This is a genomic window from Natrialba magadii ATCC 43099 (assembly GCF_000025625.1).
Lineage (GTDB): Archaea > Halobacteriota > Halobacteria > Halobacteriales > Natrialbaceae > Natrialba > Natrialba magadii.
Window position 1 is genome coordinate 1020503 of record NC_013922.1, and the last position, 112717, is coordinate 1133219.

At 62.2% G+C, this 112717-nt stretch carries 111 protein-coding genes and 1 pseudogene (1 of these 112 only partly in view); 52 read left to right on the forward strand and 60 right to left on the reverse strand.

All coding sequences use genetic code 11. The annotated features are described in order from the left end of the window. Positions 1-8 precede the first annotated feature (8 nt). The 4 genes from NMAG_RS04785 (at position 9) to cruF (ending at position 4135) form a co-directional block, all read left to right on the forward strand. Positions 9-293 (forward strand): translation initiation factor eIF-1A, encoded by a 285-nt coding sequence (locus NMAG_RS04785; protein ID WP_076609512.1) that lies wholly within the window; start codon positions 9-11, stop codon positions 291-293. 321 nt (positions 294-614) lie between these two features. Beyond that, entirely contained in the window at positions 615-2198 is a 1584-nt protein-coding gene (locus NMAG_RS04790) for a phytoene desaturase family protein (RefSeq protein ID WP_004216828.1), read from the forward strand. Continuing rightward, positions 2185-3207 carry a prenyltransferase gene (locus NMAG_RS04795; RefSeq protein ID WP_012996450.1) on the forward strand — a complete coding sequence of 341 codons (1023 nt, stop codon included), beginning with the start codon at positions 2185-2187 and terminating at the stop codon, positions 3205-3207. Before NMAG_RS04790 ends, NMAG_RS04795 begins: the two co-directional genes overlap by 14 nt. Next, positions 3200-4135, forward strand: a complete 936-nt coding sequence (cruF, locus tag NMAG_RS04800; protein WP_012996451.1) for a bisanhydrobacterioruberin hydratase — start codon at positions 3200-3202, stop codon at positions 4133-4135. Before NMAG_RS04795 ends, cruF begins: the two co-directional genes overlap by 8 nt. A gap of 48 nt (positions 4136-4183) precedes the next feature. Here the strand turns inward: cruF and NMAG_RS04805 are convergent, their stop codons facing one another. Both NMAG_RS04805 and NMAG_RS04810 read right to left on the reverse strand, forming a co-directional pair. Further along, positions 4184-5140: a phytoene/squalene synthase family protein gene (locus tag NMAG_RS04805; RefSeq protein WP_004216832.1), complete on the reverse strand. Its 957-nt coding sequence runs from the start codon at positions 5138-5140 to the stop codon at positions 4184-4186. 197 nt (positions 5141-5337) lie between these two features. Next, positions 5338-6597, reverse strand: a complete 1260-nt coding sequence (locus tag NMAG_RS04810) for an ornithine cyclodeaminase, nickel-pincer nucleotide-dependent (protein WP_004216833.1) — start codon at positions 6595-6597, stop codon at positions 5338-5340. A gap of 149 nt (positions 6598-6746) precedes the next feature. Here NMAG_RS04810 and NMAG_RS21980 point away from each other — a divergent pair, with 149 nt between their 5' ends. From NMAG_RS21980 to NMAG_RS20840, 3 genes and pseudogenes are all read left to right on the forward strand, one after another. Then, positions 6747-6908 carry a hypothetical protein gene (locus NMAG_RS21980; protein WP_012996452.1) on the forward strand — a complete coding sequence of 54 codons (162 nt, stop codon included), beginning with the start codon at positions 6747-6749 and terminating at the stop codon, positions 6906-6908. Between the two features lie 146 nt (positions 6909-7054). After that, positions 7055-7498, forward strand: coding sequence for a peptide-methionine (R)-S-oxide reductase MsrB (gene msrB / locus NMAG_RS04815; RefSeq protein WP_004216835.1), 444 nt, complete (start codon positions 7055-7057; stop codon positions 7496-7498). 162 nt (positions 7499-7660) lie between these two features. Next, positions 7661-7866, forward strand: a pseudogene (locus NMAG_RS20840) (DUF2196 domain-containing protein). Positions 7867-7875: 9 nt separating this feature from the next. On the opposite strand, the gene NMAG_RS04820 reads toward NMAG_RS20840, so the two are convergent. After that, on the reverse strand, positions 7876-8130 hold the full coding sequence (locus tag NMAG_RS04820) for a hypothetical protein (RefSeq protein WP_237076818.1): 255 nt from the start codon (positions 8128-8130) through the stop codon (positions 7876-7878). A 55-nt stretch (positions 8131-8185) separates the two neighbouring features. On the opposite strand from NMAG_RS04820, the gene NMAG_RS04825 reads away from it, so the two are divergent. The 9 genes from NMAG_RS04825 (at position 8186) to NMAG_RS04860 (ending at position 22179) form a co-directional block, all read left to right on the forward strand. Continuing rightward, positions 8186-9091, forward strand: coding sequence for a YihY/virulence factor BrkB family protein (locus NMAG_RS04825; RefSeq protein WP_004216838.1), 906 nt, complete (start codon positions 8186-8188; stop codon positions 9089-9091). Positions 9092-9364: 273 nt separating this feature from the next. After that, positions 9365-10150: an endonuclease/exonuclease/phosphatase family protein gene (locus NMAG_RS04830; protein WP_004216840.1), complete on the forward strand. Its 786-nt coding sequence runs from the start codon at positions 9365-9367 to the stop codon at positions 10148-10150. 64 nt (positions 10151-10214) lie between these two features. Beyond that, positions 10215-10865: a phospholipase D family protein gene (locus tag NMAG_RS04835; protein ID WP_004216843.1), complete on the forward strand. Its 651-nt coding sequence runs from the start codon at positions 10215-10217 to the stop codon at positions 10863-10865. An 85-nt stretch (positions 10866-10950) separates the two neighbouring features. Beyond that, entirely contained in the window at positions 10951-14415 is a 3465-nt protein-coding gene (locus tag NMAG_RS04840; RefSeq protein WP_004216844.1) for a GAF domain-containing protein, read from the forward strand. Positions 14416-14533: 118 nt separating this feature from the next. Beyond that, entirely contained in the window at positions 14534-14674 is a 141-nt protein-coding gene (locus NMAG_RS21510) for a rubrerythrin-like domain-containing protein (protein ID WP_004216845.1), read from the forward strand. A 126-nt stretch (positions 14675-14800) separates the two neighbouring features. Continuing rightward, on the forward strand, positions 14801-15577 hold the full coding sequence (locus NMAG_RS04845; RefSeq protein ID WP_004216846.1) for an NAD(P)H-hydrate dehydratase: 777 nt from the start codon (positions 14801-14803) through the stop codon (positions 15575-15577). Between the two features lie 62 nt (positions 15578-15639). After that, positions 15640-16281, forward strand: a complete 642-nt coding sequence (locus tag NMAG_RS04850; protein WP_004216847.1) for a class I SAM-dependent methyltransferase — start codon at positions 15640-15642, stop codon at positions 16279-16281. A gap of 94 nt (positions 16282-16375) precedes the next feature. Beyond that, positions 16376-20947, forward strand: a complete 4572-nt coding sequence (locus tag NMAG_RS04855) for an ATP-dependent helicase (protein WP_004216849.1) — start codon at positions 16376-16378, stop codon at positions 20945-20947. A gap of 350 nt (positions 20948-21297) precedes the next feature. Continuing rightward, entirely contained in the window at positions 21298-22179 is an 882-nt protein-coding gene (locus tag NMAG_RS04860; RefSeq protein WP_004216857.1) for an amidohydrolase family protein, read from the forward strand. Positions 22180-22507: 328 nt separating this feature from the next. Here the strand turns inward: NMAG_RS04860 and NMAG_RS04865 are convergent, their stop codons facing one another. The 3 genes from NMAG_RS04865 to NMAG_RS04875 all read right to left on the reverse strand — a co-directional run bounded on the left by NMAG_RS04865 (position 22508) and on the right by NMAG_RS04875 (position 24681). Continuing rightward, positions 22508-23281, reverse strand: a complete 774-nt coding sequence (locus NMAG_RS04865) for an IclR family transcriptional regulator (protein ID WP_004216858.1) — start codon at positions 23279-23281, stop codon at positions 22508-22510. A gap of 88 nt (positions 23282-23369) precedes the next feature. Further along, positions 23370-23957, reverse strand: a complete 588-nt coding sequence (locus NMAG_RS04870; protein WP_004216859.1) for an HD domain-containing protein — start codon at positions 23955-23957, stop codon at positions 23370-23372. 7 nt (positions 23958-23964) lie between these two features. Further along, positions 23965-24681, reverse strand: coding sequence for an EthD domain-containing protein (locus NMAG_RS04875; RefSeq protein WP_012996453.1), 717 nt, complete (start codon positions 24679-24681; stop codon positions 23965-23967). Positions 24682-24925: 244 nt separating this feature from the next. Between NMAG_RS04875 and NMAG_RS04880 the strand changes: the two genes are divergently transcribed. Beyond that, positions 24926-25900 carry an NAD-dependent epimerase/dehydratase family protein gene (locus tag NMAG_RS04880; protein ID WP_004216861.1) on the forward strand — a complete coding sequence of 325 codons (975 nt, stop codon included), beginning with the start codon at positions 24926-24928 and terminating at the stop codon, positions 25898-25900. A 39-nt stretch (positions 25901-25939) separates the two neighbouring features. Here NMAG_RS04880 and NMAG_RS04885 read toward each other — a convergent pair whose 3' ends face one another. The 6 genes from NMAG_RS04885 to paaA form a co-directional block, all read right to left on the reverse strand. After that, positions 25940-26326, reverse strand: a complete 387-nt coding sequence (locus tag NMAG_RS04885; RefSeq protein ID WP_004216862.1) for a PaaI family thioesterase — start codon at positions 26324-26326, stop codon at positions 25940-25942. Between the two features lie 138 nt (positions 26327-26464). Further along, a complete protein-coding gene (paaE, locus tag NMAG_RS21985; protein ID WP_004216864.1) occupies positions 26465-26641 on the reverse strand; it encodes a 1,2-phenylacetyl-CoA epoxidase subunit PaaE in 177 nt (58 codons plus the stop codon). Positions 26642-26657: 16 nt separating this feature from the next. Then, positions 26658-27086, reverse strand: a complete 429-nt coding sequence (paaD, locus tag NMAG_RS04890) for a 1,2-phenylacetyl-CoA epoxidase subunit PaaD (protein ID WP_004216866.1) — start codon at positions 27084-27086, stop codon at positions 26658-26660. A 6-nt stretch (positions 27087-27092) separates the two neighbouring features. Beyond that, a complete protein-coding gene (gene paaC / locus NMAG_RS04895; RefSeq protein ID WP_004216867.1) occupies positions 27093-28025 on the reverse strand; it encodes a 1,2-phenylacetyl-CoA epoxidase subunit PaaC in 933 nt (310 codons plus the stop codon). Further along, entirely contained in the window at positions 28025-28342 is a 318-nt protein-coding gene (paaB, locus tag NMAG_RS04900; RefSeq protein ID WP_004216868.1) for a 1,2-phenylacetyl-CoA epoxidase subunit PaaB, read from the reverse strand. Before paaB ends, paaC begins: the two co-directional genes overlap by 1 nt. 2 nt (positions 28343-28344) lie before the next feature. Next, positions 28345-29286 carry a 1,2-phenylacetyl-CoA epoxidase subunit PaaA gene (paaA, locus tag NMAG_RS04905; RefSeq protein WP_049916404.1) on the reverse strand — a complete coding sequence of 314 codons (942 nt, stop codon included), beginning with the start codon at positions 29284-29286 and terminating at the stop codon, positions 28345-28347. A gap of 95 nt (positions 29287-29381) precedes the next feature. Between paaA and NMAG_RS04910 the strand changes: the two genes are divergently transcribed. From NMAG_RS04910 to NMAG_RS04935, 5 genes are all read left to right on the forward strand, one after another. After that, the gene (locus tag NMAG_RS04910; protein WP_004216870.1) at positions 29382-30026 is read left to right on the forward strand and encodes a helix-turn-helix domain-containing protein; all 645 of its coding nucleotides are present in this window, start codon (positions 29382-29384) and stop codon (positions 30024-30026) included. 118 nt (positions 30027-30144) lie between these two features. Continuing rightward, entirely contained in the window at positions 30145-31434 is a 1290-nt protein-coding gene (gene paaK / locus NMAG_RS04915) for a phenylacetate--CoA ligase PaaK (protein WP_004216871.1), read from the forward strand. Between the two features lie 138 nt (positions 31435-31572). Further along, positions 31573-32046: a MaoC family dehydratase gene (locus NMAG_RS04920; RefSeq protein ID WP_004216872.1), complete on the forward strand. Its 474-nt coding sequence runs from the start codon at positions 31573-31575 to the stop codon at positions 32044-32046. A 5-nt stretch (positions 32047-32051) separates the two neighbouring features. After that, a complete protein-coding gene (locus NMAG_RS04925) occupies positions 32052-32849 on the forward strand; it encodes an enoyl-CoA hydratase/isomerase family protein (protein WP_004216873.1) in 798 nt (265 codons plus the stop codon). Positions 32850-33407: 558 nt separating this feature from the next. Continuing rightward, the gene (locus tag NMAG_RS04935) at positions 33408-33947 is read left to right on the forward strand and encodes an Lrp/AsnC family transcriptional regulator (RefSeq protein ID WP_004216878.1); all 540 of its coding nucleotides are present in this window, start codon (positions 33408-33410) and stop codon (positions 33945-33947) included. Between the two features lie 15 nt (positions 33948-33962). Here NMAG_RS04935 and NMAG_RS04940 read toward each other — a convergent pair whose 3' ends face one another. From NMAG_RS04940 to NMAG_RS04960, 5 genes are all read right to left on the reverse strand, one after another. After that, positions 33963-35921, reverse strand: a complete 1959-nt coding sequence (locus tag NMAG_RS04940) for a 3-hydroxyacyl-CoA dehydrogenase/enoyl-CoA hydratase family protein (RefSeq protein WP_049916411.1) — start codon at positions 35919-35921, stop codon at positions 33963-33965. Between the two features lie 153 nt (positions 35922-36074). Continuing rightward, positions 36075-37136 carry a phosphotransferase family protein gene (locus tag NMAG_RS04945; RefSeq protein ID WP_004216882.1) on the reverse strand — a complete coding sequence of 354 codons (1062 nt, stop codon included), beginning with the start codon at positions 37134-37136 and terminating at the stop codon, positions 36075-36077. 743 nt (positions 37137-37879) lie between these two features. Continuing rightward, positions 37880-38875: a cytochrome d ubiquinol oxidase subunit II gene (locus NMAG_RS04950; protein ID WP_004216883.1), complete on the reverse strand. Its 996-nt coding sequence runs from the start codon at positions 38873-38875 to the stop codon at positions 37880-37882. Then, positions 38868-40340 carry a cytochrome ubiquinol oxidase subunit I gene (locus tag NMAG_RS04955; RefSeq protein WP_004216884.1) on the reverse strand — a complete coding sequence of 491 codons (1473 nt, stop codon included), beginning with the start codon at positions 40338-40340 and terminating at the stop codon, positions 38868-38870. Before NMAG_RS04955 ends, NMAG_RS04950 begins: the two co-directional genes overlap by 8 nt. 416 nt (positions 40341-40756) lie before the next feature. Continuing rightward, the gene (locus NMAG_RS04960) at positions 40757-41521 is read right to left on the reverse strand and encodes a helix-turn-helix domain-containing protein (RefSeq protein ID WP_004216885.1); all 765 of its coding nucleotides are present in this window, start codon (positions 41519-41521) and stop codon (positions 40757-40759) included. A 279-nt stretch (positions 41522-41800) separates the two neighbouring features. On the opposite strand from NMAG_RS04960, the gene NMAG_RS04965 reads away from it, so the two are divergent. Beyond that, a complete protein-coding gene (locus NMAG_RS04965) occupies positions 41801-42646 on the forward strand; it encodes a universal stress protein (RefSeq protein ID WP_004216886.1) in 846 nt (281 codons plus the stop codon). Between the two features lie 180 nt (positions 42647-42826). On the opposite strand, the gene NMAG_RS04970 is transcribed toward NMAG_RS04965, so the two are convergent. The 14 genes from NMAG_RS04970 to NMAG_RS05030 form a co-directional block, all read right to left on the reverse strand. Next, a complete protein-coding gene (locus tag NMAG_RS04970) occupies positions 42827-43099 on the reverse strand; it encodes a HalOD1 output domain-containing protein (RefSeq protein ID WP_004216887.1) in 273 nt (90 codons plus the stop codon). Positions 43100-43287: 188 nt separating this feature from the next. Next, on the reverse strand, positions 43288-45609 hold the full coding sequence (locus NMAG_RS04975) for an amino acid permease (protein WP_004216889.1): 2322 nt from the start codon (positions 45607-45609) through the stop codon (positions 43288-43290). Between the two features lie 617 nt (positions 45610-46226). Next, complete coding sequence (locus tag NMAG_RS04985) at positions 46227-47276, reverse strand: sulfite exporter TauE/SafE family protein (protein ID WP_004216892.1); 1050 nt, start codon at positions 47274-47276, stop codon at positions 46227-46229. A gap of 3 nt (positions 47277-47279) precedes the next feature. Next, positions 47280-47417 carry a DUF7512 family protein gene (locus NMAG_RS21990; RefSeq protein ID WP_004216893.1) on the reverse strand — a complete coding sequence of 46 codons (138 nt, stop codon included), beginning with the start codon at positions 47415-47417 and terminating at the stop codon, positions 47280-47282. Between the two features lie 27 nt (positions 47418-47444). After that, complete coding sequence (locus tag NMAG_RS04990) at positions 47445-48620, reverse strand: MBL fold metallo-hydrolase (protein WP_004216894.1); 1176 nt, start codon at positions 48618-48620, stop codon at positions 47445-47447. 202 nt (positions 48621-48822) lie between these two features. Further along, positions 48823-49869, reverse strand: a complete 1047-nt coding sequence (locus NMAG_RS04995; RefSeq protein ID WP_004216895.1) for an NAD(P)/FAD-dependent oxidoreductase — start codon at positions 49867-49869, stop codon at positions 48823-48825. Positions 49870-49972: 103 nt separating this feature from the next. Continuing rightward, positions 49973-50275, reverse strand: a complete 303-nt coding sequence (locus NMAG_RS05000) for a hypothetical protein (protein WP_004216896.1) — start codon at positions 50273-50275, stop codon at positions 49973-49975. A 158-nt stretch (positions 50276-50433) separates the two neighbouring features. After that, positions 50434-51111, reverse strand: a complete 678-nt coding sequence (locus tag NMAG_RS05005) for a peroxiredoxin (RefSeq protein ID WP_004216897.1) — start codon at positions 51109-51111, stop codon at positions 50434-50436. 202 nt (positions 51112-51313) lie between these two features. After that, positions 51314-52159: a DUF1641 domain-containing protein gene (locus NMAG_RS05010; RefSeq protein WP_004216898.1), complete on the reverse strand. Its 846-nt coding sequence runs from the start codon at positions 52157-52159 to the stop codon at positions 51314-51316. Between the two features lies 1 nt (position 52160). Then, positions 52161-53333, reverse strand: a complete 1173-nt coding sequence (locus tag NMAG_RS05015) for an NAD(P)/FAD-dependent oxidoreductase (RefSeq protein WP_012996457.1) — start codon at positions 53331-53333, stop codon at positions 52161-52163. A 224-nt stretch (positions 53334-53557) separates the two neighbouring features. Then, complete coding sequence (locus tag NMAG_RS05020) at positions 53558-54658, reverse strand: rhodanese-like domain-containing protein (protein ID WP_004216901.1); 1101 nt, start codon at positions 54656-54658, stop codon at positions 53558-53560. A gap of 739 nt (positions 54659-55397) precedes the next feature. Beyond that, positions 55398-55523 carry a hypothetical protein gene (locus tag NMAG_RS22630; RefSeq protein WP_257719844.1) on the reverse strand — a complete coding sequence of 42 codons (126 nt, stop codon included), beginning with the start codon at positions 55521-55523 and terminating at the stop codon, positions 55398-55400. A gap of 58 nt (positions 55524-55581) precedes the next feature. Further along, positions 55582-56322 (reverse strand): HAD family hydrolase, encoded by a 741-nt coding sequence (locus NMAG_RS05025; RefSeq protein ID WP_004216902.1) that lies wholly within the window; start codon positions 56320-56322, stop codon positions 55582-55584. Then, positions 56322-56492: a hypothetical protein gene (locus NMAG_RS05030; protein ID WP_004216903.1), complete on the reverse strand. Its 171-nt coding sequence runs from the start codon at positions 56490-56492 to the stop codon at positions 56322-56324. The genes NMAG_RS05025 and NMAG_RS05030 overlap by 1 nt, the downstream gene beginning before the upstream one ends. 236 nt (positions 56493-56728) lie before the next feature. On the opposite strand from NMAG_RS05030, the gene NMAG_RS05035 reads away from it, so the two are divergent. From NMAG_RS05035 to NMAG_RS05045, 3 genes are all read left to right on the forward strand, one after another. Further along, positions 56729-57505 (forward strand): SDR family NAD(P)-dependent oxidoreductase, encoded by a 777-nt coding sequence (locus NMAG_RS05035; protein WP_004216904.1) that lies wholly within the window; start codon positions 56729-56731, stop codon positions 57503-57505. Between the two features lie 71 nt (positions 57506-57576). After that, positions 57577-58587, forward strand: a complete 1011-nt coding sequence (locus NMAG_RS05040) for a TIGR04024 family LLM class F420-dependent oxidoreductase (RefSeq protein WP_004216905.1) — start codon at positions 57577-57579, stop codon at positions 58585-58587. Positions 58588-58731: 144 nt separating this feature from the next. After that, positions 58732-59724, forward strand: coding sequence for an AIR synthase family protein (locus NMAG_RS05045; protein WP_004216906.1), 993 nt, complete (start codon positions 58732-58734; stop codon positions 59722-59724). Here the strand turns inward: NMAG_RS05045 and NMAG_RS05050 are convergent. Next, positions 59685-60875 (reverse strand): NAD-binding protein, encoded by a 1191-nt coding sequence (locus NMAG_RS05050; RefSeq protein ID WP_004216907.1) that lies wholly within the window; start codon positions 60873-60875, stop codon positions 59685-59687. The genes NMAG_RS05045 and NMAG_RS05050 overlap by 40 nt on opposite strands. Positions 60876-60972: 97 nt before the next feature. Continuing rightward, positions 60973-63933, reverse strand: a complete 2961-nt coding sequence (locus NMAG_RS05055) for an AAA domain-containing protein (RefSeq protein WP_004216908.1) — start codon at positions 63931-63933, stop codon at positions 60973-60975. 561 nt (positions 63934-64494) lie between these two features. Between NMAG_RS05055 and NMAG_RS22425 the strand changes: the two genes are divergently transcribed. Next, a complete protein-coding gene (locus tag NMAG_RS22425; RefSeq protein WP_394295571.1) occupies positions 64495-65067 on the forward strand; it encodes an SPW repeat domain-containing protein in 573 nt (190 codons plus the stop codon). Positions 65068-65173: 106 nt separating this feature from the next. Here NMAG_RS22425 and NMAG_RS05065 read toward each other — a convergent pair whose 3' ends face one another. Beyond that, positions 65174-65467, reverse strand: a complete 294-nt coding sequence (locus NMAG_RS05065) for a hypothetical protein (RefSeq protein ID WP_004216911.1) — start codon at positions 65465-65467, stop codon at positions 65174-65176. A gap of 121 nt (positions 65468-65588) precedes the next feature. Between NMAG_RS05065 and NMAG_RS05070 the strand changes: the two genes are divergently transcribed. The 3 genes from NMAG_RS05070 to NMAG_RS05080 all read left to right on the forward strand — a co-directional run bounded on the left by NMAG_RS05070 (position 65589) and on the right by NMAG_RS05080 (position 67043). Continuing rightward, positions 65589-66140, forward strand: coding sequence for a hypothetical protein (locus tag NMAG_RS05070; RefSeq protein WP_004216912.1), 552 nt, complete (start codon positions 65589-65591; stop codon positions 66138-66140). 148 nt (positions 66141-66288) lie between these two features. Then, on the forward strand, positions 66289-66831 hold the full coding sequence (locus NMAG_RS05075; protein ID WP_004216913.1) for a nuclear transport factor 2 family protein: 543 nt from the start codon (positions 66289-66291) through the stop codon (positions 66829-66831). Next, positions 66828-67043: a hypothetical protein gene (locus NMAG_RS05080; RefSeq protein WP_004216914.1), complete on the forward strand. Its 216-nt coding sequence runs from the start codon at positions 66828-66830 to the stop codon at positions 67041-67043. Before NMAG_RS05075 ends, NMAG_RS05080 begins: the two co-directional genes overlap by 4 nt. A gap of 129 nt (positions 67044-67172) precedes the next feature. Here NMAG_RS05080 and NMAG_RS05085 read toward each other — a convergent pair whose 3' ends face one another. Together NMAG_RS05085 and NMAG_RS05090 are read right to left on the reverse strand one after the other, a co-directional pair. Further along, complete coding sequence (locus NMAG_RS05085) at positions 67173-68135, reverse strand: zinc-dependent metalloprotease (RefSeq protein ID WP_004216916.1); 963 nt, start codon at positions 68133-68135, stop codon at positions 67173-67175. A gap of 93 nt (positions 68136-68228) precedes the next feature. After that, entirely contained in the window at positions 68229-68585 is a 357-nt protein-coding gene (locus NMAG_RS05090; RefSeq protein ID WP_004216917.1) for a hypothetical protein, read from the reverse strand. Positions 68586-68786: 201 nt separating this feature from the next. Between NMAG_RS05090 and NMAG_RS05095 the strand changes: the two genes are divergently transcribed. The 5 genes from NMAG_RS05095 to NMAG_RS05115 all read left to right on the forward strand — a co-directional run bounded on the left by NMAG_RS05095 (position 68787) and on the right by NMAG_RS05115 (position 72498). Further along, a complete protein-coding gene (locus NMAG_RS05095; RefSeq protein WP_004216918.1) occupies positions 68787-69041 on the forward strand; it encodes an LSM domain-containing protein in 255 nt (84 codons plus the stop codon). Next, on the forward strand, positions 69038-69214 hold the full coding sequence (locus NMAG_RS05100; RefSeq protein WP_004216919.1) for a 50S ribosomal protein L37e: 177 nt from the start codon (positions 69038-69040) through the stop codon (positions 69212-69214). The genes NMAG_RS05095 and NMAG_RS05100 overlap by 4 nt, the downstream gene beginning before the upstream one ends. Before the next feature lie 175 nt (positions 69215-69389). After that, positions 69390-70715 (forward strand): threonine synthase, encoded by a 1326-nt coding sequence (locus tag NMAG_RS05105; RefSeq protein WP_004216920.1) that lies wholly within the window; start codon positions 69390-69392, stop codon positions 70713-70715. A 182-nt stretch (positions 70716-70897) separates the two neighbouring features. Then, positions 70898-71644 (forward strand): class I SAM-dependent methyltransferase, encoded by a 747-nt coding sequence (locus tag NMAG_RS05110; protein ID WP_004216922.1) that lies wholly within the window; start codon positions 70898-70900, stop codon positions 71642-71644. A gap of 146 nt (positions 71645-71790) precedes the next feature. After that, positions 71791-72498 carry a phosphoglycerol geranylgeranyltransferase gene (locus NMAG_RS05115; RefSeq protein ID WP_004216923.1) on the forward strand — a complete coding sequence of 236 codons (708 nt, stop codon included), beginning with the start codon at positions 71791-71793 and terminating at the stop codon, positions 72496-72498. Between the two features lie 83 nt (positions 72499-72581). On the opposite strand, the gene NMAG_RS05120 is transcribed toward NMAG_RS05115, so the two are convergent. After that, positions 72582-73409, reverse strand: coding sequence for an SIR2 family NAD-dependent protein deacylase (locus NMAG_RS05120; protein WP_004216924.1), 828 nt, complete (start codon positions 73407-73409; stop codon positions 72582-72584). A 147-nt stretch (positions 73410-73556) separates the two neighbouring features. Here NMAG_RS05120 and aspS point away from each other — a divergent pair, with 147 nt between their 5' ends. The 5 genes from aspS to NMAG_RS05145 all read left to right on the forward strand — a co-directional run bounded on the left by aspS (position 73557) and on the right by NMAG_RS05145 (position 80320). After that, complete coding sequence (gene aspS, locus NMAG_RS05125) at positions 73557-74861, forward strand: aspartate--tRNA(Asn) ligase (protein ID WP_004216925.1); 1305 nt, start codon at positions 73557-73559, stop codon at positions 74859-74861. A 224-nt stretch (positions 74862-75085) separates the two neighbouring features. Then, positions 75086-75277 (forward strand): hypothetical protein, encoded by a 192-nt coding sequence (locus NMAG_RS05130; protein WP_004216926.1) that lies wholly within the window; start codon positions 75086-75088, stop codon positions 75275-75277. A gap of 47 nt (positions 75278-75324) precedes the next feature. After that, positions 75325-76164 carry a pantoate kinase gene (locus tag NMAG_RS05135; RefSeq protein WP_004216927.1) on the forward strand — a complete coding sequence of 280 codons (840 nt, stop codon included), beginning with the start codon at positions 75325-75327 and terminating at the stop codon, positions 76162-76164. Between the two features lie 348 nt (positions 76165-76512). Further along, on the forward strand, positions 76513-79452 hold the full coding sequence (locus tag NMAG_RS05140; protein WP_004216928.1) for a YegP family protein: 2940 nt from the start codon (positions 76513-76515) through the stop codon (positions 79450-79452). A 91-nt stretch (positions 79453-79543) separates the two neighbouring features. After that, a complete protein-coding gene (locus tag NMAG_RS05145) occupies positions 79544-80320 on the forward strand; it encodes a 4-phosphopantoate--beta-alanine ligase (RefSeq protein WP_049916413.1) in 777 nt (258 codons plus the stop codon). A gap of 443 nt (positions 80321-80763) precedes the next feature. Here NMAG_RS05145 and NMAG_RS05150 read toward each other — a convergent pair whose 3' ends face one another. Next, the gene (locus tag NMAG_RS05150) at positions 80764-81075 is read right to left on the reverse strand and encodes a hypothetical protein (RefSeq protein ID WP_004216930.1); all 312 of its coding nucleotides are present in this window, start codon (positions 81073-81075) and stop codon (positions 80764-80766) included. Positions 81076-81134: 59 nt separating this feature from the next. Next, positions 81135-81785 carry a hypothetical protein gene (locus tag NMAG_RS05155; RefSeq protein ID WP_004216931.1) on the reverse strand — a complete coding sequence of 217 codons (651 nt, stop codon included), beginning with the start codon at positions 81783-81785 and terminating at the stop codon, positions 81135-81137. A 171-nt stretch (positions 81786-81956) separates the two neighbouring features. On the opposite strand from NMAG_RS05155, the gene NMAG_RS05160 reads away from it, so the two are divergent. The 3 genes from NMAG_RS05160 to NMAG_RS05170 all read left to right on the forward strand — a co-directional run bounded on the left by NMAG_RS05160 (position 81957) and on the right by NMAG_RS05170 (position 85355). Further along, positions 81957-83141, forward strand: a complete 1185-nt coding sequence (locus NMAG_RS05160; RefSeq protein WP_004216933.1) for a DUF7344 domain-containing protein — start codon at positions 81957-81959, stop codon at positions 83139-83141. A 103-nt stretch (positions 83142-83244) separates the two neighbouring features. After that, entirely contained in the window at positions 83245-84225 is a 981-nt protein-coding gene (locus NMAG_RS05165; RefSeq protein WP_004216934.1) for a tyrosine--tRNA ligase, read from the forward strand. 182 nt (positions 84226-84407) lie between these two features. Further along, positions 84408-85355 (forward strand): biotin--[acetyl-CoA-carboxylase] ligase, encoded by a 948-nt coding sequence (locus NMAG_RS05170; RefSeq protein WP_004216935.1) that lies wholly within the window; start codon positions 84408-84410, stop codon positions 85353-85355. A 75-nt stretch (positions 85356-85430) separates the two neighbouring features. On the opposite strand, the gene NMAG_RS05175 is transcribed toward NMAG_RS05170, so the two are convergent. From NMAG_RS05175 to NMAG_RS05190, 4 genes are all read right to left on the reverse strand, one after another. Next, positions 85431-85907 carry a universal stress protein gene (locus tag NMAG_RS05175; protein ID WP_004216937.1) on the reverse strand — a complete coding sequence of 159 codons (477 nt, stop codon included), beginning with the start codon at positions 85905-85907 and terminating at the stop codon, positions 85431-85433. Positions 85908-85992: 85 nt separating this feature from the next. Beyond that, the gene (locus NMAG_RS05180; protein WP_004216938.1) at positions 85993-87030 is read right to left on the reverse strand and encodes an amidohydrolase family protein; all 1038 of its coding nucleotides are present in this window, start codon (positions 87028-87030) and stop codon (positions 85993-85995) included. Positions 87031-87159: 129 nt separating this feature from the next. Beyond that, a complete protein-coding gene (locus tag NMAG_RS05185) occupies positions 87160-88392 on the reverse strand; it encodes an HD domain-containing protein (protein WP_004216939.1) in 1233 nt (410 codons plus the stop codon). A gap of 104 nt (positions 88393-88496) precedes the next feature. Beyond that, positions 88497-88769 carry a DUF7385 family protein gene (locus NMAG_RS05190; protein ID WP_004216940.1) on the reverse strand — a complete coding sequence of 91 codons (273 nt, stop codon included), beginning with the start codon at positions 88767-88769 and terminating at the stop codon, positions 88497-88499. Between the two features lie 168 nt (positions 88770-88937). Here NMAG_RS05190 and NMAG_RS05195 point away from each other — a divergent pair, with 168 nt between their 5' ends. Together NMAG_RS05195 and NMAG_RS05200 are read left to right on the forward strand one after the other, a co-directional pair. Next, positions 88938-89198 carry a hypothetical protein gene (locus tag NMAG_RS05195; protein WP_004216941.1) on the forward strand — a complete coding sequence of 87 codons (261 nt, stop codon included), beginning with the start codon at positions 88938-88940 and terminating at the stop codon, positions 89196-89198. A gap of 44 nt (positions 89199-89242) precedes the next feature. Then, a complete protein-coding gene (locus NMAG_RS05200) occupies positions 89243-89473 on the forward strand; it encodes an Lrp/AsnC family transcriptional regulator (protein WP_004216942.1) in 231 nt (76 codons plus the stop codon). A 46-nt stretch (positions 89474-89519) separates the two neighbouring features. Here NMAG_RS05200 and NMAG_RS05205 read toward each other — a convergent pair whose 3' ends face one another. The 7 genes from NMAG_RS05205 to NMAG_RS05235 all read right to left on the reverse strand — a co-directional run bounded on the left by NMAG_RS05205 (position 89520) and on the right by NMAG_RS05235 (position 97109). After that, the gene (locus NMAG_RS05205) at positions 89520-90668 is read right to left on the reverse strand and encodes a Gfo/Idh/MocA family protein (protein ID WP_004216943.1); all 1149 of its coding nucleotides are present in this window, start codon (positions 90666-90668) and stop codon (positions 89520-89522) included. Positions 90669-90760: 92 nt separating this feature from the next. Further along, a complete protein-coding gene (locus NMAG_RS05210) occupies positions 90761-91861 on the reverse strand; it encodes a methionine synthase (protein ID WP_004216944.1) in 1101 nt (366 codons plus the stop codon). After that, positions 91858-92862, reverse strand: coding sequence for a cobalamin-independent synthase MetE (locus NMAG_RS05215; RefSeq protein ID WP_004216946.1), 1005 nt, complete (start codon positions 92860-92862; stop codon positions 91858-91860). Before NMAG_RS05215 ends, NMAG_RS05210 begins: the two co-directional genes overlap by 4 nt. 215 nt (positions 92863-93077) lie before the next feature. Continuing rightward, positions 93078-94286 (reverse strand): outer membrane protein assembly factor BamB family protein, encoded by a 1209-nt coding sequence (locus NMAG_RS05220; protein WP_004216948.1) that lies wholly within the window; start codon positions 94284-94286, stop codon positions 93078-93080. A gap of 55 nt (positions 94287-94341) precedes the next feature. Next, the gene (locus NMAG_RS05225) at positions 94342-94974 is read right to left on the reverse strand and encodes a HemK2/MTQ2 family protein methyltransferase (protein ID WP_049916405.1); all 633 of its coding nucleotides are present in this window, start codon (positions 94972-94974) and stop codon (positions 94342-94344) included. A gap of 1 nt (position 94975) precedes the next feature. Further along, positions 94976-96145 (reverse strand): mechanosensitive ion channel family protein, encoded by a 1170-nt coding sequence (locus NMAG_RS05230; RefSeq protein WP_004216950.1) that lies wholly within the window; start codon positions 96143-96145, stop codon positions 94976-94978. Between the two features lie 118 nt (positions 96146-96263). Beyond that, the gene (locus NMAG_RS05235) at positions 96264-97109 is read right to left on the reverse strand and encodes a 16S ribosomal RNA methyltransferase A (protein ID WP_004216951.1); all 846 of its coding nucleotides are present in this window, start codon (positions 97107-97109) and stop codon (positions 96264-96266) included. Positions 97110-97229: 120 nt separating this feature from the next. On the opposite strand from NMAG_RS05235, the gene NMAG_RS05240 reads away from it, so the two are divergent. Continuing rightward, positions 97230-97745 carry a response regulator gene (locus tag NMAG_RS05240; RefSeq protein WP_004216952.1) on the forward strand — a complete coding sequence of 172 codons (516 nt, stop codon included), beginning with the start codon at positions 97230-97232 and terminating at the stop codon, positions 97743-97745. 218 nt (positions 97746-97963) lie between these two features. On the opposite strand, the gene NMAG_RS05245 is transcribed toward NMAG_RS05240, so the two are convergent. The 3 genes from NMAG_RS05245 to NMAG_RS05255 all read right to left on the reverse strand — a co-directional run bounded on the left by NMAG_RS05245 (position 97964) and on the right by NMAG_RS05255 (position 99369). Next, positions 97964-98560: a DUF655 domain-containing protein gene (locus NMAG_RS05245; RefSeq protein ID WP_049916406.1), complete on the reverse strand. Its 597-nt coding sequence runs from the start codon at positions 98558-98560 to the stop codon at positions 97964-97966. Positions 98561-98670: 110 nt separating this feature from the next. Then, a complete protein-coding gene (locus NMAG_RS05250; RefSeq protein ID WP_004216955.1) occupies positions 98671-99027 on the reverse strand; it encodes an RNA polymerase Rpb4 family protein in 357 nt (118 codons plus the stop codon). Between the two features lie 33 nt (positions 99028-99060). Further along, complete coding sequence (locus NMAG_RS05255) at positions 99061-99369, reverse strand: 50S ribosomal protein L21e (protein WP_004216956.1); 309 nt, start codon at positions 99367-99369, stop codon at positions 99061-99063. Between the two features lie 173 nt (positions 99370-99542). On the opposite strand from NMAG_RS05255, the gene NMAG_RS05260 reads away from it, so the two are divergent. Continuing rightward, a complete protein-coding gene (locus NMAG_RS05260) occupies positions 99543-100739 on the forward strand; it encodes a cystathionine gamma-synthase (protein ID WP_004216957.1) in 1197 nt (398 codons plus the stop codon). A 100-nt stretch (positions 100740-100839) separates the two neighbouring features. Here the strand turns inward: NMAG_RS05260 and NMAG_RS05265 are convergent, their stop codons facing one another. Continuing rightward, positions 100840-101967, reverse strand: coding sequence for a hypothetical protein (locus NMAG_RS05265; RefSeq protein ID WP_004216958.1), 1128 nt, complete (start codon positions 101965-101967; stop codon positions 100840-100842). 98 nt (positions 101968-102065) lie between these two features. Between NMAG_RS05265 and NMAG_RS05270 the strand changes: the two genes are divergently transcribed. After that, the gene (locus tag NMAG_RS05270; RefSeq protein WP_004216959.1) at positions 102066-102764 is read left to right on the forward strand and encodes an MBL fold metallo-hydrolase; all 699 of its coding nucleotides are present in this window, start codon (positions 102066-102068) and stop codon (positions 102762-102764) included. Between the two features lie 12 nt (positions 102765-102776). Here NMAG_RS05270 and NMAG_RS05275 read toward each other — a convergent pair whose 3' ends face one another. Continuing rightward, positions 102777-104060, reverse strand: coding sequence for an RNA ligase (locus tag NMAG_RS05275; protein ID WP_004216960.1), 1284 nt, complete (start codon positions 104058-104060; stop codon positions 102777-102779). Between the two features lie 191 nt (positions 104061-104251). On the opposite strand from NMAG_RS05275, the gene NMAG_RS05280 reads away from it, so the two are divergent. Beyond that, entirely contained in the window at positions 104252-104725 is a 474-nt protein-coding gene (locus NMAG_RS05280) for a hypothetical protein (protein WP_004216961.1), read from the forward strand. Positions 104726-104829: 104 nt separating this feature from the next. Then, positions 104830-105510, forward strand: coding sequence for an RNA ligase partner protein (locus NMAG_RS05285; protein WP_004216962.1), 681 nt, complete (start codon positions 104830-104832; stop codon positions 105508-105510). Between the two features lie 209 nt (positions 105511-105719). On the opposite strand, the gene NMAG_RS05290 is transcribed toward NMAG_RS05285, so the two are convergent. The 3 genes from NMAG_RS05290 to NMAG_RS05295 all read right to left on the reverse strand — a co-directional run bounded on the left by NMAG_RS05290 (position 105720) and on the right by NMAG_RS05295 (position 107730). After that, the gene (locus NMAG_RS05290; RefSeq protein ID WP_004216963.1) at positions 105720-105986 is read right to left on the reverse strand and encodes an elongation factor 1-beta; all 267 of its coding nucleotides are present in this window, start codon (positions 105984-105986) and stop codon (positions 105720-105722) included. Positions 105987-105991: 5 nt separating this feature from the next. Beyond that, complete coding sequence (locus NMAG_RS20845; RefSeq protein WP_004216964.1) at positions 105992-106171, reverse strand: HVO_2753 family zinc finger protein; 180 nt, start codon at positions 106169-106171, stop codon at positions 105992-105994. A gap of 230 nt (positions 106172-106401) precedes the next feature. Next, complete coding sequence (locus NMAG_RS05295; RefSeq protein WP_004216965.1) at positions 106402-107730, reverse strand: metallophosphoesterase; 1329 nt, start codon at positions 107728-107730, stop codon at positions 106402-106404. Positions 107731-108165: 435 nt separating this feature from the next. Between NMAG_RS05295 and nreA the strand changes: the two genes are divergently transcribed. After that, entirely contained in the window at positions 108166-109467 is a 1302-nt protein-coding gene (gene nreA / locus NMAG_RS05300) for a DNA repair protein NreA (RefSeq protein WP_004216967.1), read from the forward strand. Positions 109468-109495: 28 nt separating this feature from the next. Here the strand turns inward: nreA and NMAG_RS05305 are convergent, their stop codons facing one another. Beyond that, on the reverse strand, positions 109496-110803 hold the full coding sequence (locus NMAG_RS05305) for a hypothetical protein (protein ID WP_004216968.1): 1308 nt from the start codon (positions 110801-110803) through the stop codon (positions 109496-109498). Positions 110804-111247: 444 nt separating this feature from the next. Between NMAG_RS05305 and NMAG_RS05310 the strand changes: the two genes are divergently transcribed. Beyond that, on the forward strand, positions 111248-111649 hold the full coding sequence (locus tag NMAG_RS05310; protein ID WP_004216969.1) for a hypothetical protein: 402 nt from the start codon (positions 111248-111250) through the stop codon (positions 111647-111649). 283 nt (positions 111650-111932) lie between these two features. Here NMAG_RS05310 and NMAG_RS05315 read toward each other — a convergent pair whose 3' ends face one another. After that, positions 111933-112717, reverse strand: the 3' portion of a protein-coding gene (locus tag NMAG_RS05315; protein WP_004216970.1) for an AI-2E family transporter. The gene runs 361 nt beyond the window's last position; only the last 785 of its 1146 coding nucleotides appear in the window; the start codon falls outside the window, past its right edge; its stop codon occupies positions 111933-111935.

Below are 112717 nucleotides of genomic sequence, written 5' to 3' on the forward strand. Positions count from 1 at the left end.
GGTCAGGTGTGACAGAAGAATCCGGGCGACGGAATCTCCGTATGCCCAACAGCGATGAAGTATTCGCCGTCGTAACCGAACACCTCGGTGGCAACCATGTGCAACTGCGGTGTGAGGACGGCGAGGAACGTCTCGGCCGTATTCCAGGCCGAATGAAATACCGAACCTGGATCGAGCAAGACGACATCGTCGTCGCCGAGCCCTGGGACTGGCAGGACGAGAAGGCCACGATCGAGTGGCGCTACACCAGCCAGGACGCCGACCAGCTCCGCCGCGAAGGCCACATCGACTGATTTTACTTCGGTGGCAGTAGCGCTGCGCTGACCCCTATACCTATATCCACGTTAGGCCCATAGCTCCTGCCACGTTCACATCCGTCCTTTAACCCACAGAGCCGCCGGTCACGCACTTGTAACGCCGATCACGCACTCGCAAACGTGTCTTATAGGAAGGGTGATGACATCACACCGTGGTCGTGGTTCGTTTTCATCGCTCGACTCCCCATCGGACCGGCCACAGCAGCAGCTATTCTCCCAGCAGGCGTCCCGCTATTTCCTTGCGCCCCACACTGTCAGGACCTAGGTTTTTCACTACACCAAGAGTCAGTGTCGACTATGCAACCACTATCCGGGAACTCCGTCGTCATCGTCGGGGGCGGTGTCGGCGGCCTCTCGACCGCCTGTTATCTCGCCGACGCCGGCGCTGACGTCCGCGTCGTCGAGCAAAACGACCAACTCGGCGGCCGCGCGAGCCGTCTCGAACGCGACGGGTTCCGGTTCGACATGGGACCATCCTGGTATCTGATGCCCGATGTCTTCGAGCGGTTTTTCGCTAACTTCGACCGAACGCCAACGGACTACTACGACCTGACACACCTCGACCCCCACTACCGAATTTTCTTCAAAGACAGCACGAACCCAGATCTCGAATCAGCAGGGACTCGAGTACGCACGGATGGCGACACCCCAGCGACAACCACGATGACGGCCTCGTCTCAGATACCGGGCGACCGGATCGACATCACACCGGATCTGGAGCGAACGAAGGAACTGTTCGAGATGTACGAGGAGGGCGCTGGTGAGGCACTCGAGCGCTATCTCGAAAAATCTCGGGAGAACTACGAGGTCGGCATGGAGCACTTCGTCTACAAGGATCGGCCACGGCTGCGAGATTACATCGACCCGGCCGTTGCGCGACAGGCGCGCGGGCTCTCGTTGCTCGGATCGATGCAGGGCCACGTCGAGAACTACTTCGACCATCCGCAGTTGCAACAGATCATGCAGTACACGCTGGTCTTTTTGGGCGGGTCGCCGTCGAACACGCCGGCGCTGTACAACCTGATGAGCCACGTCGATTTCAACCTCGGCGTCTGGTATCCCGACGGCGGTATCGGGGCCGTTATCGACGCCTTCGTCGACCTCGGACGAGAACTCGGCGTCGAATACGACACCGGGCGACCGGTGACGAAAATCAAGGGCCGGACGGGCGCGTTCCTCGTCGAAACGACCGACGGTGCGCTCCGACCGGATCTGGTGGTGAGCAACACTGATTACGCACACGCCGAACAGGACCTGCTCGCGCCCGAACGACGCGGCTACGACGCCGACTACTGGGAGTCCCGAACCTACGCCCCCTCTGCGTTCTTGCTCTATCTCGGCGTCGAGGGCGACGTCGACGACCTCGCCCACCACACGCTCGTTCTCCCGACCGACTGGGAGGAGCACTTCGATCAGATCTTCGAGGATCCGCAGTGGCCCGAGGACCCGGCGTACTACCTCTGTGTGCCCTCCGAAACCGATGATACTGTCGCACCCGACGGCCACAGCGCGCTGTTCGTCCTCGTTCCGATCGCACCGGGACTCGAGGACACCCCCGAAATGCGCGACCAGTACCGAGAACTCATCCTCGACGATATCGAGACGTATACGGGAACCAGCCTCCGGGATCGGATCGTCTTCGAGGAGGACTTCTGTGTCTCCGACTTCGCCAGTCGGTACAACAGCTACGACGGGACCGCACTCGGGCTCGCCCACACGCTCAGACAGACGGCCCTGTTCCGGCCACCACACCGCTCGAAGCAGGTTGACGGACTCTATTTCACCGGGGCCGACACGACGCCGGGGATCGGCGTCCCGATGTGTCTGATCAGCGGCGAGCTGACGGCTGAGGCCGTGCTGGGGGACCATGGCGGTGCCTGAGAGCGTACTCGGACTCGTGAGGTCGGGGTTGCGTTTGGTGGGGGACTCGAGTACCGCGCTGTCTTCTCCACCCTCTCACGCCGACGGCGTCTCGGACGATAGTGCCCCTGCAGCCAGTGCTGACAGCGGTGAAACCAGCGGAGCCAGCGAGACCGCTGGCCGAGGCGGCTTCGAGTCGCTCTCGTACCTGTTCACCCTCTCGCGTCCGCGATTCTGGTTCTACCTCGCCGGTCCGGTGCTAGTGGGCATCGCCTACGCGGCCGAGAGCACCGGTGACCTGATCACGCTCGCGACGGTCGCACTGTTCGCGTACTTCCTCGTGCCGGCGAACGTGTTCCTCTACGGGATTAACGACATCTACGACCGCGAGATAGATGCGAAGAACCCGAAGAAAGCGGCCGACGAACGGGAAGCGCGTTACCGCGGTCAGGGGTACGTACCAGTCGCGGTTGCGCTCTGTGCGTCGCTGGCAGTGGTACTCGTTCCGCTCGTGCCGAGCGCGGCGTGGCCCTGGATCGCCGTCTTCCTCGTTCTCGGCGCAGCCTACAGCGCGCCGCCGGTCCGATTCAAGACGACGCCGTTCCTCGACTCGGTCTCGAACGGCCTCTACATCGCGCCGGGTGCGGCGGCCTATGCCGCGGTTGCCGGCACGCAGCCCCCTGTACTCGCCGTCGTGGGTGCCTGGCTCTGGGCGATGGGGATGCACACGTTCTCCGCGATTCCCGATATCGTACCCGACCGGGAGACTGGAATCCGTACGACTGCAACCGTTCTCGGTGAGACGCGGACGTACGGCTACTGTGCTGCCTGCTGGCTGGGCAGTGCGCTCGCGTTCGCCGCGCTCGATGTCCGACTCGGCGCGCTGTTGTTGGTCTATCCGGCACTCATCGCCACTATTGTCGCGACGCGAATCGACGTCGACCGCGCCTACTGGTGGTTCCCGGCGATCAATACTGTCGTCGGCGCGGCGATGACCATGGGTGGCCTCTGGGTGGTGCTCTATGGATAGTCCGGACTCGGGCTCCGAAGCGGACTCGTCACCAGAATCCGCTTCTGGCTCTGGTTCCGCCTCTGCCTCGACTTCGACTACCCCAACTCGAACCAGCGAGGGGTCACGCGCTGTGCTCCAGCACCGACTCGAGTCCATCATCCGTGAGAACCGGTTCACCATCGCGGTGGTGTTCCCGGTCATCGGTGCGGTGACGCTCGTGGCGAGTGATCTCGGGCTGTTGCCGGAACCCCTCGCGTACAACCCGCTGTTGTTGCTGTTCGGGACCGCCGTGATGCGTTCGCCGCTGCTCGTCGGCCTCTTGCCCCGAATCGGCTGGTGGGCGCTCGGCTGTCTCGGCGTGTTGACTGCGTACACATATGCAATCGAAATCGTCGGCGTACGGACCGACTGGCCCTACGGCGCGTTCGAGTATACGATCCAGCTCGGGCCGATGCTCCTCGGCGAGGTGCCACTGGCGCTGCCGCTGTTTTTCATCCCGCTGGTGCTCAACGCTTATCTGTTGACGCTGCTGGTGCTCGGCGAGCGCCACCGGAATCCCGTCCTCAGGCTGGCTGGTGCCGTCACGGCGGTGATCGCCGTCGACCTCGTTCTCGATCCAGCGGCCGTCGCAATCGGCTTTTGGGAGTTCACGCCTGCGGGTGTCTACTACGGGGTTCCGGTGTCGAACTACCTCGGCTGGCTGCTCTCGGGGACCATCGCAGTCGTGCTCGTCGACCTGGCGTTCGACCGCGAGGCGCTGCTCGAGCGCGTCCGCTCCTGTGAGTTCATCCTCGACGATCTGGTGAGCTTCGTCCTGCTGTGGGGGTCGATCAACCTGCTCTACGGCAACTGGATCCCCGCTGCCATCGCCGGCCTGTTCTGTCTCGGCCTGTTCAGCACGGGCCGGTACGATCGTGATCTGCTTCGAACGGCCGTTCCGGCGTGAACCGGAATTGCCGTCTCGACGGTCAGTGAACCGGCACTCACTTACCAGTCATTGAATTGGCGTCCGTTCACCGTGTTCGTTATGTCTCGTCCCCCTGCTCGCGTCAGCAGCGGGAACGGCCGAAACACGTTGAAACACGGCCTCCGGGTCGCGATTCCACTGCCAGTGCCAGCGCGTCTGGAGCACACACCGAAGCTTTCGTGCCGTCGACAGCGACGGCTCCGACGTGAGCACGTCGTAGCCTTGCGCACGAATCAGCGCGTGGTGCTCCGCGTAGAGCACTGCTGCAACGAGCACCGGGAACTGGCAATCGTCCGGCAGGTAGCGAATCCCAGCCACTCCCGCCCGGTACCGGGCCTCCGTCCGCTGTAACTCCTCTGCCATCGCCGCCGCGAACGAGTCGTCGAACTCGAGTGCCTCGATCTGAGCGTCGGACACACCGTGTTTACGGAGGGTTTCTTCCGGGAGGTAGATCCGGTCGCGGTCGAGAATATCCTCGCGCACGTCGCGCAAAAAGTTGGTCAACTGGAAGGCTTCGCCGAGTTTGATGGCATGCGGACGGGCCGTTTCCGGGAACTCGGGTTCCATAATCGCGGTCATCATGACGCCGACGGCGGCCGCGGAGCCGCGCATATAGTCGTCGAGTTCGGCGGCAGTTTCGTAGCGGCTCTTCGTAATGTCGGTCGCCATCGCGTCGATGAAGACGTTGATCTCTTCGTCCGGAATCTCGTAGCGCTCGCAGAGCGTCCGGAACGCCTCGAGGACCGGGTCCTCGGGCTCGGTCTCGCCGAGTGCCTGTGCGCGGAGGGACTCGAGTTCGGCCCGCTGGGTTTCGGGGGGCACGCCGTCAGCGTCGTCGACGATTTCGTCGGCGATGCGGAAGAAGGCGTACAAGACGTGCGTCGCGTGGCGGACGCGCTGGGGCAGGAATTTGGTTGCGAGGTAAAATGTCTTTCCGGTCCGTCTCTGAATCTGCTTGCTGGCGTCGATGTGTTCCTGTTGCATCCTCCCTCCGTATCACAATCACTGGTATCGGTGCCGGCCCGCTGACCGCTGCCGAGTGATGGATACGGGATACCACACAACGATATAAAATACCTTGCCCTGACTACAATTTGATAAATTGATCGGGGCGAATGGGCGTTCTGGGCGTGCTGTCCCACCTGACTCTCCCAGTGACGCTGTTTCGGACGCGATGGTGCTCACGTCGAGTCGGACTCGAGTAACTCGTCGGTGAGCATTGGGAGGAACGCGCCGATGTCGGTGACGAGGCCGATTGCCTGTGCGCTGCCGCGGTCGAGCAGTTGGGTGACGGTTGCAGGGTTGATGTCGACGCAGACGGTCTTGGTTGTCGACGGCAGGCAGTTGCCGACGGCGACGGAGTGCAAGAGCGTCGAGAGCATGAGCACGAGGTCGGCGTCTTGGGCCTGCTTGCGGATCGCATCCTGTGCCTCGATCGCGTCGGTGATGGTGTCCGGCAGCGGGCCGTCGTCGCGGATCGAGCCAGCAAGTACGTAGGGGACATCGTTTCGGACGCACTCGTACATCACGCCCTCGTCGACGACGCCGGCGTCGACGGCCTCGGGGATGCCGCCGTGGCGGACGATCTCGCTGATCGTGTAGATGTGGTGTTTGTGGCCCTTCCGCGGATGTTCGAGGCTCTCGGTGTCGACGCCGAGGGAGGTACCGTAGAGGTCTCGTTCCAGGTCGTGGACGGCGAAGCCGTTGCCCGCGCTGATCGCATCGACGTACCCCTCCTGAACGAGTTCAGCAAGGGCGTTGCGTCCTCCCGAGTGGACGATCGCGGGGCCACAGACAGCGAGGACGGTGCCGTCGTTCTCGCGTACGTCGCGCATCTCGTCGGCGATTTCCTCGATTAGCGATTTGGACGGCCGTTCGCTGGAGACGCCGCCCTGCATGAATCCGAAGGAGCCGCCGCCGTTGCGCGGGCGCTCGGGTGGTTCGACGCGGATACCACTCTCGCCGGTGACGACGAGGTCGCCTTCCTCGACGGCGTTTAGGACTTTGGTGTAGACACGTGGCTTCGTGTCGCCTTCCTCAGTACCAGACTCCTGTTTCTCGACGACGAGCGCACAATCCATCTCGATATCCTCGACTGCCACCCAGTCGCCGTTGACGCGGACGTAGGTGGGGTGGTTCGTCGTCGAGTAGAAGTCGACCGGGACGACCTGGTCGTCCGGTGCGGGTTCGATGGTCGCATCCCGCGGGTCGGTGACAGTCGCACCCTGCTGGTTGAGTTCGTGGAGGATCGCGCGGAGGTCCTCTGGCGTTTCCGCGGTGACAGTCATCCGGCAGTACGTCTCGTCGTGTTTGTGGCGTCCAACCTCGAACTCCTCGACTTCGAACTCGCCGCCCATCTCCATGACGGCCCCGAAACAGTGACCCATCGACCCGGAGTCGATGATGTGGCCCTCGAGTTCGACGGTCTGGGAAACAGTCATTAGGACGTGTTGGCGGTCGACCACCGTGAAGGTGTGTGTCTTCGACCAGCATTGCGCACCGGGTTGGTGTACAGCGCTGTTGCCTTTCCTCTGTATCAGTGTGCGAGAGAGTGCCAACCTATATGGCAGCTTTTGCCATACTGTCACACATGGCAAGCACACCAACATCCCACGGCCAGTCGCGATGCCGGCGGTGTGGCTTCGAAGCCCCTGGCGGGGACGAACAGTGGCACCGAATCGATGTCCCAAAACTCGGCCGAATGACGCAGTGTCCGGACTGTGAGAGCACGGACGTCATCACGAGCAGGTAGCCGGGGACGTACGTTGAGGCGCACAAGAGTCGATTCAGAACTGTCCCACTCGCGAGCATTGAACCGGCGTACCGACGTACCGACGTACCGACGTACCGATGTCGTGTTACAACAGACTCTTGGCCGTCTCAGTTCTTGGTATTCCCATGGGAAACGACGACCACGAGCGCGCAACAGCGTCGGAACAGCAGTCGCCGGTCGACAAAACCGACGCAGAGTGGCGCGCGGAACTCGACGAGGAGGAGTACCGAATCCTTCGGGAAGCGGGCACCGAGGCTCCCTTCAGCGGCGAGTACGTCGACCACAAGGCTGACGGTAGTTACGAGTGTGCCGGCTGTGGGGCCGAACTGTTCGACGGCGACACGAAGTACGACTCCGGTTGTGGCTGGCCAAGCTTCTACGACGTCGACGACGACCGGATCGAGACACGACTCGACACCAGCCACGGGATGCAACGAACGGAAGTGCTCTGTGCTAACTGCGGCGGCCACCTCGGCCACGTCTTCGAGGATGGGCCAGAGCCGACCGGCAAGCGCTACTGTATCAACTCCGTCGCGCTGGATTTCGAGGACGAGGAGACCGAGGACTAGGGACTGTCGGTCGAGATGCGAGATGCGAGACGTGAGACGTGAGACGCGAGACGTGGGACGTGAGACGCGAGAACTGAAGACTGAGCCGTTTCACTCTGTCCTGGCGACGCGAACGCAAACGCAGGCACCACCCTTTTCGAGCGACCTGCCCCATCATCGCCCATGTCTAGTGACCGACCAACCGCGGAGGAACTCCGTCAGGGATCACCGTCGAAATCGTCCAGGGCGACCAAGATGTCGAATCGACGGATCAGGAACCGATCGTCGGCGAGGTCGGGACGGTCTACGAGGACGATCCGTCTGGCCCGAAGGTCGAACTGAAAAGCGGCGTCGTCGGCCACGTCCAGTCAGTCGTTCACGACGAGTGAGTTCCGTCTTCAGCTACGGACGGTCAGTCCGCATCTCAGCGCCAGTCCGCGTCTCAGCATCAACACCAGCGCCAGCGCCTGAACCAACATCAGCACCAGCGCCAGCATCAGCACCAGCGCCAACACCAACATCAGCACCAGCGCTAACACCAACATCAGCACCAGCACCAGCGCCAACACCAACATCAGCACCAGCGCCAGCACCAGCGCCAGCGCCTGAACCAGCATCAGCACCAGCGCCAACACCAACATCAGCACCAGCACCCACTGTCGCCACCAACAACCACTTCCGACCCACCGTTGTCTCCTTCTGACAGTCATGTCCTCCGGCAGCGACTCGAGTGCACCCGCATCCGAATCGACACCCAGCCCCGGAGCCACCTCGCTCCCAGCACTCGCTCGCTCCGTCGCTGCCGTCGCGCGCAAACGCCAGATCAGCGTCACCGCCGCAGGGCTCGCCTACCACGCGTTCAACACACTCGTTCCGCTGGTCATCCTCCTGCTCGTCGGCATGTCGCTCGTCGACGCACTCGAGCCGCTACTCGAGACGATCGAGGAGGCGGCCGGACTCGAGGGGATGCTCACGTCTGATGCAAGCGAGGTGACTGGCGGTGCAGGTATCGATCTCGCTCGGGCTGGCGTGCTCGCTCTGGCGATCTTGCTGTGGAGTGGCGCGCGGCTCTTCCAGGCCGTCAACAGTGCGTTTACGGATATCTATGGCTCTCGGAAGGACCAGTCCTACGTCGGGAGTGCGGTGACGGTGACGATTGTGACGGCGTTCAACACTGCGTTGCTGACTGTGACGGTCGCCCTCGGGGTTGCACTGATCAGTATCGTCGGCGTCAGCGCTTCCGTGTTCCTCGGCGGCGTGGCGGCAGCGGCCGTCAGCAGCGTCGTCCTCCTTGTGCTTCTCACTGCGCTCTTCTTCCCGATGTACTACCTCTTTCCGCAGGCGGACGTTTCGGCCCGCGAGGTCCTGCCGGGGACGGCGTTCGCGGCGCTCTCGTGGACGGTGCTGGCGCTTGGCTTCCGGCTTTACGTCGCAACGTCCGAGAGTGTCGCGTTGTTCGGCATCGCCGGGGCGATCCTGTTAATTCTCACGTGGGTTTACTTCGGCGGCTTCTGCTTGTTGCTCGGGGCGATCCTCAACGCCGTCCGCGCAGGTCGAGTCGACCCCGACGAGGAGTGGAAGCCGGCACAGGGTGCAATGGCGTCGGATGCGTAGCGCGTCCGACTCTCATGCGACCGTCTGCCGGAGACGAACCGCTTGCTGCGGTTCTCACTTTCTGCCGTTCTCCGCCTTTGAACTGTTCGCGTACGAGCCAGTGAGACGGATCCTGTGAGGGTGTGAGTAGGATGCTGTAGGGGGGAATCGTTATATGCCTCACCGCCTGAGTAAAGCCACAATCTGTTGACCTGCGACCAACGGGATGTGACCCGCGACTCTCCCCTGTTCACGGGTCTTCCGTGGTCTCCACCGTGAGATTCGCTCTCAACCATGAAAATCCTCTCCTGTAACGCTGGCTATCTGCTCGGCTACGAAAACGTCCTTGGCGGCTACGTCCCACCGCCGATCGGTGCCACCCTCGGCGACACCATCACTGAGCGACAGGCGTTCAGACGACTCGTCTCGCTCATCGAGCGCGAACGCCCCGACGTCGTCTCGCTGCTCGAGGTCGACCGTGGCTCTCACCGTACGATCACGGACGGACAGTTCCAGACGCTTCGCGACTCGCTCCAGCGACGTGGCCTCGCCTACGACGGTGACGTTGCGAACAAGTACGGCGATAGCGGCCTCGTCCAGTCGCTACCGTTCTTCGGCCAACTCGGCAACGCTGTGCTCTCGCGTGCCAACCGGAACCGCACGATCGTTCCGCACTACCTCTCGGCCGGTCGCAAACGACTCGTCCTCGAAGTGGAACTCGCCGCCGACGTCGTCCTGTTCATGGTCCACCTCTCGCTGGGCACTCGCAGCAGAGGACGTCAGCTCGCCGAACTCGCAACGCTGATCCGCGACCGCGCTGGCGGCCGGGAGGTCGTCGTCACCGGCGACTTCAACACCTTCGCCGCGACCGACGAACTGCACGAGTTCACAGATCAGGCTGCACTCGAGTTACAGGTACCAGGCGAGACGGTGCCGGCGCGTCCGTTCGACGACTGGCTCGTCGGCTCGAGAAGTCTCGATCTGTTCTGTTGTTCACCGTCACTCGACGTGGGGCGGTGTGACGTTCTCGACGTGCAGCTGTCGGATCATCGGCCGATTGTGCTGGAACTGGATCGCTGAGTGCGCTGGCAGTGACTGCGTTCGATACCTGTATTCAATATACCTGACCATCGTTGCGGTACGCATGATCGACGCCGAACCTGCTGTCCGGCTGTTGAATACGACTGACAGCACACGCCGGTTCGAGGACGCGCTGATCGATCTATTCGACGACAACGGCACGGTCTACCTCATCAGCGGCTACTTCACTTACCAGGGCTACAGTCGAATTCGAGACGCCATCGTCTCGTTTCTCGAGCGCTCGCGGGAGAACGAACTGATCGTCATCGTCGGCCCCGCCTCGGACCAGTTCTCCGCGCGAATCGCCAGGGACCTCTGGGCGCACGACGACCACGAACAGGTGTCGCTGTACAAGCACACACGCGGCCTTCATGTGAAGCTCTACCTCCGCGATGGGCCGGACCCGGTCTGTATCATCGGCTCCGCGAATATCACACAGGTCGCCTTCGAGTACAACGTCGAGTTGAGTGTCGAACTCGTCCGGGACAGCATCGACCACCCGGATCTACAACCGTTCTTCGAGTGGGTCACCGAGCTAATGGCAGCCGCCACACCGTTGCGACGGCGCGACATCTTCGGACCGGTTCAGGTCGGCTGCGCTGTCATCAACTGGTCGAACAAGGCGAGACTGCTTCCGATCCGAAACGTCGTGCTCAGAGCCGTGCCGGTACTCGTCTTGCTCGTTATCCTGGCTGGGCTGTTCCGGTTCGTCTGAGCTGTCCCTACTTCCGTTTCGGGTTCTCGTTCGTCGAGACTGTGAACCGATGCTTTCACTCACCCCTGTCACATATTCCCACTGAATGGATACCGCACGGACTGTCGACGCTCCCCCGCCGCAACTGCTCGTCGTCGGGGCTACACTTGCGGACGAGTTCGCTTCTCTCTCCGCCGAGAACGGCGGACGGCTCGCCGGTGCCGACATCGAGTCGGTCCCGTCGTCGTCGGCTGCACTCGAGTGGCTCGACCAGCAGCCGAACGCCGACAGGGTCGACTGCGTGGTGACAGCGGCCGATCTTCCCGACGGGTCGGGACTGGCGCTACTCGAGGCGATTCGGGGGCGCAGCACAGGAGCCGGAGAGGGAGTGGGAAGGGGAGACTCGATAAGTAGCAGGCGAGACGCAACGAGTGGAGACCACAGCGAGATCCCCATCGTCCTCTCGCCGGCGGCAGGTGACGGGAGTGATGCGCTGGCGCGAGCAGCCGCCGCTGCCGGTAGTACCGAGTACGTCCCACGTGTCGGTGAGACGAGAGCGGGCGAAGATACGGAGACAGATTCAGCTCCTGCTGTGGATACCAGCTCGGTCCAGAATGACCCACTCCTGGCAGCCGTCGAGCGGGTACTGTCGCGGGTTGAGCGACGAGACCGACACCGAGAGCAGGCTCGCCAGTTCGAGGCAATCTTCGACGATCCCTCGGCGTACGCCTGGGTGCTCGATTCCGACGGAATCGTCCGACGGGCGAACGAGGGTGCGCTCGCCGACCTCGACGCGACGCCGTCCGACGTTCGCGGGCGCGAACTCTGGTCGCTCGCCTCGTGGGGCCGATTCGATACCTGTCGCGACACGATCGAACAGGCCGTCGAGACGGCTGCGAGCGGCCGGGTGGTACGTCGGGAGATAACGCGCGAGCGGCCGAATAACGAGGTCGAGAGAACCGGAGGTGATGACGAGGCGACAGGAAACGACCGCCAGACGCTCGATCTGACCGTCCGACCAGTCACCGACGGCGACCGCGTCACGACGATCCTCGTCCGCGCAACGGATGTCACCGAGCGCGCGGCACTCGAGTCCGATCTGCGCGAGTCCGAGGAACTTCATCGGGTGACGCTCAATCACATGACCGATACGGTCCTCATCACGAACGACGAGGGTGAGTTTACCTACGTCTGCCCGAACGTGCACTTCATTTTCAGCTACACGGACGAGGAGATCCACGAGATGGGGTCGATCGACGAACTCCTCGGTGCGGACCTGTTCGACCGTGCGGAACTCGCCGAGGACGGCGTGCTCACGGATATTGAGTGTACGGCGACGGACAAGGCGGGTCGCGAGCATACCCTGCTGGTCAACGTCCGCGAGGTCTCGATTCAGGACGGAACGCATCTCTACAGCTGTCGCGATATTACGACCCGCAAGCGCCGTGAGGAGGCGTTGACGGCGCTTCACCGCACCGCTCGCGAGTTGCTGTACGCCGAGACGGATCGCGAAATCGCGGCCATCACTGTCGACGACGCGACGGACGTGCTCGACCTCGAGGCGAGTGCGATCTACCTGTTCGACACCGACGAGAACGTGCTTCGTCCGGCCGCTCGTTCGGAGTCGATGGCGGCGCTTCACGGTCCGCTCTCAGCCCAGCAGGTTGGTCAGGGTATCGTCGGCGACGTCTTCGTCGACGGCGAGAGCCGCCTCCTGGCGGACGTTCACGACTCGCCGCTACTCGCCGAGCCGACGACGGAGATCAGAAGCGCCGCGTTCGTCCCGCTCGGCGATCACGGCGTCTTCGTCGCCGGCTCGCCCGAGGTGGGTGTCTTCGACGAGGTCTCTGGCGAGGTGACTGACCTGCTTGCAACGACAGCGGAGGCGGCGCTCGACCGCGTCGAACGCGAGCGCACGCTTCGGGAGCGCGACCGCGAACTCAAGCGTCAGAACCGCCAGCTGACCAGTCTCAACCAGATCAACGAGATCATCCGCGAGATCGACCAGGAACTCGTCCAGGCCGAAACGCGCGACGAGATCGAACACGGCGTCTGCGACCGGTTGACGGCCACCGACCGCTTCTCGTTCGCCTGGATCGGTACTGACGATCCATCCGGGGAGCGACTCGAGTCTCGTACCCACGGCGGGACGGATCGCGGTCGGGACTACCTCGACAGCGTCTCGCTCTCGCTTCCCGAACAGCCCGCAGAGTCCGCAGCGTCCGTACAGCCCGCAGAGTCCGCAGAGCCCGCAGACGCTGCACAGCCAGCTGACGGAGCCACAGGAGACGAATCGACAGCGACAACAGAAACCGCAACTGCAACCGCACCATCCGTCCACGGCCGCGAACCCGCCGTCAGAACTGCCGTCACACGCGAGGGAACGGTCGTCGCAAACGTCGTCGACGACCTGCGCGAGCAGCCCTGGCGGAGCGAGGCCCTCGCTCGCGAGTATCAGTCGGTCATCAGCGTCCCACTCTCTTACGACGAGTTCTCATACGGTGTCCTGACCGTCTACGCGGACCGACCCGACGCCTTCGACGAGGTCACCCGCGCTGTCCTCACCGAACTCGGCGAAACGATCGCCTCGGCCATCGCTGCGGTCGACCGCAAGCGCGCACTTCTCTCGAACGCGAACACGCGACTCGAGTTCGACGTCGCAGACGAGAACTTCGTTTTCACCCGTCTCGCGACACGCGTAGACTGTACGATCTCGTTCGACGGCGGCGTTCGCCAGCACGAGGACGGGGCGACGGTGTTCGCCTCGGTCGAGGGCGCGCCGGCAGCCGATGTGGCCGCTGCCGCGACAGAACTCGTCGCGGTCACCGATGCACAGGTCGTCAGTGACCATCGACGAGGGGGGTACGGGAGTGTAAACGCGAACGCGAGCGCAACTGTGAGCGCGGACGCGAACTCGAACTCGAACCCGAACCCGGACGCGAACTCGAACTCGAACTCGAACCCGAACCCGGACGCGAACTCGAACTCGAACTCGAACCCGAACCCGGTCTCGAACTCGAACACGAGTACCGACCTATCCGAGTCCGACAGGGCCAACGCCGACGAAACCGACAGCAACGCGAACGGTGAGCGCGGTGGGACGATCAGGCTCGAACTCGCTCGGCCGTTTCCGGCACTCACGCTCGCAGATCATGGCGCGATTCTCCGGAGTGTCCGGGCGACACCGGAGTCGACTCGCGTCGTCGTCGACGTTCCGGCGGATGTCGAGACAGGTAGTGGCGCTGCTGGCGGTGTCGGCACCGGTGCGAGCACCGATATCGTGACAACCGCCTTTTCCGATATCGAACTCCGTTCGAAACGTCGCGTTGACCGGACGACGCCGCGTGATATTCGGGCAGAACTACTCGAGCGCCTAACCGACAGGCAACTCGAGGTGGTCCAGCACGCATACTACAGCGGTTACTTCGAGTCGCCGCGCGAGCGCTCCGGTGAGGAGATTTCGTCGACACTTTCGATTTCGCCGGCCGCGTTCTATCGGCACCATCGGACGGTCCAGCGAAAGCTCTTCACTGTGTTGTTCGACGATCTTGGTATTTCGACACACACGTAGCGGGTTGAATAGTGAACCACTACCTCCAGGTGGTGCTAGATACTCAACGAATACCTTCAACCTATTATCCCTAATATTCCTGAATGTGGCGACTGGTGCGTCACGGCTACCCATAACAATGAAAGACGTCAAACTCGACCCAAGTGAGGAATCGGTTTACGAGTGTTTCGCCTGCGGAACCGTCGTGACGGCGGTTGCACCCGGCTCCTGTCCCGACTGCAGCGACGACATGCGAAATCGCGGAACACCGATCGAGTAGGGTCGTTTCACGGCCGCCAGTCCTCGTCAGTCGGACCCACTCACCACACTCACCCATCGAGAGCACCTGCTTCAACCGGAACACGCCTGCCGAATCCCCAACCCGCCGTGACGACGTACACTCTGTATGGGTCGCCTGCAACGAACGCTCTCGAACATTTCCGAGGAGAGCGACACCGACAACGGCCGCGTCGCGGTCGTCGGCGGTAGCATCGAGTATCCAAACCAACCTGCACTCGTCGGACGTGCAGCACTCCGAACTGGAACGGATCACGTTCGAACGCTGGTCCCGGAAGCGCTCTACGCACCCGTCGCCGGTTCGTCGCCAAATCTGCTCGTGAGCCCCTACGACGGCGATCAGTTCGATCAGGACGCAGCAGCCGACGCGGTCGATATCTGCGAGTGGGCCGACGCACTCGTCATCGGCCCCGGCCTCGTCGACGCCGAGGCGGACGCGATCCGTGATGTCCTCGAGCGAACCGACATCCCCGTCGTCGTCGACGCGCTCGCGATCGAACCCGCACTCGAGTCGGATCTTTCGAGGGCCGTGCTCACGCCGAGTGGGTCGGAGGACGGTCCGATCTACGAGGCCTACGGCTCGCTCAGGGCGTTCACCGAAGAAACAGGGGCAGTCATCACGCTGACTGGTGGCGTGGACGTAATCGTGACGACGGGTGAGCGACTCGAGAACGACACCGGCACGTCGGCGCTGACCGTCGCGGGAACGGGCGATACACTGGCCGGCATCACGGCGTCGTTGCTGGGTCAGGAGATGGATCGTCAGGACGCAGCGGAGCTCGGTGCCTGGATTCTCGGCAAGAGTGGCGAACTCGCGACGGCCGAGTACGGGCCGGGCGTGGTTGCGACGGACGTGATCGAGTGTATTCCGAAGACGATCCGATGAATCGTAGCCGCTGCCCCGGAGGCCGACCGAATCGATATCACGCCGGCTACCATGGATAGAATATGGGCGCATCTGCCGACACGAGCGACATTTCACATCCGCTAGTCGCGACAGTGTACGACCTCGTCGTGCCGGATCGACTCCTGTTCGAATCCCACCGGCGGTATCTAACCCGAGACCTCTCGGGTCGCGTACTCGACATCGGGGCAGGGACAGGCGCGAACTTCCCGTACCTCGCGGAGGCCGCTCCGTCGGTCGAGATTCACGCGATCGAACCGGACCGATACATGCGCCGCCAGGCGGTTACCAAGGCGAGAAACTCCGGGTGCGCGGTCGACCTTCGAGCTGCTCGCGCCGAGTCACTTCCCTACCCGGACGACGCCTTCGACGTCGTGCTCGCCAGTCTCGTCTTCTGTACGATCCAGGAGCCTGACGCTGCACTCGAGGAGGTCGCGCGCGTGCTCAAACCTGGCGGCGAACTTCGCTTTCTCGAGCACGTTCATGCCGACGGCTGGCGCGGGACTGGACAGCACGTCTTGAATCCGCTCTGGGAGCGCGTCGCCGGCGGCTGTCAACTGACTCGCGACACCGTCGAGCGGTTCGTCTGTCACGACGCCTTCGCCGTCGAGCAGATCGAACGGATCGACCGCGGCATCTTCCCGGCGACGCCGATCGTTCGCGGGACGCTGCGGCGACGCCAGTGACGCGGGAGCACTCCGGATCAGTTGGAGTCACCACTGTTTCACTTTCGCTCCGGTGGGCAAACCCTCTTACACGCCGGTCCCCCAGACGGAGGTGATGGATGGGTCCGCGCGCCGCGAGTTGCCGATCGACGACGACGCTCTCCCCTTCGATCCCGAGACTGCGACGGTCGACGACCGGGATGTCTTCGACCTGCTCGAACCCGCCGTCCAGGAGTGGTGGCTCGCGGAGTTCGGCGAGTTCGTCCCCGAGAACGACGGTTTCTTTACGCCACCACAGCAGGGGGCGATCCCGAAGATTCACGAAGGACAGAACACGCTGATCTGTGCGCCGACCGGTAGCGGAAAGTGTGTCAAACCGGATACGCCGATTATCGTTCGAGACGATGGAGAGGCAACAGTCCTTCGAGCAACTGAGCTTCTCGAACGACGGAATCGAAAAGTCACGGATGTCGACGAAGACGGAGAACTGTACACGAGTTCAGTCGAGGCGTATTCGCTTGACGAAGACGAACTCACACTCCAGCAGTCGATGGTCTATTCGGAGACCTACGACGGACCGATCCATCGAATTCAAACGTCGTACGGGAGAGAGATCGAAGTCACACCGAACCATCCGCTTCTTGTCGAGACATCGTCGGGTCCCGAGTGGCGATCCGCAAGCAAGATTGAAGACGGAGACCGGATCGGGATTCCTCAACATATCAATCTCCCCGAACGTGATATCGAGCTTGACGTTAGTGCAGCACACGATCAGCTTCGATCGGAATTTCCGCTTGTTGCGACCGAGGCTGAGTCGGATCGCGTCCTCGCTCATCTCGAGGATGAGGCACCTATTTCGGCGTTTGCCGAGTACGAACGACGGCTTGCGCTTGCACTCGCAGGCCTTTCTTTTTCAGACGTCGCAGACAGACTGTCGATTAGCCTCGCATCTGTCTCAAATCTCGTACACGGTAGAAGCGAGTACTGTTCTGAAGAATTTCTCCAGATAATTCGAGAATCGTATACGCCGCTTCGGTCCGGTGAGGTACTTGTTAAAACAGACAACGGTCGCGTTTCCCGATTTTGCTATCCTACCACGCTCGATTCCGAACTCGCAGAACTGGCAGCATTTGTCCTCGCAGAGGGCTTGATCGGCGAGTATGAACGGAGCCGGTTTGTACTGATCTCGCAGAAGAATCGGACCGAACTTCTCGAACGCACGATAGAGACCATGCGAGACCGATTCGGTATCGAATTCGAACAAAAGTCAGAGAGTGACTACATCATCTCCGATTCGGCGTTTTCCGTGTTCTTTGCAGAATTACTCGATATCGAACCCGGTCCGGGACGAGACGTCCCGCTTCCGAACTGGGTATTGAACGCGTCGAAACCAATCAAACGGTCGTTCCTTTCGACATTTCTGTCGGTAGAGGCCGAGGCTCGATACAATGAAATCCGTCTCGGACAAGCTAACGAGCTAAAGATAGAGCAATTGATATACCTTCTCCTCTCGTTCGGAATTATCCCGGCCCGCAGCAGACGGGAGAAATACGCAGCGAACACGGACGAACAAACGCGGCGAACGTACTATTCGCTCACGATTCGTGGAATCGACAATCTGTCAACGCTCCTCACGGAGTGTTCGATCGTCCATCCAAACCTTGAGGAGATAGAAGCACACGTCTCAAAGGAGCGTAACGGAAATCACATTGGACGACACGCGTTCGACTATCGGGACATTCGTGCACTGTCGAAATATTTCGAGAATGATCGGGAGTTCAACGCCGAACTCGGCAATATCTACGAAGTGGCCAGACGAAGTGGATATCTTACAGAACGGGCGTTGGGGAAACTATCTACGACGCTCCAGTCACTCCCATCCGACGAGACGACACGCAAACTCGCTGCAAAGATTGACGATATCCAATCCCAAAATATTGCCTGGGTATCTGTCGAATCGAACGAGGCCTCCTCATACAGCGGTCAGATCGTTGACCTCAGTGTGCCGGATACACACAACTACGTCGGCGGTCGTGGCGGGCTATATCTCCATAACACGCTCGCAGCGTTCACATCAATTATCGATGAACTCTACCGATGTGACCGCAAATCCAAAGACGGCCTCGAAAACTCCGTTTACTGTCTCTACATCTCCCCGCTCAAATCCCTCGCGAACGACATTCACCGCAATCTCGAGGTGCCACTCGAGGGAATCGAATCGATCGTCGACGACCGGGACGACGGGGAATCGATGGGCGAAATACGCCACGCCATCCGCCACGGCGACACGTCCTCGAGCGACCGCCAGAAGATGCTCGAGGAGACGCCACATATCCTCAATACGACGCCCGAGACGCTGGCCATCCTGCTGAACTCGCCGAAGTTCCGCGAGAAGCTTCGGACGGTGGAGTACATCATCGTCGACGAAATTCACTCACTCGCAGCGGGCAAGCGAGGCACCCACCTGTCAGTCAGTCTCGAACGACTCGCGGCAATGACCGACCACGAAATCACCAGAATCGGCTGTTCGGCGACCATCGAACCACTTTCGGAGGTTGCGGAGTTTCTGGTCGGGCGCGAGGAGCCGAGCATGCCAACGGGCGGCGACGCAGCTGCTAACGGCTCGTCGGCCGCTGACGCAGCGGCTGGCGACGCGACGAGCGCCGACACAGCACCAGCGCCTTCCGAAGCCGAACCGAAAAGCGAACCACGCGACTACGACATCGTCGACGCCCGCTTCGCCCGCGAGTTCGACATCGAACTCGAGTGCCCCACCGACGACCTGATCAACACCTCCCGCGAGGTCGTCCAGGACCGGTTCTACCGAATGCTCCACGAGCACATCCAGGACCACACAAACACGCTCGTCTTCACGAACACCAGATCCGGCGCGGAACGAGTGTTGCACACCCTTCGCGAGCAGTTCGACGCCTACACCGAGGACAACTCGGGCTGTCACCACGGCAGCCTCTCGAAGGACGTCCGACAGAATATCGAGTCCCGGCTGAAGGAAGGCAGCCTCGACGTCGTCACCTCCTCGACGAGCCTCGAACTGGGAATCGACATGCCCCACGTCGACCTCGTCGTGCAGGTCGGCTCACCCAAATCCGTCGCCGCGCTCCTCCAGCGCGTCGGCCGCGCGGGCCACCGCGTCGGACAGACCGTGACGGGCCGGGTGATCGCCCTCGACCGGGACGAGCTACTCGAGTGCGCGGTCATGCTGAAGAAGGCCGAAGACGGGTTCGTCGACTCCGTCTCGATTCCCGAGAACGCCCAGGACGTGGCGGCCCAGCACGTCTACGGGATGGCAATCGCGGAGATTCGACCGGAGGCCGAGATCACGGAGATTCTCCGCCGGGCCTACCCGTACCGCAACTACTCCGAAGCCGAGTTCGAGTCGCTCATGCGCTATCTGACTGCCGAGTACGCGGGCATGGAGGAGAAGAACGTCTACGCGAAAGTCTGGCGTGATACGAACGACGCGCCAGATGGGGAGCACCACTACGAGGAGTTCCCCGTCGGCAAACCGCTGATCGGCAAGCGCGGTCGGCTGGCGCGGGTGATCTACATGACCAACATCGGGACGATTCCGGACTCGTTCACCTGCGACGTCTCCACCCGCGCCGGCGACGAGTGGGTCGGCCAACTCGACGAGAACTACCTCGACACCCTGGAGAAGGGCGATGTCTTCGTGCTCGGTGGTGACCACTTCGAGTTCCGCTATCGGCGTGGCTCGAAGGTCTACGTCGACCGCACGAGTGCCCGCCCAACAGTTCCGTCGTGGTACTCCGAGCGACTCCCGCTCTCCTACGACCTCGGCTGTGAGATCCTCGACTTTCAGGCAGAACTGCTCGCCCACTACGAAGCGGGTGGCCCGCCGCGCGTTCGTGCCTGGCTCCGCGAGTTCCCGCTGGACGACGACAGCGTCCGTGCGATCGCACGGCTGTTCGACCACCAGCTTCGGTACGCCGGCGCGGAGAGCGTGAGCACACCAGACCGGCTCGCGATCGAGGTCGAACGCGACCGTCAGGAGTACGAGCGCCACTACTACGTCCACTCCGCGTACGGGCGCAAATTCAACGACGGTCTCTCGCGGCTGCTCGCCTACTACTGCGCCCAGGAGGCGACGGCCAACGTCCGCGTCGCGGTCGCAGACAACGGCTTCGTGCTCTCGATGCCGCTCAACCGGAAGGTCGACGTGGAAGGCATCTTCGACGACCTCGATCCCGAGCGGGTCCGCGAAGACCTACGGGCTGCCATCGACGGCACCGACCTCCTCCAGCGCTACTTCCGAATCAACGCAACCCGGTCGCTGATGATCCTCAAACGCTACAAGGGCTACGAGAAGTCCGCCAGCGAACAGCAAGTCTCGAGCGAGATGCTCCTCGGATTTGCGCAGGATCTGGAGGAGTTCGCCGTCATTGAGGAGACCTACCGCGAAATTCTCGAAGACAAACTCAACGTGGACGCACTCGAGTCGTTCGTCGCTGCACTCGAGTCCGACGAAATCGAGGTCGAGCGTACGCTGCTCGATTCCCCGACGCCGCGGGCGTTCGGGCTGGCGACGCTTTCGGCGAGCGACGTGGTGCTCGCGGAGGATGAGAGTGCGGCACTCCAGGCGTTTCACGAGCACGTCCTCGACGAGATTGGGGACGAGTCGATTCGGGAACTCTCGTCTGGTTCGTAGCTATATGTCTGATAAGAAGATATGTCTGTCATAGTATTGGTTTGGTGAGGGACATTCGGTACTGGATACTTCGGGTATGCTAGCATATTGCCCACACGTGCCGTAAGAGCGGCGAACTCTCTCACCCTGAAGTGATTGTGAACACAGGACAGACCTGAGTATAGGGCGACACTCTCGGACTGCAAACGGCCATTATACGAACTATGCCCTCGAGATGGGATTTGGGTAGTGACGGTGGCCGACAATATAACCTTCTGGTATGATTTAGATACTATCGGATTTCATACTGTTCGGTCGACGGCAGTACATTCGTCCGAAGCTACATGTAGACGCACGTTGTCAATCCACACATGGACTTGCCGACGGTGCTCGACGCTGACGAGCCACGCGCAATCGACATGCACGCCCACCAGCCGACCAGCGAGTTCCTCCACGATGCCGGCGGCCAGATGATGCGCGACGCCGCCGACCGCTTCGGCGCTGATCTCGAGACGGACACCTACGAGAATATGCGCGCGGAGTATCACGACGCCGGCGTCGGGAGAGCAATCCTGCTTGGCTGGGACGCCGAGACCAACACCGGCAACCCGCCCGTCCCGAACGACTACGTCGCCGACGTCCGCGACGAGTTCGACGATTTCTTTATCGGCTTCGGCTCCGTCGACCCGCTCAAGGACGACTGCGTCGAGGAGGCGATCCGTTGCGTCGAGGACCTCGAGCTGTCGGGATTCAAGTTCCAGCAAATCGCCCAGGGATTCGATCCCTCCGACCCCGAACACGACGAGCTCTGGGCGACCATCGAGGACCTCGGCGTGCCCGTCGTCTTCCACGGCGGAAACTCGACGCTCGGCGTGTGCTCGCCCGGCGGTCGCGGGCTGAAGATCAAGTACGGCAATCCGATGCTGATCGACGACGTGGCGGCCGAGTACCCCGACCTGCAGATTCTCATCGCCCACCCGGCCTACCCCTGGGAGAAAGAACAACTCGCTATCTGCCAGCAGAAGGGCAACGTCTACATGGACCTCTCGGGCTGGATGCCGCGCTATATCGACGATCAGGTGCTGCACTACGCCAAGACGCTGCTCTCAGACACAGTCATGTTCGGCACTGACTATCCGATGCTCGAACCCAAACCGTGGCTCGAGCAGTTCGCTGAACTGGAGTTCGACGGGGAAACCCAGCGCAAGATTCTCTGGGAAAACGCAGAAGAATTCCTCGGACTGGATGAGTGAGGTTGTGGTAGGGGTACTCGAGTCCCCTCTATCCATTCCCCTCCATCTTTCTCACCACCACACCATCCCGTCCTGTTCGAATAGTGGGAACAGCAATATGGCGAAATCACGAGTAACCGGCAGTGTCGGCACACAGTTCCAGTTACGTACACGGAACAGCACAGCATATTACGGGTGTACACCTGTAATACGTGGGTGATTAACCGTCAGTTCTCGCGCGTAGACCCCTGTTCGATCTGTTCGAACACAGTTACAGAATTGGCGATAATAGGGCTCTAACCCAATTTTGTTACGAGTAGTGGCGAAGAGGATCCCTGACGAGGCCTGCTCAGACGTGAGCCAGATTGACCTCGACCTCGTTGACCGCACCGAGCAGGAGATCAGGCAGGTCCTGCGTGAGCAACTCACCGCGAAGCCGGTTTGCGGGACCGGCGATGCTGATGGCCCCTATGGCGTGCCCGTTTTCGTCTCGGACTGGCGCACCCACAGCGTGGACGCCCGGGACGGACTCTTCCCGGTTGAGTGCGTAGCCCTGCTCGCGGATGGACTCGAGTTCGGCCCGCAATTCGCCCGGGTCCGTAATCGTCTGCGGCGTCCGTTCGTTCAGCCCGTGGCCGTCGATGATCCGGTCGATCTGTCCGTCCGGGAGGTTCGCGAGGATCGCTTTGCCGGCGGCGAACTGGTGTAGGGGCGTGCGATTGCCGACGCGAGCGTGGGTCGTAACCGAGTGTTTTCCCGTTGCGCCGTAGAGGTGGACCCCGATGTCGTCCTCTTCGATCACACACCAGACCTTCTCGTCGGTTTCGGCGGCGAGTTCGTCCACCTTCGGTCTAGCGAGGTCGTACAGTGGGTGTTGGTTCCGGACGTGAATCCCGTAGTCGAGAAACCAGGAACTGAGGCGGTAGCTGTCGCCCGCACGGACGATCAGGCCGCGGTCGGCGAGCGTCTGGAGGTGGCGATGTGCGGTGCTCTTTGCGAGTCCCAGTTCGGTTGCGACCTCGGTAACGCCCATGCCTGTCCGTCCGGCCTGTTTGAGCACGCCGAGCAGGTCAATCGCCGTCTCGACGGTTTCGACGGGTCGGTGATCCGAGTGTGTTGTCATAGATCCACTCTCACGTGGAACTGTAAAAAGTGTGTTCCCGCTATTCGAACACAAGCTGTCTGTCCGCTCATGTGCCGCTATGACGTCGTCAGGACGTTTGCGAGTACTCCTCGACCCACTCCTGCAGCGTGATCCCCATCGCGGACTGCGTAATCGCGTTCGAGGACGCCGAGTTGGCACTTTTGACGAGTTCGGCCTCGAGCGTCCGCGTCGGAACTTCTCCCAGGAAGTGCGGAATCGCCCGCTGCACTGCGAGCGGACAGCCGACCTCGTGGGCGAGCGCATAGCCCGAAATCGAGTGGGGAATCTCCTCGCTGACGTAGCGCGGGTCGGGGTCGTCGAGCAGGTCGTCCGCGACGAACGGCGGGTACTCGTAGCACTTGCCCACGTCGTGGAGAAGACACGCCGCGACGATGGTGTCCAGATCGGGGGCAGCGCCGTGGAACTCACGCTGTTGTGCGGCGGCGTCGATCGCGATCCGTGCCACACCGCGGACGTGCTCGACGTTGGTCACCTCGTCGATATTCCAGGCGTAGGGAATATCCGAAATATCCTGCCAGCCGCCGCGCTCGAGTCCGAGCACCCACGCCTCGACGACCTGCTCGCGGAGGCCCTCGTCCTCGATGGACTCGAGTTCGGGGAAGGCGTCGCGGACCTGTGTTTCGAAGTCAGTCATCAGCTCGTCACCCCTCGTCTGTGACGAGTCGTTCGCGGCCAATGAGCCGCGGGCGTTCGTCGATCGCGAGGAAGTTGTTCACGTCTTCGCGGGCCTCCTTTGCCTTGCCGCGGTCCGGATCGTAGTCCCGTGAGCCCTCGCTGCCGAGCGCATCGTACAGCTTCTCCAGATCGTCGAAGTAGAGTTCGGCGACACCGTCGAACTCGGCGTTTTCGGGGTCGGTCGGAAGCACCGTGTTGTACTTCACGACGCCCTCGATCTCGCGGGCAATGGGCGTGTGGTTCTCCTGCCAGTAGTCGACGAACTCCTCGTGGCTCATCCCGTTCTGGCGGACGAGGAACGCCGAGTGCTTGTAGAGACCGTCAGTATCGCCGCTGACCTCGTCTTTCTGGACGATTTCCTCGCCGATGAGGCGCGGTCGCTCGTCGATCGCGAGGAAGTTGTCCACGTCTCGCCGGGCCTCTGCGGCAACATCCTTTGTCGGATCGTAGTCGCGCGAACCGGGACTGCCAAGCGCGGCGTGCAAGTCCTCGAGCGTCTCGAAGTAGAGTTCGGCAATGCCGTCGAATTCGGCGTTCTCGGGGTCGGTCGGGAGCACCTGCTGGTAGCGAACGACGCCCTCGATTTCCTTCGCGATGGGGGTGTGATTGGTCTGCCAGTAGTCGACGAACTCCTCGTGAGAGCGGTCATCCTGACGGACCAGGAGTGCGACGTGCTTGTACATCACGTGATCACGGTTCTTTTTCACACACAGTGTCATAAATCGTACCGGCGCGTTTCGTCTCGCGGTTGGGCTTCACTACCGGTCGATCGTCGGCCCAGGTCTCTCCGGGTGCACCCCACCGGTAGAGCAAAGTCACTAGCCAGCGACAGTGAGACTGTATGACAGAACCCCTCGCGCACAGCGGCTGTTCCGTTCGTGGGCTACTCCGCACAGACCGCACTCGAGATGGCGTGGTGAGCGAGCGATGACGAGCGAGCACGCCGACGCCACCGTCCTGGTGACCGGCGGCACCGGCTTTATCGGCTCCTACGTCGCTCGCGACCTACTCGAGTACGGCCACGATGTGGTCGCCTACGATCTCTCGACGGACACGGAGATTCTCGAGAAACTCGGCGTCGCGGACGACGTCGAGGTCCGCCGCGGCGACATCTCGGAGCCGACGGAAGTCATCCGAGCGGTCAAGGAGACTGGCGCGACGCACATCATCCACCTCGCTGCGCTTCTGACGACGACGGCGCGGGAGAACCCGCGCGCGGCGGCCGACGTGAATATCCTGGGGACGAACAACGTCTTCGAGGCCGCGCGTACGCTCGACGAGCAGGTCGAGCGCGTCGCCTGGGCCTCTTCCGCGGCGGCCTACGCCCCGCCGCACAACTACGACGCCGACTGGGTCGACGAAGGCGAACTCGTCTACCCGGATACGCTCTACGGCGCGACGAAGGAGTACAACGAGCACCAGGCACGAGTCTACCACGAGGAGTACGGCCTTGACCACGTTGCACTCCGGCCGACCGTCGCCTACGGTCCGTACCGCGAAACCGGCGGCTCGGCGTTCCTCGCGAACATCATCGAGAAGCCGGCGCTCGGCGAGCCTTACAGCGTCGACTACGGCGACCAGGCCATCGACTGGCAACACGTCGCGGACATCGCCCAGGCGTTCCGGAAGGCGGCCTTTACACCCGAGGACGAGCTCACCCAGCGCGTGTACAACGTCCGGGGCGTCCTCGCGACGGTTCGCGAGGCTGCTGAGGCGGTCGAAACCGTGCTCCCGGACGCCGACATCGACGTCTCCGACGACGGCGAACTTCCCTGGACGCAGAATCTGGATATGACGGCTGCTCAGTCCGATCTGGGGTACGACCCCGAGTACGATCTCGAATCCGGCTTCCGCCAGTACATCAACGTGCTTCGGGAGGAGCACGGACTCGAGTCGGTCTGAGGCTTCGAGTTTGATTTTGGCTGTTTCTGCTGTCGCGCGCTATCCCGTCTTATACACGCCACGCGCATCGGCGATGTGCGTCTCGTCTTCAGCCGCGTACACGTCGACATCGACGACGCCCACGTCGCTGCCACAGCGGACGACCTCGGCCTCGGCATAGAGATCTCCCGTCCCGGCCGACAGGTAGTCGATCCGCATGTCGATCGTCGGCACCGGCTGGTCGACCAGCGAGACGAGTGCAGCCCCGCCGACAGTATCCGCTAGCGTGAACGTGACGCCGCCGTGGGCCATCAACTGATCTTCGTTCCAGGAGAGGTCCTCGGTCATCTCGAGTTCCCCTTCGGCGTGACCGTCGGCGCACTCCGTGACGTCGATGCCAAGCAGCGATGCGAAGGGCATACCCTCGAAGAAGGCTTCGGTGTCCATGCCTCACAGTGTCGCACGATCGATAATAAATGTGGCAGTCGGGTGGCTAGTTCTGCAGGTCGTTGACGATGACTTGCACCGTTCGCACTGTCAGCGAACGGGTCCGAACGGACGGCGTGGACGGTCGGTCTTTGCCAGTCACCCGAACGCTTCGAAGGGCTGCTCGCACTCGTTACAGTAGTGCATCGATCGACAGAGCGACGGCCCTTTCGGGTGCTCGCGGACGGTGTTCGTCGACTCGCAGTACGGACACGACGCGCCCGTCGTCTCGCCGCTCGTCGTGGTGCTCGGGTCCGGGTTGGTGTGTCTCCTCATGGGTTCACGCTCACTGTCAGATGCTTAGGCCGAACTCCCGCAGATCTTCTTTCCCCTGTTCGGTTACCAGATCGACCGTCCACGGCGGATTCCAGACGAGCCGAAGCTCGGCGTCGTCGACGCCCTCGACCGCCGCTGCCGTCTCCTCGACCTCCTCGGTTAGCATTTCTCGCGCCGGACAGCCCGAGTAGGTGAGCGTCATGTCGACGGTCGCGACGCCCTCAGCAACGTTGACGCCGTAGATCAGCCCGAGGTCGACGATGCTGATCGGCATCTCCGGATCTTCGATTTCGTAGAGGGCCTCCCAGATATCGGACTCGAGTCCGGTCGCGTCCGCACCAGTTGCTGGGAGCTCTGCGGCAACGTCGCCATCGGCCGATCGGTACTCGGTGTAGGCGCAGGGCGTTGCATCGGTCTCGGTCGATTCTGGACGATTGCTACTCATTCTGATTCACTCCGGAGTTTCCATGATTTTCGTTGGCTCGCTGCGCCCCAGTTCGCGGTAGGTGTGCGTGAAGTCGTCGTAGAGGTCGACCCACGCGTCGGTGTGGGTGCCGTCCCGGCCGCGTTCGTCGGGGAGCGTCTCCTGGGTGACCTCGAATTCGAACTCGCCGTCACCTGTCTGCCCGCTCTCGGGAACGTCGAGGCCGAGCGACTCGAGGTATGGAACGACGATCGCGAGCCACTCCTCACCGAGCTCCTCGAGTGTCGCGGTTCGGAGACCGAGGTCGACGATGTCTGCCTCGATGTCGGAGCCGGCTGCTCGCGGCTCGTCGCCGCTCGCGTCGCTCGCGTCGCGTGGCGGCGCACACGGCTCGAAGATCGTCAGCGCATGCGGAAACAGCCGGTCGAGCGCTGCCTGCAGTCGCTCGTGGCCTTCTCCACTGTCGCTCTCGCCCTCGGCCAGCCGTTCGAGCCAGTTCTGGGCATGCTCGCGGTGATACCCCTCTTCCTGCTGAATCTTCGCGACTCGGTTCGCAATTTTCGGTGACGACGAGTCTTCGAGTGCTTCCAGTCGAAGCTCCTCGGCCACGTCGTAGAGATACGACCGGAGCACTGCGTCCGCCCAGTCGCCCTCTTCGAAGGGAAGCTCGACGAGCGTACTGTGACGGAACTCCGCCGGATCGCGCTCGTAGACGAGTTCTCGCTCCGTGTATCCGAGGTCTCCAAGCACGTCGTACCAGAGCCGGGCGTGTCCGAGTTCGTCCTGTGCGTTGTTCGCCAGCGCGAGGTCGGACTCGAGTGTCGGCGCGCGGACCTGCCACTCGGTGTAGCGCTCGGCGAGGACGAACTCGTCGTCGGCGAGCCGTTTGATCAGGGACTCGAGTGCCTGGCGTTCGCGAGCGCTCAGGTTCTCGGGGTCACTGAAATCTGATGTCGCCATCAGTCGTCACCTCGTTGTTTCTCGGCGGTCGCTTGCTCGTCTTCGGATTCGACGACCTCGCGGGCGTCGGTGCCGGTCGTGTTGTAGGCGGTCGCCCAGCGGTAGCTCTTGTCCGTTGTGCCGCCGAAGGCGACTTCGTCGCTGCCGACTTCGCCGATTTCTTCGCGTGGGACGACCCAGAGGCTGTTCGTTGGTTTGCGCCGGCCGTGCTGGATGGCGGCGAACTGTTTGGCCATCTCGCGGTCGGGTGCGTGGACGTTGCCACAGTGGGTGTGGTACTCACCGGTCTTCGCCTGGCGGAAGACTTCCCAGATCATGATTAGTCGGCCGCCTGTGGCTCGTGGCCACCGGCGGTGGGTGTGTCTGCTTCGATCGTTTCACGGACCCAGTCGACGGCCTCCTGCGCGTGCTTGCGGCCGTTGATCTGGCCCAGTCCCGGTTCGTACTCGTTCTTCGCGATGGTGAAGAACTCGTCCCAGTCGAGGTCGTCCTCCTCGACGGCGTAGGTGCCGTCGTCGCGCTCGCGAATGCGTGGCTCGTCGGGAATCTCGAGGCCGTACTTGCGCGCCTTCGGAATGTACTGATCGAGGAAGGCGTTTCGCAGGTCGTCGTTGGACTGCTGTTTTAACCCGACTGCGGACGCGAAGTCGTGGTGGGTGCTCTTGTCGTCAGTTGGGCCGAAGAACTGGATGATACGCGGCCACCACTCTTCGAAGGCTTCCTGGGTCAACTGCTGTTCTTTTCGGGAGCCAGTCATCAGCTCCTTCAGGATATCCTCGCCGTGTTTGACGTGGAAGCCTTCCTCGAAGCACACCTTATCCATGGCGTGGGCGTAGGGCTCCCAACTGGTCCGGCGCAGGGTCGCCTGCCGGCGCATGGCCGCACCGTCGACGAAGAACGAGATCATCGGCACTTCGACCCAGCTTTTGAGTGGGTAGTGAAAGCAGTTGAGGAACTTGCCGTCGCCGTTTGCGAGGTCGTCGAGCATCTCCTCGCGAGTCTTCACGCCGAGCGATTCCGCCGCGCGGTAGAGCAACTGCCCGTGGCCGATTTCGTCCTGGACCTTCGCGGAGAACGCCAGTTTGCGGTCGATGCTCGGCGACTGGCGGATGAACGGCCGCTCGAGGTACGCCCCCATGATCTCGCTGTTGGCGTGGAACTCGATCATCCGGGTCGCCGCCTCCCGGTACTCCCTGGGAAGGTCGTCCGCGGGGCTGAACTCCCGCGGCCCCGCGCGCTCCTTCACTGTGTTAAGATCCATCATACCACACTAGTGGCTAGAAACGCCCTTAGCGGTTCACTGCCATATACACGGGCTTTAAATAGCACAGTGGTGTCCGGTACACCACAGGTACCATGATCGAGGAGTGTCTCGCCGTCGAATTTCGCGTCCACGACGACGACTGCCCGCTCGCCGAGGCAACCCGCGCCGTCGGCGACGGAATCGACGTCGACGCCCGTCCACCACAGCGGCGCGACGACGGCTACGACCTCCTCCAGTTCAGTTCCGCCCAGTCCGACGCGCTCGTCGACCAACTCGAGTCCGATGACCGCATTCGCTACCTCCACGTCTCCCGAACGAACGGGCGCTCTCGGTACCGCTGTCTCTCGAAACAGCCCTGCGTGGTCCACCGGCTCGTCGATGCCGGCCTGATTGTCGAAACCCTCCAGTACCGCGACGGTGCGGCTATGATCTTTGGTGCTGTGGTTGGCCGAGACGTTCTCAAGGGCGTCATGGAAGCCGCGGGGGAGACGGTCGGTGTCCGACTCGAACGCGTCTACCCGCTCCAGGCCGAAGCCAGGGAGACGCCGACCCAGCGGTGGGACCTCACCCCAGCCCAGGAGGAGTGTATCCGGACGGCACTCGAGATGGGCTACTTCGCGATTCCTCGTGAGACGTCCTCGGAGTCGGTCGCGGCGGAACTGGGGATCAGCAAGTCGGCATTTCTGGAACGGCTTCGGCGGGCAGAAGAGGCACTGTTCCGCCAGATTTTCAGTTGAACTCCGGTGTCGGTTCGTCGCTGTACTGTCGGTCCTCACCACCTCTTTCACTCACTAAACAGTGGTGTGTTCTCACACCCCACCACTTTTGTTTACTGCCGTAGATGTTCGATCGAAGATGGGTTACACGCAGCGAGAGACGGTCCCACGGACGGAGATCAGGGAGTTACAGAACGAACGGCTCCGAGAGACGGTTCGAACCGCCTACGAGAACGTCGACTTCTACCGCGACGAACTCGAGGCGGCCGGTGTCGCGCCAGCGGATATCCAGACCGTCGAAGACATTCACGCCCTGCCGTTTACCACGAAGGAGGACTTTCGTGACGAGTATCCGGACGGCCTCTTTGCCGTCGGTGACGAGGATGTGCAACGAATTCACGCCTCCTCGGGGACGACCGGAAAGCCGAAAATCGTCCCCTACACCGAGGGCGATATCGACGTCTGGAGCGAGGTCGTCGCCCGCTCGCTCGCCGCAGCGGGCGTCGAACCGGGTGACACTGTCCAGAACGCCTACGGCTACGGGCTGTTCACCGGTGGTCTCGGCCTCCACTACGGCATCGAGGAACTCGGCGCGACGGTGATCCCAGTCGGCGGCGGTCAGACCCAGCGCCAGATCGAACTCCTCCAGGATCTGGAGAGCGATTCGCTCTGCTGTACGCCGTCGTACTCGCTGTATCTCGCGGAGACGGCGGCCGAGATGGGTATCGACGTGGCAGACCTCCCCGTTTCGACCGTCATCTTTGGTGCTGAGCCCTGTACCGATCCGATGCGCGAGGAAATCGAAGCGCGCCTCGGCGTCACCGGTATCGACCTCTACGGCCTCTCGGAGATCATCGGCCCCGGGGTCTCGATCGAGTGTCACGAGGCCCAGGACGGCCTGCACATCTGGGAGGACCACTTCTATCCCGAAGTGATCGACCCGACGACCGGCGAGGTGCTGCCCGAGGGCGAGGAGGGCGAACTCGTCCTCACGACGCTCTCGAAAGCGGCGCTCCCGGTCTTGCGCTATCGGACGGGCGATCTGACGACGCTGACCACCGACGAATGCGACTGTGGCCGAACGATGGTCCGCATGGACAACGTCACCGGCCGCGCCGACGACCTCATCATCGTCCGCGGCGTCAACTGCTACCCGAGCGAAATCGAGGACGTGGTACTCGAGTTCGATGCCGTCGAGCCGTACTATCGGATCGATCTTACGCGGGAGGACGGCCTCGACAGGATGGCGGTGACGGTCGAGCACGAGGCTGGGCTGAGTGGGGCTGAGCGTAAGACGTTGCGGGACCGACTGCTGACGCGACTCGAGAACGTGCTTTCGTTCACGCCGGACGAGTTGACGCTCGTCGGGCCTGGTGAGATCGAACGGACGGAGGTCGGGAAGGTGAAACGGGTGTACGACCACCGGTAGCGGTTGCGGCTGTTGGGCGGGTCGTCGCGGTTGGCGTTGAAGCCGAACCCCTCGCCGTCGGCGATATCAATCCACCGGTGCGTTGCGCCGACCCGTCTTCGTGACAAACTATTTGTAGACTGGTTCGAAGCTCTAGGTATGGCATACAGTTACGAGCCACACTACTTCGAGGATTTCGAAGAAGGCCAGGAGTTCGAAAGCGTCGGTCGGACCGTCACCGAGGCCGATTTCGTCATGCACTCGGCGCTGTCGGGCGACTGGACCGAACTGCACACGAACAAACACTACGCCGAGGACGGCCCCTTCGAGGGGCGCATCGCCCACGGCCCGATGACGTTCGTCCAGGCGACCGGCTTCGTCTACCGGACCGGCATCGTCGAGCGGACCGCCTTCGCCTTCCTCGGGATGAACTACATGGACCTCCCGAACCCGGTCTACATCGGCGACACGCTCTCGCTCGAGATGGAGGTCACCGAGAAGAAGGACGTCAGCAGCCGTGACGACGCCGGCCTCGTCGTCCTCGATACCGTGATGACGAACCAGGACGACACTGTCGTCTTCGAGGGCGACATGAAGTTCCTCATCAAGACCACAAGCGGCGAGTCGGCCTAGAACAGATGCGGGTTCACGACGACAACGCCGTCCGCTACCTCACGTTCGACCGCCCCGACAGCCGGAACGCGTTCACCGCCGAGGTCGCCCGCGAGCTGGCGGCCGAACTCGAGTCCCTCGACCCGAACGACCTCGACGCCGTCGTTTTGACGGGCGAGGGACAGGCCTTCAGCGCCGGCGGCGACATCGAGGCGATGGCCGAGCGCGACGAGACGCCACAGGAAGCCGCCGACCGGGTTCGGGAAACCGTCGGCCGGGTCGCCGAACAGCTGCTAACGAGTTCGGTGCCGATCATCGCGAAGGTCAACGGCGACGCCGTCGGCGCGGGTCTCTCGCTCGTCGCCGCCGCGGACTTCGCTTACGCCGCCGACTCCGCCAGATTCGGCGCGACGTTCATCAACGTCGGCCTCGTCCCCGACATGGGCGGCTCGGTCACGCTCCCGCAACTCGTCGGGCTGCGCACCGCAAAGGACCTCGTGCTCACCGGCCGACTGATCGACGCCGAGACGGCCGCAGACCTCGATCTGGTCAACGAAACGGTCTCCGACGACGATCTCGACGACCGCGTTGCGGATTGCATCGAAACACTCGCTGCAAAGCCGACCGCCAACATCGGCCTCGCAAAGCGCGCCATCCACGACAACCTGGGCCGGTCGTGGTCGGATGGACTCGAGTACGAGGCACTCACCCAGTCACTGGCGTACGGGACGCCGGCACACGAGGAGGGCGTGGATGCGTTCCTGAATCGGCGGACGCCGTCGTTCGACGGGAGTGCTCGTGAGGACACGGACCAAAATAACTGAGGTCTGATATACATTCCTATCTGATTGTTCATACCGATACCGGCTGAACGAGCGGCAGTGACACTCGCTCTGGGAACGGATCTCGAGTGAGCCGAAACCACTGCGTAGTGATTCGTTCATCGGGACCAATCACGACTGTTATCTCTTGTATCTGCGTCTGGTTCGGCTTCCGGTAGAACACTCACCCAGAACGGAGCAGGCCCTGGTCTGTCACAGGGCGTCTGCGTTTCACGCCACGTGGTGTTCGTTTGGCTCACGTTATCCTTCGCTGCAGTTGCTGAGTTCGCCACTCTTCCCACAATATTTCTTACTAATTCGGTAACCCATCATTTCGGGTTCTCTTCTTGACTACTCCCAAAGTGACTTTACAATGGAAACGAAACAGAGTCACCGTCTGAACGATCGGGCTGATCAACGGGCGACTGTGAAGCCCCTCTGGCCACACGTCACCCTGGATCAGCTTTCGACTGCAGTCACAGCCGGCACGGCCGACGTGGCCAGTACGTTCGGCCCTGACGATACCCAACGGCCCCTACCGACCCACGACACAGACCACAGATGACATACGAATCCACGAACGACGACGCACCGAGCTGGGAGTTCAAAGACCGCGACATCGCCATCCTCTGTGAACTCTCGAACGACCCGCAACTCTCCTCGCGCGAACTCACGACCGTACTCGAGGAGCAGTACGACATCGACGTCTCTCACGTCACCGTCAGCGAGTCCATTCGCCGGATGCGTGACGAGGGCGTGTTCCGTGAGGCAATCATCCCGAACGAGGAGTACTACATTTTTGCGCTCTTCGAGTTCAAGTTCAACGCGGAGAACTTCGCTGACCGCTGGCGGGACGCGATGGAGCACATCAAGCAGGACAAGCACACGCTGTTTTTCTTCCTCTCGGACGGCGAGTACCAGTGGAAGACGGTGATGATGTTCCGCAACCGCGAGGAGGTCTCGCGGTGGATTCACGACTGTTACACGGAGTACGGTGATGTAATCGCGAACGTGCGCAACTCGGCGGTGCACAACGTCCTCAAGTTCAAGACGGATCCGCGAATCTACGAGGATCTGGGAGAGGAGCGAGCTGACGAGTAACAAGTAACGAGTCCGTTACTTTCCGTCGAACTCAGGCTCGCGATCCTCCGCGAACGCAGCCGTCCCCTCACGCATGTCCTCGGTCGTAAACAGGAGTCCAAAGCCCTGGCTCTCCATCGCGAGCGCAGCCTCCAGACTCGCGTCCTGGCCCTCGTTCATCACCTTCTTTGCGACCTTGAGGCCGATCGGCGGGCCGGTTCGCAAGTCGTCGAGGAACTCGCCGACCACGTCGTCGAACTCCTCGCGAGCGACCGCGCGGTTGACCAGCCCCCACTGCTCGGCGCGGTCGGCGTCGATGTGGTTCCCACGGAAGACGAGTTCCTTTGCCCGCGTTTCGCCGAGTACGCGCATAAGGCGCTGCGTGCCGCCCCCGCCGGGAATCAGTCCGAGACCAATCTCTGGCGCGCCGAACGACGAGCGCTCGGTCGCAAGGCGCAGGTCACAGGCAAGTGCGAGCTCGAGTCCAGCCCCAAGGCAGTAGCCGTCGATCTTGGCCACGACGGGCCGCGGGAAGTCGTTGACCGTCTCGAAGGCGGGCGTCACGTCCATCATGTCAGTTGGCTCCGTCCCGCCGAAGCCACCGATGTCCGCACCGGCGCTGAACGCGCGGTCGCCGACGCCCTCGATGGTGACACAGCGCACGTCGTCGGTGTCGACCGTCGAGAACAGGTCGTCGACCTCCTCGAGTAGGTCGCCTGAGATGGCGTTCATCCGGGAGGGGCGGTCGAGTTCGAGTGCGAGCACGCCGTCCGCGAGGTCGACATTGATGTTGTGGTACGAATCCAGCGCGCCGTCGTCGGTGTCGTACTCGTAGAAGCCCTGTCCGGCGTCTTCGCCGGTTTTGTCCTCCTCGACGAGGTCCTCGAGATAGGAGTGTGGTTCGAATCGGTCTGCGCCGGTCTCCTCGTGGAGCGTTTCGAGTTTCCCGAGAACGGTGTCCAGTCCGATCTTGTCCGCGCGGCGGCAGATCCCCTCAGGGAAGCCAAGGCCAAGCTGGACGCCGGTGTCGACCTCCTCGGGTTTGGCGACGCCCTCGCCGACGAGGAACGCGGCGCGGTTGACCATGCGCGCTTCGACGCGGAGCCAGTCGAAGTCGCCCGCGTCCTCGGGCTGGTAGTCCGCGCCGTCGCCGTTTGCGTAGTCGTAGAATCCCTTCCCGGTCTTCTGGCCGAGTTCCTCGGCCTCGACTTTCTCCTCGGTGATCGGCGGGATCGGGCTTCCGCCCTCCTTGCGGACGTGGTAACCCACGTCGATCCCGGTCAGGTCAGCGAGTTCGAACGGTCCCATCGGGTAGCCGCGCTCGTGAGCCATCGTGGCGTCGGCCCCTCGGATGGTCGCCTCGCCCTCCGAGACCATGAACGCGGGCTCGCCGCCGAACGGACCGACGATGGTGTTGACGACGAAACCGCGGACGTCCTTGCGGACGTAGATCGGCGTCTTGTCGATCGACTCGACCCACTCGTAGCCGGCGTCAGCGACCTCGTCCGTCGTCTCCTGACCGTAGATGACCTCGACCAGGTCCATTTTCACCGGCGGATTGAAGAAGTGCAGGCCAAGCACGCGCTCGGGTGTGTCGAGGACTTCCGCGATGTCCGAAATCGGCAGGCTGGAAGTGTTCGTCGCGAGCAGCGTGTCTTCCGTCGTGAACTCCTCCAGATCGCTGAAGATGTCGTGTTTCAGTTCGAGATTTTCGGGTGCGGCCTCGATGACGAGATCCGCGTCGGCGACTGCCTCCTTCAGGTCAGTCGTCGTGTCGATCCGGCCGAGGACGGTGTCGGCCGACTCGGCGAGCAGGTCCTTCTCCTCGAGTTTCTCGAGGCTCCAGGCGATCTGCTCGTAGCCGTCGTCGACGAGGTCCTGCTCGATGTCGCGCATCGTGACCTCGTAGCCGCCCATGGCGGTGACTTCGGTGATGCCGTGTCCCATGTTCCCCGCGCCGAGGACGGTGACGCGGTCGATGCTGTCGAATGACATACGCGATTCGTCGACCGGGAGTGCCTTAACTCCACCGGCGAAAGTTACCATCGTTAAGTCCGGGGAGTCCAGTGTAACAGCTGTTCGCTGTCGGCGCGCTTGTGTGAACTTGAGTAAGACTGCTCTGGGATGACGGGCTGATCGACGGCGCGGTCAGAGCGGTTCCTCTCCGTCGATGATTCGCTGTGCGCGCGCGGCGAGTGCGGGAACGCGGTCTTCCATCTTCGGGTACATCGGATCGTCGCTGTTTCCTTCGAGGAACCGCCGGAAGAACATCTCGCCGAGGCCGGCGAGCTTGTACACCGCGAGTGCACGGTAGAAGCGCTCGTGTTCGAACTCGAAGCCGGTTTGAGCCTCCCAGCGGTCGACGAGTTCGCGGCGTGTCGAGTACCCCTCACGTTCCATGAATCGGGTCGTCAACTCCGGAATCGCCGGCTCGGGATCCTTCGCGTCCCGCCAGTAGGAGAGCATCCAGCCAAGGTCGGCCCGTGGATCACCGAGCGTCGCCATCTCCCAGTCGAAGACGCCGATCAGCTCCGGCAAGTCGCCGGGACCGAACATCACGTTGTCGAGTTTGTAATCGCCGTGGACGAGCGTGTGCGGGTGCTCGTCGGGCGCGTTCTCCTGGAGCCACGAGCCGACCTCGTAGAGGGCCGGCACCTCGCGCTCCTCGGCCGTCACCTCGAAGGCCCACATCAGTTGCTGGCCCCAACGTTCGACCTGCCGGTCGGTGTAGCCCGGTGGATAACCGAACTCCTCGAGACCGACGCCCTCGTAGTCAACGGCGTGGATCGACGCCAGCGTGTCGACAAGTTCCTCACCGATCCGTGCTCGCCTGTCGGGGTCGGCGAACCGCTCCGGTTCGCCCGCCCGGAGCACGTCGCCCTCGAGTTGGTCCATGACGTAGAAGTCGCTCCCGATGACGTCGTGGTCGTCACAGGCGAGCAACGGTTCGGGAACGGGCACGTCGGTGTCGACGAGGGCGTTCGTGACGCGATACTCCCGGAGGACATCGTGTGCGGTGTCAGCGGTTTCGCCCGGTGGCGGCCGGCGGATGACGAGATCGCGGTCGCCCCAGGTGACGAACAGCGTTTCGTTCGAGTGGCCCTCCTGGTGTCGCTCGACCGCGTAGTCGTCGACCTCGCCGAGGTGCTCCGTGAGGTAGGCCGCCAGTGCGTTCTCGTCGACGAGTCGCTCGTAGTAGTTCTCGCTCATGATGTGCAGGTAGGTGTCTTGGCGCGATGGCCGCTCAGCACGGTCGTCTCCGTTGGATCCCGGTTCACAAATGCCATGGATATGTACGGTACTACCTCCACTCTCCTTAACGAAAATAGTTACGACGAGAATTTGCCTTACAATGTTTATGGTGGGGTGGGGCGTGAGATCACGACAACGATCGGGCACGCAAACTCACCGAGACATCCGTGAATTCGTCGACGGGGAGCCCAACTCCGTCGGCGCGAGCGACCTGGGTTGGGCGACTTCGGCTTGATCAGTCATCAAATAGTGGTTAGTCGCATCACTGCTCAGACCGAGAGAGCGGCTAAAGAACAGTTACGAAATCATATAAACACAGTATAATGACTGAAACACGATATATTCTGGATAGGGCTGGTCGACAAGCGTACCTCTGACCGAAAATCGCCACCAAACCGCTTGAAATACAGATTTCGCCCGACGGCAATTTGATGTCCCTCGCTTGTTTAGAAACGATGCAATTGAAACGCTGTGCAATCAAAGAATGCAAAACAGAGAGGTAAAGACGTTTGTTGCCACGCTTTCTCTGATAAGTGCCCGGGAATCGCTGTACGCCTTTCTTACTAGACTAACATAATAATGTTCGATATTACATCTCTGGCTTCGACTATCGACTGTCTCGGTCCCGACCAGCGGGGTGTAGCCGGCGGTCTGCTCGCACCCCGTCGTTCGAACGCCGATTCGATCGGGCCCGAATCGATTTACCCGTAACTCTGTTCGGGCGTCGCCGGTCCGCTGAAGAGGGAGTACAGAAACAGGAAGTAGCCAACGATGATCGGCATGAAGATGGCCGCAAAGATCGTCGTCATGTTGAGCGGGAGCGGAGAGACGACGGCATCACGGACCGAGAGTCCGGCTGCGGGATCGATCGCAGGGTAGAGCAGCGTTCCGACGAAGACGACGAACGCGGCCGCGAGTCCTGCCGCTCCGAGAAACGCCGCGTGGTAGCGCTCGCGGAACGCGGCGAAGACGGTGGCAATCGAAAACACGACCGTGGCGACAACGATCGCTGCAGTCGACGCCGACAGCAATACGGTGTGGAGGCCAGGGTACTGGACGAACAGCGTGATCGCCGTCAGTACGAACAGGCCGACGTAAATTCCCGTTGCTTGACGCCCACGTCGCGTGACGTGATCACGGAGTTCCCCCCGCGTTTTGACGCCGAGAAACGCTGCACCGAGAACGATCGAGAGCGCGACGACCGTCACGCCGACGACGAGTGGGGCGATCGCCAGCGCGGAGGCCTCGCCAAGCACCCAACTCGCGACGAACACGCCGAGCAAGAAGGGTGACGCGATGCTCCCGGCAACGAAACAGGCATCCCAGAAGCGAACCCACTCCTCGTCGTCGCGTTCCTCCCGGAGTTTCGATCCCAGTCCGCGCAGGGAAAGCGCCAGCAAGATCGCAAACACCAGCAGGTAGTGACGCGACAGAATGTTGGCGTAGACCGCGGGAAAGCCGGCGAACAGCACCGTCCCGAACAGGACGAGCCAGACTTCGTTGGCCTTCCACAGCGGGCCGAAAGCCGCGAGCAGCACCTCTCGGTCCGACTCGTCAGCCTCGGCAAACAGGATGCCGAGCCCGAAGTCGAAGCCGTCTAGCAGGAGGTACACGCCGAGCGCGAAGACGACCAGCCCGAACCATACCTCTGGCAACGACTCGATCATGTACGACGAGTCCGAGAGTATCTCAGTCATCGGCGGTCACCCCCGGTGAGTCTGGGCGATTGTCCTCTTCGATCCCAACCTCGTGTCGGGACGCTTCCTCGTCCACGATCCGTTTCAGGACGTACAGGAAGACGCTGAACAGCAGTACGTAACCGATCACGAACGCGATCAGTGTCAGCGTCGCCTCCGTGCCTGAAAGCGGCGGTGAGACCCCCTCTGCGGTCGTGAGCACGTCCTGTATGATCCAGGGCTGGCGACCGATCTCGGCGACGTACCAGCCGGTGATCAGGGCGATGAACCCGAGTGGTGAAGAGACCATCAGCGCCTTCAGGAGCCGATCATCGTCGGCGAGCCCACCGCGCCAGAGCCGGTAGGTCCCCCAGGCCCCGAGCGCGATGAACCAGAAGCCAAGTCCGACCATGACCCGGAACGACCAGAACACCCAGGCGACGGGCGGTGACTCGTACTCGAAGTCGTTGAGCCCGGTGATCTCGGCGGTCGGATCACCCTCCGCCAGGAACGACGCCAGGTGCGGGATACTGATCGTATAGAGATTATCCGCTCGCGGATCAGTAATCGACTCAAGTTCAGTTGGAATCGCGATCAGGTGGAGGTCGGCCTGACCGGTCTCGTAGTGGGCCTCCATGGCGGCAAACTTGTGGGGTTGGGTTTCGGCGACGTGACGGCCGTACATGTCGCCGTGGATGGCCTGGAACGCCGATGTCAGGAGCAAGACGACGACGGTAACGCGGAGGGCGGTCTTCCAGACCTCGCTGTCGCGGTTCTTCCAGACGAAGTAGGCGGCGATGCCAGCGATCAGCAGGGTCACCGAGATGACCGCGGCATTTTGCATGTGGACGTACATCCAGGGGAATCGTGGATTGAAAAACGCCGCCATCGGATCGGTAAGCTGGGCGATCGGGAGGCCGTCTTCCATCACGACCTCGTACCCGCGTGGCGTCTGCATCCAGGAGTTGACGACGAGAATCCAGAACGCAGAGAGCCAGGCACCGAGTGCGACCATGAACGACGAGAGCGCGTAGAACCAGTCGGAGACGCGCTCACGGCCGAACAGTAAGACGCCAAGAAAGACGGCCTCCATCATGAACGCCATCTTGGCCTCGAAGGAAAGCGGGCCGCCGATCAGTTCGCCGGCGGTCTGTGAGAACGCCGCGAAGTTCGTCCCGAACATGAAGCCCATCGGGATGCCGGTGACGGTTCCCATAATGAATCCGACGGCGAAAATTTTCGTCCAGAACTTTCTGAGACGCGCGTAGCGTTGCTTTCCCGTCCGAACCTCCTGGACGGTGAAATAGACGAGAAACGGTGCGAGTCCGACCGAGAGTGCAGCGAAGATGATATGGATCGTAATCGTCCAGCCGAACTGGATCCGGCTGGCGAGTTCCGGCGTGAGAAACGCCAGTATCGGCCAGATCTCGGTCGTTAAAACCGTAAGTACGGCGTCGGTTGCCGACGTCGGTTGGCTAGCGTGCATATGGTGTCACTCGATATCCGTGCGTAGCGGTTCAGCCATGGTAAGTAATTCTTCGTCTATGTCCAAGTTTCGATACCCAAACCACGCTAATCATTCGGATAAAAGCACATTCGATTGCCGAACCACAACCTAGTGTTGTGAAATTTTGGTAATTATAGCGGAGAATGAACCACGATGTGACGATACCGATCAGACAGCCGCCTCAGAGTTGATCTGCGGGTGTATCGACGATGAAACAACAGGGACAGCTATTCGCGGTCTGGGCACGCGTTGGCCATTCGCGGTCTGGGTACGCGTTGGCCATTCGCGGTCTGGGCACGCGTTGGCCATTCGCGGTCTGGGTACGCGTTGTGGCAGCGACGTCGACTCCGAACGGGGACCGATAACTGTTCTGAGCAGGGTCGCGAAGACGAACGTCAACTTCCCAGAGCGTCGTCAGTCTCGGCATCGGTATACCGGCCCAGATACCGCTTGACAAGTTTCGACTCGGCCATCCGAAGTCGATAGGAGAGCGTCGACTTCGGGATATCGAGTTCGGCCGAAAGCTCCCCAACCGTGACTTCACGGGGCCGTTCGTAGTACCCACGTGCAGCCGCCTGTGCGACTGCCTCTCGTTGTGACCCGGTCAACTCGTCATCGACGAACGCGTCTCCGTGCCACTCGGTCGCTTCTCCGAGCTGTCCAGCCTCGACGGTGACACCGTTCCTGCAGGCCGTTTCGATGTGTTCGAACAGCTCACCGACCGCTTCGTCGGACCGCATCAGGAGCCGCCACCGTTCCCGACCATCGTGCTGTCTTCGCTCGATAATCGTTCCCCGCTGGAGGTGTTCCGAGGCGATATTGTAGACTGACTGACAGTCGCAGATGTCTTCGACGTAGACGTATATTAGCCGCTGTCTCGGTGCACACTCGAGGCGATAGGAGGTACTCGTCCCACAACATCGATCCGTTCCGATTGCTCGCGGGAGATAATCACGGTCCTCGAGGACCGTCTGGAGGCGGTCGGCCACTTCCGGTGGGCCCCTGAGCTGGACGAGTCGCACGAACGACGTCCGACCGGTCGTGACGTCGATCGTTAGTGCTTCGAGATTCGGGTGGCTGTGATACATGTCTGCCACCGGGTCTTCGCCTTCGTCGTACGTCAGCGTGAACGTGAACTCGCGAAGACGATCCGTCTTCATCGTTCTGGACAGAGAGCCCGTAGTACAGTCTGGACCCGATTCGGCGTCGGTCGTGACGGGTGGTCAGACCGGCTGTCGGGCGTAACGGTAGTGATCATACAGGTTGTGGCTAGGGAGTTGCGACGCCTAAAGGAGTCGAACGGGACGATTTTCGGTCAATTGCGGAGTGGATCGTCGAGTAGCGGAAAATGTTGACGGAAGGATGGGCGACGATCGACCAGGGTCGCTCTAGATGCGTGAACCATCACAAATAGGTAGTGCCCGAGCCGAGTAGAACGTATGAAAGCAGTCTACGCGACAGACCTGTCTGCAGCCAGTGAAGCCGCGATCGAAACCGAGACGTGTCTCGACTGTCTCGGCCGAATCGGCGTCGATGAACTCCATCTCGTCACGGTCGTTCCGGACAACGTCCACGCCGGAACGCCTGGCATCGATCACGTGAAGCGGCGGCGACGAACACTCGAGCGCTATCAGCAGGTGATCGAAGCGGTCGGACTCGGTGTCGAAACCCACGTCGTCCGTGGGACACCCCATCGTCGGATCAACGGCATCGCGGAATCGATCGGAGCCGACCTGTCGATCGTCGGGTCACGTGGGAAGAGTCCACTCGAGAACCGACTTATCGGATCGACGACGCGGAACCTCGCACGGACGACGGTCGTTCCGTTGCTCGTCAACCGAATCGAACGCGGGGTCGATGAGCCACAACTCGTCGAGAAACACCTGTTCGAACGAACGCTGTACGCGACGGACTTCTCCGAGAACGCGGACCGCGCCTTCGAGTCGTTCTCCTATCTCCATCACGCGACCCAGGAGGCGACGCTCGTCCACGTCCAGACAGAAACCAGTCCAGGTCCTGACGGGGATGACGACCCCGAGCAGCGACTCGCCGAACTAGCTGGTCGACTCGAGGAGTGGGGTGTCGATGCCACCACGGACGTTCGAGACGGTGATCCCGTCGACGAAATCCTCGCGGCCGAGACCGAATACGAACCGACGACGACCTTGCTCGGCTCGCGTGGCCGGAGTCGGATCCGGCGACTGCTGCTTGGGAGCGTCTCCGAATCGGTCATCGCGAACGCAGACGGGAACGTCCTCCTCGTTCCGCCGGGACGAACCGCCTGATCGACTCGCTTTCTGGTTACACCGACTGCAGCCGCTACTTGCGCAATCTGCGGACGACGGATAGTTGATGAGGCGGACGAGGCTGTCGGAGAAGGAGTTCCATCGTGTTCCTATCGTTCTCTCGAGACCGATCCACCCGTTCACTGCAGCTACGAACTGCTCAGCAATTAGTTACAAACGTTAAGCCTCCTCTACTGTCAATTTGGAATTTGTCATTTCCACCTGGTACCCCTCAATATCGAGGCGCACAGAAACGTCTCCATCGCCGGACACTAGTTTATCGAGGGCATCAGGATCAACGTGGTCGTATAATCTAATTCCACGATCTATTGAAAGCGATTCTGGTTCGACCTCTTCAAACGTTGCAATCGCTTCGGTAGTTACGAGACTCGGTTTCGAGTTTCTGTTCTCATCTCGCAGGCTAACCTCTATTGTCTCGCTAGACTCCCCCATGACTAGTGGTATCATCGGCGGCGGATTGTTTGTTCTGGTTTGACCATCGAAACCGGTCTCTGGTCCACTGTACTACCTGTAAGTACCGTTTGATGGGAATTATGAGGAGACAGACGAACGGTTGCCTTCAGGCTGTGTCAGATATTAACACGGACCGAGACAGAAAAACCACGAAGGGACGGTGGTCGTCAGTTGAACAGATGATTCATCAACAGCCGCTGGAGAAGGCCGGAACGACGGCCGTCGTGGGTCTGGACCATAACGGCAGTCGTGTCCACACGTTCGACGAGTCGATTACCCGGACGCCCGAGGAGCCGTGCGCTCATTCCGGTGCGGTCGATGCCAGTTACGAGCAGGTCGGCATCGCCGACGAATCGCGCCAGGCCAGCGATCTCGTCGTCGGTCTCGATGACGGTCGATCGGGCCGGTACCGTCAGTATCGAGAACAGTTCTTCGTGATACCGTTCGATCGTCTCGCGCTGGCTCTCCGGGGCGTCCGCCGAAATCGCCTGCAAGAGATTGATTTCGGCACCCGTCTCCTCGGCGACCGCGTCGGCGAACAGCAACTTCAGTGGATCGTAGGCCCCGCGGTTGGCGACGACGGTAACTTCGTCCGCGCCGTCGAAGCCGTCGTCGTCGACCAGCAGCACGTCACAGGGTGCGTTCTCGAGTAGCCAGTCAGTACCACCGCCGAACAGCCGCTGGTGGAACTGTGCCCGGTCGCGTTCGGCAACGATCAGATCGTAGTTGCCGTAGGTAGCGAAGTCGACGATTGCCCGGTTGTGATCTTCGCTGTCGATCTCCCGGTACTCGATACGCGTGTCCGTCACCGGTCGCCGATCGTCGTCCGTGGCTCCGCCGGACGTGCGTGCCGGTCGATGGACGTCGTGATTCTCGGGGAACCACGACGGGGTCTCGTCACCGGAGGGAAGCCACTCGGGCGGATCGTCCGCGAACACGTCGGCGTGATCGCCGTCGAACATCCGATGGGGGACGTCGACGAACTCCACGACCGAAACCGTCGTCGACCGGAGCCGTCCCATGTCGGTTGCCATCCGAAGCAGATCACGTCTGGCATCGGGAGACGTATTATCGGTAATCGCCACGAGAACGTCGTACTCCTCGTCCGACTCGAACAGTTCTCGCGTTCGGTCGAGCGCACTTCGGCTGACGTTCTCTCGAGCGCCGGCCCGTGCTGCTCCTTCCCGGTCGATCCGTGGTCGGGCGTAGCCAACGTACCAGGCAATCGAGACGAGCGTGATGGCGACTGCGCCGAGGAACGGGACCGTTCCCATCTGCGTGAGGACGATCACGCCGCCGCCCATCCCGACGAGTTGGGTCCAGGGATACAGCGGCGCGACGAACTCGGGATCGTAGTCGTCGACAACACCTTCACGGAAGCCCACGACGGCCAGGTTTACGAGGATGAACACGAGGATCTGGAACGCCGATCCGAACTTCGCGACCTGTTCGATCGGCAGCGTCGCGATCATGACCATCATCACGCCGCCAGTGACGGCGACCGCGAATGCGGGGGTCTTGAATCGGTCGTGAAGGTGTTCGAATCGTTCGGGAACGAGGCCGTCGCGGGCCATCGCGAACGGGAATCGCGAGGCAGACAGCAGGCCTGCATTCGCCGTCGATGCCAGTGCTAGCAGCGCCGCGATAACGATTATCACCGCACCAAACTCGCCCAGGACAGCCTCGGCCGCGTACGCGATCGACGCGACCTCTTCACCACCCTCGGGAACGAACCCGCCACCGGGTGAGAGGTCGGGTGCGACACCGATGGCGACGTAGACGATCAGCACGTAGAGGGCGGTCGTTACCAGCAGCGAACCGATCATCGCTCGCGGAATCGTCGTTCCGGGGTCTTTGACCTCTTCGGCGACCGCAGCGACCTTGATCACCCCAGCGTAGGAGACGAACACGAGTCCCGTCGCTGCGAGGATTCCCTCGGATGCGAGATCGAACGAGCCAGCAGTCTGCGATGGCGTCACGTCGGGGAGGCCACCGACCACGAAGTACCCCATAGCCAGCACCATCACGCCGACGATCGCAAACTGGAGGCTGCCGGTGCTTTTCGTACTGACGACGTTCAGGATCGTAAACAGCAGCGCCAGCCCGAGCGCGATCGGAAGAATGTACTCCGCGAGCCCGGGTGCGACGTAGACGAGGTACGGGATGCCGCCGATCAGCGCGAGTGCGCCTTTGAACGAGAGCATGAACCAGTTCCCGATACCGGCGATCGTCCCGAGCAATGGCCCCATTCCCCGCTCGACGTAGACGTACGAGCCGCCGTCTTCCGGCATCGCCGTTGCCATCTCGGACGCCGACAACGCTGCCGGCAACACGAGCAGTCCTGCGATCAGGTAGGCGAGGACCACTGCCGGGCCAGCCGACGCATACGCGATTCCCGGGAGGATGAAGATGCCGCTCCCGACCATCGCACCGATCGCGATCGCTGTCGTCGCTGGGAGACCGAGATCGCGCTGCAAATCGCTCGTCATCGCTTGCCATCACCTCGCCTGGAGCTGCCGGTCGTGACTCTCCGGTCTCTCGTCGGCCGTTGCTGGCACAGTCGTCCCCACTCGTACTGCCGGATCTGGGGGTTCGCTGTTCCAACCTGTCGAACGCTCGTCAGTGGTCTCTGTCCGGCAGTATCACTACGAGACCGGAAGTAACAGGTCGTGCACCGATTCCATCGTGTTCGTGTCATTGTATATGAGTGTGTGTCTAGATTCGTTCTGATTACAGCGTTGAGTCTGTGAAGTGGGCGCTCAATCGTGTGGCATGAAACCGCTTGATAGCCTTATCGTCCGCGTCCGTCTGCGCGAGTAACGTCGTGCAGTCACTGCCCTGCAATCCGTGATCGCTGGCCCACACATCAGCCGTGCCGTTCTGGTGGGTGTACAGGCCAACGATACAGCCGACGGGAATCACGGCGAAACACGCAGCAGTGCGGTATCGATGGCCCCGGGTAGTTCATACTGCCGGACAAAACGATACATACGCCGATCGCACTCGAGACGCCGTCGCGGGACGCGACAGGTGCCGAGACGTGATCGAATGTATGCTGGCTGTTGTCCGGTAGTAGCAGTGCTGTGCTGTCGTCCCCGCGGAGACATCAGTCGCCTCCGTCAAGGGTCGTTTGCGCGTGTGATTCGTCCGATCCGGTTTGCTGAACGACCTGGTAGAGGATCATCGCGGCGACGAAAAACGACGACCCGACTAACAGGAGGACGCTCACGAACTCGAGCGAACCGGTGCCGAGCCAGTCGGAGAGTTCGGAAAGCGCGATGCCGATACTGGCAAACACCATCATGAGCCCGAAGTAGACGATCACGTCGTTCTCCTCGACGATCGTCGTCGCCGCGGAGCCGATCTTGGCGCCGAGGGCGCTGCCGACCAGCAACAGCGAGACGACTGTCAGGTCGACGCTGCCGGACATGCCGTAGGTGAAGGTTCCGAACGCACCCGAGAACAGCCCGGCGAACAGGCTCGTCCCAACCGCGGCCGTCAGGGGTGTGCCGATCAGGTAGTGGATGGCGGGCATGCGGATGAAGCCGCCACCGACGCCGATCAGCCCCGAGACGAGACCGACGCCGCCGCCCGCGCCGGAGATCGTCCACACCGAGGCCCGACCGCCGGAGGTCAACGAGATCATTGGTGGCACGTTGTACGACTGGATCTTCTGTCCGATCGCTGGGATCTCGTCGTTCGCGTCGCTCTCGTCGTCCGTGTCGCTCTCGTCGTTCGCGTCGCTCTCGTCGTTCTCGAGGTTGTAGGCGCGTCGCAGGAACAGCGCCCCAATCCCAGCGAGCAGGACAATGTACGCGATTCCTGTGACGACTTCGGCGATCCCCAGTGCCTCGAGGGCGAAGACGAGCCGACTGCCGAGTTCGATCCCGACCGAGAGGACGACGAACAGAATCGCACCGAGTTTGTAGTCGACCTGGCCGATGTCGTAGTGTTTCAATACGGCGATGACGGAGGTGCCGAAGTAAAACGCCAGCCCGCTGCCAATCGCAACCGAGGCCGGGTAGTCGAGGATCAACAGGGTCGGCGTGATCAGGAAGGATCCGCCCATCCCGAAGAAGCCGAATAACACGCCGACCATGAAGCCGAAGCTCACGAACAACGCGAGCAGCGGCAGGCTGAGTCCGAGTATCTCCATCGATTAGTTCACCTTGTCGGAGCGGATCGTCTTGATGATCGACTCGAGCCAGCCGTAGGCGACATAGAGGGCGATCGCCTGTACGAGGATGAAACCGACGACAGCGAACGCGCCGATGATTCCCCCTTCGATTCCGATCATAGTCGTGTAGATAGGCGTGTCCTCGAATTAATCGTCAGCGACAGCGCTGTCTTCGGTCGCGGCACAGCGGTTGGGACCAAGCTCGAGTTCGTTACGCTCGTCCTCGTCGTCGGGTTCGTAGACGCCGAGGTTCGTCTTGATGACCTTCTCGTAGTTCGGAGGCTTGGATGGGAGGTTGTCGAACATGTGTTCGACGAACTCGTCTTCCTCGAGTTGGATGATTTCGTTTTTCGCCCAGATCTCGCCGACGGTCGAGAACATCGGCATGCCGGGTTCGACGTCGATGTACTCGCCGCAGTTGGTCAGCGAGAAGTGTCCGGGCAGGATTTTGACGTGATCGGGCATCGTGGCGATCTTGTGCTGGAGCGTCTCGTACTGGACGCGAGCGCCGGATTTGGCGTCTTCGCCGGCGAACTGGAGTTCGGTGCGCCCGATCGATTCGACGAACAACGTATCACCGGTCAGCAGTGCCTCGTCCTCGACGAGATAGGCGGTCATACCGGTCGTGTGGCCCGGCGTATGAACCGCCTTGATGGACACGTCGCCGACCTCGACGGTCTCGTTGGGTTCGATCGGGTCGAACTCGAACTGTGGATCACGTGTGTTGGCGGGCTCGCCGAGGTGGTACGGAACGCCATACTTCTCGGCAAGGCCTCGTCCCGCGGAGATGTGATCGGCGTGGATATGGGTGTCGAAGACGCGATCGATCTCGTAGCCGCGTTCGGCGGCAGCGTCCTCGAAGGCGTCGGTCGCACGGGTGACGTCGACGAGCGCGGCCTTGCCGGTGCGCTTCGAACCGATCAGGTAGCCCAGACAGCCCTTCGCACGACGCTGCAACTGGAGGAGTTCGAGGTCATCCCGCGTGGTCGCGATTGGGACGACATCGTAGACCAGGCTCCAGTCTTCCATCCCGCCCTCGACGTGGGCGACGTTCTCGAATCCCTCGACCTCATCGAGGTACGCGGCGAACTTGCCAGCCGAGCGCCCCGTTGCACACGTGACGACGATCTCGTCGTTCGTGTCGTACGCTTCGGGGTCGAAGTCACCAACGAGTTCGTCGTCACTACCGGAGTACTCGACGTTTTCAGCCTCGGCGATGCGCCAGTCCTCGTAGTCTTCCGGTGCTCGCGTGTCAAAGAGCACGTCGAGGTTGTCAGCTTCGATTCGGTCTCGTAGCTCTGCTGCCGAAATGGCCTCTGGCATACAGTACAAACCTCGAACTGCCCAATATTAAGACTTCGAGCAGCCAGAATAATTGGTCCTTTCGGGCAGTCTGTGACGAACTCGGGGCAAGAAGGGACAGAAGTTGCCGACACTATAGTAGCCACTGCAAGTCAATGCACACCTGATCGCCAGCCTGCTCGGCGATCAGTGTGTAAATAGTTGCAGTTGTTACTATAGAATGTTACTTGGTATCAGGGTCGTCCGGAGAGTGTGCGTGACCGTCGTGTTCGACTGCCGTTGTGGCGAGTTCAGCGGAGAGTGCCGGCACGTCCGCATCAGTAACCGAACCCTCCGTCTCGAACTCCTCGAGTGAACGCGGAAATGCTCGTAGTTCTTTGTGGATGGTAATGCCGGCGATTGCGCCCTCACCCATCGCAACCGGAATCTGGCTGTATCCCGGCGTGAGGTCACCGACCGCGTAGACGCCGTCGACCGACGTCTGGCCGTGGTCGTCGACGGCGACGGAACCGTCTTCGGTGCGCTCTATGTCGAGTCCCTCGACGACCTCGTCGTGGTAGTCTGAACCATACATTGGGAAGCCGCCGCTGTAGGCACGAACCTGCCCGTCTTCGAACTCGAAGGATTCGAGCCAGCCGTCGTCGTTCTTGTTCATCCCTGTTATTTCTGCAGTGACGACATCGACAGGATGGTACTCGAGCATCGTCGCCGTCTCGTCGCTCCAGGACGGGTCCTCGCCTCGGGTGAGCAAGTCGACGTCGTCGGTGAAGTTCAACAGAATCATCGCGACGTGTGCGCCAGCCTCGCCCGCCCCCATCACGTAGACCGGTTCGTCGACGAACATGAAGGCATCACAGAGGAGGCAGTAGTGCAGTCCCCGACCGGTCGGCGGGAGCGGTGGATCGGGCCGTTTGTCGGCAAAGCCCGTTGCGAGAACGACCCGAGAGACCCGATAGGATTCAGCATCCGTCTCGACGCGGAAGCCGTCATCGGCCGCCTCGCCGAGTGGCGTCACCGACTCGACGAACCCCCGTTCGACATCGGCGCCATATCCCTGTACCTGTTCGCGGGCGGTCTGTAGCAGTTCGTTGCCCGAGACCGCTTCCGTGATCCCGATCACGTTGTGCGTCTCTTGCATCATTGCGGCACGTCCACCGCCCCGGTCGATGACCACTGTATCGAGTGCCAACCGTGTCGTGTACAGCGCACTCGTCAACCCAGCGGGCCCGCCACCGACGACTGCAACGTCGTAATCGAATCCCGTATGCATGTGTCGAAAGATGTCGTCGGACAGGTAAAAATGTATCCTAACGGGTGTCTAGTCCCTTCTCACGCGCCCTGCAACATCAGCGCAACCTCCACCTGGCGACGTGTTACTCGAGACACGCAGTTACCATCCGTTCGGAAACGTCTGGCCGACCCGTCGCGCTCATGGCCAGAACAATGCCGGCTGTCGAGAGGCCAGCTTCGTCGAGCGTGCGGGCCTCTGCTTCGGCGTCCGAGAGACCACGTTCGTAGTAGTGTTCGTTGATCCGATCGTGGTGCTGCCGGACGAGTTCGAGTGCGAACTGTTTGACTGACGACTGTTGGCCGTCAGTCGACGGGCCGCCGGCTGCAAGCTCGTTAATCCGTTCGACCAGCTCATCAGGGTCGCTGCTCACGGTAGCTTCACCCATACATCACTCTCGGTGGTGAAGCTACTTATACGCTTTCGACAGACTGGCGGCTCAGACTCGTGTTGTCGCCGACAAAAATGAAACTGGCAGGGAGTGAGCCCGGTCTATCGTGGAACAGACTCAGCCGGGCAACTCACCGTCTCGTCACAGCGATTCGCTTACGACTCGAGTTCTTTCAGCGTGAACCACCAATCGTAGGACTCGTAGCCCTCCTCGTCAGCCTCGGCAGTTCGTGCTTCAGCCTCGTCGACGGTTCCTGGCGGTGAGAGCAGGACCTTATCGCCGAAGTTCTCGTTCTCGGGCCAGTTGGCCGGCAGTGCGACACCTTCCTGGTCGGACGTCTGGAGTGCTTCGAGCGAGCGCAGCACCTCGTCGACGTTGCGGCCGATCTCCTTGGGGTAGTAGAGAACCTGGCGCGTGATCCCATCAGGGTCGACGATGAAGACCGCACGGACAGTCGATGACCCCTGGCCGGGATGGACCATCCCGAGCGCGTCGGCGACATCGCCGCTTTCGTCGGCAATAATTGGGAAGTCGATCTTCTCGTCGATCTCCTCGTCGATCCACTCGGTCCACTTGATGTGTGAGTGGACGCGGTCGATCGAGAGGCCGATCAGTTCGGTGTTCAGCTCTTCGAACGCCTCGCGGCGCTGTTCGAAGCCGACGAACTCCGTCGTACAGACCGGCGTGAAGTCACCGGGGTGACTGAAGAGGATAAACCACTTACCCTCGTAGTCGTCCGGAATCGACTTTGGACCGTGGGTCGTCTCTACCTCGAGTTCAGGGAACTGGTCGCCGATGAGTGGGAATCCACTCTCGTCGCTTTCGTCAGTCATTGCGTTTTGGCTTACGGACCCACCAACTATAACTCCTATTCAAAAAGAAATCTTTTCCCTTTCCTCATTCAGGTCCGGGAATACGGGTGGTTTTTTCTCCATTCGAAAACGGCTCCGTGGGTGGCAATAACGTACGCTGGTGGGACATAGGGCCGAAAACAAAACGAAACAAACGAAACAAACGAAACGATCTGCACTGCACCTAGTTCGACCGTGCCGACCCCATCCGCCGAAGGAACTCGACGAGAACACCGAGCCCCTGCCGGACGTCGTCGTCGCGAAGCGCACCGAGCATCCCCAGCAGACCGATCTTTTTCGGTGGTTCCTCCTCGGTGAACGCACCGAGACCCGACTCGACGGAGTTGATGAGTTCCTCATCGCCGAGCTGACACCCTAACACGAGCATATTCCCGAGATTCTGTCCGAGCTGATAGGGCTCGAGGTCGGCGTCGGTGTAGGCGTGGCTGAACCCAGCGACCATCATCCGAAGCTCCGTGATCGGCTGGCGGTTCTCCTGGACGACCGCCACAGCCTCGGGCACCAGGTCCTCCGCGAGTTCGTAGGTTACGTCGAGCAACTCGAGTAGTTCGATCAACGTCTCCTCGTTCTCACCGAGTCGTTCGAGCAGCGTGAGCGTCTCCTCACGTTCCAGTGCGACCCGGATCCGCGCGATCGTCTCGCGGTTCTCGCGAACGATCGTCTTGAGTTCCGGAACCAGATCGCCCACGAGTTCGTCGACGACCTCGAGCAGTTCGAGGAGTTCGACGAGCGTATCGGCGTTCTCGCCGACCCGCTGGACGAGCACGAGCGTTTCCTCTTGCTCTAGGGCCGTCCGTAACTCGGCGATGGGCTCGCGGGAGTCGTGGGCTGCCTCGCGGAGTTCGGGCGCGAGATCAGCCGACAGCTCCTGGACGACGACGAGCGTCTCGAGAAGTTCGGCGAGTTCCTCGTCGTTTTCCTCGAGCGTCTCAGCGAGTTCGTTTACTTCGGCGGCCTCGAAGGGCGTATCGTCGAAGTCACCGTCTACCGATTGGTCTTTCTGAGCCATGTTACGGAAGTGGATCGTAGCCTTTCATCCAGGCGTCCCAGTAGACCGACGGGAGGACGTTGACGTCCATGATCCAGTTCATCTTGCTCTCGACGGGCGCGGAGATTGGCCCCTCGTAATCGAACTCGGCGATCAACGCCTTGCCCTTCTTGGTGAGCAACGGACAGGCAGCGTAGCCGTCGTACTCCGCGAGCATCGGCTGATCGTTTAGCAGCGACGTCAGATTCTTCGAGACGACGTGTGCCTGTTTGCGTGCGGCCGCGGCCGTCTTCGAGTGAGGGGCGTTCTCACAGTCTCCCAGCGCGAAGACGTTGTCGTAGTCGTCGTGCTGGCAGGTGTGTTGGTCTATAGTGATGTACTCGCCGGACTCGGAGCCGTCCGCAAGCGGCGATTCCTCGGTAATCGCTTTCTGGCCGAACTGTGGAGTGACCGGCGCGTAGAGGTCGTATTCGATTTCTTCACCGTCAGCACCGTAGACGACGCCCGCGTCGGGGTCGACCCGGTCGACGGAGAAGTTCTCGACGAACTCGATATCACGGTCGTCCCAGATCTCGTACAGTTTGTCGCGGTAGGGCTGCACGCCGAAGTGGTGTTCGGCGTTTCGGGTCATGATTACCTCGACATCGTCGCGAATACCCTGTCGACGGAAGTAGTCCTCCGCGAGCATCGTCAGTTTCAACGGGGCACCCGGACACTTGATCGGCGTATCGGGCTGGGTGACGAGGAACGTCCCACCGTCGAAATTCTCGAGGGCCTCGCGCATCTGGAGGGCAGCCTCGTAGTGGTAGAACGGGTAGACGTCATCGTGTTCTTCCCAGGCTTCGACCAGTCCCGGCATCGCGCTCGGATCGAGTCGATGTCCGGTCGCGACGACGAGGTAATCGTACTCGAGTTCGCCCCCGTCCTCGAGCGAGACGGTTTCCTCGCTAGGGTCGATGCCGGTGACGGCGTCGTGAACGAACTCGACGCCCGGCTTGAGGAGCTCATCGACGTCTCGCGACTGATCGGGTTCGAGGTAGCCAAACGGGATGAGGTAAAACGACGGTTGGTAGTAGTGATCGGTGCTCTTGTCGACGACGGTGATGTCGGCCTCGTCCGCGTCCAGTTTTCGGCGGAGAAGGTTCGCGGTCATCGCACCGCCGGAACCAGAACCTGCAACGACTATCTTAGCCATACATCATCGAATAAGGGTGCTATAACACCTAAGTCTGTACGTAGGCGAAATAATGCCGACTGACAAACGACAACTGGCTCGTTAGTGAAAATATTGCGGGAACCTGGATGGGTCGCCCCGGCGCGATCACAGCGTGGGTACTCGAGGGACGACGTGGGTACTCGAGGGACGAGACGCCGGGCGGTGATCGGGAGTGGAAAATCAGACCGTCGGTCACGTGCCGATCACTCGTCTGTCTCCGTTTCGACGGGGACGTCGATGAGGTTCCCCCATTCGATCCACGACCCGTCGTAGTTGGAAACAGTGTCGTAGCCGATCAGTTCGGAGAGGACGAACCAGACGATCGACGATCGTTCGCCGACGTGGCAGTACACGATCGTCTCCGTGTCCGGGTCGACGCCGTGGTGGTGGAACAGTCGTTCGAGTTCGGATCGATCCTTGAACCGGCTGTTCTCGTCGATTACTTCCGACCACGTAATATGGACGGTGCCGGGGATGTGGCCCCCAACACGGGCCTCAGGGAGGACTTTGTCTGGTGGCTTCGTTCGGTCGCCCTCGTACTCGAGTTCCGATCGAACGTCGACGATCGTCACGTTTTGTGCGAGCGCCGCTTCCACGTCGGTTCGGTAGGCGCGGATCTGTTCGTTGGGAGTGGGTGCCTCGTACGTCTGCTGGGACACGTCCGGTTCGTCGGTCGTCATCGGACCGCCGATTTCCTCCCATCGGTGCTTGCCACCGTCGAGGAGCCGAACCTCGGTATGGCGGTAGTATTTGAGCAGCCAGAACAGATAGGCTGCATACTGGTTCTGGTGCGTGCTGTAGACGACGATCGTACTCTCGTCCGTGATCCCACGGTTGCCGAGGTACTCTTCGAAACACCGCCTGTCGGCGATTCCGCAACCGTCGACGTCGACGAGGTCGGCGAGGACATCGATTTGCACGGCGCCTGGAACGTGGCCGTCGTCGTACTCACCGTCAGCTTCGACGAGTCGAAGGGACGGATCGTCCCGTTTGAACTCCTGGAGTCGCTCCTCGACCCACTCGGGAGAGACGAGCACTGTCGAGTCGCTTTCGTCACCGGCACCGGCGGATGTCCCGGTCAGTTTGTAACACGTCTGCCGGCCGTCGTGAAGCGCTGGCGACGAATCGAGGAGTTCGGCTTCCTCGAGCTGGTCGAGTCCATAGCGGGCCGTCCGTGACGAGAGCATCGTCTCCTCGGTCAGCCCCTTGAGGGTCATCGGCCCGTTATCTGCGAGCGTTTTGTAGATGAATTTTGAACTCGGTGGGAGGTCGTCGAGCGCCTCATCGGGTTGGGTTTCCGCCATGGCTGAACTAGATGTGCCTACGGTTTGTACCTATACAGCTTTTTCGTCCCGACAACGAGCGCGGCGCCACGACCGTTCCAGTCAGCCGGCTCGGGCGCTTGTTCCCACGAATATTGCGATACCGTTTACAATAGTATGTCTGTAAATGGCGTAAGTACGATCAATAATTGCTCGTTCGGTCAACGAGCGCTCTGGTATTGACTGCGAGGCGTCGTTCGCATCCCTCCGCACGATTTCCATTGATAGGCCAATATAACAAATTCAAACTATAGTATGTATACGAACATATACTGGGTCGCTCACCTGTGTGGATAATTAGTACTGAAATGGATTTATGGGGCGCAGAGGCGGCTCTAACGGCAGAAATGGTCTTTCTACCGACGTGCGAGGGATCCTCTGTCGACGGCTCGGAAATCAATACCGTTCCTGGATAATCTAGCGAAGGTATCGATCTACAGCCGTCATTTTGCATTCGAGGCCAGGATGTGTGTTTTGGGGACTCACCGAAATCCCCAGCGTGACTCACAGGCCAATATTGATTATCTAAACAGTATATTTAGAAAAGTACCAGAATGAGTTCATTTATTGAATGGGTATACTACCTCCACGTGCGCTCGTCCAGAAAGGGCGTTGTTCCCGTCAGTGAGGACGTCCGCTTTCCCACGCGCAGGTGGCCCCAGGCATCTTCATAGCCGTGACAGTAGTTACAGCGTATCGAGGCGAAAGCCGTGGGAGGTGGTCACTGCCGGGATCTGTTGCGAGAGCGGGCAGTAATGCCGTCCGCCGAATCGTCGGTTTCCGTGATCGCGCCCGCCGCGTCGACGGCACGATCAACGTTGTCGAGGCGGTACTCGAGAACCGCCACGAGGAACGAGCTTTCGTGCGGGTTCTATGGCGTCGAAATATCGACCGCCGAAGCCGATTCAGCGATCGCCTTCGACAATTGCAAGCACCTCCTTCGGAGACTCGATCCGGTAGGAAACGGCGGGACCCTCCTTGGCCCCGAAAGCGACGCCGTGAATGTTCATCCGCGCGGCGCCACGCACGTCGTGATCGTATCGATCACCGATCATGAGCGATCGTTCGGGGGTGACGTCGGCCTTTGTGAGGGCCGTCTCGAACATCGCGGGGTGAGGTTTGGTGTGGCCGACCTCCTCGGAGGTCGTAATCGAGTCGACGTGCCGGCGCACGCCGACGTACTCGAGTATCTCCTTTCCCTCTCGGTCGTCGACATCGCTGACGACGCCAACGTGGAGGTCACGCTCGGCCAGCCGTGCGATCGTCTCCGGTGCGCTGGGGACAGGTTCAATCGACGCCTGTACGGCCTCCTGGAACGGTGGCTTCCACTCGTCCATCGGTACTTCCTCACCGACGATGGCCTCGATGCCCCGGTGGTAGCCCTCGCGGGCGGCCCGGAACGCCGTGCCATCGCGCTCGCGGAAGTAGTCGCCGACGGTCGTGCGCCAGATATCGATCGCTTCCTCGAGCGAGAGAGCGACCTCGTGGCGCTCGATGAGGTCGGCGACGAACTCGGCGTGGGCGGCCTGTACGGACTCGAGTTCGAGGATGACGCCGCCGATGTCCCAGAAGACGGCCTCCCAGTCGTCCGGGTCCGCGGGCGGGTCGGGTGGCTGGACCACCGCCTCGTCGCGGTCGCCGCTCATCAGTCCGCCCTCCGGATCGTCGGTCGATCGACCTCGTCGACTTTCTCGCGGGCCTGCTCAACGCGGTGTTCGTAAGAGGCGTGAAACGCCGGCTGTTCCGCTTCGAGCATGCCGCGGCGTGACACCTCAACCTGTCTGTTCGGTCCGTACTGTGGATTGTCTGTGGTCATGGGTCCGTTCGTAAACGGGTCGGGTCGTTGAGTACTCGTCCCCGACCGTCGTCATACGTCGTCACTTACTCGTCTCCGACCGTCGTCACCCCGTTTATGCGTGCGTATGGCTGACAGTGGCTACCCGGACACTTAACAATAGGGCACACACAATCATCTTTATTAACAGTGTCTCCGTATTGTCTTCTACAACTAACAATGGTAATGGAAACGGCCGCAGTTGCGGGTGTTCGGACGTGAGTACGAGCCAGTTCAGTGTCGACGGCGATGTCGCCATCATCACCGGCTCCTCGAGTGGCATCGGGAAGGGGATCGCAGAGCGCTTCGCTGCGGACGGTGTCGACGTGGTGGTCTGCTCACGCGAGCAGGAGAACGTCGATCCGGTCGCTGCGGCGATCAACGACAGTGAACTGCCCGGTGAGGCACTCGCACTCGAGTGTGACGTGACCGACCGCGAGGCCGTCGAGGCGCTCGTGGAGGCAACTGTCGAGCAGTTCGGCGGCCTCGACGTGCTGGTGAACAACGCGGGTGCGTCGTTCATGGCCGACTTCGACGATATTTCCCCGAACGGCTGGAAGACGATCGTCGACATCAACCTCCACGGGACCTACCACTGCACTCACGCGGCAGCGGAGTACCTCAAAGACGGTGGCGGCTCCGTCATCAACTTCGCGAGCGTCGCCGGCCAGCGCGGCTCGCCGCTGATGAGCCCCTACGGCGCGGCCAAGGCGGCGGTCGTCAACCTTACGACGACGCTGTCCTACGAGTGGGCTCACGACGATGTGCGCGTCAACTGCATCGCGCCGGGCTTCGTCGCGACGCCGGGCGTCGAGAGCCAGATGAGCGTCTCCGCCGAGAACATCGACCGCGAGGAGGTCGCGCGGCGTATCGGCACCGTCGACGAGATCGCGGACATCACCCAGTTCCTCGCCAGTCCGGCCGCCTCCTACGTCGTCGGTGAGACGATCACTGCACAGGGTGTTCCACAGATTAGCGAGGATCACGAGGTGTGAACGCCGCCCGCTATCATCACCAGTTCCCACACACTCAAATCACTGTCAGTCGATTATGAACCAGATCTAGCATGACTGAGAGAGACGTTCACCTGCCAGTCGCCGCCCAGCCGAGCGTCGATTCGCTCGTCGAGTACGCCCAAACGGCCGAAGCGGGCGGCTACGATTGTGCCTGGCTCCCCGAAACCTGGGGTCGGGACGCAGTGACGGTTCTGACCGCGATCGCCGAGCGCACCGACGAAATCGACCTCGGCTCGAGCATCGTCAACACCTACTCGCGCTCGCCCGCGCTGCTCGGCCAGACCGCTGCCACGCTGCAAGAGGTCTCCGACGGCCGTTTCCGTCTCGGCCTCGGACCGAGCGGTCCCGTCGTGATCGAGAACTGGCACGGCATCGAGTACGGCAACCCGCTCAAGCGAACGCGTGAGACCGTCGACATCGTCCGTGCGGTGCTCTCGGGCGAACCAGTCGAGTACGACGGCGACTACTTCTCGCTGTCCGGCTTCCGGCTTCGCTGTGAGGTGCCCGACCCGTCCCCGCCCGTCGAGGTGACCGGGATGGGTCCCAAGGCGGTCGAACTCGCTGGCCGCTTCGCCGACGGCTGGCACGGCATCATGCTCACCCCAGAGGGAGTGGCGGATCGGATCGAGGACATCGAACGCGGTGCCGACCTCGGCGACCGCGACCCAGACGACGTGCAGGTCACGATCGGTGTCACCTGCTGTGCACTCGACGACGCCTCCCGTGCCCGCGACCTCGCACGCCAGCACACCGCGTTCTACATCGGCGGGATGGGAACGTTCTATCGGGATGCACTCGAGCGCCAGGGGTACGACGAGGCATCCGAGATCCACAATGCCTGGCAGGCGGGTGACCGCGAGCGCGCGCTCTCCCTCGTCGACGAGGCGATTCTGGACGATCTCTGTGCGGCCGGCACCCCAGAGGACGTCCGCGAGCAGGTCGAACGCTACGAGGCGGTCGACGGTATCGACGCGGTTGCAGTGAGTTTCCCGCGCGGGGCCGACGAAGCGGACGTGACGCAGACGATGGACGTGCTCGCGCCCGCAGAAAGCGGGCACTGAGCTGTCACTGGGGCTGAACACAGTGCGTTCGGACGTCGGCCCACAGAGCGACTGTCGAGCCGCCTTCCGGAATCCAGCCATTGGGAGAACGAGTCCATTGTAAACGTCGACAGGTACAAGCCGTCGATCCTCCCATTTCGTGGTATGCCCGGAAAGGTATCGCCGGACGACTTGCTCGCACACGTCTTCGATCGGACGGGGGCCGACGCGGACGAAACGATCCTGCAGGGGCCTGCAGACGGCGAGGACGCCGCTGCCGTCGACTGGCCCGGCGGGGCACTGGTCGTCAGCTCCGATCCAATCTCGCTCGCGGCCTCGCAGGTCGGCTCGCTCGGCGTCTACGTCGCCTGCAACGATGTCGCCGCTTCCGGCGCGGACCCACGCTGGCTGACCGTCGTCATCCTGCTGCCCGACGAGAGCGTGTCGCTCGAGACGATCACGACTGATCTGGACACCGCTGCACGGGCGGTCGGGGCCACCATCGTCGGCGGCCACTCCGAGTACGTCGACCAACTCGAGCGCCCGCTGATTTCGCTGACCGCGATGGGTGCCGCCGAGCGGTTCGTCCCAACCGGTGGTGCCGAACCCGGCGACCGGGTCATCGTCACGAAAGCCGCCGGCGTCGAGGGCACCGCGATTCTCGCCGCCGACTTCGGTGACGAACTCGGCGTAGACGAAGAGACCAGAACGAAAGCTGAATCGTTCCTCGAGGAGATCAGCGTCGTCCCCGACGCTCGCATCGTCCGGGAGTTCGCGACGGCGATGCACGACCCGACCGAGGGCGGCGTCGCCGCGGGGCTACTCGAGCTCGCCCGCGCGTCGGACGCTCGGCTCGAGGTGGACGCGGACGCGATTCCGGTTCGCGAGGAGACCGCGACACTGTGTGAAGCCGCGGGCGTCGATCCACTGCGGATCTTCGGCTCTGGTGCGTTGCTCGCGACCGTTCCGGACGGCTCGGCCGAAAAGTGTCTGCAAACGCTCTCGGAGGCGGGTATCGAGGCCGAATCGATCGGTGTCGTTCGCGATAGTGACGACGGCAGCGAACCAGCACTCGACCTCGACGTCGAGACGATCACGGAGCCGATTCAGGACGAGCTCTATCCACTCTGGGAAGCCGCTGACGCCGACGACGAATAACCCTCCTCTTCCGTCCCGAGCGTCGCGTCGACCGCCGCGTTCGTCAGTACCTGCGCGGGAGAGAGGACCACGTCAGCGCCGGCCCGCTCGAGTGCCCCCGTCGACGCATCGTCGGTAATCGCAACGATTCTCGCGTCTGTCCTGTCGCGCGCCAGCAACACAGCGTAGCTATCCTGAGCAGGCTCGCCCGTCGCCACCAGCACTGCATCGGCCTCGTCGAGGCGGGCGGACTCGAGTACCTCTTCATCGGTTGGATCACCGATGCGGACGGTAGTTTCACCTGTTCGGTCCTCAGTTGTCTGTTTAGCCCCGTTCTCGTCGTCGGCCGTCACCACGAGCACTGACGACTCCCGACTCGCGAGTTCGGCTACGACGTTCGAGACCAGGCCGGCGGTTCCAAGGACGACGACGCGCTCGCGTGGCAGTTCCGCTCTCGCGTGTGCCGTCGCCCGCCGGCCGGTTCTCGTGAGACGGGCCTGCAGGCCGGGACCGAACAGGCTGCCGGCAGCGACGGCGACGGTCGTCGGGCCGAGGATGGCGAGCGAGATGGCGAACAGGCGGCCGGCCTCGCTCGTCGGGTGCACGTCGCCGTAGCCGACCGTGCTCGCTGTCACAACCGTGAAGTACGCCGCGTCGACGACGGTGTGCAGTTCGCTGAACTCGTGTCTGAGCGTGTACCCACCAGCGATTCCGTAACAGCCGACGCCGACGATGGCGACGAGACTGCCCAGCTGCGTCGGCGTGAGTGCACTCGAGCGGGTGAACCGCGTACTCGTAAATGCCAGGACGACCAGTCCGCCGATCGAGAGGATGATCAGTGGAATCGACAGCAGCCGGAACTGGACGACACCGTGGGCGACTGCGAGGGCAATGAGGGTCGCCGCGGCGAGATAGGCGATTCGGTAGCCCCGGCGCATTCCCCAGGCGGTGATCAGAAGGGCAAAGCCGAGGACAGTGCCGCTGAACTCGGCGGCCGACTGGAGGAGACCGACCGTGCCGCCGGCATCGACCAACGGCTGTGTGATGATCGCGAGCAGACCAGTTGCGATGGAAACCACTGCGATGGTGGTGACGAGCCAGACGACGACCCGTACACTGGGCTGGTGCTGTGTGGTCACCCGCCGAAGGGAACGGCGCGTCCGATCGAGCATAGCAATCACACACCACCGAGCGCGGTAAAACTAGTCCTGCGTCCAGCTGCCTACCGTGAGTTCGTGAACCCCGATCGAAATCGCAACCAGTCCGCTGTCAGCGCCGCGCCCACTCGAGCATCCGTGCGTACACCGGGTCCGTCTCGAGTGCGTTCGGATCGCCGACGAGCACGAGCGCGCGCTTCGGTCGGGTGAGGGCGACGTTGATCCGCCGGTAGTCGTCGAAGATGGGGCCCTCGAGTGTCCCCGTCGCGGTGAACGAGACGATGATGACCTCCTGACTCGAGCCCTGGAAGCGGTCGACGGTGTCGACGGCAACCGCCTCGGGGACGTGTCTCGAAATCTCCGAGACCTGTGCGCGGAAGGGAGCGATAACGCCGATATCCGACGGGTCGAGTCCGGCAGCGCGATAGTCTTCGATGAGGTCAGCGATGCGAGTGGCCTCGGCGCTGTCCGTGTATCGACTGCTCTCGCCCTCGACTGCGACGAAGGAGACGGCGTCTCGGATTCTGGTTGGCAGGTCCTCGCGTGAGACACCGGCAAGGTCGTCGAGCGTCCGCCCCGCGACCGCGCCGTTCGCGGGCCGGAGCTTGCCGTCGTAGAACTCCTGCGAGGCGAACGCCTGAATGCGCTGGTTCATCCGGTACTGCTGGGTGAGCATGACGCCGGCCTCGGGGTGGAGTTCGACGAGGCGCTCGAACAGCGATTCTGTAAGGTCGTTCTCGGCACGGACAACCGGCGGAAGCTGCTCGTGATCGCCGACGAGCACGAACCGGTCCGCGAGGTTGACCGCCGCGAAGGTCCCCGGCTCCGTTAACTGCGCGGCCTCGTCGACCAGCGCAACGTCGAACGCCTGCTCCTTCATGACTCGTGAGCCGCAGGTCGCGGTGGTCGCGGCGACGACCTGCGCGTTCTGCAACGCGGCAGCGCGGTCGCCGGGGTCGCCCGAGCGGTCGAACCGGTAGGGCTGCATATCCTCGCGGACGCCGCTCTCGGAGCCGACGCGGACAATCCGATCCTCGTCGATGACGCCCTCGAGTTGGTCGAGCAGCGCCTCCAGCGCGTTGTCGACCGCGCGGTTCGTAAACGCCGAGAGAAGGACGCGCTCGCCGCGTTCGACCATCGCGCGGATCGCGCGAGCGATAGTGTAGGTTTTTCCAGTGCCGGGTGGCCCGTGGATCAGCGCGCAGTCTTCCGCCCCGACGGCCTTCCGCACGGCCTCGTCCTGGGCCTCGTTGTTGTCGATAAACACCTCGTCTGGCGAATCAAACTCGGGTTCTTCCCGGCCGAACAGCACGTCCTTGCGCCGCTTGTCTCCCTTCAGGAGCGCGTCGTGGAGCGCGGCGAGAAGGCGGTCAGTAGTGAGTTCGGACGGATAGACGTCGAGGCGACTCACTTCGACCCGCTCGTCGGCCGTGAGGACCACCTCGTCCTCTCCCAGCCGTTCGATTCGGGCGAGTTCGGAACTCCCGCGAACCGGATGCCCGTCGCTCGCGAGTACCAGATCCCCCTCCCGGAGCTTCGAGGTCGCACTTCCGGTCCGGCGCGCGCGGAGTTCCCAGCGGCCCTCCTCGAGTGCTCGACTCTCCTCGAACGCGAGGTCGATCAGCGCGCGGTCGTCGTCGGCGCGTTCCTGGGCGTCCTGCTCCCAGAGTTTGGCGAACTCGCGGTGGACTTCTCGACGCTCCTCTTCGATAGCGTGATAGAAACGTTCGAAGAACTCGCGTTCCTCCGCGGGGAGTGGCTGCCCGATCTGGCCGGCCTTCGACTCCTGGTCGAGGCGGCCCGAGACGACCATGCAGGTGTCCTGCTCGAAACAGTACTCGCACTTCGCGCTGCCCTCGTAGCCGGTCGGAATGTCGCCCGTGACCTCCATCGCGGCGATTTCGTTGCGCAGGCGGACGACGAACTTGAGCAGCCCGCTGCCCATCGAGAACTCCTTTGCGGGCGTGAGGTCGCCGGTTTCCTCGTTTCGGTCGAGCGCCGAGTTCTTGGTGTAGAGAAGCGTGCCGGTGTCGACGTCGCCGCCGTGCTCCTCGAGTAGCAGGGCGTAGCAGGCGGCCTGCACCTTGTCCTTGAACCGGGGTTCTTTCTTGAGGTTCTTCCCGGTCTTGAGTTCGACCGGCGCGCCGCGGCGGATGGCGTCAGCGCGCCCGCGGATGCCGAACGTCTCGCTGATGAGCAGTTGTTCAGAGCGCCAGCTCCCCTCCGCGGGCTCGAACGCCCGCTCCGGGTTGTCGGCGGCTGTCGCCGCCCTATCCTTGTCGGTCAGGCGACCCTGCTCGAGCCAGCCCTCGATCGCTTTCGCGTTCTCGCGGACGTCCTCGGCAGCACCGTCGGCCGTCTCACCGAGCAGGCCGAGTTCGAGGCCGCGCTCGTCGACACGGGCGTCGATGGACTCTTCCAGGTCGCGCCCGCGAAGCAGGTCGCCGAACACCTCGTGGACGAGGGTCCCCTTCACGACGGGGTAGTTCAGCGGCACGCCGGAGAGCTTGTTCAGGAAGTAGAGGCGTGGACACTCCACCCAGTTGCGGATCGAGGTGACGTTGACGTGGAAGCTTGGCTCGACGACGACGTAGGAGTCGCCGGTCGTCTTGTACCGCTGCTCACCCTGGTACTCGTCTTCCGCGGCGTTCGTCACGAGCAGTTCCATGCCCGGCTCGAGTAGCTCGGCGGATTCGGTCCACTTGTTCCACAGCGTGACGGTGGTTGGCTCGATTTCGCCGTCGGCGTCGGCGTCGGCGTCTGAACCCGTGTCCGCACCGATATCGGTGTCGGTGGTGGGGCCAGAGCTTGAATCGAGGTCCGGTCCAGGCTCAGAATCGGACTCGAGTTCCCCGAGCGTTACCTGCCCGCTGCGATCTGTGATTTGCGCGCGATTCTCTTCGAACGTCGTCGCGTCGCTTTCGTTGTTTCCGTCGTCCTTGTTGTTCCCGTCGTCGAGTCCGTCGGCCGCTGTCGCCAGTCGAACGGGGACCTCGGCGAGATCACTCTCGCCGTAACTGGTCGATACCGTTCGCACCTCGACCTCACCCGCGACGGTTCCGCGTACGTGCACGGCTCTCTAGCAGTACCGAACGATCAAAAACGCTATCGGTCGCGACTCGGTGTCGGTCCGCGCTGCGTACGACGACCCACTCCCTTTTCCCAGCTCCCGACGACACGGGTCGACCGTCAATTCACCCCAGTTTGGGTGTCTTGGCGAACACGGATCCGGCCGCCGTCACCGTAAGAGTCGCTTACTCGCGACGGGTTGAACCCGCACAATCGAAACGGTCGTGACCGCTTTTGCCCGTCGACCGAGTCAACAGTGACGATGAGTGACCCCGACCAAGATCCGTCCGACACCGACCGGTCCGAGTCGAACGCGGACCAGCCGTCGGATCGAGACCGTCCTCCTGCAGATTCCGGTCCAGGCGACGCCCACGCATCGGACCATGAGCGTGAGCACAAGAACCAGAGCGAGAACGAGAACGAGAACGAGAGCGAACGCCACCAGTCCGAGCAGGAGTCGGCGGCGGAGGCAGCGATAACGGCGAACTCGGATTCAGATCCAGACCCAGGCCCAGACTCAGACTCAGATCCAGATCCGGACACGAGCACAGGCACAGAAACAGAGATGGACAGGGATGCGGACGCGGACGCGGACGCGGACACGAACACAAACACGGACTCGAGAACCAACACCAACATCGACTCGAGTGCAGACGTCGAAGCCGACGCCGATCCAGTCTCCGAGGTCGACTCCGGAACCGGCGTTGGCGACAACCCAGACGACCGCGACCCGCGGGATCAGAGCACGCAAATCGTCAGCGAGGAGCGACGCCGAAACATCTCGCTTATTAGCGCCGTCGTCGCCGTGCTCGGCCTCTGGGTGGCGGCCTCACTGCTCATCTACGACGCAACAGAAGCTGCGTTCTGGAACAACGTCCTCGTCGGCGCAGTCATCTTCGTCGCCGGCGCGTACAACTACTACCGGCTCGCGACCGACGTGCCGCTGAGTGTCGGCGTTGCGACGCTTGCTGCAGTGCTTGGCATCTGGCTCATCATCTCCGCGGCACTGTTCGAGATGCTCGGCGGGCTCTTCTGGAGCACGCTCGCCACCGGCCTGCTCATCGCCGCGTTATCCGGATACAACGCCTACGAAGCGCGTGAAGCGCAGCTCGTGACTGGTGAGGGAACGGGGTCCTGACACTGCGCTGCTCGGGACGACCACGCTGTTTATGTTCGTCTCTGACGTGGCCCCGGTCACGTCACTGTTCGCTCGTTCCTCCCGCTTCTCGCGCCTGTGTGGATTATTACTGCGCCGATTTCGAGTCCGGTTCCTGCTCGGTCTCGAGTGCCCCCCCGAATCGCGCACCCGACTCGAGTTGTCGCAGGCGATACTCGGCGGCGTGGTGGCCCATTGCGACGACTGAAAAGCCGATCATACCGATCGCGAAAACGATCGAAACGATCGGTGAAACACCGTTTATGTAGCTGTTCCCGAGCTGTCCGACCGCAAGTGCAAGCGGCGCGAGGGAGAGTAATGAACTCGTCACTGGTGTCGCGCGAAACAGTTCGAGGAGAGACGTAGTGTGAGTTCCTGCCATACGAAACCGTTCGTTACGTGTCCTGTCTTGGGGAGCGCTGTATCCCTTTTGATTTTCACTGCCTGACGTTCGCCGGGACCGATACGTTCTTTCTCCCGCCGTCCCAACAACACACGATAGTATGCGGATTCGCGAGTGGCAGGACATACTCGAGGACGTCACCGACCGAGCTGTCGACCCCGACGACTGGCGCGCAGTCGCCGGCGACCGGGCCGGCGGCGTCGGCGAGGATATGTACCTCGCACACCCTCGTGCCGGCGTCTTCTTCCTCAAGACGTACGCGAAGAACCCCTACGAGGTCCGCGGCGTCGGCACACAGGTCGCCCGCAAGCTCGACGACGAGATTGGCTCGTTCATGCCCCAGCAGGAGTCGGGCGGCCGCTTCGCCGTCCAGTCCCCGCCAGCGGACGAAGAACAGGCCGAGACGGTCTCGAAGCGTCTCAAGACGGTTCTCGAGACGCACTCGGACGCACCGACCCGGCCGCAAGATCTGTTCGACGACGTGATGGAAGCACTCGAGAGCCCCGCGTTCGGACCGATGGAGTACGACCAGTACGACCGCCCCGAAGCGCTTGAGGATCTTGCGGATCGGTTCGAAGAGGCCGACGAGCTGTTGCACGCCGAACTCGATGAGTTGATCGAGACGGACGAGGTCGATCGGGGCTTTATGTGAGCTGGGCGGCATCCCTTCCGGCTTCTTCCCGCTTCTTCCCACCCTCCCCGTTCCGTCCCTCTCCGACCTTCTCCTGACACCCATCCCTGCAATCGCGTCCAGCGCACCTTTGCAGCCAGCGGGCCGAGAGTGAGAATGGCTACGAGCTATGTCGACGACACCAGCACCGACCGACGACCCCAAGACGACCGTTCGTGCGTACTACAACGCCCTGCGGAACGGCGACCCACTTGAGTCCTTTTTCCTGAAAGACGAGTCGACAGTTAAATTCGGCATCAGTGAGCGGCTATTCGGCTACGAGGCGGTCGCGAATGCGCTGCAGGAACAGACTGAGACGACCGAGGGCTGGACCGTCGAGAGTTCGAATCTCACGGTCACCGAACACGGAGACCGGGGATGTGCGATGTTCGGAGACGAGGTGACGATGGCGTGGACGGACTCGAGTAGCGGAGCGCGCCGGGGGTTTCGAACTCGATGGAGTGGAACGTTGATTCGGCTTCCGGTGGCGGACGCGGAGCGTGAGGGCGAGGGAGAGGTGGACAGAAGTGAAGAAGGGAGCGGAGGAGTGGACAGAAGTGAAGAAGGGAGCGGAGGGGTGGACGGAGATGGTGGGAGTGAAACGGAGCACGCGCCGGACGAAAGTGAATGGGTATTTGGGTCGATGCACGTGAGTACTGACGACGAGGTATGAGCGGGCGACGCGACCCACGGCGACAGGCAGCGCACGGAAACAAGCAACAGCTCCGGCGACTCGGACTCGGTTTCGTGTTACTGGTCGGGCTCTCGGGTGGGACGATGGCGCTGCAAGGTGGTGCGTCACTCCAGATGGTCGCCCTCTCGACGCTCGGCTTTCTGGTCGCTGGCGGTGCGTTGCTCTGGTATCTGCAGTGGATCGTGAGCTAGCGCAGATTGGAGACGACGAATCTGCCGGATGTGACGGATGTAAACCAGTGACGACAGCGAGGATGGTGAAGGTAGTGCCACCAGTGACAACAATGTCCACTGTGCTGACAGCAAAGCCAGAAGAAACGCTCAGCGCTCAACCCGCCGAATCCACAGCCCCGGCGAGTCCAGTTCGTCGTGCGTCGGCAGGTTCTCGGGCTGTTCCCAGACCAGACTCGCCGTCTCGAGGTCGCGGGTGGCGATGACGTGCTCGAAGAACTCCTTACCGCGCTCGTACTGGCGCTGCTTGAGACCCAGACCGAGCAGTTGTCGGAAGAGCTTCTGCAGCGGACCACGACCCTGCCGACGCGCATCGAGTTTCCGGCGCAGATCCTCGTACTCGTCGTCGAAGGCGTGGTCCATCAGAAGTTCGGCATAGCCCTCGACGACCGTCATCGCCGCATCCAGATCGCGGAACGCATCCCGGTCGAACGAGCCGTCTGAGAGCGCGGCGATGCCCGACTCCATTCGATCCTCGAGGTGGTCCGAGAGCCACGGCGCGGCACCGAACTCGGCGGCGTGGGTCACCTCGTGGAACGCGATCCAGCGGCGGAATCGGTCTGGGTCGACCTCGAGTGTCTCCGCCGCGTTGCGGATATTCGGCCGGACGAAGTACAGTGCGTGGTCGTCCGCCGGACGCTCGGCGAGTAAGAGTGGATCGTACTGTCCCAACACGTTCCGTCCGAGAAACGCGAGGAGAACGGTCATGGTGCCCGTGTTGATTGTCCGGGCGATTCCCGGGAACGTCTCGGTATGGGTCTCGAGCGTGCCCATCACGCGCTCGAAGGTGGCGACGTTGGCGTCGATCCAGTGATGGCGGTTCTGGATTTCGACCGTCTCTGGCACGTCGAACTCCATGTCGGCGACCGATCGAACAGCCGCGCGAGCATCACGAACGTCGCGTGCATAGCCCTCGCGCTCGCCGGACTCGAGTGCGAGTGAGCCGGGCTCGGTCGCCGCCTTCGCAGCGTCGGCCGCGGACTGCCAGTCGATCGCGTCGTCACCGGTCCCGGATGCGCCGGCGACGGTCCGGGCGCTACGATAGAGGTTCACGCAGGTCAGTACGACCGGGAGGCGCAAAAGCGTTCGGCTGCGGTGGGATGGACCGGTTGGCCCCTGGCAGATCCCACCGAAGTATATGACGGCTCAGTCGACGACGACGTCGGGTTCAGTTTCGGATTCGTACTCCGGTGGCTCCTCGTCACCGCCGCGATACTTCTTCACGGCGACGCCCGCAGCGACGAGCAGCGCGAGTGCGATAAGCGCGCCGATGAGACTCGAGCCGGAGTCGTCATCGTCGGTGTCCATCTCGGCCTCGGCGTCGAACTCGGACTCGGACTCGGACTCGAGTACGCCTTTTTCTCCTTCCGCTGCGGCCTCGGAAAGCTCGGCCTGTTCTTCGCCTGTGACGGTGCCGAAGGGGAGGAGGGAGCCGATGGAGCGCGGTCCGACCTGTTCGCCGTCGACGTACAACTCGATGACTGTGAACTTGACGTCACCCATGGGAGGGGAGTCAACGAGCGACCACTTATCGATTCGGTTTGCACGGATCTGAGTGCGAACGTGGAACGTGAGTTGTCTCACGGCGGCGAAAGGGAGTCCTCTGCGTACACCGAACAGCCCGATTCACGGGGAGTGAGCGGACCGCACGCATACGGGCACTGGACCGGTACGATTAAGTGTCCGTCAACTGCGGTCTTTCGTATGAGTGGACGACCGCTAGACGTCCTCGAGGCGTCGCTCGGCGAACGCGTGACGGTACGACTCAAAAGTGGCGACGAGTTCGCCGGCGAACTCGCTGGCTACGACCAGCACATGAATCTCGTTCTCGAGGTTGCCGCGGACGGCGCCGACGGCGCTGACAGCGACGACGAGGCTGAGACGGAATCGCAAGCAGCGGAGCCGGTCGAAGACACAACCATTATACGCGGCGATAACGTCGTTTCGATCACTCCATGACTGGTGCAGGAACCCCGAGCCAAGGAAAGAAGAACAAGACGACCCACACCAAGTGTCGTCGCTGCGGAGAGAAGTCCTACCACACGAAGAAGAAGGTCTGCTCGTCCTGCGGCTTTGGCAAGTCCGCCAAGCGCCGTGAGTACGAGTGGCAGTCGAAAGCCGGCGACAACTGACCGACCCGCAGACGATCCTGTCGACATCTGTTTCCTGTTCGACGATTGCGGGTGCCGGTTTTCGGTTTCTGATTCAATCGTGAGCACTGCGCACTGAGTTTCACCTCTCGGCTACTGACTGGTGACTCGTTCCGGTTTAGTGTCTACTATAGGCCTACACAGCGAACGGCCGCGTATGACTAACGAGGCGGACCCGGACCCGGACCCGAGCGCAGAGTCAGAATCGGAATCGGAATCAGAATCAGACCCAGAGTTGGATGCGGAGTCAGTTGCCGAAACGGAACCACAGACCAAACCCTCGGTCGAAACCACCAGCACCTTCACCGGACTCGAGTGCTACGACTGTGGCGAAACGTTCAATGCCGACGAGGTGACGCATCGTTGTCCCGACTGTGACGGCATTCTCGATCCCACCTACGACTACGACGCGATCGGCGCGGAACTCGACCGCGAGACGCTCGAATCGCGATCGTTCGACTCCATGTGGCGCTACGAGGAGCTGCTGCCGTTCACTCGCGACTCGGCCGTCACGATGGACGAGGGCGCGACCCCGCTCGTCGACTGTCCCAAACTGGCCGAGGAGATGGGCGTCGGGCGCGTCCTGATCAAGGACGAAGGCCGGAACCCGACGGGCACCTTCAAGGACCGCGGACAGACGCTCGCCGTCACGGCCGCAGTGCGCCACGGCGCAAGCGAGGTCGCCCTCGCCTCCGCTGGCAACGCCGGGCAGTCCGCCGCCGCCTACGCCGGTCGCGCCGGCCTCGAATCGAACGTCTACCTCCCCGCGCGCTCTGGCTTTACCAACAAGGCGATGGTCAACGTCCACGGCGGCGACATGAACGTCGTCGGCGGTCGGATCGGCGACGCCGGCGCGGCCTTCGAGGAAGGGCTCGCGGAGCACGACGAGTGGTATCCGCTCCAGACGTTCGTCACGCCCTACCGCCACGAGGGCAAGAAGACGATGTTCTACGAACTCGTCGAGCAACTCGAGTGGGAAGTTCCGGACGCGATCTGTTATCCGACCGGCGGCGGCGTTGGCTTGGTCGGGATGTACAAGGCGGCCCAGGAGTACGTCGACCTCGGACTCACCGACGAACTGCCGGGCTTCTACGCGGCCCAATCGGCGGGCTGTGCGCCAATCGTCGACGCCTTCGACGAGGGGAAGGATGTCCACGACCCGGTCGAGACACCGGACACGATCTGCGGCGGGATCGAGATCCCGGACCCCGGCGCGAGCCCGTGGGTACTCGAGGCGCTGCGCGAGAGCGAGGGCGGTGCGGTGGCGACGGATGACACCGAGATTCTCGACGCGGCGATCCAGGTAGCCCAGCACGAGGGGATCGAGATGGCTCCGACCTGCGCGGCCGCAGCCAGCGGCGCGTGGGCGCTCGCAGAGCGCGGCGAGTTCGACGGCGACGAGACGGTCGTCATCCTGAATACGGGGACGGGGAACAAGGACGCGGACGTGTTGCGAAGTCACCTGATGAGTCAGGGAATATAGGGCTGTTTCGCTGTTCGTCTCCGTTTTCGACCTACAGTTGAGCGGTGTCGAAAAAAGCGGCGTCGAACCAAAAGGTGTCGAAATGAGGGGTGTCGAGAGATGACGAGAGCCGTGCTGGATTCTACTGTTGAATGATAGCACACCACAAACACGTACTTGTCAACGGTGTGTGTTGATCCGGTATGACCGCTGCCGACTCGTTCGATAGCATCGCACCCTTTTACGACGCAGTACACCAACAGCAGGCCGACATCGAGTTCTACCGTGATCTCGCACTCGAGTGCGACGGCCCCGTCCTCGAGGTCGGCTGTGGCACCGGCCGGATCTATCTCGAACTCCGTCGGGCTGGTGTCGATGTCACGGGTATCGACATCTCTGCGGACTCGCTGGACGCACTCCGCGACAAAGCCACACAGGACGACCTGGCGGTCGATGTTCGACAGGCAGACATGCGCACGTTCGATCCCGAACCCGGCCGCGAGTACGCGCTCGTTATCGTCCCCTTCCGGACGTTTCTCTACCTGCAGACGGTCGATGACAGGCTGGCGGCACTCGAGTCCTTCCACAGTGCGCTCGGCCCCGACGGCCGACTGGCGCTCAACGCGTTCGTTCCCGATCCGGAAATCGTCGCCGAACACTACGGTGAGTGGCGAGCACGGAAGCTCGAAATCGACGGCGAGCGCTACACCCACCGGACCAGATCCACCGTCGTCGACGCCGTCGAACAGCGCGTTCGCGTCCAAACGGAGGTTCTCGACGCAGACGAGTCACTGGTCGTCGACAGCAGCCACGAACTGTCGCTCGTTTCGAAAGCCGAGTTCGAGTTGCTCTTTCGCCTCTCGCCGTTTACCTCGTGGAACGTGTTCGGTGGCTTCGAGTTGGAGTCACTCGAGACGGCGACACAGGAGATGGTTTGGTTCGCGGAGTGAGGGCAGGAGTTCACGGAGTGGTGGTAGGAGCGCCGGCTGGTGGCTGGCGGTTGGCGGCCACGAGAGGCGACAAATCGGTGTTGTCGTTGCTATCAGCGGTGGTTCGTTTCGTAGCGTTTTTCTCACCTCTCGGGAAACGAGGCGGTATGACTGCCGAGACGCCCTGGGATGAGTGGGACCATATTCTCAAGATAGATCCCGACAAGGAGTTACCTGACGGGGTCACCTACGGGGACCTCTGTGCGACCGGCACCGACGCAATCGAAGTCGGCGGCACGATGGGAATCACCGAGGAGAAGATGGAAGCCGTCGTCGAGGCCTGTGCCGAACACGACGTGCCGCTCTACCAAGAACCATCGAGCCCTGACGTCGTCATCGATAACCGGGCACTGGAGGGCTACCTTATCCCGACCGTCTTCAACGCTGGCTCGCCGTTCTGGATCACCGGTGCACACAAGGAGTGGGTCCGCATCGACAACGGTCTGGACTGGGACCGAACCGCGACGGAGGCCTACATCGTGATGAACCCCGACGCGGACGTCGCGACGTACACCGAAGCCGACTGTGATCTGGACGCCGACGACGTGGCGGCCTACGCCGAGGTCGCAGAACGCATGTTCGGCCAGGAGATCGTCTACGTCGAGTACTCGGGCATGCTCGGCGACGAGGACATTGTCGAAGCCGCAAGCGGCGCAGTCGACGACGCGACGCTGTTCTACGGCGGCGGCATCCACGACTATGACTCGGCGTACTCGATGGCCCAGTACGCCGACGTCATCGTGGTTGGCGATCTCGCACACGACGAGGGCGTCGACGCGGTTCGGGAGACGGTCGAGGCGGCCACCGACGCCTGAAATTGGACTGTTCTTCGTAGCCGTACGCTGTCTGTTTCACCTGCGAGACCCGGTTCATCTGCCAGGTCCGTTTCACTCGCGAGTTACGTCGATACTGACGAGTCAACCAGTTCCTGCAACCGCGGCAACACCGTCGTCACATCGTCGCGCAGACAGACGTCCGCCACGCTGTCGACCGGCGTCGACTCGAGATTGACGATTCCCACTGTCGCCCCGTTCGACGCGGCGATTCGGGGGAGTGAAGCCGCAGGCTCGACGACCAGCGAGGAGCCAATTGCGAGAAAGACATCGCTCTCGCGTGCGAGCGACCTGGCGCGCTGGAGGACTGTCTTCGGGAGTTGCTCACCGAACAGCACCACGTCCGGTTTGTAGATCCCACCGCACTCGCAGCGGGGTGGGAGTTCGCCGTCCTCGGCTCGCTCGACGATCGGATCGCTGCCCACTCGAGTACCACAGTCAGTACAGCGAACGCGCCTCGCGTTGCCGTGCAGTTCGAGGATCGACTCGTGGGTTGCGAACTCGTCGGCATCGGTTTCTCTTTCGGCTTCGCCAGTCTCGCCGCCGCTGCTCGCCCGAGTCGCCGCCTTCGCGTGAAGCCCGTCCGTGTTCTGCGTGAGAACGGACTCCAGCACATCGTCGCGAGCAAACTCGGCGAGCACGCCGTGTGCCGCGTTGGGCTCGTACTCCTCGTCGAACATCGTTCGGTAGAGGTCAACGCGATCCGCCCAGAAGCCCGCGGGATCGCGCTGGAATCGGCCGTAGGTGAACTGCCCTTCGTCGAACGCATCCCAGACGCCGTCGTCGCCGCGGAAGGTGGGGACGCCGGAGGGCGCGGAGATTCCGGCACCGGTGAACGCGACTGCCGTCTCCGCGTCGTCGATGCTGGACGCCAGGTGTTCGAGGTCGGTCATACCCGATCACAGTCGGTCGGCGGCAAAAATAGGTCGGACTGTGCGGGTACCTCGGGTTTCGAGTTGCCAATCGCACAGCCACACTCGAGACACACCTGCCGACCCAGAACGATTGCGCTTAAGTTGCGGCGACGGGAATCGGGTGGTATGCAGGACAGAACCTACACTGCCGACGCCGAGCCGGGCGACGACGCGACCGTCGCCGGCTGGGTGCACGAGATCCGTGACCTCGGCGGCATCGCCTTCCTGATTCTCCGAGACGCAACTGGAAAGATTCAGGTCAAGTTCGAGAAAGACGAGATGGACGACGAGCTCGTCGACACCGGCCTTGGCGTCTCCCGCGAGAGCGTGGTGAGCGTCACCGGCACCGTCGAGGAAGAGCCTCGCGCCCCGACGGGCGTCGAGGTCACCCCCGAATCGGTCGACGTCATCTCTGCCGCGGACCCCGAACTGCCACTCGACCCATCGGGCAAGGTCGACGCCGACCTCTCGACCCGCCTCGACAACCGCACGCTCGACCTGCGCAAAGACGAGGTCCAGGCGGTCTTCGAGATTCGCGCCGAGATCCTGCGCGCGGTCCGCGAGCAGTTCCGCGAGTTCTACTGTACCGAGATCAACACGCCGAAAATCGTCGCGACGGGTACCGAGGGCGGTACCGAGCTGTTCCCAATCACGTACTTCGGCGAGGAGGCGTTCATGAACCAGTCCCCACAGCTGTTCAAGCAGCTCATCGCGGGCTCCAACGTCGAGCGCGTCTTCGAGATCGGACCGATCTTCCGCGCCGAGGAGCACAACACGCCACGCCACCTGAACGAGGCAACCTCGATCGACTTCGAGGGCGCCTTCTGCGACCAGAACGACGCCATGGACGTCGCCGAGGGCATCGTGAAGGCAGCCTACGAGGCAGTTACCGAGAACTGCAGCGAGGAACTCGAGGCGCTCGGCCTCGAAGAGGAGTTCGAGGTTCCGGAAGGTGACTTCCCACGGCTCAGCTACGAGGAGGCAATCGAGCGCATCAACGCGACGGGCGAACTCGACGAGCAGCTCGTCTGGGGCGACGACCTGCCGACCGAGGGCGAGAAGGCACTCGGCGACGACGTCGGCGGCCACTACTTCATTACGGATTGGCCGAGCGAGATCAAGCCGTTCTACATCAAGGACCACGACGACGACGAGCAGCTCTCGACCGGCTTCGACCTGATGCACCCACGGATGGAGCTCGTTTCGGGTGGCCAGCGTGAGCACCGCCACGAGCACCTGATCGAAGGCTTCGAGCAGCAGGGTCTCGACCCCGACCAGTTCGAGTACTACACGAAGATGTTCAAGTACGGCATGCCGCCCCACGCCGGCTTCGGGCTGGGTGGCGAGCGCCTGATCATGACGATTCTCGGACTGGACAACATCCGGGAGGCTGTGCTCTTCCCGCGTGATCGTCAACGTCTGAGTCCGTAGACGAAGACGTTGAGAGCTAGCAAGTCGTTGCGAGCGTCAACGAGTAACGTCTTGCGAGATCGCCAGCGACTGAGTCCGTAGCACGAGGTCTCTGGGAGCAAGCGAGGCGAGTGAAACGAGTCTCGCGTGACCGCCAGCGGCTGAGCCCGTAACCAGTATAACGGCCCTCACCACAGGAGGGCCGCAGCTCCATTTTTCGATGCAGTCCGACTCGGTAGCGAGGAGTGCGGCCGACGCCGTCGTCACCACCAACCACCGTCATCATCGTCATCGTCGTCATCGTCGTCGCCACCATCACCACAGCCCTCCGAACCGTCGGCCGCAGCGCCCAGCGGCGCGACCGTCTCGAATACTCCTTCCGGTCGCGAACGGGAAGTGTGATGAGAACGACAAAACGCCAGCAGCAGCGGTCGTAGTCGCCCAAATCCGCAACGTTATACTGCCCGAGTCGCAAGGGTCGCCAATGCGCGAGGAGGCGACGGCGTTCGTACCAGGGCACATAACGGGCTTTTTCAGCGCTCATCCGGCCGACGATCCGACGATAGCCGGATCGCGGGGGGCAGGGCTGACGCTGACCGACGGCGTGACGGTGACAGTCGAACCGGTAGCCGAGGAGGCCTCGGAGTCGATCGTCATTCTCGACGGGGAAATGATCGAAATCGAACCGGTCGACATCGTCCTCGAAGCGCTCGACGTGGTCGCTCGCGTCGAGGCGGAGTCGGACCTACCGCTCGGGGCTGGGTTCGGTATTTCGGGTGCGATGGCGCTCGGAACCGCACTCGCGGCGAACGCCGTCTTCGGCTGCAGGCTCTCTCGAAACGAACTCGTCACAATTGCTCACGGCGCGGAAGTACAGGCTGGGACTGGACTCGGAGATGTCGTTGCACAGGCCTGTGGTGGCGTCCCGATTCGACTCGAACCGGGTGGGCCACAGGAGAACAAACTCGATGCGATTCCTGCGCGGGCGCGAGTCGAGTACGTTTCGTTCGGCGAATTGTCGACGGCTGACGTGCTCGCGGGCGATACAGACCAGTTGACGGCTGCAGGGAAAGAGGCGCTCTCGCGTGTCGTCGAGGAGCCGACCCTGCTGTCGTTCATGTACGCCTCGCGCCTGTTCACGCGCGAAGCAGGGCTGTTGACTGACCAGGTTGCGAAGACGATCGGCGACGTGACCGACGTCAACGGTCAGGCCTCGATGGCGATGCTTGGGGAGACCGTCTTCGCGCTCGGAACCGGACTGTCTGATGCTGGCTACGATCCGTCGGTCTGTGCAACCCATCCCGCAGGTGCGCTGTTGCGATAGCGGTCGTCATTAGTACACGCAACACTGGAATCGTCTCGCCGGTTCGTTCCTATCACGTGTGCTGGGACACCACTCGACTGTCAGATTAGTTTGCTGACTTACTTTTACTTCCCAAGATAGTCATAAGACAGACACGTTCGTCAACAAGGTGGGCTGGTATTACTTCAAGCAGCCCATTCGTTTCGTAGATGGCTGTTTGACCGGTACTGGCGTCCGAACAGCACGCCGGCTCTAAAAATCAAAGTTGAAACCGTTGTCGGCCTCACCAAATCATTCATACATATGTCTGTTCTGCCAGGTGGCCGGAGGTTTATTATGATGGGTTGCAGTTCTCCGCTCACATTTCGAATGTCTTCACCAAGTGACGTTCACCACAAACTGTACCGGCTGTACGAACGCTACGTCGGCGAACCCGACTCGACGAAGGATGTCTACGGCTACTGGCTGTTCATCGTCGGCTACGTCGTTGCTGCGGCGGCCGTATTCACGTTCGTTGCCGGCTATGCGGGGGATGCAGATACGTACGGGCTAATCAGGGCCTCGGGTGTGACCGCGGCGACAGGGCTTGCACTCTGCCTGTTCGGGATCGTTCTCATGCTTCCAGTTCGAAGACGAGGAATTCAGGCGAGTGTGTTGGGACTGCTGATTTCGTTTGGTGGCGTTGCGTTCTTCGCGTGGGCGTATCCGTACAATTGGCGAGAACTCGGCACGGACTACAGCGTTCACGTCATCCTCGTCTACACGGTCGGGATTGGGATCATCGCGGGTGTTACTGCGCTCGTTCCCGTTCTGACCGGCCGGAAAGGGATGTTCGTCGAGGAGGAAGGAGAAACGGAAGATCCGCCGATTCTCACCGGAGATGCACTGGAGGGTGCACAGTTCGCTGTCTTCCGTGACGACAACGGCGACTGGAAGTGGAACGTTCTCCATCTCGAAGCGCTGGCGACGAGCAACGAGAGCGCCGTGACTCGACCGAAGGCCACCGAGGGAATTGAACGCGTCCAGTCCCAGATCAGTTCAGCTGGACTGATGGAGCTCACCACGTCCGCGTTCCGGCTCTACGAGGACAGAGATGGGAGCTGGCAGTGGACGCTCGCCCGAGACGACGGCAGCGTCGTCGGCACCTGTGCTGGCGAGTTTAGCGAGCGCGATGGGGCTGAGGAGTCCGTGAGCTTCCTCAAAGATCGTGGACCAACGGCAGACGTGATCGAAATCGACGGCGCGGCGTTCACGTACGCCGAAGAACGCGACCAGTGGCACTGGCAACTGGTGGACGACGAGCGGTTGCCGCTGGCTTCGGGTGCGAACGGCCACGGCACCCAGGAGAACGCCGAGACGGCCGCACGCACGTTCGCCGAGCGGTTCGACCAGGCACGCGTACTCGACCTCGAACACGTTGGTGCCGAACTCTACGACCGAACGGACGACAGCGGCGCGAACGGCTGGTCCTGGCGCTTCGTCGACGAACAGGATTCACCGCTTGCCGCCGCAACCGACGCGTACGACGCCCGGCGCGACGCAGAGGAAGCTGCGGATGCACTGCTTTCGGAACTCGGCAGTGCGTCGGTGACGGTGGCTGGCGAACCAACCTACGAACGCTACCAGACCGGCGACCAGTGGCGCTGGCGGCTGGTCGGCGAGTCCGAACACGTTGTCGCCCAAAGTCCAAGCGACGCCGAAACCGAGGCCGACGCGACTCACGAGACCGACACCTTCGGAGCACACGCCCGCGACGCCGACGTCGTCGAAATCGAGGACGCGGAGTACGAGGTCTATCCGACCGACAGCCAGGAACTAACCTACGAGGAGGGCGACGCACTGCCTGCAACGTCCGACGAGCAGCAGATGGTGTCGACCGACGGCGGCACGGCGACGGCCGAGGGGGAGGACGGCGCAGACGACGGCCGCTCCTGGCACTGGCGTCTCGTCACCGAAGACCGCGACGTGATCGCCGGAAGCACCGAACCCCACTACGACGCCGAGACGGCGACCGAAGCGATCCAGCGCGTTCGCGAGCAAGCGAGCGAAGCCGAACTCATCGAGTTCGAGGAGGCTGCCTTCCAGGTCTACGAAGCCGATGACGGCGAGTGGCGCTGGCGGCTCATCGACGAGGACGGCAACGTCCTCGCAGACAGCGGTGCAGAACACACCTCCCGCGGCGAGGCCGCAGAAGCGATGATGACGCTCAAAGAGCAGGCGCCGGACGCCGAACTGCTCGAAATCGAAACGGCAGCCTTCGAGCTCTTCGTCAACGAGGACAACGAATGGGGCTGGCGACTTATCGACGAAGCCGGTCAGCTCGTCGCCGAAGATCCGTCGACGCACCCAACCCGCGGTGCCGCGCGCAAGGCGATGAACCGACTCCTCGAGTACCTCGACTCTGACGTGCGGACCATGGAAGATGCGATCTTCCAGCCGTACGCAGCGGACGACTGGCACTGGCGGTTCGTCCTGCCAACCGGGGAAACGGTCGCCGTTGCCGGTGACACCTACGCGACACGCGACGAACTCGTCGATGCCATCCCTGCCGTTCGCGACGCAGCCGAATCCGCACAGGACTACACGATCGGCAACGTCACGATCCAGCTCTACCGCAGCGGTGATTGGAGCTTCCGACTCCTCGACCGCGATCGCAAGGAGATTGCCGACGCGACTGACACCTACGCGGAACGCGACGCCGCACTCGAGATCGTCGAAGATCTCAAAGCACACGCCGACGATGCCCCGATCTTCACGATCGAGGACGCCGCGATCCGCGTCACTGACGCTGACACGGACGACGGCTGGACATGGGACCTCGTCGACCGCGAGCGCACCGTCCTCGCAAGCGCCGTCGACACGGTGGCGAGCCGCGAGGAACTTCACGAGGAGATCGAAACTGTCCGCCAGCTCGCACCGATGGCCGGCCGTGTCGACTTCGACGTTGCCTCGTTCGAACTCGTCGCCGACGAGGACGACCGCTGGCAGTGGCGGCTCATCGACGAGGACGGCCACACGGTCGCCACCGGCTCCGAATCACACGAATCGAGCGAGGCCGCTCGTGAGGCACTCGAGAACGTCCGCGAACTGATCGACGCAGCGAGCATCCTCGAGATCGACAGCGTCTCCTTCGAACTCCATACCGCGGAGGACGAGAACGAGGATGGCTGGGTCTGGCGGCTGGTCGACGAGTACGGCTCGACGATGGCCCAGAGCACGCAGGTTTACGAGTCCCGGACGGACGCCCGTGAGGCGATGAACAACGTGAAAGCGGAAGCCCCAGAGGGCTGGATCACGTTCACGGAGTAATCGCACTGTAGCACGGTGCCGAACAACTGAGTACGGCCCCTGTTTTTTGCAGATCGGTCTCCTTTTTATCGACGCACTCGAGTCTTCGGTCGTGAGCGAGTACGACACCGTCTCGGCAGATGTCCAACACGAGGAGGAGATACCGGAGGACCATCCCAGATATCAGGATCTGATTACCCGCCACCGGATCGAGAACGGTGTCGAGAAAGGGATTACGCACTTGCAGGGGATGCACGCCGAGGGACGCGGGAGCGCGTTCGACTACTTGTTGGGCGAGGAGACGATTCCGAGCGCCGACGCGGCAGAGCGGGCGGCGGCAGCGCACCTTCTGCTGGCCGAGCAGCCGGTGTTGTCGATCAACGGGAACGTCGCCGCACTGGTGCCCGGCGAGATGGTCGACCTGGCCGACGCCGTAGATGCTGATCTCGAGGTGAATCTCTTCAACCGGACGCCGGAGCGAATCGAAGCGATCGCCGAGCACCTGCGCGAGCACGGTGCCGAGGGCGTGAAAGGACTGACTGCGGACGCTCGCATCCCGAATCTTGACCACCAGCGGGCGAAAGTCGACGCTGACGGCATCTACGCGGCAGATGTAGTGGTCGTCCCCCTCGAAGACGGCGACCGAGCGGAGGCCCTCCAAGAGATGGAGAAGACCGAAATCGTGATCGACCTGAATCCGCTCTCGCGCTCGCCGCAGGTCGCCGAGATTCCGATCGTCGACAACATCATTCGAGCGGTGCCGAACATGACGGCACACGCAGAGGAGCTTGCGACGGCGAGCGAGGCGGAACTGCGGGCGATTATCGAGGAGTTCGACCGCGAGCACGCGCTGGAGGCGGCCGAGGAACGGATCCGGAACGGTGTCTAGACGGGCAGTCGTGTCGTTTCCATCTTTTGCGTCGCTGTCGCTACACAACTGAGTCTACGGCTTCGCTACAGACGTGGGTCGGTGTCGAACGTATCCATCACCAGCGTCTGTACCGGGTGTATAAGCGAAAGTCCCCAGAGGGCCAGTGACACATATACAAACCCAAAGAACGGACCACTGTTTTCGGGCAGAGACTGCAGCGCCAAGATAGCGGCTGTCAGCGCACCTATGCCTAAACAGACCGATTGTGCGTATTTCTCCACACTTTACTTCTCTGATACAGGCATAAATACATGGCTTATATACTGTTGCACTGGCGCTTTCTACTTCAGCATACGGCTATCCATCATCAGAGCCAACAATTGACGGTTTGTCCGGTCAGCGCGGAAAGGCCCTCCCCATAATTAATCGAATCACTCGTGGAGACGCCAGTTACTCCTCTCTCAACGGAGATGTCGCCACCGAGACGGCCGATCCCGCCAGAACGTTACCAGTGCCATCCCGAAACTTCCTAGCAGACAGAGCCACAGCAAGCCGCCCACCGTCAGCCCGATGGCGGACGGAATCGAGACGAGCGTCCCCTCTTCGAGCCTGAGAACGAGCGTAAACACGAACCAGAAGCCAAAGCCCCACGCGAAGTACTTCCAGCTCCTGTGTGGCGTCGTGTACGCCCTGCCCGCGAACATGAGAAGGAGTCCGACCAGTGGCAGCGCGAGATCCGTGAGACCTGCCGGGCCACCGATCCACTCGAGCATCGACTCTCTGTGTTAGCTCTCTCACTATTATAATTGTGGTTGACGGAGACCGCCGGCCACTACTGGTCGACGATCCGCGGCGAAACACCGTCCCGTTCGTCGTCTCGATCGATCGTCAGTGAGCCGTCGCCGTCCATGAACGGCAGCGTCGACCGTATTGCGGCGAGGTGCTCTTCTATCTGGTAGTACGACAGCGAGAAATACTCACTCGCCTGGCGAGCTGGCGAGTCGTCGATTTCGAACTCGATCCCCCGTCCCTCGAGTTCCTCGCCCGCGTAGTTCGTGAGCCAGCGCCGGGCGAGGGTAACGCCCTTCTCGGCGTCGTAGCCGTGTGTAGCGTAGTGTTTGTACGGATGGCGAATCCACGAACACTCCCAGTGAGCGTAGACGTCGACGCCGGCCTCGTTCTCGAGTTCGTGCAAGACGATGTGGACCTGGTACGACGAGAGTGGCGACGGTCGCCAGACCCACGACCCCTCGGAGGTGTTGCCGTCGGTACGCACCTTCAGCGCCGCGATGGGATTGCGCGAGAAGCCGAGCGAGGAGAGAATCTCCTCGAGCGTCTCCTCCGAGCAGTGGGCGGTGAGCGCGTACTCGTCGGCGGAGGTGTGGCTGATGGCGTAGCCGTCGAAACTACCCTGCAACAGGTAGTGGATCTGTGGAATGAAACTGCGGCGAACGGCGTTGACGAAGTCCTCGGTGTACCCCATACGAGTGAGACTCCACGCGCTCGATGGGAATGAGTGTTCGGCAGGCAACGGTCACGTGTGGGCTGGGTCCCGGCGTTTTCCTGTGTTGGCGCTGCTGTGAGTCGACGCTTTCGTCTGTCGCTCCCAGACACAGTCAAGGATTTTTGGCTATTGCGGACAGACCATTGGTTGATGGACTACGGAACCGGACCAACCGGGGACGAGGGCGACTCGTTATCCGCGCTCTTTGCCTCTCTCGCCCGCGAGCCTCGTCGTCACCTCCTCGGCGTGCTGTACGAGCACGCCTCCGATTCACTCTCACTGTCCGCGTGCGCAACGCGGGTCGTCTCCAGAACGACGGACACACCGCGTGAAAACGTCTCGGAAACGGCCATACAGCAACTGCGCGTCTCGCTCCATCACGTTCACCTGCCAAAACTCGCCGACGCCGGATTGATCGACCGCGACACTGCCACTCAGACTGTGACGCTCGCAGATCACTCTGCGTATCGGGATTCAGCGATCGTCAACACGATTCGGTCAGCGGACAGGGCACGTGCCGACTCGCTCGATGCGGTGTTCGATGCGCTCGCAGACTCCCGCCGGCGTAGTATCCTCGCCTGTCTCAATCACTCCTTTCAGGAAATTCACCTCGAAACGCTTGCCCGAGATGTCGCGACGAGAGAGCAGGCCACCACCGACACGACAGCACCCGAGTCCGGACTGGTCACCGACCAGCTCCTCGCCAGCCTCGAACACACGCACCTCCCGACGCTTGCGGCAGCAGACCTGATCGACTTCGATACCGATGCGCGGACGGTTTCCTACAGCGGCCATCCGGCTCTGTGTGTCTCCTGGTTGCACTCTGTTCTCAACCCCGACCTCCGGATGCACCTGACAGAGCCCTCGCCGGACGACGGCGTCCGATCGATCGATGGACGCGAGGCGATCGTCGCCTACAGCCAGTCGCTCCTCGAGCGAGCCGACGAGGAACTATTCTCGGTCTTCACGTCGCCGCGGCTACTCGAGTCCGGTTGCTTTGCGCGCGCTATGGACGCGGCCCGACGTGGAGTCGACGTCTACCTCGGCACGACCGATCCGGTCGTCCGTGAACTCGTCCGAGCGAACGCTCCAACAATCTCTCTCTGGGAACCGACCGACGAGTGGCTGTCCCTCTCCGTCCAGGGAGAGACTGTCGGCCGTCTCGTACTCGCCGACCGCGAGTCGCTCCTGTTCGGGTCGCTCGGCGAACGGCTCGAGAACCACCGCTATGCGGAAACAGCACTAATTGGCGACGGAGAGGCCGCCCACCAGCTTCTGGGAGCCCATTTCGACCGGATCGATCAGAAAGTGCAGGAACTCGAGTCGGCTTCGTGATCAGGCCGGCCGTCGTTCGAATCACGACCATCGCGTATCGTCCGCTATGCGAACATCGTTCAAGAACGCATAAGCCCGTCCGTTGATTCAGGTGAGACAAGCCATGGAGACGTACGATCTGATCACGCGAAACGCCGAGGAAGTCGTGACCGATGAGGAGGTGCGCGAGCTCGCCGATGAGCCGGACGGAACGCGCGCCTACGTCGGTTACGAGCCCTCGGGCGTGCTCCACCTCGGGCACCTGCTAACTGCGAACAAACTCATCGACCTTCAGGACGCCGGCATGGAGGTCGTTGTCCTCCTCGCGGACGTCCACGCCTACCTGAACGGGAAGGGAACCTTCGAGGAGATCCGCGAGACTGCAGAACAGATGAAAGCCCAGTTCATCGCCTACGGACTCGACGAGGACAACACCGAGTTCGTCTACGGCTCCGAGTTCCAGCTCGACGAGGAGTACACCCTCGACCTGCACGAACTCGAACTCGCGACGACGCTCAACCGCGCCCAGCGCGCGATGGCCGAGATTCAGGGCGGCGAGACCGCGAAGGTGAGCCACGTCGTCTACCCGCTGATGCAGACGCTCGACATCGAGTACCTCGACCTCGATCTGGCCGTCGGCGGTCTGGATCAGCGCAAGGTCCATATGCTCGCCCGCGAGGAACTCCCAGAGCTGGGCTACGACGTGCGTCCTGCACTCCACACGCCCATCATCGCCGACCTCACCAGCGGCGAGGGCAAGATGTCCTCGAGCGAGGGCGTCACCATTTCGATGGAAGATTCCACCGAGGAACTCGAGGAGAAGGTCAACTCGGCGTTCTGTCCGCCGACGCGTGATCCCGAGGGTGACCTCGAGAACCCCGTGCTCGAACTGTTCGAGTACCACGTCTTCCCGCGCTTCGACGAAATCGTCGTCGAGCGCCCCGAGGAGTACGGTGGCGACCTGACCTACGACGACTACGAGACGCTGGCGGCTGATCTCGAGTCCGGCGACCTCCATCCGGCCGATGCGAAGGGGACGCTCGCGACGTACCTTGACGAACTCATCGCGCCGGGTCGCGAGAAGTTGCGCGAGATTCGGGCCTGATACTGCCGGACAGAAGTCAGCGAGAAGTCGGTCGCGAAGTCGTGGCCGTCACCTTCGGGGCCGGCCGCAGTAGCGCGACCGATCTTCGAATAGTTCTGTCGGCAGTATGAACGGCGACGAACGAAGCGATTGGCTCGCGTCAATCCTGCTGATTGAAGTACGAGCGCTTCCCGCGTTCGCGCATGAACGAGACGCGACGTGCAATTCTCGACGCGATTGTTGACGGCCCCGTCTCCGGTCCTGAGCTTGCGGACTCGCTGTCCGTCTCGCGGGCCGCCGTCTGGAAACACGTCGACGCACTTCGTGAGGCCGGCTTCGAAATCGAGAGCGGCCCGTCGGGGTACGAACTCGTCTCGGCGGACGCCTACAGCGGTCCCGCAGTCGAGTTCGGCCTTGAAGCCCCCTTCACTGTCGAGTACCACGACGCAGTCGGGAGTACGAACGCCGTAGCGCGTGATCGTGCAACCGACGGCGCGGCGGACGTGGTCGTCCTCGCAGACGAACAGACGGGCGGTCGCGGCCGACTCGAGCGCGAGTGGTCCTCGCCCGCGGGCGGCGTCTGGCTGAGCATCGTGACGCGCCCGGCGATCACGCCGGCCCGCGCGCCGCTCTACACGCTCGCCGCCGCAGTTGCGACGACCCGCGCGGCGCGCGAGGCAGGTGTCGATGCTCGTATCAAGTGGCCCAACGACGTGGTCGTTCCCGTCGACGAGGACGGCGCGTACCGAAAGCTCGCAGGAATCCTCACCGAGATGGAGGGCGAAACTGATCGTGTCGAGTGGCTCACCGTCGGTATCGGCGTCAACGCGAACCTCGATGCAGACGGATTGCCCGACGGTGCCACGACGATCCGCGACGAAGCCGGCGAGGACGTCGACCGGCGCGTGTTCGTCCAGCGACTCCTCGAGGAGTTCGACGCTGTGCGGGCCGACCTCGACGGCGTCGTCCCAGCCTGGCGCGAGCTTGCGCTCACGCTCGGTCAGCGCGTCCGTGTCGACCGATCATCGGGCGCGCTCGTCGGTGAGGCGGTCGACATTTCCGATTCTGGCGCACTCGTCGTCGAATCCGAGGAGTCGGGGAAACGAGAAACAGTCGCTGCTGGCGACTGCGAGCATTTACGTCCGGTTTGAGCCCGATTGCGAGCATCTGCAACCGGTTTGTGAACGACTCTGTTCGTCTCTCGCAACTGTCCCTCGCGCTGCGACTCACTCTACCGCAACCTGCGACTCACTCGGCTGCTCTGGCACCTCTGGCGGATCGACCTGCACCGTCAGCACCGGCACCGGTGCCTGTCGGACCACGCGCTCGGTCACACTGCCGAGAAGTAATCGGTCGATCCCACCTCGTCCATGAGTCCCCATCACCACCAGATCGCACCTCGACGGTCTCGCTTCGTCGACAATCACCCGGCTCGGCGACCCCTCGAGTATCGCCGTTTCGACATCGAGGTCGTCCGGCGCGAGTTCTCTGACCCGCTCGACCGCCGCCTCACCCTCGTCTCGCAACGCGTTGCTAATCCCATCCCAGGCAGTCTCCATCGGCAGCCCCCCGTACCCGCTGACGTTCACGACGTACAGCGCCCTGATTGTCGCATCGTGGGCGCGAGCCAGGTCGAACGCGTACTCGAGTGCGCGCTCGCCCTCGGCGGAACCGTCCGTCGGAACGAGGATACAGTCGTACATTGTGCTATGATAGTATATGGCATGGGCGCTATAAGAACGTTTTCGTGAAAATCGTGACCCTCAATCCGTCTGAAGTTGGGATAGATTACTCGGAGGGGGGTGCCGTGTGGACCTCGCGCACGTCGTCGACGCCGGCCCGTCGTACGACGGCGCGGACGAGGTCCTGTGCTCCCGTGAGATTAGCGGAGTCGCCGTCGAGGACCTGCAGGCGTGCCTCTCGTCCGGGTTCGATCACGCCGTAGTCGAGGCCGGCGATTTCGGCCCCGTTGATCGTCGCCATCCGCAGAATCTCGGTCGCAGAGAGGTCTGAGAGTTTGGCGAGGAACTCCATCTCACGGAACATCGACGGCGAGTTCAACATGACGTTGTCGGTGCCGAGCGCGAGCGTCGTCCGCTCGGCGAGTTCAGTGTACGGAGAGAGTCCGACGTCAGTAACCAGATTCGAGCGCGGACAGACGACGATCGGCACGTCCTGTTCGTCGACCCGCTCGAGATGGTCCGGTTCGGGGTGAACCATGTGAACGAGGAAATCGGGCTCCAGATCGAGCGCCGGGTCGATGTCACTCGCGTCGACCTCGCCGGCGTGAATGCCGAACGGCTTGTCCGCCTCGCGCGTCGCCGTCCGCTCCTCGCCGAACTCGGAATCGTTGGCCCCGCTCGCGCCGAAGCCGTCCCCGGCGTGCATTGCGTCGATAGAGCCGCGGGCGAACGCGAGCGCGTCGATGGCCCCAGCTGCGGCGGTGGTCGCCTCTCGGAGCATCTCGACACCCGCCACGTCGCCCTCGCGAAACTCGAGACAGGCCGCGGTTCCGCTTCGGTGCATGAACTCGAGTGAGGTGGTCATCGCGGCGACGAGTTCCTCGCGCGAGGCGGCCCGGAGCAGGCGGTGTTTCAGGCCGTCCGGCGGGGCGACGAGTTCCTCGAGCGAGAGGCCGCCGCCGGCCTCCTTGGCGATGGAGTCGCCGATGTGGGTGTGGGCGTTGACGAACGCCGGGAGGATGATATCAGTCGAGTCGACGGATTCCTCCTCGATGGCCTCGATTCGGCCGTCGTCGTCGATAACGATCCGTCCCTCGACGGGAGTGAACTCGCGGCCGCAAAGAATCGTGCCCGTTCGTTCCATGCGTGTGTGTTTGTGGGCAGTTCCATCAACGGTTCGTTCGATTCCGGGTTGAACGGTTCGTTCGATTCCGGGTTGAACGGTTCGTTCGATTCCGGACTGGCAGCGAACAGTGCTGGGACGGTTTCCGTTCTACTCCGCGAACTGATCCAGCGTCGTATCCAGCCCGTCCCGAACCTCGCTGACCAGCGCGCCGTCGATATCGAGGCCCAGCACGTCGACTGCGGCGTGGCCGACCTGCTCTTGCAGTTCCGGCGGCGAGTAGACGCCCAGTCGCCACTGGGAGTACTGCGCCGCCCGCAGCGCCTCGACCAGCGGGGACTGCTGCTCGAGTCGGCGAATGTCCCCGTTCACCATCACGCGCGAGGACGACTCAGTCATCGACGGCCGACTCGGCACATCGAGGATGACACTCGACGGATCAACGTCCGCTCGTGCAGCGATATCCTGCTCGAACTCGCGGATTGCCTCGTGTTCGGCTTCGATGACACCGCCCGGCACGTCGTCGATTTCGGCCCAGACGGCCCGCTTGAACAGGTCCCGCTGGTCGTAGCGCCGGGAAAACTCCTGGGTCGACTCACACGAGCGCAGTGCGACGATCAGGTCGTAGTCGTCCATCCGCTGCAACGTTGCTGCGTCGACGTCGGTATCAGGGGACTCGAGTAGCCGCTCGCTGGCACGCCGGAGCATCGCCTTGCTGATCCGGGCGACGCTGTGGCTGTAGACGGTTGGGTTCATCAGTGCGCGGGCGACGAGCAAGCTCTCGGCGGCCTGGACGTTGCCCTCGTCGAGGACGAGTTCGTCGTCGACGAAGACGAGTTCGCGGATCAGCCGGCCGTGGTCGATGGTGCCGTAGGGGACGCCGGTGTGGTGGGCGTCGCGTACGAGGTAGTCCATGCGGTCGACGTCGAGTTCGCCGGAGACGAGTTGGCCAAAGCGGCCCTCGCCGGCGACGAGGTCGGCGACGGCGTCTGGATCGATGTCGTGGTCGCGCAGGACGTCGCCGACTTCGCCGTCCGCGAGGAGGCTGTGGACGTCGTCGTGGTAGCGGCCGGTCCGGCGGTAGGTCAGCGATTCGAGGTTGTGGCTGAACGGGCCGTGACCGACATCGTGCAGCATGGCTGCGGCCTGGACGCGATCGGCCTGCTTTCCGTCGACGCCGAGGTGATCGAGGGCCTCACAGGCGATGTGGTAGACGCCGAGGCTGTGTTCGAAGCGGGTGTGATTTGCGGAGGGGTAGACGAGTGAGACAGTGCCCAGTTGGGCGATCCGCCGAAGTCGCTGGACGGCAGGGGTGTCGACGAGATCCCGGGCGACGCCGTCCACGGAGATGTGGTCGTGGACGCTGTCCTTGATGATCTTCATACCCGCCGTTGCGGCGCTATCGTAGAAAAACTGTCGTGAGCGCCCGAGAGCCCGGTGTACGAATCTGTCGGTTAGTGGTGGTATCAGTTCTGCTGGTCGGACGTTCAGTGAGTACACAGAAGCAACTTCTCGTCAGTTCTGGCGAGACAGAACGGCCGCTCTGCCGGCGTCTCGAACGTTGTGGTCTCCTCCTCGGTAACGAATAGCCGATCGAACTCGCGGCCACAGGCTGGACATAGCAGACCCTCCCGGTTCTCGAGTGTCCGTGTCGTTCCCGAGTCCTTCAGGAGTTTGAGCTTCGTTCGGTAGTCGTGCATCGTAAAGCCGTTCTCGAGGTCGATCCGGGCCGTCTCTTGCGTGGCTCGTCGATCCGGCATTTCGTAGTAGTGACTCGTGTGAAATCACATAACCGTTCTCGCCGGCGTTGGTGTGTTGTGCTCCTCACGAGCAAACCGAGCCAGTGTGCTGGACCGACACTAACACAAAAGCGGCCGTCACCTGACGCGTGCGCTTTTACCCGCCTCGCCGTCGTTGAATCAGGTTCGATGACAGAGCTTACCATTCCGCGGGATGCCAACACCGATGAGGCCTCTGCACTGGTCAAAGAACACGTCGAAGTTGGCGACTACGTCGAAGTCCGCGAAGCGGATCGTACTGGTGGTGACGACCCCTCGATGACCGGCGAGGTAACAGGGGTCGAACCTGGCTATCTCGAACTCGACGGCAAATCTCCCGACGAGGGCAGTCCCCGGTACGATGAGCTGCGTATTGTGACGAGAGTCGACGCCGACACCGGTGGGCTCTGAGATGTGGCGCCGTCCAGACGCCGTTTCAGCAGGAGCAGCCACCCATGGTTGAGGCGTACGTGATGATTACGGCTGCCGCCGGAACCGCCCGTACAGTCGCCGAGACGATCTCCGAACTGGATGAGGTCAGCCGTGCACGCATCATTGCCGGTGAGTTCGATATTATCGCCGAGGTCGAAGCAGCGTCGAACCAGGAACTGTTGTCGGTGGTCACGGAAGACATCCAATCTATCGAAAACGTCGGCCACACGCGGACGTGCATCGTTCTAGAATAATGGAGTAAGTGGATAGCGTTTCAGCGCTTCCCGATCTGGGCTGGTACTATTGCCCGATCGTGACCCACTCCCCGCGCTCGTCGCTCTCCTGGATCGCCGTCAGGACGCGCTGGGCGGCCAGTCCGTCGGCAAAGCTTGGGCTGAATTCGCGACCCTCCGCAACAGCGCTCAGGAACTCGTAGTTCTCGTGAACGAACGTGTGCTCCCAGCCGAGGACGTGGCCCGGCGGCCACCAATGGTCGACGTACGGGTCGTCCTCGTCCGTGACGAGAATCGTCTCGTAGCCGCGGTCGCCCTCGCGCAGCACCTCGAGTTCGTTCAGCCGTTCGAGCGAGAAGCGCAGACTCCCCTTCGAGCCGTGAATCTCGATCGTGTGATCGTTCTTGTGTCCCGTCGCGTAGCGGGTCGCCTCGAGTGTCCCCATCGCACCGTTTTCGAACTCGAGATGGGCGGCGTAGGCGTCGTCGACGGTGACGGGTCGGGTTTCGTTGCCGTCGTCGTCTCCGTCGCCGCCCCCCTCTACCGGCCGCTCGTCGACGAACGTCTGTAGATGTCCACTCGCCCGCTCGATATCACCCGCGAGGTCGTCGTCACCCACGAGGAACCGCACCAGATCGACCGTATGCGAGCCGAGGTCACCGAGCGCGCCCGCACCCGCCATCTCCGCGTCGTTGCGCCACGACCAGGCTGCCTCGGGGTCGACGAGCCAGTCCTGTAGGTAGCTGCCGCGGACGTGCCGAATCTCGCCGAGCTCGCCCGACTCGAGTACCCCCTTCGCGTACTGGATCGCCGGCACGAATCGGTAGTTGAACGCGGTACCAGCAGGGACGCTTTCGCCGGCGTCGGCCGCTGCTTCGGCCATCCGCTCGGCATCCTCGAGCGTCGGTGCAAGTGGCTTCTCGCAGAACACTGGCGTGCCGGACTCGAGTGCGGCGATCGATGGCTCGGGGTGGACGTGATTCGGGCCGAGATTGTAGAAGGCGTCGACGTTGTCAATGACGGCTTCCCAATCCGTCGAAACGGAATCGAAGCCGAGTTGGTCGGCGGCTTCGCGCAGACTGTCCTCGTCGCGGCCGACCAGGACGGAGCGTTCGATCTCGGGCGCGTCCGGGAAGAACATTGGCAGGCGCGCCATCGCGTTTGCGTGTGCTTTTCCCATGAATCGATAGCCGAGAACGCCGACGTCGAGGCTCATGGCTGTGCCTTCAGTCGTCGCGCAGTTAGCCGTTTCCGTCGCGAGTACAGGGCCACGCAATCGCGAAGGCACAAAGAAGTCTACCGACCGCCTCAGTCGTCGGCCGGTGCGGGTGCGCCGCGTTCGATATCGATGTTGCCCGCGTCGAGGTCTGCCTCGACGTTGCGGGCGGCTTCGACCATGTTCGCCATCTTGCCGTAGGCGACCTCACGGGGAAGCAGCTTCACACCACAGTCCGGCGAGACGACGAGCTGTTCCGGTGGGACGACCTCCAGCCCCTTCAAAATGTTCTCCTCGATCTGCTCGACGGACTCAACTTCGGCGACGTGGGCGTCCGTGACGCCGAGTGCGAGGTCCTTCGAGAACTCGGGGTCTTTGAAGACATCGAGCTGTTCGTAGTCGCCGTTTGCGAGTTCGAGGTCGAACTCGTCGACGGGGAACTCCAGAATTTCGGGGTAGATACGCGAGTAGTCGCCGTAACAGACGTGGAGGCCGATGCGGACCTCCTCGGGGATGTCGGCGACGATGCGTTCTAACGCCTCGCCAACGATGGCGTGGTCGTCCGGCGTCGTCGCGAGCGCCGGCTCGTCGATCTGGATGTAGCGCGCGCCGGCCTCGACGAGCTTCTCGATCTCTTCGTTGACGAGATCCGCGAGGTCGTAGGTGAGTGCCTCGTCGTCCTCGTAGGCCTCGTTGAACGACCAGTTGGCGAGCGTGTAGGGACCCGTAATCGGAACCTTCACCGGGCGGTCGGTTGCGTCCGCGGTGAACTCGTACTCATCGACCAGCCAGCTCTCGTCGTACTCGACTTCGCTCACGACGGAGGGCTTGTCGAAGTAGTTGTGGCCCCAAACCTTGACCGGGCCGTTGAACTCGTAGCCCTCGATTCGGTGCGCGAAGAACTCGACCATTTCAGTGCGGCGCATCTCACCGTCGACGACAGCGTCGAGGCCGGCACGTTCGTGCTCGGCCGTGATGAGGCGGGCGGCGTCGTCTTTCGCTTCCTGCCAGTCGTCCTCGTCGAACTCGTGGTCAGGGTCCTGGTAGAGTTCCTTCGCGCGGTTCAGCCACTTTGGCTTCGGATAGCTGCCGACGACGGTCGTCAGCAGGAAGTGGTCGTGCTCGTGGTCCTCCGGTCGGAACTGGTCTTTGTTCTCGTTGACTGTCACGGGTGTGTCCTCGTTTGCGCTCATGTGGCTTTCACCTCGGCGAGTTCTGCGGCCGCAGCAAGGGCGGCGAGTTTCTCCTCGAACTTCGCGTACGGCAGGTAGAACGTCTCGGTGTTCGTCGTCAGGTACACCGTCTCGAACTCGGAGACGGGGATCTGGTCGTATACCCAATCCACGCGGTCGCGGATCGCTTCGGGCTCTTCGACGAGCGTGTTCTGCCCGTCGGCGAGGCCGAGGGAAACGTCATCCGTCGCACCGTACTCCTGGATGTTGTAGAGGTTGTCCTCCTGGTTCGCGACGAAGTCGAAGCCAACCGCGTCGACGTCGGCATCGAGCAGGTGTGCGTAGACCTTCTCCTCGAGTGCACCCCAGTATGGCTGGACGACCACGTCGGCATCGACCGCGCCGGCGACCTGGTCGATCGCTTCGCTTGCGCGTTCGTCGACGCCGTCTTCGGGCGCGTTCTCGACGAGCGATGGCTCGAGCAGGAACAGCGTCTCGACATCAGGGAAGGCCTCGGCCTCCGCCTCGAGGAAGTCGGCGATCGCGCCGAGGAACGCGGCCTCGTCACCGTAGTGTTCGTCGGTCGCCAGATCGGCGAGCGAGTATGGGCCGGGGAGGACGGCCTGCAGGGCATCGTCGCCTGCGAGTTCGGCGGCCGTCTCGAGTTCGGTCGCCACGTCACCGGAGGCCTCCAGGTCGGCGTTGACGACGGGCTCTCGATAGAAGTTGTTGTTGTCGTAGTAGCGGACGATGCCGCGCGTTTCGACGGCGTCGTTGACGGCCAGCGGGTGGGCGAGCATGTCGTCCCAGCGCAGTTGGCCCTCGCTGATGCGGTCGAGGCCGGCGTCCTGCTGAACCCCGATCACTTCCTCACGGGCGTCCTCGTAGGCGGCGGTGATTTCACCGCCCTCGTCGCCGCTGATGAGGTCGTGTTTCTGGTGGCCCTTCAGGTCGGAGAGGTCGTCTTTCGCCCAGTCCGGGAGCGGAAAGAGTCCCGGTGTGGTCGAAACGTACTCAGTCATCGTACTGCCGGCTAGGCTATACCGGTGCTTAATATTTTCCATCCTCTGTAATGCATTACAGTAATTTTGTCAGGACGCCGCCGGGGCGGGTTCTTCTCACGGACTGGCATTGGACGGCAGGAGAGGACCCAACAGCGGGAAACAGCAACGCGGAGATACTGGTAGGAGGCGCTCTCCCGACTGCACGACTGCACGACTCCCGGCTGTGGTTGGTGCTACTCGAGTGCAAGCAGTGCAAACTCCTGTTCGTCGACTTCGGCGACGACGTAGAGCACGCCGTCGTCGAGGACAGGACCGGGGCCGACGCGACCGCCGAACTCTCGACGGAACCGGACCGCGGGGCCGTCCGAGAGAACCTCGCCAGGTGTCGGATCGAGCGCGTACAGCGCGTCACCACCGACGAACACTGTCTCACGGCCGTACGCGGGCGCGGTGTGTCGCCAGTCGCCGATGTCGTACTCCCAGTGGGCCGAGCCGGTGTCGGTTTCGAGTGCGGAGAGCGACCCTCTCCCCGCAAGGAAGACGAAGCCGTCCGCGACAGCGATGCCGCGTTCCGTCCAGCCGGTGTCTGCCGACCAGTAGATGTCGTCCGCGTGGCCGGCATCGTCGGTCAGCGCGTAGGTCATCCCATCCCGGCAACTGACATAGATCGTGTTCGAGTCGACGCTTGGTGGTGCCATCGGTGCGGCGGGGAGTTGCCACCGGCGGAATCCAGTGCCGCTGTCGCCAACGACGCAGAGCATTCCCGCTTCCGTCGCGACGACGGTTCCATACCCTCGGTAGAACGCAGCGTGGTCGTGAATCTGCCCGAACAACTCGCGTCGCCACAGTTCCTCGCCGGTGTCGGACTCGAGTGCGACGAGCGTCTCGCCTGCACCGAAGCGCAGTTCGTCCCCAGCGTCGGTCGCCGGTGCCGTCACGCGTCCTGGCTCGTCGAACGACTGGTCCCACACCTGTTCGCCGGTGGTCGCGTCGAGCGCGTACATCGCACTCGATGACGGGACGTACGCGACACCGTTGCGGACCAGCGGTGGTGCTCTGGCGTCCTCGAACGTCCAGAGTTCGTCGCCATCGGCTGTGTCCAGCGCACGAAGCCGCTGTTGTGACTCGAACAAATAGATGATTTCGTCGGCGACGATAGGTTCGTGATAGGTCGTCTGTGTGGTTTCGATACGCCAGCGTTCGGTCACACCCTCGACCGGTGCCTCGCCGTCGGCTACCACACGAGTGTTGGCCGCGTTACAGCCGACGCTCGACCACGAGCCGTTCGCACCGAGAATGTGGTTTCCGGGGTCGGGGAGTTCGTCGACACCAGCGACCGGCGGCTCGCTGGGCGACGGTGACCGGACACGCGATAGACAGCCGGCGAGGGCGGCACTACCAACGAGTGCACTCGCCAGCAGGGAGCGACGTGTGGAGGGCATTAGCCGAGAATGTTAATCCGCCTGAAAAGTAGTTTCGGATTCCAGGTACGGGACTTCAGTAGTGTAACTCGAGTACCGTCAGCGTCTCGAAGGGGAACGACTCGTCGGCGATGGCGACGGCGCTGAAGCCTTCCTCGCCGGCGCGTTCGACCACTTCGTCGACACCGGTGAGGCTACTGACGAGCAGGTAGACGACGCCATCGGGGGCGAGCACGCGGCCGACGGAGGCGAGGAACGGATCGATGACGGCGCGGCCGTCTTCGCCACCCGACAGGGCGTGTTCCATCCAGTCGTCCCACTCGTTTTCGGGTTCGGTCGGCAGGTACGGCGGGTTGAACAGCACGGCGTCGAAGGTGTCGTCGGCGAACGGTGAGACGAGGTCGGCGCGCACGGTCTCGACGGCCCCGCTCCTGCCCGTCCCCTTCTCGCTGCTCTCCTCGCTGCCCTCGCTCCGCGCCTGCCGGACGGCGTGTGGGTTCAGATCCGATGCGATCACGCGCGCGCCCGTTTCGTCGGCGACGCGGTTAGCGACGTAGCCCGAACCGGTGCCGACCTCGAGAATCGTCGCGTCGGGTCCCTCGCGTCCGCGTTTGCTGAGTTGGGAACACGCCGCCTCGGCGAGGAGTTCCGAATCCTCTGCGGGCTGGTACACCTCCGTCTCCATACCGCGTTGCTCTCGTAGATCCATCTCAGTGGTCCTCCGGTTCGGTCATCTGGTACTCCGTGCCGCTGTTCTCCTCGTCCGTCGACGAGGTGCCATCCGGTGTTGCGCCGACGCCCGCGAGGGGCACCTCCGTGTCGGGTCGACTCGAGAGTTCGCGCTGTGGGTACGGGATGCCGATTCCTTCCTCGTCGAACGCCTCCTTGATCGCGTTGATCGCGGCTGTCTGGGTCTGCATGTACCGCCTGGCGCTTGGCTTGTCGATCCAGAGGCGGACGCCAAGCACGACCGAGGAGTCACCGAGTTGTTTGGTGATGACCTGTGGTCCCGGTGCGGAGAGTGACTGTTCGAGGTCGTCGACAGTCTCCTCGGCGAGTTCCGCGGCGCGCTCGATATCTGCGTCATAATCCACGCCGACATCGATTTCGACGCGAAGCCGTCCGCGCTTCGAGCGATTCGTCACCATACTCGAGGAGATGACGTCGTTGGGGATCATAATGTACTCGCCGTCGAAGGAACGGATGCGCGTATTGACGATCGAGATGTCGGTGACTATTCCCTGGTTGTCCTCGACTTCGATCCAGTCGCCGATCTCGAACGGGCGGGCGAACATCAGGACGAAGCCGGCGAGGACGGTACCGAGGACCTGTTGGGCGGCCATCCCAACGACGATGCCGAGGAAGCCGGCACCGACGAGGAGGCCGCCGAGGTCGTCGACCCAGATGCCGAGGATCATCACGAGCGCGACCGACCAGATGATGACCTGCGAGACGCGGTGGGTGATCTCGCGCTGGTGGTCCGTCACGGCCGACGCGGAGCCGAGCACCTCGTCCAGCACGCGCTTGACGAATCGCGTGACGATGAACGAACCGACGATCAGGATGAACGAGACGATCGCCTGTGCGACGACTGCGCCGCTCAGATCGAGCCGGTCCGAGAGTTCGTATATTTCGTCCGTCTGCCCCCAGACGCCGAGGACGATCGCGAGCGAGAGGACACAGGTTCCGATCAACACGACCGTCGAGGCGATATCACCGTACAGCGGCCGGCTGCGGTTGCTAATCCAGGCCTGTAATCGCCTGTAGGTGAGCAACACCGCGACCAGTAACCCGGCGGCTGCGACGGTAACGACGACCCTGAGTTCGGTCGCCTGGAACGTCTCTGCGAGCCAATCGAACCCCGTTATCCCGACATCCATAGCAATTGTTCGTCTCTCGACTCTCTCATCTGTGCAGCTTTGAGTATCCGTCGGTCAGTGCCGAATCGACTCGCGTCGGCTACAGTTCCGTACCACGGTGACCCGTTGCACTCACCGATTACGCCTCCGGCTCGCCGACCTCGCTTGCGAGTTCCGCGAGCGCAGCGAACTCAGCCGGTGCCATCGCACCGGCGCGCTTTTGCAGAACCTCGTCGTCAGCCGCATCGACAACTGCATCTGGCTTCTGGAGCCCCGAAATGTGGGCCGTGTTCCGAATCCCGTTGCGGATCGTCTTGCGCCGCTGCGTGAACAGCGCCTTGACGAACCGGAGGAAGAACGCCTCGTTCTCTACGTCGTACTCCGGCTCCCGCGGAACCAGTCGAACCACCGCACTCTGGACCGCTGGCGGCGGCGAGAACGCCTCCTTCGGAATCGACTCGACGAGTTCGGCGTCGGCGTAGTGCTGGGTTGACACCGACAGCCGGCCGTACTCCGACGTGTTGGGCTCGGCAACCATCCGCTCGGCGAACTCCTGCTGGAACATCAACACGAGCGGACGCTGTTCGGGTAGCAGCCGGAACGTGATCTCACTCGAGACGCCGTAGGGCAGATTCGACACCGAGGACGTAAACTCGGGCAGGTCGACCTCGAGTGCGTCGCCCTCGATCACCGTCAGGCGACCCGCGTCGATCGCATCGCTGAACTCTTCCTGCAGGAACTCGGCGAGCGGTGGATCTCGCTCGACGACGGTGAGCTGGTCATCCGCGCCGATCGTCTCGAGTAGTCGGTCGGTCAGCACGCCGGTGCCGCCGCCGATTTCGAGGACGTGGCTCGTATCGGCGTCGATATCGGTCAGATAGGTCGGCAGGCGGTCGAGGACGCGATCGTCGACGAGAAAGTGTTGATCGCGGTTCGGATCGCCCCGGACGCCCGCGCGGGCGATCAGTCCGTCTGGGTCTCTCATTGCTGGCTGTATGGATGGCAGTGGTGTAAACGCACCGTCTCGCGGTGTCCAGTTCGGTCGCGGTGGCACTTCGTGTGGTCGACCCACGTTGTTTTATTCTCTCGGTGGGAACGCACTGTAATGACGGCCGCAGACAGTCCGATCGACATCTTACTCATCGAGCCGAACCCTGGTGACTCTCGTCTCTTCACGGAATCGTTCCAGGATGCCAGTTTGACTAATACGATTCATACGGTCACGGATGGCGAGTCTGCGCTCGATTTCGTCAACCAGCGCGAGCCCTACGCGGACGAGCCGACACCCGATCTAATCCTCCTCGAACCGCAGTTGCCCCGAACAACCGGCTTCGAAGTGCTCGCGGAGTTGAAGGGCGAACCAGCACTGTGTGAGATACCTGTCGTCGTCCTGACCAGCTCGAGTACGGGTGAAAGAATCGTCAAGTCACACGATATCGAGGCGGACTACTATCTCCAGAAGCCGGTCTCCGCGGACGAGTTTCTCGAGTTCGTCCAGTCGGTTGAGGAGTTCTGGCTGACGATTGTACAGGAGCCAGCAGAGTCATCAGAGTCAGCGGAGTCGCCAGGATCACCGGAGTCGGCGGAAGTGGAGCCAGCACAAGAGCAGCGAACAGAGTAGCTGTGGCGGAAGCGCAATTCAGGGCCCTGAACGAACGATCTGTAGCACGGGACCGATAGTCTGGGTGGTGACGTGGCTCGATATCGGCTGTCGATTCGTGGTTCAGTGATACAGCAATGCAGTGATTCAGCAATTCAGTACTTCGCACCGACGGGAAATATGTCACCATCTGCGCCGAGCTGTCACCACTCAGTTACGGAACCGACCGCCGCGCCGCCCTATTGATTCTGTTCTTGCTCACGCCGCCCGACGAACGTCTGGTACTTCAGATCCTCGTCGCGCAACTCCTGAATAATACGCTCGACGATAATCTCGTCCGGATCGTGGAGACCGGAGACGCGTTCCGAAAGCTCCTCGAAGCTCTCGAACGGCTTTCGCTTTCGCTCGTCGAGAATCCCGTTTCGGAGTTTCTTCCCAATTCCCGGGAGCAGATTGAGCTGATGGAGCCGCAGCGTGATCGGCTGGGCGTCGTTATAGAAGTCGACGAAGCGCTGTTCGTCCTCCTCGACGAGGTCTGCGACGACGTACTCGAGTTCAGACTGGGCACCCGAGGAGAGGTCTTCGTACTCGACGCGGTTGCTCTCGGTGACGATGTCGCGTTCGGACGCGGGTTCGACGACGACCTCGCTGCCGATAGTGAGGCGCTCGTCCTCGTCGAAGGCGACTTCGTAGAGTTGGAACGCCGTCGTGCCGAGGGCGTAGCCTGCGGGTGACTTCGCGTACTGCGGTCGGCCGTCATCGGAGAGGCCATGTGCGAGGTAGTCCAACACGACCGCGCGCCGAACGTCCGTCCCATCGCTATCGACTTCGCTCATTGTCAGGCGATACGGGTACGGCATACTTAAAGAGTCGGCCCGCTTGCAGCGAGCGCTGCAGTCGTGTGTCGGTCCCCCGTCGTTCGATCGTTCGATCGGATGGTGATCGCTCAGGCGTACTTCGCGACAACGTTGAGGATGTCGTCGAGTTCCTCGCCCGAGAGGGAGTAGCGCTGCTGTGCGTAGACCGAACGAAGTTCGCTTCGGTTGCGCGGCAGCAGGTTAGCGATCTTGTACGCCGTTGGTTCGTCGACTTTCTCGATCTCCTGCAGATCGGTGACGAGGTCCTGTGCGTCGTCGGGTTCGAGAACGGTGAACTGGTTGACGTGATCGATCGCTCGCGCGAGTTCGTACGGCAGTTCCCGCTCCTCGTCCAGTGCGCGGTCGGCTTCGATGTCGGCGAGCAGCCCCTTCGTCTCCGAGACCGTCAGGAACTCCTCGTCGACGATCTCTTTGAAGATCGTCATAGTGGTATCTGTGTTCGAGGGCGCTGTGCGGTCTCAGACACGCTCTTCCGAGCGGTCCTGGGCGCGCAGGTGTGCTGCGGTGACGATGAGCGTCTTGTCCTTGCCACCGTCGTTGATCTCGACCTTGAAGGCGTCGCCCTGCGTACCGATGACTTCGCCGGTGTGACCGTCGAAGCGTGGGTGGTAGCGACCTTTGTGAACGCTTGGGTCGATCTTCAGGTGGACCTTCTCACCGACCTCGTACTGCTGAATTGCACGCTGTGGCGGCGAGGAGCCGCGGTCTCGTGGACTGTTGGATAGCTTGTTCCGGGTTCCCTGACGAGGGCCATTAGATTTCGGCATAGTCGTACGCCCGTCTTGACCGGTGATGGTTATAAAACGCACGTCTTTCGCTGCAGTTTGGCCCGTTCGAATGTAGATGGTTCCCACAGGCCACCACGAAGTGACGTCTGTTCGCAACAGTCGCCGTGATAGTAACAGTAACAATAATCCGACCGCGCAACGCGTTGCTCTGTATGGACGACGACGCTGATACCCACACTGACGCCGACGATGAGCAGTTCCGAATCGAAACGCGTTCGATTCACGCCGGTCAGGAGCCAGATGTAGAGACTGGCGCGTTGATGACGCCAATCCATGCGAACTCGACGTACGAGCAGGACGCCCCGGGAGAACACCGCGGCTACGAGTACTCTCGAACCGGTAACCCGACCAGATCTGATCTCGAGGCCAACCTTGCCAGCCTCGAGAACGCCGAGTACGGCCGCGCGTTCGCGAGCGGGATGGCCTCGATTAACACCGTGCTCAATCTGCTCGACTCCGGCGACCACGTCGTCACCGGCAACGACGTCTACGGCGGCACCCACCGCATCTTCACCCAGGTGTACGAGGACTACGACATCGAGTTCTCGTTCGTCGACATGACCGACCTCGACGCCATCGACGCGGCCTTCCAGGAGAACACGGAACTGCTCTGGCTCGAAACGCCGACGAACCCACTCATGTCGATCGTCGATATCGCGGGCGCAGCGGACATCGCTCACGACCACGATGCGCTCTGTGCGATCGACAACACCTTCGCGACGCCGTACCTCCAGCAACCGCTCGACCTCGGCGCAGACATCGTCTCGCACTCGCTGACAAAGTACCTGGGCGGCCACTCCGACGTGGTCGGTGGCGCACTCCTCACGAACGACGAAGAACTGGACGAGCGCTTTGGCTTCTACCAGAACGCCGTCGGCGCGACGCCCGGCCCCTTCGATAGTTTCCTCGTCCTCCGGGGCACCAAGACCCTGCCCGTCCGGATGGACCGCCACTGCGAGAACGCCAGCGCTATCGCCGAGTGGCTCGACGACCACCCCGACGTCGACCGCGTCTACTACCCCGGACTCGAGTCCCATCCTGGCCACGAGATCGCCAGCGAACAGATGGCCGACTTCGGCGGCATGCTGAGCTTCGAACTCGACGCCAGCCTGGAGGAGGCAAGCGAGGTCGTCTCGAACACCGAAGTGTTCACGCTCGCAGAGAGTCTCGGCGGCGTCGAGAGCCTGATCGAACAGCCCGCGCCGATGACCCACGCCGCGATTCCACGCGAGGAGCGCATCGAGGCGGGACTCACGGACGGCCTCGTCCGCGTCTCGGTCGGCATCGAGCACGTCGACGACCTGATCGGCGACCTCGAACAGGCGATCGACGGCGCACTCGAGTCCTGAGCTGCTGCGACCTGGGACCTGGGACCTGCGAACGGGGTCATCTGAGTGCAGTCGTACTCGACTCGAGTCCCGACGCCTCAAATTCTACCCGACGTCCCACCTAGCGCGGCGCGTTCCGTTTCCCAATGTGGGAACACAGGATAGTCTGGAGTCCATCGAGGTAGGCTCCGAGAGCCACGCTTGCGAGCGCATCGTCGAAGCGTGCCGCGTCGGCGCACTCGATATGCCAGCGGTCGAGGAAGTAGGCCTCGACGGAGGAGTCTTCGATCGCCTGGATGAGTGTGTCAACGTCTTTTGTCGGGGCTGGTTCTGCTCCCGTGTCTCGACCTGTAGCTGTCTTTATGCCCGTCTCTGACTCGGGTCCCGTCTCTCGATTCGTCTCTGCATCACTAGCTGGACTCGAGTACAACCCATCTCCATCCAACACGTCGCGTTCGATCACACCTGTTTCGACCGCGCGGACGACGACGCCAGAACTGTAGTCGCCCTCGACGAGTTCGCGCCGCCAGGTCGCGAGCCAGTTCCCGATCCGGGCCATGCGCTGGGTTCTGTCGAGTACCTGTCGGAGCGACGCGAGTTCTGCCCGGTCGAACGTCGGCGCGTTCGCCAGGTCGGTGAGGGCGTGGACGAACACCATCATGTTGGAGGAATCGTAGGTCCACAGTTCCTGCTCCGAGACGAGATTGGGGTCGCGATTCGCGAGCAGCGAGTACTCGATGGCGTCGAACACCTGTCGCAGGTCGAACGCGAGGAGGTCGGCAAATTCGTCCGCACGCGGACTCGCGTCGTACAGTTCCCGAAAGTGGTTCCAGACGTCGATTGCAAGGTCGACCACCGAACCATCGACGCCCGCGCGTTCGGGGTCGGCGCGCTGGCTGTCGAACGGGACGTTTGCCAGTTGTGCGAACGTCTCCCGGTCACCGTGCAGTTCGGCAACATCGTCCGCGATCGTGACGAACAGCGTCGAGAGCAGCTTTGCCGTCCGGACTCTCTCTTCACAGTCGTCGGCGACACACGAGAGCCGAAACTCGGGAAACGCGCTGTAGAGCCAGCGCCAACTCGAGTACCCTCGGTCCCCGAGACACTCCTCGTAGCGTGCGAGAAGGTCGGTAACCGATTCGGGGAGCGGGTCCTGTTCTCGGTCCGTAATCGGATCGGTGTCGCTATCGAGCGCGGGAACTGGTGGGACGAGCGGGGAGTGGTGTCCGACGGTTGACTCGTTCTCCATCACATTACCAATGGAAACTAAGAACCTTAGTTGCATCGCTGTCGTGCGGTGAGAGAACCCCGCAGAGCTATCCGGACGGCGACCCATAATCGCCACACATGGACACTGATGCCGGCCTGCACGCACTGCCGATCACAGTCGACTACGGCGGACAGGACCTCTCGATCACGCCCGCGGTCGTCGAAACCGAGCGCGGCCTCGTCCTGTTCGATGTCGGCCCTGCCGACTCCGGCGCGGTCGACGCCATCGAAACGCACCTGCGCGCACTCGAGTACGACCTCACGGACATCTGGCTGGTCGTGCTCACACACCACGACGGCGATCACGCGGGCGCGCTCGCGACGTTGCTCGAACGCACCGACGCGGTAGTCGCGGCCCACCGCGACGAGACGCCGTACGTGACGGGCGAGCGTGATCCGATCAAGGGTAGTGGTGACGACAGGTACCCGCCAGTGTCGCTCGATATCGAACTTACTGGCGGCGTTCGCGTTCCGACGCTCGCGGGCCCGTTCGAGGTCGTCGAGACGCCGGGCCACGCGCCAGGCCACATCTCACTGTACTTCCCCGACGGCGGGCTGCTGGTTGCCGGCGACGCGCTCGTCGCGGACGGTCCGGGCGACGGTGCCGACCAGCTTTCCGGTCCGAAGCCGGAGTTCACACCGGAGATGGAGCGGGCACTCGAGTCCGCCGCGGCGCTCGCCGAACTCGACGTTGAACACACGCTCTGCTATCACGGCGGCTACGTTCCGGCGGGAGCGGATCGGATTCGCGAGATTGCAGAAACGGACCGACACTGAGAGCAAACACCGCTACTCGCGGACGATGTGCCCATCGAGATAGTTCCGAATCGTGTCGTTGGAGGAGGGTGTCCGCTTGCAGAACGTCACGACGCGGTCGCCGTCCTCGTGGAAGTCGTCCTCGATGTCGATCGTGAGCCCCTGACCGCGAAGGTGTTCGAAGAGCACGTCGATCGTCTCGTCACTCGCGCGGACGGTGTGGCGTTCACCGAGCGTGTCGCCGTCCTCGACCGACTGGATCGCCTCGCGCATCGAGCAGAGGATCGATTCACCGAGTTCGTGTGCGCGCTCGCGGGCGGCCTCGTCGTCCTCGTCCCACTCGACGGTCTGGTACCCCTCTCTGAGCAGCCGGCGGAACATGAACGCCTGGCCGTAGTCGAACGGGAGCGAGAACGCGTACGCCAGATCCGAGTTCGTCGACGCCGATGTCGTGTACTTGAGCAGTGTGTCTCCGTCGAGCGATTGCAGTATCACCCCCTCGCGGTCTTCGGCGTCGAGTTCGTGGATGAGTTCCTGCACGCTCGCGGCCGCGTCGTCGACATCGACGATCTCGAACAGCGGCGTTTGCGGGACGCCGAACGCCTCGTAGCGCTCGCGTCGCTCTCGGATCGGCAGTGGCTTGCCCGACTCCCGGTCGCGCCAGTCGAACGCCCGGAACGCAATCGAGTCGACATCCGGATACTCGTGTGCCGTATAGGGGTTTTCGGGGCCGATGATCTCCCCGCAGACCATTGCTTTGGGATATTCTTCGAACAGCGCAGCGAGGTCGACCAGCCGCCGAAGCAGACGTGTCGTAAACGGACAAACCATCCCGCTTCGGGAGAACGCGAGCTGTTCGCCGTGGATCCGGGCGACACGAACGTTGTAGCCGTTCAGCTTCTCCTCGACAGCGACCTGCTCGTGCTCGTCGAACTGCGTTGGAATGCCGGTCTCGAGTACCAGCGTTCGGGGTACCTTCGGAAAGCCCCGAACCACCTCGCCGTCGATCAGGACAGTCCCGCGCTCGACCCCGCGACGGTAGTCCGGAACGTGACGGTACTCGAGTCCCTCATAGTTTCGCTGCTGGAGGTGTGGTTCGAGACTGGCGAAGGCGGCGTCGCCGATGCCGAGCAGGCGGTGGTAGTCGACATCGACGTCGTCGGAGTCGGTGGTGTGGTTGGCGTTTGCTTCTGGGTCGGTCTCTGTCTCTGTTTCTGTGCCCGTATCTGTCTCTGTCTCTGTTTCTGTGCCCATATCTGTCTCTGATTCTGTCTCTGTGCCCGTGTCTGCCTCTGTACCGTCGTCTGGTGTGCCCATCGGTGAACGTACGACGAGCAGCAGAAAGAATCCCGGCCCACTACTCAGTGGCGACCGTCGGCATCGAATCGGGGTTGCCAGGTGACAGTTCCCGGATCGTAGTTCCCGAATCGTAGTTCCCGGATCGTAGTTCCCGAATCGTAGTTCTTGAAACGGAATTCTCATCGGGCTGGCGTCCCAAACGAGTGGTAATGCGAATCGAACTCCGCGTCTGCCAGCACTGTCTCGACGGCGATCACGCGACCGAGGAAAAGTCGAAGCTGCTGCAGGACATGGTGGCCTGTGCCGAGAAAATCAAAGAGTACAAGCACGTCCTCGACCTCGATGCGGTCCACATTCGCCGCGTTCGGGACGACGAACCGGGCAAGCCGGAGGCGCTGCCAGTCGTCGCGGCGACCATCCAGAACAACCAGATTGTCCTCAACGACACCCAGCTCGTCGCGGAGGGCCAGGACGGAAACATGCTGCTGTACGCGAACCCGAGCGACATCCTGACGGTGCTCGCAGGGAACATTGACGAGATCAGCAAGGCCGTCCACGAGGACGTGACTGTCGACCTCTCCGAGCGCGGTGCACAGATCGTCTCGCAGGCAGATCTTGGTGCCAAGGGACCGCAGGGAGGAGACGGGCAGGGCCAGGGGCCGGGACCATCGCCAGGGCCGTAACCTGACGACTGACGCGACTGGCTGATCTTTTCGCTGCACTCGCAAGACGCTTCTTCACTGCACTCGCAACGTAGTTATTTCCTCCTTCGTCCCCTACACACCCCATGACCACCTCCAGCGAGGCCTTCAAGCAACGGTTCGTCCTCGACACCTCCCTCTTCCTCACCGAGGAGATCCGCCGCGATGGCGAGTCACTCGAGGACGCCATCCTGCACCTCCTCGAGTTGATCGCCAACGCGCGACTCAATCTGGGCATCTCGTGTTACATGCCGCCGACGATCCACGACGAGTTCACGACGATGCTCGCGGCCCGCGACGTGGGCGACGAAGTATACTCCCGACTGAACACCTGGGTGATCCGCAAGCATCCCGACCGCTACGCCGTGACAATCCCCGCGAACGTCGTCTTCAGTTTCGTCGACGAGATGAGCGGCCGCGTCGACCGCGGACTTCGGGTGTCGGAAAAGGCGGTCAGGCGCGCTGAGGGCGCAGTCGACGAGCCACTCGAGGACCACGAGTACAAGACGGAAATCGACGCTATCGTCTCGGATCTGCGCGAGAAGTATCGTACCGCGATGCGGACGGGTGTGCTCGACTCGCGAGAGGATTTCGACCTGTTGATTCTGGCGCGCGAACTCGATGCCGGTGTGGTCACCGAAGACAGAGGGATCATCGACTGGACGGAGGACTTCGGCCTCCGGTTCATTCGGGGCCGGGAGTTCCCGACGCTCCTAGAGCAGTATCTACGGGCGGTGGATCCAGAGACGCGGCGGACGCTCGACTGAGTCGCCCGGTGTTGCTGTCTACTCGGCGAATGAACACCAGTCGATCGAACGGCAGTTACTCGGCGAGTGGACACCAGCCTACTCGAGTTGAGTTGCGTCGACGACGAACGGAACTGGTGGACAGCGCAACGTGTTTCCATCGAACAGCACAGTGCTGTTGCTCATACCTGCAGAGAGTGAAACGGATCGAAAATGCGGTTCGGATCCGGTTAGATACGACCGACGTTCTCGACGCCGACGCTTTCGACGCCTTCGACGTCATCGAAGTTCTCTTCGACGGTTTCCGTGCCGCCGGAGCCGTCAGGGACGATCACGGTTGGGTAGAGTGCAACGAGGCCGAACGCGACTTCCTCGCGCTCGACGCCGTTGATCTTTGCACCCTCTGGGAGTGCGCTCTCGAGGCGCTCCTGCAGCGCATCCAGATCGATCTCGGGGCTGTCCGGCATGACCTTGATTTTAGCAGCTACTTTTCCCATGGATATCAGGGTCCGGTGAATCCGCACTCGTTGCACTCATAGAGGTTGCTCTGCTTGCGGCACTTGGCACAGCGGTAAATCTGCTTGCCACACTCTGGGCACTTGAACGCCGCGGCGTTCGTGCCGGCGATGTTGATCCCGCAGGAGACACAGGATCGTGTCTGCTGATCGTCCGTCGTACTCATACCCCTTCCTTTCCGCCCGCCGTTTTTAACGGTTGTCTTTTGTGCGTTCCTGGTGTGTGTCCCCGACACGTAGGCCAGCCACGGCATCGACGACGCGCCACCGGTGTCCCTGTTTATCCCCGTTCCTCTCTGTCCCTCTCTGTTTCTCCCTGTTTCTCTCCCTTCATCCCTGTTGCTGTCTGCTGATCCCCGCTCGTCGACACTCACACCACTGGCCTCGCCAGACCGTGTCACGCGTCGGGATCGATCGTCGTCCCCGACTCCGTCACGTGCGCCCGGTCGGGGTACTCGAGTGCCGGCGCGCGGCCCAGTGTCAGCAGTCGCTCGACGAGGGTCATCTCGTCTGCGGCGGGACTCGGCTTGTCGGCGGGCTCGTACGAGACGAGGAGTCCGTCGTCGTCGGTCGACATGCGAACGATACACAGGTGATATGAGGGATAGTAGACGGCTGGGAGAAGTCCGGCGACGACGTCCCGGCGGTGGAGCCGCTTGAGCCAGGTGCCGGTGTTGACGAGCAAGCGGTCGTCGACGACCGACATCATCGGTCGATGGGTGTGGCCGTAGCAGAAGACGGCGGTGTCCGGCCGCTCCTCGAAGACGTCCCGTGCGGCCCTCCGATACGGTTCGTCGGGATCGATGGTGAGGTCAGTTTCGCGGATGCCGAACCGATCGATGGTCGCGCTGAGGTCGCGAAGGACGAGGTAGACCGGAATACTCGCGAGCAGCAAGATACCGACGACAATGACGTTAGCGACGAGCAGGAAGTGGACCGCTTCACCGACGAGTCCCAGTTGTGCGAGTACGTCGTCCGTCGTCGTGACGGGCATGGTCCAGATACCTGCGACGTCGAGCGCTGCCAACACGGTGATGGCGATGCTGACGTTGAATAGCAGGAGAACCGGAAGCAAGGCATACCGAAGCGTCGGTTTCATCTCCCGGTAGAAGTACTTCGAGAGGAGCCAGCGGGGGACGCGTTCGGTTGGCGTCACCGCCTGAACGTCCTTGAGCCAGTTGTATCGACCGCGGTCTGAGAGTCGCCCCGCTCGACTCGTCACCAGCGTATTGTAGTAGTAGCCGAGCGGCTTCTCGTAGGGATTCCCGAAGTCTTCGAGCCGATTGTTGGGGTCTTGTCTATGGCCGTGTTCGAAGTGAATCGTCCGGTCGCCGAGCTCTCGGGTCACCGATTCGGCTCGAACGAGTGTGACATTGTACTCTGCCAGCAGGCGTTCGTACGCCTCGTATGCGGCGAGTTCGCTATCGTGGTTTCCTGGAAGCAGTGTAATCGGGATTTCCGCACCCGTGGCGCGGAGTTGTTCGAACAGATTCGGATAGCGCTCGACGAGGATGTCGAACTTTTCGAGACCCTGGGACTCGGTGAACTCCCAGAGGCCGAACAGGTCTCCATTGATTACGAGTTCGGCCGGTTCGTCCGTCGTCTCGAGTCGGCGAAGGAACGCGAGCAGTTCGGGGAGAAAATCGATGTCGCCCAACTGCTCGTCGCCGCCGATGTGGAGGTCGCTGATGACGTAGTACACCGGCTCCTCGCCGTCGGCTTCCATGTAGCCCTGTTTGTGTGCAATTGCAATAATTGCCCGTGCGTTTCGAACTGTGTTACCCCAGACTCGCTGTCCCGAACTGAACTGACCTAGATCCGCTGTCCCGAGCCGTACTGTTCCGGGTCTGCTGTCCCGAACTGTCCTATCCCCAACCGATTGTTCCGAGTCAGTTCTCCTCCCTGCCCAGGCTCCACCTGTGCCAGGTAGTTTCTCACCCAGAAAATGCTGGACTGTCTATTTTATAACCCCGAAAGAAGGAGTAGGTACGGCCTGGTCCCACACGCCGCCGACACCGACGCAATATCGGTCTCGGCGCTGCCCGATGGGTGGTGGAGTGCCTGGCCGTGCCTCTGACATTTCGCTGGGGACGCGCACCGCCTGCCCGCGGAGCGCCGTGCAACTCAACATTCAAACCCCAGCCATCCCTACAGTGAGTGAATGCGCCTCGACGACTACATCGAGGACCTCGAACCCGACGAGGAGGCCGAGCGACGGCGCCTCGCAAAGGAGAAGTCCTACGCGATTACAGACCACCTCGAGGAGTTCGAGCGTCGCTTCGACGACGCGTTGAGCGGCGACACCCTCGTCGGTTCGACCGCTCCCTCGATTTTCGTCGGCCGGTCGAACTACCCCGACATTCCGGTTGGACTGCTCTCTCCGGTCGGCGACGAGGACGACGCCGAGGAGTACGTCACCGACGGCAACTGGTACCAGCAGGGGTACGCCATCGACGACGTGCTCCAGCGCCGAACCAGTCTGTTGAACTCCAACAAGCGCGCGAACGTCGACTCGCCCTCCATTGCGAGCCGTCTCACACCTTCCGTTCACGACACCTGGGACGGCTTCGTCGGCGTCCAGCGTGAGGTCGCCATCGCGGGCAACCCGGTCGACCTCGAAATCGGTCTCGACGACACGCCCGACCTCGGGCTCGACGCAGGAACGGACGTCGCAACGCCGCGCGGCCCGCGCGCCAACGCACGGAACGCCGAACTCCGGGAGAACCCATACGTCCCGAAGCCGGTCAAGAAAACCTTAGAAGACGACGACTGGCAGGCTCAGGGCGCGATGACCTACCTCTACCGGCGCGGCTTCGACGTCTACGAGATCAATTCTATTCTGTCCGCCGGTGCGCTTGGTGAAACCAAGCAGCGCCGGCTCGTCCCCACCCGCTGGTCGATCACCGCAGTCGACGACACCGTCGGCCAGTTCCTCCGCGGCGGTATCCGGACCGAACAGAGCATCGACGAGGTTCAGGTCTGGGCCAACGAGTACATGGGCAATCGCTACTGGGTCGTCCTCGCCCCCGGCACCTGGGAGTTCGAACTCGTCGAGATGAAAGCCCCCGGCAGCATCTGGAATCCAAATAGCGACGGCGACATCTGGCTCCAGAGCGCCAGCGAGGGCTACGAGGGCCGCACCAGCTACGTCGAGGAAACCGCCGGCGCGTACTACGCGGCGAGACTGGGTGTACTCGAGTACCTCGAGTCGATCGGGCGGCAGGCGAAGTGTCTGGTTCTCCGGGAGGTGTCGGACGACTACTGGGCTCCCGTTGGCGTCTGGCAGGTTCGAGAGAGTGTGCGAAACGCCTTCGACGGCCAGTACGGGGAGGCGGAGACGTTCCACGGGGCAATCGCAGAGATTGCGACGCAGTTGCCGGTGTCCTACGCGCGCTTACAGCGCAAGTCAGAACTTTCGGCGGGGTTACAGACGAATTTGAACGCGTTTTCCCGGGGTAACTGACGCGGGTTCGCTGCTGGCTTGCGGGAACTTAGATGTAGCCAAACAGTGGCATCGCGAGTCCGACGGCCCATCCCAGCATCCCGATACCGAAGAGTACTGCACCTTCGGCATCACTGCGAGCGGATCCAGCGGCGAGCAATCCGAGTGCGAACAGCAATCCGAGCCGGTGCAACAGTAACTGGAGCGGCAACGTCGTGATTCCGATGCCGACGATATCCAGGACGAATCCCAGCCCAAGGCCGACGATCGTGAACACGAACGCCGACTGGGGCTCGAGCGGCCGTCCGAGCCAGCTTGCGAGACGTTGAAGCCTGAGGAATCGCGTCGCCCGCTCGAGTGGCTGCGTGAGCACGATCGTCACCACCGGCAAGCCGACCACCAGCGCCGGATACAGCACGCCGACGAACGCCTGCGGTGTGATCCATGGCACCGCCGCTTCCACGGCGAGGCCAGCAGCCCGAACGCCGACCACGAGTCCAGTGAGTGCACCAGCGAGGACGAAGCCGCGACTGTTCCGGTAGGCCCACCTGAGCAGCGTCCGCGTTCCGCGAACGATGCCACGCGTTGTTTCACCTCCGATCAGGCCGAGCAGGCCAAGGCCACCGATGCCGAAGAGGAGTCCAGCCACGGTGGGGCCGATGGCTGCCAACTCGACGACTGACGCCCAGCCGTCGTTCCAGCCCTGATGGGTCCCGTGATACTCGCGTCGTACCTCCTCGACGTACGGTTCGTCGAGAAACTGCGCTTCAAGTGCGTTCTGCGAGCCCTGGATGTCGGTCACCGAGTGGCGGAGCCTGAAGAAGTCGAAGTACTCCTCGTGTACCTGGATCGCCGTCCACTCGTCCTGGTCCGTCGTGTACGCTCGAATATGATACCGGCTTCCGAGGTACGTACCAGTATGAAGCTGGTAACTCTCCTCGATCCAGACGGGCTGGCCGCCGTGGGGTTCGGTGTCGACGTAGGTGTACCGCGTCGAGCCGTGAGCGTCGTCCCACTGGATCTGATCGGCGGCATCCTCGTACATCTCCGGTTCTTCTTCTTCCTCGAGGTCGAGCTCTTCCCACTCGAGTTCGTCCTGATCGACGAGCGTTTGCTGGACCTGATCGTCGGGGCCGTGAACGATGAGGTTGATCGCGAGGGTTCGTTCGTCGACGGAGCGGTCACGACTGGTATAGGGCCAGACGTAGCTGCCGTTCTCTGCGGGTTGAACTAACTGGTCGCGGTCGATCGTTTCGGGTTCGCCAGGGTCACCTATCGGATCGATGATGCCACCGGCGATCAGGTAACTGGCGGCGAGTACGAGGAGACCGATGAGGAGGAGATGACGGCGGTTCATCGGGGACGGGGGTTTTGATAGTGAGTCTGGGACTGGTTCCGTTTCCGTTTCCGTTCGCGTTCCCGTTCCTGTTCCGGATTCTGATTCTGGCAACAGTGTTCCCCGCCAGTGGTATCGAGGCAGTGAGCGTTGCGTTGTGTGCAAACTGTATTATCGTTCTGACACGGGTATGAGCAGCGACCAGCCGGGTTTTGTGTCGTCACGAACCGCCGTCTCATTGCTTGCCACACTACCCCGTCCTTGCATATGTATGTAGGTGCTTGCAGGAAGAGTGTCTAAAGACGTACATTTGCGGGAGCGACTTCGCAGACGAGAACGACGGTCCAGTATCACGGATACCCCGATGCTCGCCAGCGCGTGTCCAGTGATCCATCGAACATCGAACCGCGGGGCAGACGCATACACAGGGGAACGCCTTTGCCCGAACGGTGACTTCACTGCAGTATGATCGCACTTCCAGTCACACTCAGGTCTTCGTTTTCGTCGCTCTTCGCTCCCTTCCCGACAGTGAATCCTGCGAACACCCTTGCGCCCGCCTCGCTCCCGTCTGATCTCGGGACGATTCTGGCAGTGCTGTTCATGCTCATTGGCTTCCCGATGATCCTCTTTGCGCTCATCTTTCTCTATACGGGGTACGTGAGATACGACGCAGAGCAGTATCTCGACGAACTCGAGAACGCGGAGGACGCGGAGGACGCGGAGTTCGACGGAGAACCTGCGGCCCGGTCGGATATCCAGAACAATCCGGCACGAACAGACCGTGACCGCGACCGAGAACACCGGGAACAAGCCGACGAATCGATGGCGTCTGATTCCGTGGACGCAAACGACCGACGCGGTCAGTAGTCAGTAGGCACTCCCCTGATCGCGTGCATTCGGCCCTTCTCGCACTGCTCGCGCGGCTCGCGCGGCTGAAATTTTTCCGTGCATTCACCGCACGGCTGGAAGGCTTTCTGATGCAAACTCTGACCCTGGTTTGCGTTCTGGCAGCTCGTCACGAATCGTTCAGAAGCGACAGTCTCCTCCGGAAGCCAGTGCTCCGCTACCCATGCCCCGTGTTTTTGCTGCGGTATGTTGTTGCCTCGTCGTCTCGTCGTCTCGTCGTTGTGTCGTCCCGTCGACCGCGGAGTCAGTCGTTTGCCCCTGGCGTATTCGGACCTGCGTCTGCTGGTCCCGGTCCAGTCGGCCCGGTTGGATCGGTTGGATCGGGAGGCTCGGGTGACTCTGGCGGCTGTGTTGGTCCACTTCCCTGCGGGCTGGCGGACAGCGACGTCTTTTTGAAGACGTTTAGTCCCGCTTTGAACACGGCGAGCAGGACCGGGCCGAGGAACAGCCCCATGATGCCGAGCAGGTAGATCCCGCCGATGACGCCGACGATGACGACTGCCGGGTGGAGCCCGGAGCCGCGGTCGACCACGTACGCCCGGAGATAGTTGTCGACCAGCGAGAGGACTGTGATGCCGTAGAGCAACATCGCGACCGCACCCACTGGCCCCGCCGTCATCAGTAGATACCCCACCGCGGGCCCCCAGACGAGCCAGACGCCGATCGCCGGCAGGAAGGAGACAATGATCATGATCACTGTCCAGAAGGCGACGTTCGGCACACCGAGCAGGTAGAAGCCGAGTCCACCGAGCAGTCCCTCTATCACCGCGACGAGGACGTGACTCTTGATTACCGCCCAGGTCACGACGTTGATCTCGGTGAATAGCTCCTCACGAATGTGGTCTTTGAGCGGGACGACTTCGCGAAGCCAGGCGACGAAGAGGTCGCCGTCGACGAGCAGGTAGTACAGCAGGAAGATGAACACGAGCAACCCGATCCCCATCTCCATGCCGCGATTGAGCAGGCCGACGAGTTCGAACAGGGCGAGTTCGAGCGCGCCAGCCGCGGAGTTTTCGAGTTCCTGGATGA

Bases quoted from the DNA above. Each gene is read 5' to 3' on its own strand.
- NMAG_RS04790 (WP_004216828.1), top strand. From the start codon at position 615: ATGCAACCACTATCCGGGAACTCCGTCGTCATCGTCGGGGGCGGTGTC.
- NMAG_RS04795 (WP_012996450.1), top strand. From the start codon at position 2,185: ATGGCGGTGCCTGAGAGCGTACTCGGACTCGTGAGGTCGGGGTTGCGT.
- cruF (WP_012996451.1), top strand. From the start codon at position 3,200: ATGGATAGTCCGGACTCGGGCTCCGAAGCGGACTCGTCACCAGAATCC.
- NMAG_RS04805 (WP_004216832.1), bottom strand. From the start codon at position 5,140: ATGCAACAGGAACACATCGACGCCAGCAAGCAGATTCAGAGACGGACC.
- NMAG_RS04810 (WP_004216833.1), bottom strand. From the start codon at position 6,597: ATGACTGTTTCCCAGACCGTCGAACTCGAGGGCCACATCATCGACTCC.
- NMAG_RS21980 (WP_012996452.1), top strand. From the start codon at position 6,747: ATGGCAAGCACACCAACATCCCACGGCCAGTCGCGATGCCGGCGGTGT.
- msrB (WP_004216835.1), top strand. From the start codon at position 7,055: ATGGGAAACGACGACCACGAGCGCGCAACAGCGTCGGAACAGCAGTCG.
- NMAG_RS04825 (WP_004216838.1), top strand. From the start codon at position 8,186: ATGTCCTCCGGCAGCGACTCGAGTGCACCCGCATCCGAATCGACACCC.
- NMAG_RS04830 (WP_004216840.1), top strand. From the start codon at position 9,365: ATGAAAATCCTCTCCTGTAACGCTGGCTATCTGCTCGGCTACGAAAAC.
- NMAG_RS04835 (WP_004216843.1), top strand. From the start codon at position 10,215: ATGATCGACGCCGAACCTGCTGTCCGGCTGTTGAATACGACTGACAGC.
- NMAG_RS04840 (WP_004216844.1), top strand. From the start codon at position 10,951: ATGGATACCGCACGGACTGTCGACGCTCCCCCGCCGCAACTGCTCGTC.
- NMAG_RS21510 (WP_004216845.1), top strand. From the start codon at position 14,534: ATGAAAGACGTCAAACTCGACCCAAGTGAGGAATCGGTTTACGAGTGT.
- NMAG_RS04845 (WP_004216846.1), top strand. From the start codon at position 14,801: ATGGGTCGCCTGCAACGAACGCTCTCGAACATTTCCGAGGAGAGCGAC.
- NMAG_RS04850 (WP_004216847.1), top strand. From the start codon at position 15,640: ATGGGCGCATCTGCCGACACGAGCGACATTTCACATCCGCTAGTCGCG.
- NMAG_RS04855 (WP_004216849.1), top strand. From the start codon at position 16,376: ATGGATGGGTCCGCGCGCCGCGAGTTGCCGATCGACGACGACGCTCTC.
- NMAG_RS04860 (WP_004216857.1), top strand. From the start codon at position 21,298: ATGGACTTGCCGACGGTGCTCGACGCTGACGAGCCACGCGCAATCGAC.
- NMAG_RS04865 (WP_004216858.1), bottom strand. From the start codon at position 23,281: ATGACAACACACTCGGATCACCGACCCGTCGAAACCGTCGAGACGGCG.
- NMAG_RS04870 (WP_004216859.1), bottom strand. From the start codon at position 23,957: ATGACTGACTTCGAAACACAGGTCCGCGACGCCTTCCCCGAACTCGAG.
- NMAG_RS04875 (WP_012996453.1), bottom strand. From the start codon at position 24,681: ATGTACAAGCACGTCGCACTCCTGGTCCGTCAGGATGACCGCTCTCAC.
- NMAG_RS04880 (WP_004216861.1), top strand. From the start codon at position 24,926: ATGACGAGCGAGCACGCCGACGCCACCGTCCTGGTGACCGGCGGCACC.
- NMAG_RS04885 (WP_004216862.1), bottom strand. From the start codon at position 26,326: ATGGACACCGAAGCCTTCTTCGAGGGTATGCCCTTCGCATCGCTGCTT.
- paaE (WP_004216864.1), bottom strand. From the start codon at position 26,641: ATGAGGAGACACACCAACCCGGACCCGAGCACCACGACGAGCGGCGAG.
- paaD (WP_004216866.1), bottom strand. From the start codon at position 27,086: ATGAGTAGCAATCGTCCAGAATCGACCGAGACCGATGCAACGCCCTGC.
- paaC (WP_004216867.1), bottom strand. From the start codon at position 28,025: ATGGCGACATCAGATTTCAGTGACCCCGAGAACCTGAGCGCTCGCGAA.
- paaB (WP_004216868.1), bottom strand. From the start codon at position 28,342: ATGATCTGGGAAGTCTTCCGCCAGGCGAAGACCGGTGAGTACCACACC.
- paaA (WP_049916404.1), bottom strand. From the start codon at position 29,286: ATGGATCTTAACACAGTGAAGGAGCGCGCGGGGCCGCGGGAGTTCAGC.
- NMAG_RS04910 (WP_004216870.1), top strand. From the start codon at position 29,382: ATGATCGAGGAGTGTCTCGCCGTCGAATTTCGCGTCCACGACGACGAC.
- paaK (WP_004216871.1), top strand. From the start codon at position 30,145: ATGGGTTACACGCAGCGAGAGACGGTCCCACGGACGGAGATCAGGGAG.
- NMAG_RS04920 (WP_004216872.1), top strand. From the start codon at position 31,573: ATGGCATACAGTTACGAGCCACACTACTTCGAGGATTTCGAAGAAGGC.
- NMAG_RS04925 (WP_004216873.1), top strand. From the start codon at position 32,052: ATGCGGGTTCACGACGACAACGCCGTCCGCTACCTCACGTTCGACCGC.
- NMAG_RS04935 (WP_004216878.1), top strand. From the start codon at position 33,408: ATGACATACGAATCCACGAACGACGACGCACCGAGCTGGGAGTTCAAA.
- NMAG_RS04940 (WP_049916411.1), bottom strand. From the start codon at position 35,921: ATGTCATTCGACAGCATCGACCGCGTCACCGTCCTCGGCGCGGGGAAC.
- NMAG_RS04945 (WP_004216882.1), bottom strand. From the start codon at position 37,136: ATGAGCGAGAACTACTACGAGCGACTCGTCGACGAGAACGCACTGGCG.
- NMAG_RS04950 (WP_004216883.1), bottom strand. From the start codon at position 38,875: ATGACTGAGATACTCTCGGACTCGTCGTACATGATCGAGTCGTTGCCA.
- NMAG_RS04955 (WP_004216884.1), bottom strand. From the start codon at position 40,340: ATGCACGCTAGCCAACCGACGTCGGCAACCGACGCCGTACTTACGGTT.
- NMAG_RS04960 (WP_004216885.1), bottom strand. From the start codon at position 41,521: ATGAAGACGGATCGTCTTCGCGAGTTCACGTTCACGCTGACGTACGAC.
- NMAG_RS04965 (WP_004216886.1), top strand. From the start codon at position 41,801: ATGAAAGCAGTCTACGCGACAGACCTGTCTGCAGCCAGTGAAGCCGCG.
- NMAG_RS04970 (WP_004216887.1), bottom strand. From the start codon at position 43,099: ATGGGGGAGTCTAGCGAGACAATAGAGGTTAGCCTGCGAGATGAGAAC.
- NMAG_RS04975 (WP_004216889.1), bottom strand. From the start codon at position 45,609: ATGACGAGCGATTTGCAGCGCGATCTCGGTCTCCCAGCGACGACAGCG.
- NMAG_RS04985 (WP_004216892.1), bottom strand. From the start codon at position 47,276: ATGGAGATACTCGGACTCAGCCTGCCGCTGCTCGCGTTGTTCGTGAGC.
- NMAG_RS21990 (WP_004216893.1), bottom strand. From the start codon at position 47,417: ATGATCGGAATCGAAGGGGGAATCATCGGCGCGTTCGCTGTCGTCGGT.
- NMAG_RS04990 (WP_004216894.1), bottom strand. From the start codon at position 48,620: ATGCCAGAGGCCATTTCGGCAGCAGAGCTACGAGACCGAATCGAAGCT.
- NMAG_RS04995 (WP_004216895.1), bottom strand. From the start codon at position 49,869: ATGCATACGGGATTCGATTACGACGTTGCAGTCGTCGGTGGCGGGCCC.
- NMAG_RS05000 (WP_004216896.1), bottom strand. From the start codon at position 50,275: ATGGGTGAAGCTACCGTGAGCAGCGACCCTGATGAGCTGGTCGAACGG.
- NMAG_RS05005 (WP_004216897.1), bottom strand. From the start codon at position 51,111: ATGACTGACGAAAGCGACGAGAGTGGATTCCCACTCATCGGCGACCAG.
- NMAG_RS05010 (WP_004216898.1), bottom strand. From the start codon at position 52,159: ATGGCTCAGAAAGACCAATCGGTAGACGGTGACTTCGACGATACGCCC.
- NMAG_RS05015 (WP_012996457.1), bottom strand. From the start codon at position 53,333: ATGGCTAAGATAGTCGTTGCAGGTTCTGGTTCCGGCGGTGCGATGACC.
- NMAG_RS05020 (WP_004216901.1), bottom strand. From the start codon at position 54,658: ATGGCGGAAACCCAACCCGATGAGGCGCTCGACGACCTCCCACCGAGT.
- NMAG_RS05025 (WP_004216902.1), bottom strand. From the start codon at position 56,322: ATGAGCGGCGACCGCGACGAGGCGGTGGTCCAGCCACCCGACCCGCCC.
- NMAG_RS05030 (WP_004216903.1), bottom strand. From the start codon at position 56,492: ATGACCACAGACAATCCACAGTACGGACCGAACAGACAGGTTGAGGTG.
- NMAG_RS05040 (WP_004216905.1), top strand. From the start codon at position 57,577: ATGACTGAGAGAGACGTTCACCTGCCAGTCGCCGCCCAGCCGAGCGTC.
- NMAG_RS05045 (WP_004216906.1), top strand. From the start codon at position 58,732: ATGCCCGGAAAGGTATCGCCGGACGACTTGCTCGCACACGTCTTCGAT.
- NMAG_RS05050 (WP_004216907.1), bottom strand. From the start codon at position 60,875: ATGCTCGATCGGACGCGCCGTTCCCTTCGGCGGGTGACCACACAGCAC.
- NMAG_RS22425 (WP_394295571.1), top strand. From the start codon at position 64,495: ATGGACAGGGATGCGGACGCGGACGCGGACGCGGACACGAACACAAAC.
- NMAG_RS05065 (WP_004216911.1), bottom strand. From the start codon at position 65,467: ATGGCAGGAACTCACACTACGTCTCTCCTCGAACTGTTTCGCGCGACA.
- NMAG_RS05070 (WP_004216912.1), top strand. From the start codon at position 65,589: ATGCGGATTCGCGAGTGGCAGGACATACTCGAGGACGTCACCGACCGA.
- NMAG_RS05075 (WP_004216913.1), top strand. From the start codon at position 66,289: ATGTCGACGACACCAGCACCGACCGACGACCCCAAGACGACCGTTCGT.
- NMAG_RS05080 (WP_004216914.1), top strand. From the start codon at position 66,828: ATGAGCGGGCGACGCGACCCACGGCGACAGGCAGCGCACGGAAACAAG.
- NMAG_RS05090 (WP_004216917.1), bottom strand. From the start codon at position 68,585: ATGGGTGACGTCAAGTTCACAGTCATCGAGTTGTACGTCGACGGCGAA.
- NMAG_RS05095 (WP_004216918.1), top strand. From the start codon at position 68,787: ATGAGTGGACGACCGCTAGACGTCCTCGAGGCGTCGCTCGGCGAACGC.
- NMAG_RS05100 (WP_004216919.1), top strand. From the start codon at position 69,038: ATGACTGGTGCAGGAACCCCGAGCCAAGGAAAGAAGAACAAGACGACC.
- NMAG_RS05105 (WP_004216920.1), top strand. From the start codon at position 69,390: ATGACTAACGAGGCGGACCCGGACCCGGACCCGAGCGCAGAGTCAGAA.
- NMAG_RS05110 (WP_004216922.1), top strand. From the start codon at position 70,898: ATGACCGCTGCCGACTCGTTCGATAGCATCGCACCCTTTTACGACGCA.
- NMAG_RS05115 (WP_004216923.1), top strand. From the start codon at position 71,791: ATGACTGCCGAGACGCCCTGGGATGAGTGGGACCATATTCTCAAGATA.
- NMAG_RS05120 (WP_004216924.1), bottom strand. From the start codon at position 73,409: ATGACCGACCTCGAACACCTGGCGTCCAGCATCGACGACGCGGAGACG.
- aspS (WP_004216925.1), top strand. From the start codon at position 73,557: ATGCAGGACAGAACCTACACTGCCGACGCCGAGCCGGGCGACGACGCG.
- NMAG_RS05135 (WP_004216927.1), top strand. From the start codon at position 75,325: ATGCGCGAGGAGGCGACGGCGTTCGTACCAGGGCACATAACGGGCTTT.
- NMAG_RS05140 (WP_004216928.1), top strand. From the start codon at position 76,513: ATGTCTTCACCAAGTGACGTTCACCACAAACTGTACCGGCTGTACGAA.
- NMAG_RS05150 (WP_004216930.1), bottom strand. From the start codon at position 81,075: ATGCTCGAGTGGATCGGTGGCCCGGCAGGTCTCACGGATCTCGCGCTG.
- NMAG_RS05155 (WP_004216931.1), bottom strand. From the start codon at position 81,785: ATGGGGTACACCGAGGACTTCGTCAACGCCGTTCGCCGCAGTTTCATT.
- NMAG_RS05160 (WP_004216933.1), top strand. From the start codon at position 81,957: ATGGACTACGGAACCGGACCAACCGGGGACGAGGGCGACTCGTTATCC.
- NMAG_RS05165 (WP_004216934.1), top strand. From the start codon at position 83,245: ATGGAGACGTACGATCTGATCACGCGAAACGCCGAGGAAGTCGTGACC.
- NMAG_RS05170 (WP_004216935.1), top strand. From the start codon at position 84,408: ATGAACGAGACGCGACGTGCAATTCTCGACGCGATTGTTGACGGCCCC.
- NMAG_RS05175 (WP_004216937.1), bottom strand. From the start codon at position 85,907: ATGTACGACTGTATCCTCGTTCCGACGGACGGTTCCGCCGAGGGCGAG.
- NMAG_RS05180 (WP_004216938.1), bottom strand. From the start codon at position 87,030: ATGGAACGAACGGGCACGATTCTTTGCGGCCGCGAGTTCACTCCCGTC.
- NMAG_RS05185 (WP_004216939.1), bottom strand. From the start codon at position 88,392: ATGAAGATCATCAAGGACAGCGTCCACGACCACATCTCCGTGGACGGC.
- NMAG_RS05190 (WP_004216940.1), bottom strand. From the start codon at position 88,769: ATGCCGGATCGACGAGCCACGCAAGAGACGGCCCGGATCGACCTCGAG.
- NMAG_RS05195 (WP_004216941.1), top strand. From the start codon at position 88,938: ATGACAGAGCTTACCATTCCGCGGGATGCCAACACCGATGAGGCCTCT.
- NMAG_RS05200 (WP_004216942.1), top strand. From the start codon at position 89,243: ATGGTTGAGGCGTACGTGATGATTACGGCTGCCGCCGGAACCGCCCGT.
- NMAG_RS05205 (WP_004216943.1), bottom strand. From the start codon at position 90,668: ATGAGCCTCGACGTCGGCGTTCTCGGCTATCGATTCATGGGAAAAGCA.
- NMAG_RS05210 (WP_004216944.1), bottom strand. From the start codon at position 91,861: ATGAGCGCAAACGAGGACACACCCGTGACAGTCAACGAGAACAAAGAC.
- NMAG_RS05215 (WP_004216946.1), bottom strand. From the start codon at position 92,862: ATGACTGAGTACGTTTCGACCACACCGGGACTCTTTCCGCTCCCGGAC.
- NMAG_RS05220 (WP_004216948.1), bottom strand. From the start codon at position 94,286: ATGCCCTCCACACGTCGCTCCCTGCTGGCGAGTGCACTCGTTGGTAGT.
- NMAG_RS05225 (WP_049916405.1), bottom strand. From the start codon at position 94,974: ATGGATCTACGAGAGCAACGCGGTATGGAGACGGAGGTGTACCAGCCC.
- NMAG_RS05230 (WP_004216950.1), bottom strand. From the start codon at position 96,145: ATGGATGTCGGGATAACGGGGTTCGATTGGCTCGCAGAGACGTTCCAG.
- NMAG_RS05235 (WP_004216951.1), bottom strand. From the start codon at position 97,109: ATGAGAGACCCAGACGGACTGATCGCCCGCGCGGGCGTCCGGGGCGAT.
- NMAG_RS05240 (WP_004216952.1), top strand. From the start codon at position 97,230: ATGACGGCCGCAGACAGTCCGATCGACATCTTACTCATCGAGCCGAAC.
- NMAG_RS05245 (WP_049916406.1), bottom strand. From the start codon at position 98,560: ATGAGCGAAGTCGATAGCGATGGGACGGACGTTCGGCGCGCGGTCGTG.
- NMAG_RS05250 (WP_004216955.1), bottom strand. From the start codon at position 99,027: ATGACGATCTTCAAAGAGATCGTCGACGAGGAGTTCCTGACGGTCTCG.
- NMAG_RS05255 (WP_004216956.1), bottom strand. From the start codon at position 99,369: ATGCCGAAATCTAATGGCCCTCGTCAGGGAACCCGGAACAAGCTATCC.
- NMAG_RS05260 (WP_004216957.1), top strand. From the start codon at position 99,543: ATGGACGACGACGCTGATACCCACACTGACGCCGACGATGAGCAGTTC.
- NMAG_RS05265 (WP_004216958.1), bottom strand. From the start codon at position 101,967: ATGGAGAACGAGTCAACCGTCGGACACCACTCCCCGCTCGTCCCACCA.
- NMAG_RS05270 (WP_004216959.1), top strand. From the start codon at position 102,066: ATGGACACTGATGCCGGCCTGCACGCACTGCCGATCACAGTCGACTAC.
- NMAG_RS05275 (WP_004216960.1), bottom strand. From the start codon at position 104,060: ATGGGCACACCAGACGACGGTACAGAGGCAGACACGGGCACAGAGACA.
- NMAG_RS05280 (WP_004216961.1), top strand. From the start codon at position 104,252: ATGCGAATCGAACTCCGCGTCTGCCAGCACTGTCTCGACGGCGATCAC.
- NMAG_RS05285 (WP_004216962.1), top strand. From the start codon at position 104,830: ATGACCACCTCCAGCGAGGCCTTCAAGCAACGGTTCGTCCTCGACACC.
- NMAG_RS05290 (WP_004216963.1), bottom strand. From the start codon at position 105,986: ATGGGAAAAGTAGCTGCTAAAATCAAGGTCATGCCGGACAGCCCCGAG.
- NMAG_RS20845 (WP_004216964.1), bottom strand. From the start codon at position 106,171: ATGAGTACGACGGACGATCAGCAGACACGATCCTGTGTCTCCTGCGGG.
- NMAG_RS05295 (WP_004216965.1), bottom strand. From the start codon at position 107,730: ATGGAAGCCGACGGCGAGGAGCCGGTGTACTACGTCATCAGCGACCTC.
- nreA (WP_004216967.1), top strand. From the start codon at position 108,166: ATGCGCCTCGACGACTACATCGAGGACCTCGAACCCGACGAGGAGGCC.
- NMAG_RS05305 (WP_004216968.1), bottom strand. From the start codon at position 110,803: ATGAACCGCCGTCATCTCCTCCTCATCGGTCTCCTCGTACTCGCCGCC.
- NMAG_RS05310 (WP_004216969.1), top strand. From the start codon at position 111,248: ATGATCGCACTTCCAGTCACACTCAGGTCTTCGTTTTCGTCGCTCTTC.